This is a genomic window from Pseudomonas sp. SK (assembly GCF_012975065.1).
GTDB lineage: Bacteria > Pseudomonadota > Gammaproteobacteria > Pseudomonadales > Pseudomonadaceae > Aquipseudomonas > Aquipseudomonas anuradhapurensis.
The window spans coordinates 2,557,186-2,671,173 of sequence record NZ_CP051857.1 but is presented as its reverse complement, the minus strand read 5'-3'; the positions used below and the strand labels follow the sequence as shown (position 1 = coordinate 2,671,173).

Sequence of the window (113,988 nt, the reverse complement as noted above, 5' to 3'; positions counted from 1 at the left end):
ATGTCGGCGTCGTCGCTGACGCGATCACCGGTCACGGGTATGGTCCTGAGTCCATCGTGCGTATCGAAGCTCCATCGCTCGTAGGTCTGTTCGCCCATTACATAGCGCAGGCAGTTGTGCCTGGCCAGATCTTCAAGAGTGGCTGGCGCGCCATGTCGAGCGATATAGTCGGGTGAAGCGCACACCGTTCGGCGATTGTTCGCAGCCAGCATCAGCGAGACAAGGCTGGAATCTGCAAGCTGCCCGTACCTGATACTCGCATCCAGTTGCTGGCCGACAAGGTCAGCCACCTGATCGCTGACCCGCAGTTGCAGCAGCAGCCTGGGATGCAATTGCTGGAACTCGTCAAGCCAGGGCAGGAGCACATTTCTGCCGATATCCGACGGCATGGACAGGCGCAGGACGCCGGCGATTTCATCGCGCCCTTCGGTCAGGGCGACCTCTCCGTTACCCAGTGCCTCCAGGGCCTGGCGAGCATGGGCCAGGTATCGCTCGCCATCGTCCGATAGGCGCAAACGCCGCGTGGAGCGCACGAACAGCCTGGCGCCCAGGCTGCCTTCCAGGCGCTGGACGGCCCCGCTGGCCAGTGCCGGCGAGATATCCAGCAACCTCGCCGCGGCCGAGAAACTCCCTGCAGACGCTGTGGTGACGAAGACCTGAAGATCATCAACCCGAACTATTTTCTTCACAGTGGACAATTCTTGACCTGGGCGTGAGGGCCCAAGGGTAGCGACATTGCAGAATTCCGCCCAGCCTTCACTTGCAAGAACGCCCAGCCGGGCGACTTTGTACAAGACCCTTGGTGGCGAATGACAGGCCGCAGCAGCCGAGCCTTGAACGTGCCGAGCAATAGCTGACGCTCCCGCTCTTTCCAGACACTTTGCCCTAGCCAACCCCAGCCGATCAGCCAGCACCAGCCCGGCCTGGCTGACTTGCGCCGGGCTGCCCAGTTGGCGCTTGGCGCCCGGTCGTCCGCCACTAGACTGTTGCCCAGCGCCAGCACAGCAATCACCACGGGTTGAACTAAGCTTTTCAAACAACAGCGCAGATCGAAGAACCATTGCACACGGTCGTGACGGCCCAATGCTGGTGGTAAGGGAATGGCCATTCTTCGGAATCCGATACCTTCATCACCATCAGCCGGGTACGCTCCGTGATAACCAACCAGCCCCCGCTTGCCCTCCTGTTGCTCATACTGCTGTCTGGCGGCTGCACGACACCCGAAGTCGCTCTCGAACCGAGCCAGGCCCTGCCGGCGGACGATTCGGCGTTCGGCCGTTCGATCCAGGCCCAGGTTGCGCCCCATCAAGGTCAATCGGGCTTTCGCTTGTTTCCCGATAGTGCCGAGGCTTTCGCCGCCCGCGCCGAACTGATCCGCAACGCGCAAAGCAGCATCGATTTGCAGTACTACATCGTCCACGACGGTTTCACTACACGGATACTGATGCGCGAATTGCTCGCCGCCGCCGATCGCGGCGTCCGTGTGAGAATCTTGCTCGATGACACCGCCAGTGATGACCTGGGGCGCATAATCGCAACCATGGCGGCGCATCAGCACATACAGATCCGTGTGTTCAATCCGCTGCATTTGGGCCGCAGTACCGTGGTGACACGTACACTGGGCCGGTTGTTCAACCTGTCGCAGCAGCACCGGCGTATGCACAATAAACTGTGGCTGGTGGACAACAGCGTGGCCATCGTCGGAGGACGCAATCTGGGCGACGAGTACTTCGATGCCGAGCCCAACAGGAACTTCACCGACATCGACATGCTCAGTGTCGGCCCAGTCGCGCAACAGTTGGGACAGTGCTTTGACCAGTACTGGAACAGTGTCCTGAGCAAGCCCATCGAGCAGTTCACTACGATCAAACCGACGGCCACGGACCTGACCAAACTTAAGGCCCAGCTTGACGAATCGCTCGAGGAAACCCACAAACAGAACCCTGCGCTGTATAGCAAACTGATGAGCTATATCACGCAGCCACGCCTGAACAACTGGCGACGGGGGTTGATTTGGGCCTGGAACAAAGCGATGTGGGATGCACCGAGCAAAGTCCTGTCCAGTGGCGAACCCGCCCCGTACTTATTATTGGCCACCCAGCTGGAACCCGAGCTTAACGGGGTCAACAAGGAGCTGATCCTGGTCTCGGCCTACATGGTGCCCGGCCAACCGGGGGTGCTGTACTTGACCCGCCGTGCCGACGCTGGGGTGTCGATCAGCTTGCTCACCAACTCACTGGAAGCCAACGACGTGCCCGCCACCCAGGGTGCTTACGCGCCTTATCGCAAAACCTTGCTGGAGCACGGTGTGCAGTTGTTCGAATTACGCCGCCAATCGGGTGACCATGACCAGGGAAGGCCGCGCCTCTGGCATAAGGGTTCCGCCAGTAGTTCCGACTCCAGCCTGCACACCAAGGCGATGGTTTTCGACCAGCAGAAAGCGTTTATCGGTTCGTTCAATTTCGACTCACGCTCATTGCTGTGGAACACCGAGGTGGGGGTACTGGTCGATGATCCAGCACTGGCCGGGCAGGTGCGCGGACTGGCCCTCGAAGGCATGGCACCTGCTCTGAGTTATCAAGTCCGGCTGGAAAATGGCCATCTGGTCTGGGTCACCGAAGACAATGGCCAACGCCATACGTTGTCCAAGGAACCGGGGGGCTGGTGGCGACGTTTCAACTCATGGCTCAGCAGCACGATTGGGTTGGAAAAAATGTTGTAGGATGGTTGTGCCCCAAGTCGCTGTTGGCGCTGGGGCATTTAGCTTTCAATGTAAGATGAACATGCAGAAACGGATGAAAGCCCCGCGCATCTTATCAGTGCATTGCTGGTGATAGTGGCTATCGTCCTGATCGCCATCATCCTTGGCTGCCAGGTATCAGTGACACCTCGGAGACAATCAAGAGATCGCGCTCGTCAATTTTCCAATACACCGACCGAGTGTTTGCGCCAGTATCTGCCAAGGAGACGTCGCAAGGACGGCAAGCCTGCGAAACTCGACCCGCTCCAGCGCTACACCCTTGCGCCCCGCAGTTTAGTTAAAAACAATTGACCGAAGCGTTTTCTCCCCGAGCGCCTGGAACTCACTGAGTTTTTCGGCTGTCATGTTAAAGGTCGCAATGACCAGATTTTCATTCGTCATCAGGTATAACTGCATATTCAGAATATTTGCATCAAAACCCTTCGATGTGAACTGTATTATCCATCCCTTACGGCCGTCGACGGTAACCGATGAGGCTTGAGGTTCCAGATTCCTCATCATATTCATTACCGCATCCTTTACTTCATCGATTTGAACCAGTTCAGACTTTTTAAGCTTTGATATACCAAACGATACAGTACCATCTTCGTTGCCGTAAACGACCTGCGGCCTTCGTTCTGATGGGTATTTGAGCGCAACCCAATCTTCAGGCAAAATATTCAACTGCTCCGGAAGCTGAACGGTCAATTGCAGTGAGCGAATAGACTCTGTTTTCATGACCGCGCTCGATGCCAAGATATCGCTCGAGATAGCCCATGCAAACATCACCATTAGCAATTTCGTGCAATTTTTAAAATTTACACCTATCGAAGAAAGGGTCAAATATTTAAACATGGGTCACTCCTGTGAATATCACAACTGATTGAACGGTGCGCCATTACAGCACAGATTGAGCGGCCTGCGTTGACTTCTTCGCGCCGATCGATAAGCTCCTTCCAAACTTCAGGCATCGACGGCGTGCTGCAACCCTCTTCCCTGTGGCAACTCATAAGATTTCTTCACCGTACGCATTACCAAGGTAGAGGTATACGTACGAATGGGAATATCCCGGTACGTATCGAGAAACCGGTAGATAGAGTTGGTGTACTCGGTGGCATCTCGAAACTCGGCCACCATGACGAAATCGAACTCGCCGGTCATCAGGTAACAGTCCTGAATCTCCGGGTGGCTGGCCAGGATGTGCAGCATCTTGCGGTCGATGTCGTTGCTAACGCGGTCCAGATTGACCAGAAAAAGGCAGTCACTTGAATGCCCAGCTCGTCCAGTATCGCGATCTTGGCCTTGATGATGCCCTCGCTCTCCAGGCGCCTGATCCGCCGATAGCAACTGGTGGAGGACAGTCCGACGCTGTCACTGATCAGCTCCAGATTCTGGCAGCAATTTTGGTTCGCGGCGAAACACCAGCACCCGGGCCACGCTGCGCTGGCACACGGCGCCGTCCTGATTGCAGGTTTCGCTTTCCAGCACCGCCATGCCCCGCTCAGGCCGGGACTTGGAGCTGATCAGTTCCTTTACCGTCGTCGTGACGCGTAAGCTGTCGCCCGGACGCACGGCCCGCGGCCAGCTGATCTCGCTGCCGGCACCGATCAGCCCGCCAGCCAGCGGAACGCTTGCCACCAGCAAGCGCATGGTCACCGCCGCCGTGTGCCACCCGCTGGCGGCAAGGCCATTGAAGAAACTCGCCTGCGCTGCCTCGGCATCGGTATGGAACGGTTGCGGGTCGAACTCGGAGGCGAACTGCAAAATGCCCTCGGTGGTCATTTCATAGGACTCGCTGGCGAAGGATGCACCTACCGCAAGGTCTTCGAAATACAGCTTGTTCTGCTCGACAGCAGCCATGTGCACGCTCCTGGTTCGGTGTTGAAGGGCCTTTGGCGCCCTGTTGTTCATGCAGAAACTACCCGCCTGGCATCCCTGCGCACTGCTTGCGGCGGCACGCCGAAGCCGCGCAGGAAGACCTCGCGCATGTGACGGCGGTCCCTGAAGCCGGTCTCCCTGGCAACCACGTCAAGGCTGTGCCGGCTCTGCTCGATCAGCAACCGCGCCGCCTCCAGGCGCAGGCTTTCCACGGCCTTGGCCGGTGATTGCCCGGTTTCGGCGGTGAATACCCGGGTGAACTGACGCGGGCTCAGATGCACGACCCCAGCCAGCTCCTCGACGCTCAACGAACGGTGCAGATGCTTGCGCGCATAATCCAGCGCGGCCTGGATACGGTCCGACCGGGGCGACAGCGCAAGCAGCTCGGAATGCTGCGATTGCCCGCCTGAACGGCGTTGGTGCATGACCAGCTTGTGCGCTACCGACCTGGCCACGTCAGCGCCAAGGTCCTTTTCCACCATGCCCAGCGCCATGTCCAGGGCCGCTGTCATGCCGGCAGAGGTCCAGACCGGCCCATCGACGATGAAGATGCGGTCTTCCTCTACCTCGACCTGCGGGTACATTTCGCGCAGCTTTTTCGCATAGGCCCAGTGCGTCGTCGCTCGACGCCCCTGCAGCACACCCGCATGGGCCAGGACGAAGCTGCCGGTACACAGGCCGGCAGTGCGCCGGGCGCCTTCGACAAAGCCACGCACGCTGGCCAGCACAGCCTCATCAGGTGCCGTCAAGGGCGTCAAGGTGCCAGTGACCATCCAGGTGTCGGCCAGGCCCGGAGCGCCCAAAGGTAGCGTGTCGATATGCATGCCCAGGGAAGAGCGCACGGTGCCGCCCTGGATGGAAAAGTTCTGAATCCTGTAGACCGCTTCGCCGGTGACGATATTGGCAAACTCGAACACGGCCTGGGTCGCCAGGGACATGATCTGGAAGCCTTCGGTCATCAGATAGCCGACCCGGTGCATCGCTGAACTCCTGCTGCAATGTCTCGAAAGCGTACCATATACGTCGTTTGAGACAAGCCTGGCCCTTGTCATCATGGCTCCACCGCAACCCACCACTGGAGCATGACCATGACGCAGCAATTCAAAGGCACCGCGCTGATCACCGGCGCTTCCACCGGAATCGGCGCGATCTACGCAGAACGCCTGGCCCGCCGGGGCTACGACCTGATACTGGTGGCGCGCAACCGGGAGCGCCTGAACGACCTGGCCAGCCGGCTTACCACGGCAACCCGACGGAATGTAGAAGTGTTTCCGGCAGACCTGGCCAATGCCCAGGACCTGGCCAAGGTGGAACGCAAGCTGCGCGAGGACGCCAGTATCAGCCTGCTGCTGAACAACGCCGGCATCGGCACTCATACCAGCCTGCTGGAAAGTGATGTCGAGCGCATGGCCGAAATGATCACCCTCAACGTCACCGCCCTGACCCGCCTGACCTATGCAGCAGTCCCGGGCTTTGTCGCTCGCCAGCACGGCGCGGTGATCAACATCTCGTCGGTGGTGAGCCTCGCCCCCGAGCGGCTCAATGGCGTGTATGGCGGCAGCAAGGCCTATGTCACCGCTTTCAGCCATTCCCTGCACAGGGAACTTGCCGACCAAGGCATCCAGATCCAGGCGGTACTGCCCGGCGCCACCGCGACCGACTTCTGGCAGATCGGCGGCTTGCCGGTCGAGAACCTCGACCCCGCCATCGTGATGTCGGCCGAGGACCTGGTGGACGGTGCCCTGCAGGATTTCGACGCCGGCAAGCTGATCTCCATTCCCTCGCTGCATGACCTCGAGGCGTTCGAGCGCTACGAAGCCAGCCGCCAGGCCCTGTTCAGCCAGTTGTCCAGCAACCGCCTGGCCCCGCGTTACGCCGCCAATTGATCGCCAAGACAGGAAACCACCCATGAAACTCAGCGCCAACACCATCTTCATCACTGGCGGCACCTCGGGCATTGGTCGCGCCCTGGCCGAAGCCTTCCATCAGCGTGGCAACCAGGTGATCGTGGCGGGCCGCCGCCAAGCACTGCTGGACGAGATCGCCAAGGCCAACCCCGGTATCGATACCGTGCGGCTCGATATCAACGACCCGCAGCAGATCAAGGAGGTCGCCCAGGAGGTCATCCGGCGCCACCCTTCGCTGAACGTGATCATCAATAACGCCGGTATCATGCCGTTCGACAACCCGGCATCGGGTGACTACGACGACGCCCAGGCGGTGAGCCTGTTGCAGACCAATCTGCTCGGCCCGGTACGTGTCAGCGCCGCCTTCGTCGAACACCTGAAACGCCAGCCGGACGCCTACATCATCAACAACAGCTCGGTGCTGGCCTACTTGCCGCTGGCGGCCACCGCACTGTATTCGGCAACCAAGGCTGCGCTGCACTCCTATTCCCTGTCGCAGCGTTTCACCCTTCGTGACACCAGCGTGAAAGTGCTGGAAATTGCACCGCCATGGGTCGATACCGACCTGGTTCACAAAAGCGGTGATGAACGCGCCATGCCGCTCGATGCTTTCATTGAAGAAACCCTGGTCAAGCTCGAGACCGCGACAACCGAGGTGCTGGTGGACCGGGTCGTCGCGCTGCGCGCCAACCAGGGGATCAACGAGCACGCGCTGATCAACCAGTTCAACCAGGCGCTGGTCGACAACCCGATTCCCGTTGCCTGAGCAGGCCCCGTTGGCCAAACGCCCTCTTTGCCGCCAGGTCATCACCAGGCCGAGCGGAATGACGCGCCATAGGCGCTCGGCGGCAACCGGCTGGCACCATCCGCTCTCAAGCGGGAGCGGAAGGTCCCGGTCTGCGGTTGGCTCCGGTAAAGCCCACGCTTCTGCAGCTCCGGTACGACCAACTCGACAAAATCTTCCAGCGTGCCGGGGCTGGTCAACGGGTTGAGCATGTAGCCACTGGTACCCGAAATGCGCGCATGTTCCTCGATGCGATCGGCCACCTGCTGCGGCGTGCCCACCAGAATCAGGTCGGTGCCCCGCGTGACGTTGGCAAAGCGCTTCCTGACGTCCCCTGCGGTCAACGGCCTGCCGCTGCCATCCGGGCGCATCATGTAGGAAGTCAGGCCTTCGGTGTGGTTCGACAGTGCATCACTGTCGGCATAGCGGCTCAGGTCGAAGCCAGTGTCGCCGGCATAACTGACCAGCTGGGCCTCCAGGTGGTAGTTGCTTTGCAACTGATCGTACTTGCGCTGCGCCTCGATCTCGGTTTTGCCGGTGACGATCCGCAGCACCGTCAACGACTGCACATCGCCCCGGCTGCGGCCACGTGCCTCGGCCATGGCCCAGATTTGTTCCAGGCCCTGGCGAATTTCGTGGGGGTCGGACTTGGCGATGAATATCAGCTCGGCATGTTTGGCGGCGAACTCGCGGCCCCTGCCCGACCAGCCGGCCTGGATCAACAGGGGCGTGCGCTGTGGTGACGGCGCACAGAGGTGTGGCCCGGCCACCCGATAATGCGCGCCAACATGCTCGACAGGCTTGACCCGGTCACCCTGGGCATACACCTGGCGTGCCTTGTCGGCGACCACCGCATCATCCGCCCAGCTGCCTTCCCACAGCTTGTACACCACATCCATGAATTCTTCGGCCCGCTCGTAGCGGTCGCCATGGCGGATCATCTGTTCCAGGCCAAAATTACGCGCCGCGCTGGAAAGATACGACGTGACGATGTTCCAGCCGATCCTGCCATGGGTCATGTGGTCCAGCGTGCTGAACCGCCGGGCGTGGCTGAACGGATGCTCGTAGGTCGTGGTAACGGTGGCGCCGAAGGCCAAGTGTCGAGTGATCGCAGCCAGCCCTGGAATGATCATCAACGGATCGTTGGCAGGCGCCTCGACGGCCCATTTCAGCGCCGCCTGCGCATTGCCCCCGAACACATCGTAGAAACCCAGAACGTCGGCGAAGAACAACATGTCGAGGTTGGCCTGGTCGGCAATACGGGCCTGGTTGGACCAGAACTCGAAGGTATTGGCCGCCAGGCGTTCGTCAGCCGGGTGGGTCCAGAGACTCGGAGCACCACCGCACCCAACACTGGCCTGTTCGTAGAGCGCAAACAATAGGGGTTTCGGTTCGGACATCGACGGTTACTCAGTAGACAATAGGTTTATAAATAGTAAATAGAAATATAAAACCTAACTGAACTACCAATTTGGAATATACATGTGCCGCCGAGCTATACCGTACCCCCACCCTTGTGCAACCACTGGAACACAACCATGCCGCCTAGCATTGATGCCACGAACAGCCAGGCTTGCCAGTACCCTGCCGGCAGCAGCACCAACGCTGGCCCCGGGCACATGCCGGCAAGGCCCCAACCTATGCCGAACACCAGGCTGCCGCCGACAAGGCGACGATCCACGTCACGTCGGTCAGGCAGCTGCATCGGCCCACCCAGCAATGCCGTCGAATGCCCGCGCGCCCAGCGCATCGGCAACCATGCAGCAGCAATAGCGCCGATCATCACCAGCGCCAGCGAAGGGTCCCACTGCCCGGCGATGTCGAGGAAAGCAAGGACCTTGGCCGGGTTGGCCATCCCGGCCAGCAGCAACCCTGCGCCGAACAGCAGCCCGGCGATAAACCCACTGAGAGCACGCATGTCAGGCCCCTTGTACGAGGTGTCGGACGACATACACCGTGGCAAAACCGCTGGCCATGAAGCACAGCGTTGCCACGGCTGACCGGGGAGACAGCCGCGACAGGCCACAGACACCATGGCCGCTGGTACAACCACTGCCGTAGCGCGTGCCAAGCCCGACCAGCAGCCCGGCAACCACCAGTGTCCCGGCTGCTGCAGTGAATCGGGGGACAGGCACGCTGGCAAACACCCCCCACAGCAGCGGTGCCGCCAGCAACCCCAGAATAAAGGCCAGTTTCTCCCGGCGCCCTTGCCCGGCTGGCTGCAACAACGAACCGAGCAAACCGCTGATCCCGGCGATACGGCCGTTCAGCACCGCGAACAGCCCTGCGCCGAGCCCGATCAACACACCACCGGCCAGCGCGGACCATGGCGTGAACGCCAGCGAATCAATTGCCATCGTATTTCTCCTGCAACAGGAATGGGGGCCAGGTTCAGGCGCGACTGTCGACGCAGGCGCTGATCTCGGTCACGATCTGCAGCGTTGCCTGCTCAATCGGCCCTTCATTACGGCACAGTACCCAGCCATGCTCCACAACCGCACGCTCGAACGCCTCGGTACAAGCCACCTGCTCGTCCAGGCTATGCATCACCGTACTGCCCAACCCGCGCGTTCGTGCCGCCGCCCTTGCCCAGGAGGTAACAGCGGCGGTGACAACCCCGACGTGCAAATCCGGCACTTGCACTTTTCGGGCGATGTTCAGTCGCAGGATCTCGTCGAACGGCACTGTGCGGCGGAATGCGGCATCCGACGGGTACCAGCGGTCAATCAGGATGATGCTGCCGGGTGGTTGCGCCGGCAACACCTGCCGGGAAATCCAGGCACGGCTTTCGGCGAGACGCTCGCACACGCGCAACTCCAGATCCCGGCAGGGGTGCCTGGCCAGATGATTGACCAGGGCCATGGTTTCCCTGCGGCAGGGGTCGCTGTTCTTTTCGCTGAGCCGAATAACTTTATGGTTGGCGGCCCTCAAGGCTTTGGTAACGGCCTCAAGAAGCGTGGTCTTGCCGGTGCCCTTGGGCCCATCGATGGAAACAAGAAACGGGCGGGTCATTGCTCGATACCAGTTGGTCTGCGGCGCAGGATGAGACCATTGATCGTGGCCTGGCTTCAAGGCTTGCGTGACAGCAAGCAGGGCGCGGCTCGAAAACGCCATCAGCCAGGCCGAAGCTCAGGCGGGCTGCTCGCCGGCCAGCGGCCAATCGGCGCTGACCACACGGTTGCGCCCTGTTGCCTTGGCTTTGTACAAGCGCTCGTCAGCGCATTTGAGGATAGCGGCGGAGGTCTGTTCTGCACAGCTGCGACAGGCAACCCCGATGGAAATCGTCATGGTTCCGACCTTGTCCAGCGGGCTGGTCGCGATCGTCGTGCGGATGCGTTCGGCAATCTCGGTCGCCATTTGCAGGCCAGTATCCGGCAACAGCAGGCAGAACTCTTCTCCCCCGGCGCGGCAAGCCAGGTCGCCTGCGCGGGAACAGGACTGGATGATGCCCGCGATATGCTGCAGGGCGACATCTCCCACATCGTGCCCCCAGGTATCGTTCACCCGCTTGAAGTGGTCGATATCCAGCGCCAGCGCGCAGTACGGCTGCGCCTGCGCGTCGAGGATAGCCAGCGCAGCATTCATGCCCCGGCGGTTGACCAGGCCGGTCAGCGGGTCACTTTCTGCAGCATGGTTCAGGCTACTGATCTTCTGGTCCAGCGACTGGATTCCCGACACCAGTGCGCTGCGAATCGCCGCGGCCTCGGCATACCACGCGTTCATTGCATGCAATTCCCGGCTGGCGGCCAGCTCGGGTACATGTTGCGCGCTGTTGGCCAACTGGCGCAGCGGACGCGTAACCCAGGTGGACACCACCAGCATCAGTGCCAGCCCGAGCAGGCTCACCGGAAGCAACTTGAACAACATGTCATGCATCAGGTTACGCAACGGATGCAACGCGTTGTCTCGCGGTTGCTGGGTGACCACTGCCCAGTGCGCGCCCTTGACCTCGGCATACCCGGCCAACATCGGGATACCCCGGTAGTCTGTCGCCTCCAGCTCTCCCTCTTCCCCGCCGCGCAAGGCGGCATGAGCCGTGGCGCTGGTGCTCAGTACCGCCCCCAGCCTGGTTGCATCCGGGTGGTAGAGGATCTGCAGGTTTTCATCGACGACGAAGGCAAATGCATCAGCCAGTTGATGCCCACCCAGCAGGTTGCTCATGACCCCGCCCTCACGCAGGTTGACCACCCCGCCAATCAAGCCGAGCACGTTGCCTGCGCCGTCGCGTACCGGGTTGGAGATGAGCACACTGAAATGGCCCGCTGGGGAAATGAACGCCTGGCTGACCAACGGGCGCCCCGCGCTTGCCGCTCGCCTGACGGCGTTGGCGAGTTTCACGGCTTTGTCGAAGTCCAGCTGCGGGTAACCGTCAAGGATGTTCCCCGAAACATCGGCCGTGAGCACGATCTGCAGCTCGGAATCCTGCACCTGCAGGCGTTTCACTTCGGCCTGTACCAGGGCACGGTCGGTAAAACCCGAGCCGATCAGCTGGCTGCTGTATTGCAGGCGCTCGTGCACCGAGTGGATGAACTGATCGATGCCCGACGCCACCTTGTAGGCGTAGGCCTTATGGGACTCCAGCGCCGAACGGATCAGCGCGTCCCGCAACACCCCATGGGCCACAACCAGGCACGTGGCCAAGGTGACCAGGACACTGGCTGACAACAGCACCAGCATCAGGCCGCGAATGCCAATGAACCGCGCGCTCTTTCGCTCCATGAAACCGGCTCCCCCTGCCCCCTTCAGAGCGTAGAAGACTCCGGTATCGGCGCAAGGGCAGAAGCACAACCTCGTGTAGGAGCGGCCCATCGCGACACAAGGCCGCTCCTGCAACAAGGGCCTGCATTGGCGCAGGCCGGTCAGGCGTTACACCGCCAGCGCGCGCTCACGCAGCTCGCTGTTGAGGATGCGGTCGTTCTCGCTGTAATCGACCGGGCAGTCGATCACGTGCACGCCCGGGGTCTTGATGCAGTGCTCGAGCAGCGGCAGCAGACCGTCGGCGCTTTCCACGCGGTGGCCGTTGGCACCGTAGGCTTCGGCATATTTGACGAAGTCCGGGTTGCCGTAGTCCAGGCCGAAATCGGTGAAGCCCATGTTGGCCTGCTTCCAGCGGATCATGCCGTAGCCGTCGTCACGCAGGATCACCACGGTGATGTGCATGCCCAGGCGTACTGCCGTTTCCAGCTCCTGGCTGTTCATCATGAAGCCGCCGTCGCCGCATACCGAAATCACCGGGCGGTCCGGGTGCACCAGGTGCGCCGCCATCGCCGATGGCAGGCCGGCGCCCATGGTCGCCAGGGCGTTGTCCAGCAGCACGGTGTTGGGCTTGTGCGCCTTGTAGTTGCGGGCGAACCAGATCTTGTAGATACCGTTGTCCAGGGCCACGATGCCTTCGGACGGCAGCACGCGACGGATGTCGGCGACCAGGCGCTGCGGGTAGACCGGGAAGCGGCTATCGTCGGCGCCTTCGGCGATCTGGGCTTCGTTGGCTTCACGGATGGCCATCAGGCGGGTGAAGTCCCAGTGCGAGGTGTCGCTCAGCGCTTCGCCGATCTGCCAGACGGCGTTGGCGATGTCACCGATCACTTCCACCTGCGGGAAGTACACGGCATCCACTTCAGCGGAGCGGAAGTTGATGTGGATGACCTCGGTGCCGCCACGGACCATGAAGAACGGCGGCTTCTCGATCACGTCGTGGCCGATGTTGACGATCAGGTCGGCTGCTTCGATCGCGCGGTGGACGAAGTCACCGGACGACAGCGCAGCGTTGCCGAGGAAGCGCGGGTGGCGCTCGTCGACCACACCTTTACCCATCTGCGTGGTGATGAACGGGATGCCGGTGTTGTCGATCAGCTGCTTGAGGACCTTAGCGGTCATCTTGCGGTTGGCGCCAGCACCGATCACCAGGATCGGGCTACGCGCGTTCTGCAGCTTCTGCACGGCAGCCTCGATGGCCACGTGCTCGGCCAGCGGGCGGCGGTGCAGGCTTGGCGGGATCGGCAGTGCGTCGGTCTGCTCGGCGGCGATGTCTTCCGGCAGTTCCAGGTGGACCGCACCCGGCTTTTCTTCTTCAGCCAGGCGGAAGGCTTCGCGCATGCGCGCCGGGATGTTGTCGGCCGAGGCGAACTGGTGGGTGTACTTGGTGATGGGGTCCATCATGCCGCACACGTCGATGATCTGGAAACGGCCCTGCTTGGACTTCTTGATCGGCTTCTGGCCGGTGATCATCATCATCGGCATGCCGCCCAGGTAGGCGTAGGCGCTGGCGGTAACCAGGTTGGTCGCGCCGGGGCCGAGGGTGGACAGGCTGACGCCGGTCTTGCCGGTCAGGCGACCGTAGGTGGCAGCCATGAAACCTGCGGACTGCTCGTGACGGGTAAGTACCAGTTTGATCTTCGACTTGCGCAGGGATTCCAGCAAGTCGAGGTTTTCCTCACCTGGAATGCCGAATACATACTCGACACCTTCGTTTTCCAGGCATTGCACAACGACATCGGCGGCCTTGGCCATTTAGGGTACTACCTCAAAATCTTCGTGGGATTGCAGATTTATCAAGCTGCGTGACTGAGATGTTGCAGGATGTCTCAGTGGCGCGCATCGTAGGCCCTCCGGTTAATAATAATAAATATATTGTTATGATGCCTGACATCACAGTTCGTTATGAATGCAACTCCTCTGATTGGTAGTCCCCCACAATGAATCTCAAGGCATTGCGTTGCTGCGTCGAAATCGTGCGCCAGGGCAGCTTCACCAAGGCCGCGCAGCACCTGCACATCGCCCAGCCGGCGCTGAGCATGGCCGTTACCCGCCTGGAAGAGGAACTGGGCGTGACCCTGTTCAACCGCACTACCCGCAAAGTCATCCTCACCGCCGAGGGCGAGCGGTTCCTGCCACGGATTGCCTCGGCCCTGCGCGAAATGGACGTGGCCCGGCAGGAGCTGCGCGACATGGCCGACCTCAAGCGCGGCGAAGTACGCCTGGGTATCCCGCCGATGTTCGGCCTGCACTATGTACCCGGTTTGATGAACGCCTTCCGCCGGTTGTACCCGGGCATTGCCATGACCGTGTTCGAAGGCAGCGCCGAGGACATTGGCCAGCGCCTCGAACAGCGGGAAATCGACCTCGCGCTGCTGGAGTCCAGGCGCGTGCCGCCCGACAAGGAATCGATCCTGCTGGGCAGCGACGAGATGCTGGCGTGCATGCACCCCGATCACCCTTATGCCGGCAAGGCCTTCCTCACTGCCGAAGACCTGCGCAATACCGACATGGTGGTGTTCGACCGCACCTTCGTGCAGCGTCACCTGCTCGACGCGTTCTTCGCCGAACACGGCATCACCTACCAGGTGGCACTGCAGAGCAACTTCGTCTCGCTGGTGGTGCAGGCGGCACTGGACAACATGGGTGTGGCCACCCTGCTGCGCTCGGTGCAGCAGCGCACGCCAGGCATCGTCGGCGTGCCGTTCCGGCCAGCGCAGCTGATGAGCTTCCGCTTGTGCTGGCGCTCGGGGGAATACCTGTCGCTGGCCAGCAAGCGGTTCATCGACTTTGCCGCGCAAACCCATTACCTCGAGCGCTGAGGCCGGCCCGGCCCGGCCATTGCGCGGCACAAGCCAGTGGCAAGCCGCGCATTTCATCGACGTTGCCGCCCTGAATTGACTATGATCCCCGACTTGAACGTTTCAGCATGTTTCAACAAGGATTCAGATGTCAGTTCAGGAATTAGCGCCTCTCCCACATAAAAGTACCGTCGCGAAAATGGAAGCCTCCATGGCGCTGGGCAGCTTTGCCATCGGCACCGGCGAGTTCGCCATCATGGGCCTGATGCCGGACATCGCCAGCAACCTGCAGCTGAGCGAGCCCCAGGTAGGCCACGCTATCAGCGCCTATGCATTGGGGGTGGTGGTCGGCGCCCCGACGCTGGCCATTCTCGGCGCCCGGCTACTGCGCAAGCACATGCTGCTGTTATTGATGGCGCTGTACGCCCTCGGCAACCTGGCGACCGCCTTCGCTCCCTCGTTCGGCGGCCTGGTCGCTTTCCGCTTCATCAGTGGCCTGCCCCATGGCGCCTACTTCGGTATCGCCGCAGTGGTGGCCTCGAGCATGGTGGCAAACAACCAGCGGGCCGGGGCGGTGGCGCGGGTGATGCTGGGCCTGACGTTGGCCATGCTGCTCGGCAACCCGGTCGCCACGTTGCTGGGCCAGTATTTCGGTTGGCGTTCGGCATTCGTGCTGGTGGGTGGTATCGCCCTGTGCACCTTGGCACTGGTCTGGCGCTTCGTGCCCCAGCGCCACGATGAAGTGCGCAGCGACCCGCGCAAGGAATTGCAAGCGTTTGCCCTGCCGCAGGTGTGGATGGCCCTGGCGATCGCCGCAATCGGCTTTGCCGGTATGTTCTGCGTATTCAGCTACCTGGCGCCGACCATGTTGCAGGTGACCCAGGTGTCGGCGCAGTGGATTCCGTTCGGCCTGGCTGCGTTCGGCGTGGGTGGCATCGTCGGCAACCTGGCTGGCGGCAAGCTGTTCGACCGCCTGCAGTTCCGCGCCGTGGGGCTGGTGCTGATGTGGTCGATGGCCGTGCTGCTGTTCTTCACCTTCGCTGCCCAGGCACTGTGGAGCCTGCTACTGGGCATTGGCCTGGTCGGGACCATGATTGCCCTGGCGGCACCGCTGCAGATCCGCCTGATGGACATCGCTCATGAAGCGCCGAGCCTGGCGGCAGCGTCGAACCATGCGGCGTTCAACCTGGCCAATGCGCTTGGGCCATGGTTGGGTGGCATGGCGATCAGCGCCGGCCTGGGCTGGACCAGCACCGGATACATCGGCGCAGCGACTGCGTTGGTCGGCCTGCTGATCTACCTGGCGGCGCGGCGGATGAAGGGCGGGCATTGAGTTCAGCGGGCTGGCCAGCGTCGCCGAAACCTTTACAATGCCGGCCCGTCTCTGAAATATGCTCTTCCCATGAAATCATTGCTTTACGCCATTACCTTACTGTTTTCCTTCAACCTCCCTGCCCTGGCCAGTCCGCCAGCGACCTTCACCGAAGCCAAGGTAGTGGCCAAGCAGAAGGTGTACATGGACCAGGCCAGCAGTGCCATGGGCGACCTGTACTGCGGCTGCAAGTGGACCTGGGTCGGCAAGTCCGGCGGGCGTATCGATACCGCCTCGTGCGGCTACCAGACGCGCAAGCAGCAAAACCGCGCCGAGCGCACCGAGTGGGAGCACATCGTGCCCGCCTACACCTTCGGCAACCAGCGCCAGTGCTGGAAAAACGGCGGCCGCGAGCACTGTGTGGACGACGACCCGGTGTTCCGCGCCATGGAAGCCGACCTGTTCAACCTGTACCCGGCGGTGGGCGAGGTCAACGGTGACCGCAGCAACTTCAACTACGCCATGGTCAATGGCAATGCCGGGCAATACGGGCAGTGCAGCACCAAGGTCGACTTCGTGCAGCGTGCTGCCGAACCGCGGGACGAAGTGAAGGGCCTGGTGGCGCGCACCACGTTCTACATGTACGACCGCTACAAGCTGAACATGTCGCGCCAGCAGCAACAGGTGCTGATGGCCTGGGACAGGCAGTACCCGGTATCGGCCTGGGAAAAAGAGCGTGACCGCCGTATTGCAGCGATCATGGGGCACGCCAACCCGTTCGTGACCGGGGAGCGCAAATGGACAGCCGACTACAAGCCGGTGGGTAGCGGCGTGGTGCAAGCGGTAACGGCCAAGCCCGCCAAGGCCGAAGCCAAGCCGAGCCTGGCCAGCGGCGGGTCGCTGGGGCCAGTGCTTGGCAACCGCAACAGCCACGTTTATCACCTGGCCAACGGCTGCCCGGGGTACGCCCAGGTTACGGCGAAGAACCAGGTCACGTTCGCTACCGAGGGTGAAGCACAGGCGGCGGGTTATCGCAAGGCGGGCAATTGCCGGTAAGCACCTGCGCTGCTCGCTGCAACCAGGGGCTGCTCCAGCTCCCACAGGTACAACGTCGGTTGTAGGAGCGGATTTATCCGCGAAGCAGTCAACGCAGCGGATGGCACCGGCTGTGCCGGTGATCGTGGCTGAAGCCGCGATCACCGGTGAATGCGTCAGGCGGAAGGTTGCAGCCCCCAGTGCATCAGCACCAGCACCAGCAGCACCAGAAACACGCTCTCCCCGACCATCAGCGCAATGGGTTTGAAGCCAACCGAGGCCAGCGCCTTGAGCTGGGTTTTCATGCCCAGGGCACTGATTGCCACCACCAGGCAGCCGCGCGACAGGTCATTGATGCCGCCCTGCACCGCCACCGGCACCCACCCTGTGCTGTTGACGCAGGCTAGAAGCAGGAAGCCGACCGCGAACCAGGGCAGCAAGGGTGGCCGCTGGCCACCGGCGTCCAGGCCCTGGCGGCGGGTGATCATCGCCGCGCAGACAATGACCGGCAGCAGCATGGCCACCCGCATCAGCTTGACCACCGTGGCAATGTCACCGCTCTCGGTGGACAGGCTGTAGCCTGCCCCCACCACCTGCGCCACGTCGTGGATGGTTGCACCGAGGAAGACCCCAGCCTGCGCTGGCGACAGGTGCAGCCACTGGGCGATCATCGGGTAGAGGATCATCGCCAGGGTCGACAGCGCCGACACGCCGATCACGGTGAACAACGTTGCGTGCTCCTTGCGCGGGTGCTGCGGCAAGGCGGCGGCCAGCGCCAGCGCCGCCGAGGCGCCACAAATGGCCGTTGCACCGCCGGTGAGCATGCCGAACAGCCGGGAAAAGCCCAGCGCCTTGGCCACCAGTACCGAGGCCAGGATAGTCACCGCCACCAGGCTGATGACCAGGGCCACGGGCTTCCAGCCCAGGCTGGCGATCTGCTCCAGGGTAATGCGCATGCCGAGCAGCGCCACGCCCAGACGCAGTACCGCACGTGCGCTGAATTCGATGCCGGCCTTGCAGGGGCCGTCGACTGCCAGAAAGTTCAGTGCCATCCCCAGCAGCAGGGCAAACAGCATGACCGGCGCGGCATAGTGTTCGCTGAGGAAACCGGCAGCAGCGCCGACGATCAGGCTGACCACAAACCCCGGGGCAAGCGTGCGGATACGCTGCTGGGTAGCACTCAGTGCCAGAGTATTCATCACCCGGCGTCCTCGTTGTCAAATACGATGTAGACCTGCCCGCCCTGCTGCTCGACCGGGTAGCAGGTGACCTTCAGTGCCCTGGAATTGATCAGGTAGCCGCTGGCCAGATCAAACCGCAGGCCGTGCGCGCAGCACTGGATGACACGGCCTTCCAGCCGCCCACCGCACAACGACGCGCCCTGGTGTGGGCAGCTGTCATCGATGGCATACAGCACGTCGGCAACGTTGAACAACGCCACGCTGCGCCCTTCGCAGGCCAGCAGCACGCGACCGTTACGTTGCGGAATTTGCCTGGGGGCCAATGCGATTCGCCGGCTCATGCCCGTTCAACCTCTTGCAGGGCTGCGCTCATGGCGGCAAACAGCACCTCGGCAGGCTGCGCGCCAGCAATGAGCGGCCCCTGATTGAAGCGGAAACGCGGCACGGCACTGCCTGCGCGCCCTGCCCCATCGAGGAACGGGCTGCCATCGTCACGCAGGCAGTCGGCTACCTGCACGGCGTCCAGCCCGCAACGCTGGGCGATGCCGAGCAGCACACGGCTGTCTCCCAGGTCGCGGCCCTGGTGGAAATAGGCAATGAACAGCTGCACCAGCAAGGCTTCCAGCTGCGTTGCATCCAGCAACCCGGCGGCCCGTTGCAGCAGGCGGTGGGCATTGCCGGTATTGGGCATGTGGCGGATACGTGAGAAGTCGATGTCCTCGCCGACCACACAGGCGGCGGCACGCACCTGCGCCTGGCGCTCGCGCACCGCCTCCTCGCTGCCCAGGCGCTGCAGGTAGAAGGTATGGAACGGCAGGCCGCTGGCCGGCAAGCCAGGCAACAATTGCACCCCTCGCCATTGCAGGTGCACTTGCACCTGCGGCCGTTCGCGACGCAACAGCAACAGGGCGGCCTGCAGGTGCCGCTGGCCAATCAGGCACCATGGGCAGACAAAATCGAAGAACACTTCGACGGACAACAGTTGTTTCACGGTTTCGACTCCCGGGGGGCGCCGACCGCGGTGTGTGCCGGCGTATGCAGACGCTCCATGTCACGTTGGTAATGCCGTTTGGCAAGGAAAAATACCAGCGCCGCGCCGATGCTCATCAGCGGCACCAGCTGGAAGGCGGCCTGCAAGCCGATCAGGTCGGAAACGCGCCCGGTGACCAGCGGCCCGGTGGCCAGGCCCAGCAGGTTGTTGGCCAGGGTCAGGGTGGCGAACGCAGTGCCGTGCACCGCGGCATGGGTGAGGTTGGCGACCATGGCACTGGACGGGCCGTTGGTGCCGGCGGCAATCATCATGCCCAATCCGATCAGCACCAGTTGTGCAGGGCCAGCGGGTAGCGCAAAGGCAAGGGACAACAGCGCGCAACTGCCCAGGCAGTAGGCAATGGCCAGGCTGATCTTGCGATCGGGGCGCTGCCGCCCAAGGCGGTCGCAGAGCATCGCGCAGAGGATCATGCCGATGCCGCTGCACAACACGATGACTGCGGCAATCGCCCCCGCGCGGTCGGGGCCCATGGCGTAATAGCGGTTCAGGTAGCTGGGCATCCACACGATCACGGTGCCCCCGACAAACAGCTGCAGGCCGCTGCCGACATAGGCGGCGATTACCGAACGGCTGTTGTACAGGCTGCGCAGCGGTCGGCCGGCGTTGCCCGGCAACTGCTGCGCGCACTTCGGCGCAATGCGCGCCTCCTTGACGATCAGCGGGTACAGCATCGCCAGCAGCAGGCCGAACAAGGCCATGCCGGCGAAAGCCCAGCGCCAGCCCAGGTGCTGGGCCAACACACCACCCAGGGCCATGCCCAGGACCGAACCGAACATGCCGCCGGCCATGAACGCGCCGGCCAGGGTCGAGCGCATGTCACGGGGGAACACGGCGACCACCACGGCGATGCCGACGCTGCCATAGGCGGCCTCGCCCACCCCGACCAGAAAGCGCGCGATGAACATTTGCGGGTAGCTCTGTGCCAAGCCGCAGCCGAGGGTGGCCAGGCTCCACAGCACCGCCATCAGCACCAGGCTGCGTACCCGGCCGAAGCGGTCGGCCAGCAGCGACAGCGGGAAGGTCAGCAGACCGACCATCAGCGCGACGATGCCACTGAGCAGGCCGAGCTGGCTGTCGCTCAGCGCCCATTCGCCCTTGAGCAGCGGGAATACGGCATTGAGCACCTGGCGCGACATGTAGTCGGAGATCAGCAGGCCGAAGGTCAGGGCGAACACCACCCAGGCATAGCGCCGGGGGACGCTGGCGGCGGTGTCAGTGTCGGGATGTTCGGCACTGGCGAGGTAGGTGGCCATGTTGCCTCCTTGGGTGTGGGGCGTGAGGTTGTTCTTGTTGTTATGGGTTACAGCCAACATTCATGTGCTTTTGCGGGCCTCTTCGCGGGCTCGCCCGCTCCCACAGGGACAGCGGCGACCTTTGGGCCAGTGCCGCACCTGTGGGAGCGGGCATGCCGGCGAAGAGGCCGGGCCCTGCCGTACCTGCATCAGCCGCGCTGCGGCACACCCTTGACCCCCGCCTGGCGGTTGGGCGCCATGCCGTTGGCCTTGAGGGTTTGCTCGATGCTGTCGTACTGCTGGCCGATGCGGTAGATGGCGCGGGCTTCCTTGCCCGTGGCAATCTCCCGGCCGAGTTCATGGGCCACGCGCACGGTCTGCTGGATCTGCTGCACCGAGGTGAAGCGCTTGCCCTGCTGGTCAATGATGGTGTCTTCATTGCCGCAGCGTGGGTGCAGGCCCATGGCCAGGGCCATGGTGTTGAACGGCAGCACGTTCTTCAGCAGCGATTCGGCGGTGAGGGTGCAACCGTCTGGCGCACGGTGGATGAAGTTGAAGAAGTTGAACGGGTTGGGGCCATCGAAACCGCCGCCAATGCCGATCCAGGTCAGGTTCAGCGGGCCCATGTAGTCACCGCGGCGGACGATGCGCTCGAGGGTCTCCAGGGCGTGCATGCCGGTCAGCTGGAAATGCGGCTGGATATTGCTGGCCTGCAGGCGACGCAGGTGTTCGCGGACCCAGGCCGGGCCAGCCGGCACGGTCATCTCGCTGTAGGCGGCATGGATCGCCGGGCTGGCCAACGAGGTGCCGTGCAGGTATTCAGGGTACAGCAGCTCCATGATGTTCATCTGCGTGGTGTTGATGGCCACGGTCACCTGGTCGGGGCGGGGCGTCAGCTCGGCAAGCATGTGCCGGGTGTCGTCCGACAGCCACTTGGCCGCCTCGCCCTCGCTTTCCGGGGCGAAGGAAATCGACCCGCCGACCTGGATGATCATGTCCGGCACCGCTTCGCGCACCCCGGCAATCAGCTCGTTGAACTTGGACAGGCGCTTGGAGCCTTTGCCGTCCAGCTCACGCACGTGCAGGTGCAACACGGTGGCGCCTGCTTCATAGCAGTCGACGGCCTTCTGCACCTGCTCGTCCATGGTCAGCGGGATATCTTCGGGGAAGTCTTCGGGCATCCACTCCGGGCCATAGGGGGCCACGGTGATCACCACCTTTTCCATGTTTTCCGGGTGCAACGAATCGTCGAAGAATTGCATGCTGTAGTCCTCGCTATTGTTATTGTGCGGTTGCCGCCGACCGTGGCGGCCGACCTAGAACGTAGGGCTGCCCTTGATCCCGGCGCGCTCCATCTTGCGATGGCACGGTGGGTAGTCCATGACGGCGTAGTGCTGGGTGCTGCGGTTGTCCCAGATCGCCACGCTGTTGGGCTTCCAGCGCCAGCGCACCTGGTACTCGGGCAGGTAGGCCTGGCTGATCAGGTAGCGCAGCAGGTCGCCAGCGCCGGGGTTGGCGTCCTGGCCGAAGCGCACCCGCTGCGGGGTGTGGTAATTGCTGAAGTGAGTAGTGAAAGCGTTGACGAACAACACCTTCTCGCCGGTTTCCGGGTGGGTGCGCACCACCGGGTGCTCGGCATCAGGGAACTGCGCCTTCAGCGCCAGGCGTTTTTCCAGCGGCATGGCGGCACCAAAGCTGGCCTCGATGCTGTGCCGGGCGCGCAAGCCTGCGATCCTGGCCTTGACATCGTCTGGCAGGTTTTCATAGGCCAGCACCATGTTCGCCCACATCGTGTCGCCACCCACTGGCGGGCATTCGATGCAACGCAGCACGCAGCCCATGGGCGGTGCCTCGCGCCAGGTGGCGTCGGTATGCCAGGCGTTTTCATAACGGTCATTGGGCTGGTCCGGGCGCTTGTAGATCTGCACCAGGCCCGGATGCTCCGGGTCGCTGCCGGCCACCGGGTGGTCTTCAAGGTCGCCGAAGCGGCGGGCAAAGGCGACGTGTTCGGCGCGGCTGAAGTGCTGGTCGCGCAGGAACAGGACACGGTGGCGGAGCAACTGCGCGCGCAGCTCGGCGAACAGCTCGTCGTCGTGAATCGCGTCGGCCAGGTTGACCCCGCTAACCTCGGCACCGATCGCGCAGGTCAGTTGTTCGATGTGCATGCTGTTGCCCTCTTCAGATGACGAAGATCGACGAGCCGGTGGTCTTGCGCGCTTCCAGGTCACGGTGGGCCTGGACAGCATCCTGCAACGCGTAATGCTGGTTGATTTCGATACGGATGCGCCCGCTACTGACGTGATCGAACAGCTCGCCGGCCAGGTCGGCCTTTTCTGCCGGGTCGGCGATGAAGTCGGCCAACGCCGGGCGAGTGAGCTGCAGCGAGCCCTTGATCGCCAGCAGCTGCGGATCGAACGGCGGGATCGTGCCCGAAGCGGTGCCGACGCAGACCATCAGGCCACGGCGCTTGAGTGAATCGAGCGAGCCCATGAAGGTGCTCTTGCCGACGCTGTCGAACACCACGTTGACCCCTACCCCGTCGGTCAGCTCACGCACGCGCGTGGCCACGTCCTCGACGCTGTAGTTGATGACATGGGTGCAGCCATGCGCGCGGGCCACTTCGGCCTTGGCCTCGGTGGACACGGTGCCGATCACGTTCAGCCCGAGCAAGCGCGCCCACTGCGCGACGATCAGGCCAACCCCGCCCGCGGCAGCGTGCAACAGCAGGCTGTCGCCAGGCTTGAAGTCATGCAGCCGCCGCAACAGGTAGGCGCTGGTCAGCCCACGCATGGTCATGGCAGCGGCCGTTTCGAAAGCGATGGTGTCCGGCAGCTTGATCAATGCGGCAGCGGGAATCAGGCGCTCGGTGCAATAGGCACCGAGGGTATTGAGAAAGCCGGTGTAGGTGACCCGGTCACCGACCGCGACCTGGCTCACGCCCTCACCCACTGCCTCTACCACGCCAGCAGCTTCCACGCCGATGCCGTTGGGCAGTGGAATCGGGTAGGTACCGTTGCGGAAATAGGTGTCGGCGTAGTTCAGGCCGACCGCCACCTGGCGCAAGCGCACCTGCCCCAGGCCGGGCTCACCGACTTCGACGTCCTCGTAGCGCAGTACCTCGGGGCCACCGGTCTGATGGAAACGTACGACTTTGGACATGCTTGTCTCTCCAATCATCGATCTGGACGCGAGGCGTCAGTTCTGGGTGATTGGACTGTATGCCCTTGGCGTGCGGGGTGCTTCGCATCGGACGACAGCGGGTTTTCATTTCATGACAGCTGGACGATCGAGCCGCGCTGCGCGCCCTGCCATTTATTCATGAGCTGCCTTGATGGTTGCCCAGGGCCAGACTAATACTTAAATCTCTGCCTGGGGAGGCACACGACATGCAACCAAGATTCGTCATCGTTCCGGCTGTGCCGATCGAAAAGGAGTCGTTCAGCCTGGGTGGCCGCGATTACCTCGCGACCGTTTGCACAGGCTTCGACATCTACGACAACCAGGCCAAGGAACGGCTCAAGCCCAGCTATCCCAGCAGGAGCGACGCGCAACTGCAGTGCGAGCAAATGAACAAGCGCTTTGATGTCGGATGATCGCGGCCGTCAGGCGCAATGCCCGGCTAACCGGCGTGGTCGGCTACAACGGCCGAGGCTATCGAACTCAGTCCAGGCATTCCTTGGCGGCCTGACGCAATCTGTCGCCTGACAGGAAACTGCCTTTGTAGAAGGTAGCGCGGCTGCCCTGACGATAGTCGACCACGTCCAGCACATCGTCGGTGGCCACGGCACTGGGTGCTGTCAGCCGATAACCGTGGGCGATGGACTTTTGCGTGGCCTGAGGCGCCAGCGCTTGCCACTTCGGCAGCACGCAGGCGGCATATTGTTGGGGCGTTTTGTGGGTCAGCTTGCTGGCAGTGGGTTTGCCAGGGGTCGCGCAGCCGACAAGGCCGGTGACCAGCACAGAGACGAGAAAGATACGAAAGGTAGGCATTTGCTATTGGCCGTGTTGAACACGCGGTATTCTAACGGGGGTCAAGCGCGGATACTAATCAACCAAAGTTGATGACGATACCTGGCCACTACACCAGGGCCGCTCCCGCAGGCCGATGGCACGTGCGGGGCGGCTGGCCCGGTTCAATCCAGGGCGCCGTGCAACACCTCGTAGATAATCCCTGTCGCGACGGCCACCAGGATCAGGTCCACACCTGCCTGCATCCACTCATAACCGTCGTAATGCGGCAGTTGCCCCAGCAACCGGCCATCGAGCTTCTTGGCGATACCCGGCGGCAATGGTTTGCCACGGGCCAGGTTCTTCTGGATACCCGGGGGCAGTGCCGGCCCAGCGTTCCAGTAACTGCGGTGGCCGGCCAGGATGTCGAGCACGTAGCCATGGTTGATCGAAGGGTGGCCATATCCGCCACCACCACCGCCACCATGGCCTTGACCTTGCTTGCCTTGGCCTTGACCTTGCTTGCCTTGGCCTTGGCCTTGACCTTGCTTGCCTTGGCCTTGGCCTTGGTCCTGACCTTGTCCGTGTTGCCCCTGGGCATGCTGGTTCTTGCCATGGCCCTGCCCCTTACCGTTATCTGGGTCGGCAAAGGAAAGGGAAGGCCCCACTGCCAAGGCGATCGAGGTAACCACTGCAACTACCGACCATCGACGCTTTGCCATATCTGTTTCCTTACGCTAGGGAGTCGTTCCAGTACTGTAGACCAATCACCGGTGCCGGCACAGCTGGACTCGAGCGCGAAGGCCAGGGCCTTGTACGCTGGTAGGCCCCGGCTGTATCGCCCTCGCCCGCACGTTTGCCGGGTCAGGCCGAACGGGCCTGACGGATAGGCAGTTCGACCCGGAATGTCGTACCGACACCCACCTCGCTGGCGACGTGGATCTCGCCACCATGGCGCTTGATGATGCCATACGAAAGGGACAAGCCCAGGCCGGTGCCCTGGCCGACGGGCTTCGTCGTGTAGAACGGGTCGAAGATCTTCTGCAGGCTCTCGGCAGGAATGCCACAGCCATTGTCCGCGACTTCGATCCACACCCACTCGTCATTGGCGCCGGTTCGCAGGGTAATCTTGCCGCGTTCGGCGCCTATCGCCTGGGTGGCATTGACCAGCAGGTTCATCATCACCTGATTGATCTGCGACGGCAGGCATTCGACCTGCGGCAATGGCTGGTAGTCCTTGACCAGGTCCGCCTTGTGCTTGAGTTCGCTGGCAACGATATTCAGGGTCGACTCGATGCCTTGCTGCAGGTCTGCCAGCTGCCAATCCTGGCTGGCGTCCACCCGGGAAAAGTCCTTGAGGTCCTTGACGATCCGCGCGACACGGCTGATGCCGTCCTTGGATTCGCGGATCAGTGCCGGGATGTCCTCCAGCAGGTAGTCCAGCTCGATTTCCGTGCGCAATTTCGCCAGTTCTGCGCCGAGGCTCTTCGGAATCAGGGTGTTTTCCGCATCGGCATAGGCCTTGAGCATGTTCTGCAAACGGCCGAAATAGTCATCCAGCGCGCCGAGGTTGGACGAGACGAAACCGATCGGGTTGTTCACTTCATGGGCCACGCCTGCCGCCAGCTGGCCGAGCGAGGCGAGCTTTTCCGACTGGACCAGCTGGTTCTCGAGCAGCCGGCGTTCATCCATTTCACGCTGCAGTGCGGCGCTGGCCTGGCCTAGGGCCTGGGTGCGCCGTTCAACCCGCTGCTCCAGTTCGTCGTTGGCGCTGACCAGCGCTCGGTTCACGCGGTTTATTTCGGCATAGCTGCGCATCAGCCACACCCCCATGTACAGCAACAGCAACACCAGCAGGGTGGAAAACACCAGCAGGTAGAAGTGGTAGCGCTGGGCCGCGAGCAAGGCGGCCTGCTCGTCGCGGTCCAGCATCTGGGCAATGGCGTCCAGACGCTCGGCGATCGGCACCGCCTCGATCGCTTCCAGCAGCTGATCGACCTTGGGTTGCTCGCGCAGGATCAGTTCTATGTGTTTGCTGATGGTATCGATGGGCACCTGAAAATCGACAGGCAAGCGCTCCTTGTTGACCGCAAGGTCGTTCAAGCCAACGAGAATATCGGCAGCTTTGTCATCGGTTGTGGTCTGGGCAAATTCCAGGCTGCTGAGCATCAGGTCGTAGGTGTCGCTGGTGATCCTGCGCAGGCGCTGCGTATCGGCATCGACCAACTGGCCGAGATGCACCTGGATGACATCGGCCGCAGCCGGGAGAAAAGCCAGCGAGTTGCGCAGAATGGCATTGTGCGTCTTGAACCGCGACACCAGCAGGACCTTGTCGTCAAAGGCCTGCTGGTAATCGCGAATGGCCGTCTGCCAAGCAGGCATGGCAGTTTTCTGATGATGCCCTTCCAGCTTGTGGAACTGCTGCCAGAGCCGCTTCATGTCCATCAACGGCAGCACCAGCGGATCATAAGTGTAGTTGGTGGTGGTGCGCGCCTTCAGCACGGCACTCTCCCACTGGGCGTCGTACTGCTTGATCTGGCGAATCAGATCACGCGCCTGGGCATAGGTACCGCTCTCATCCGACCTGGACATCCAGTACAGAAAGACCAGCACGGACGCCAGCGACATTGCGCCAGTAGCCAAAAGCAGCAGGCTGCGCCGGGCATTCAGCTTCATAGTGGTTTGCCCTGCCATTGGCCGGTAAGGGTCTGGAGAAACTTGATGATCAGTGCTTTATCACCGTCCCTCGGCGTGCGCCCCAGCTGATAGTGGAACATGGCGTCGACAGCGGCCTCCAGGGTGGGTGCCGAACCGTCATGGAAGTAAGGGGCGGTGACCGCTACGTTTCGCAGGCTGGGGACCTTGAACAGGTACAGGTCCTCCGGGTCACCGGTGATGTTGTAGCGCCCTTTGTCCGCCTGCGTCACACTGCCACGGTTGGCGAAGTAGTCATCGAAGACGCCGAACTTCTGTAGCATGTTGCCGCCGATGTTCACGCCCTGGTGGCAAGCGATGCATCCGTATTCCTGGAAGCGCTGGTAGCCATGCTTCTCCTCCAGGCTGAGGCTGCTGGTGTCTCCCTGCAGGTATCGGTCAAAACGTGAGTCGGGTGTCAACAGGGTGCGCAGGTAGGCGACCAGCGCGTCTTCGATGCCGTGGGCGGTCACTGGCTGGTGATAGGCTTCGGCAAACCCGCTGCGATAGCCCGGGTCGTTGGCAATGCGTTGGACGACCGCTCCCCAGTCATTGTCCTTTCCGGTCGCACTGCCGCTAACCAGGTGTACCAGCCCATCAAACGATTGCGCTCGCCCATCCCAGAACTGCAGGAAGTTCAGGCTCGCATTGAAAACGCTGGGGGTGTTGACCGCCAACGGTTTGCCATCGGCACCTGGCGAGCGCGCCTGGCCGTCGGCGCCACCTCGATCCAGACGATGGCAATCGGCACAGGATTGGCTGTTGTCAGGCGACATTCGCTGGTCGTTGAACAGTTTGCGCCCCAGCTCCACCCGCGCAGGGTCAAGCTTCGGTACCGCTGGCAGTGGCGTGAGCGGCCCACCGATGCTCTGGGCCAACGCCAATGCCGGCAACGGCACAAGCAGCGCGGCAACGATGCGAAGCTGCAGACTGATCGGCACAGCACAACCCTCCCTGGCGAGATGCACATTGCCTCCGAGCATAGTGAGGCCAACCGACAAAAGCTAACGGCACAGGCAAATGTCATCTAGGCTGTAGCCAGGGAGCAGTCAGGCTGAAACCGGCAAGGAGCGATTCATGGAGCAACCCGTTACCGATGGCACCACCGACCAGCCAGTCGTACTCCTGGTGGACGACGAACCCTCGATTCTCAACAGCCTTCGTCGTTTGCTACGCAGCCAGCCCTACGAAGTCCTGCTCGCCGAAAGCGGCGCCGATGCCCTGCAACTGCTCCAACAGCGCCCGATCAACCTGGTGATGAGCGACGCACGCATGCCAAACATGGACGGTGCCACGCTTTTGGCCCACGTGCATGAGCGGTTTCCCGAGACGTTGCGCATTCTGCTGACCGGTTACGCTGACACGGACACCATCGCCAAAGCCATCAACGACGGGCATATCTATCGTTACATCAGCAAACCCTGGAATGATGAAGAGCTGTTGGTCACCTTGCGCCAGGCGTTGGCCCACCAGCATTCGGAAAGCGAGCGAAAACGCCTGGAGCAACTCAGTCAAGTTCAGCTGCAGCAACTCAAGGCGCTCAACGAGAGCCTGGAACAGCGGGTAGCGGCGCGCACCGCCGAATTGCAACAGACTGCCGACATGCTTGACCTTGCCTACGAAGAGCTCAAGCGCAGTTACGTGACCAGCACCGAGTTCTTTTCGCAACTGGTCAACATGCGCCTGCCCAAGGCCAAGCAGACCAACCGGCAGGTCATCGACCTGATCCAGGTGTACTGCACCAGCCATAAGCTGGACGACGCGGCCTGCCGCAACCTGACCATGGCGGCTGCGCTGTACAACATCGGCAAGATGAGCTGGACCGACAGCATGCTCACCTGCCCCGCCGACCTCATTGCGCCCCAGGAACGCGAACTGTACCGCTCGTACCCGAAACAGAGCGAAGCGCTGGTCATGACCCTGGACCCGATGAAAGAGGCCGCGCAACTCATCCTGCACCACCAGGAACGCTGGGACGGCAGCGGTTTTCCGGGCCATCTCAAGGGCGACGCCATTCCATTGGGGGCCCGCTGGCTGAAAATGGCCGTGGACTTCATCGAGTTGCAGCGCGGGCTGGTCCTGGAGCGCCAGCTCAATAGCGATGAGGCGCTGCTGTACATTCGCAAATATGCCGGCAAGTTGTACGACCCAGAGCTGGTGGAAGAGTTCGTCAGCGTCTGCGCCGAGTACATGCGCGACATCACCTTGACCGACCCGGCCATCAAGGTGTTGGGCACGCACGAGTTGGCCGAAGGCATGATATTGGCGCGTAACCTTCATGCCGACAACGGCATGCTGCTGTTGAATGCCGGCAAGGTCCTGAGCGGCCTGCTGGTAAAGAAACTGATTGCCTTCGAAGAAATGGAAGGCGGCAAATACAGCGTGTTCGTCAGGATTCCCGAGGAGGCCGGCAGCGCTCAGCCAGCACCCGCAGTGGCAGGCTGACCCAAGGGTTCCAGCAGCACAACGCAAAGACGATTGGCCCGTCACAGCAGCGCCCTGCGCACCCCCTCGTCGATCACCTGCGCCTTGTAAGGGTTGTCACCGTTCTCATGAATGATGATGCCAAGCACCATCGCCCGCAGCGTGGCGGGGTGCCTGAGGTCGATCGGCTCGGTGCTGCGCACGCCCAGGTTGCGGGCCACCGCTTCGGCATAGGCGCGAGTGTCGTTCTCGCTAGTCGGCGCCCAGCGGCTGATGGCCTCGAGCACGGTATCGATGCCTTTTGCGCCCAGGCCGGGCATGCCGTCCTTGCCGCGATAGTTGATGAGCAGCTTGGCAAGGGCGCGGATGCCGTTTTCCGGCTGGTCGAAACGCGCGAAGCGCGGCCGCGCCACGCCCTCTTCCATGCCCAGCTGCCCTTGCCAGGGGTTGCGCGGGTTGAAGTCGATGTTGCCGGGGTTGTTGTTGCGTATGCCACGTGGCGTACTCATCAGGAGCCCTCCTGTACCGCTTGATCCGTACTGCCGTCACTGCTGTTGATGACGGCGCAACCCATGAGTTTTCTCCAGGCAGGAAAATCCCCGCCAAATGGCAGCTTGCCGCAATTTGCTCGTCATTCCGCCCGGCACCACCAGGACTGGGCGAACAGCACGCCGTCGATCTCCTCGACGCCATTGATGTTAATCCCGAGCTGGGCCATGCCGTTGACCTTGGCATCGTGCAGCCGCGGAATGATGTCGGGCCCGGGCGTCGGGTTGAACACCCAGGCCTGGGTGGAAACCCGCCCCAGCGGTTCGCTGTGGTGATCGCCAATGTGAACGTCGGCGCGTAATGCCGGCACCTTTCTCAATTGGTCGGACGGTATGGCGATGCCGCGCGCCCGGCGGCGTACGATGAGGAAATACATGCTGCACCAGATACTGTATATCGATACAGTATTTGAGCACCCGCAGACAGCACCGCACCAGTACCATTCGGCGGGCTATGCTTACTCGCCAAGGCAGGAGGGCGACGTATGTGTGGCAGGCTCAGCCAGTACCGCGGCATCCATGACTTCGTTACCACCCTGAGCTTGCCGGAGGCCTGGCAGAACAATGTCGGCGAGCAGCCCCTGGGTCGCTACAACATCGCGCCGACAACGCCGGTGGCCGTGCTGCGGGTGGATCACGCTGGCCTGCGCGCAGACCTGGTGAAATGGGGATGGCGGCCACACTGGGCGACTGACCGCGCAGCGCCGATCAATGCCCGTGTGGAAAAAGTGGCGCACGGCGCTTTCTTCCGGGCTATCTGGCCGTACCGGGCGATCACGCCAGTCGACGGCTGGTATGAATGGGTCGATGAAGGCGAGCCGCGGAAACAGCCCTATTACATCCGCCGCCGGGATGGGCGCCCTGCCCTGTGTGCATCGATTGGCCAATTTGCCGGCACCGCCTGCGACGGCTTCGTGATCATCACCGCCGATGCCCAAGGCGGCCTGGTGGATGTGCACGACCGCAGGCCTGTCGTGCTCTCGCCAGAACTGGCTCGCGCGTGGATCGTCGCCGCCATGCCGAGCGAGCAGGCGGAGCAACTGGTGCTCAACCTGGGTGAGCCCGCAGAGCACTTCGAATGGTACCGGGTGAGCCCGGCCGTGGGGAGTGTGCGCAACCAGGGCGCTGAACTGATCGTTCCGCTGTGCTGACGCATGCATTCCACTAGCGAGTGCCTTGCCAGTTCGCTGCGTTATTGCTAGCTTCGCTGCATGATCAACCATTGCCTGACCTCGACCACTACCACCACGACCGCTGCAGGCGGAGCGTGCGAGGTGTCGTGAGCGAATAGCAGACAAACTTCAAAGGCCCGCCAGTGATGGACGGGCCTTTTTTCTGCCCCTTGCATCGCTGGCCCCATGCAAGGAGATGCGGCCATGTTTGCCCTGTTGATACTCGACATCCAGGTTGGGCTTGTTCACGGCACCGACAAACCCTGGCGCTGTGAAGCGTTGCTGGAAACCTTGAATACTCTGATGGACCAGGCGCGCAGTGCAGGCGCACCGATCTTTCTCGCGCGCCACGTGGGGCCAGCCGGCTCGCCAATAGAGCCCGGCAGCCCTGCAACGCTGGTTGCACCAGAACTCAAGCTTCTGGGCGGCGAAGTGGTATTTGAGAAGCGCCGGCCCAATGCCTTCGAAAACACCAGCTTGGCTGCCCAGCTGCGCGCCTGCGGCGCTAGCGGCGTGGTAATCACAGGCCTGAAAACCCAATACTGCGTCGACAGCACCTGCAGGGTGGCCCGTGATCTCGGGTTTGCCGCTGTGCTCGTTGCAGAGGCCCATTCCTGCTCGGATACACCGCTGATGAAAGCCAAGGATATCGTCGCGTACCACAACGCAACGCTTGCTGGCCCGTTTTGTCAGGTGGTTCACGCGGCAGACTGGCGCTTCCCCCGGCCCTGACGCCATGACCTATGCTGTGCTTGTCCAACGGCGCTACAGAAACTGCCCCCCACGCCCAGACGCGGCAAACCGAGGAATGGAGACCCTAATATGCCAGCTTGTCCGTTGCCTGCTGACGAAGCGCTGCGCCAGCGCACACTCGACGACATGAACCTGGTCGACACGCCTGCCGAGCATTACCTCGATACCCTGGTGCGGCTCACCCAGGACCTGGCCCACGTCGACACGGTGCTTATCAGCCTCATCGATCAGGACCGCCAGTGGTTCAAGGCGCGTATAGGGCTCGAGGCCAGCGAGACGACGCGCAGTGTCTCCTTCTGCGGCTACGCCATTCTCGGCGAAGATACCTTGATGGTCCCGGATGCCAGGCACGATACGCGCTTCGTCGACAACCCGCTGGTACTCAACGCACCCTATATCCGCTTCTATGCCGGCCACCCCTTGCGCGCCGGAAACGGCAAAGCCATCGGTACGCTGTGCATGTTCGACCCTCGCCCGCGCGAGCTCAGCAAGGCCCAGCAAGCGAATTTCAAGGACCTGGCCACACTCGCGGAAGGCTACCTGCAACTGCGTGCCCTGGCCCAGGTCAACCGCGATCTACGCCTGGAAATGGACCGCGAGCAGCGCAAAGCCTTGCTCGACCCGCTGACTCAACTGTGGAACCGCGGCGCGCTGGCGGCTTTTGAAGGGCATCAGCGGCGATTGGCCGAGCAGAATGGCTTACAGCTGGGTGCTATTTATGCAGACCTGGATCATTTCAAATCCATCAATGACCGGTACGGCCATTCCGGCGGCGACAAAGTGCTCTGCGAATGTGCCCGGCGTCTGCGCGCGGCACTTCGCCCCGATGACCTGCTGGTACGTCATGGCGGTGAAGAATTTGTCGCCATATTGCAGGTCAAGGACGGTGAAGAGCTGCGGCGCATCGCCGAACGAATCCGTGAACTGGTCGGTAGCGCACCGATGCAGTTGGCCAACGGCCAATTGAACGTCAGCCTGAGCATAGGCTGCACCCTGTTCGCCAACGCCGAAACGATGGAGGATGCGCTAAACCGCGCCGACACAGGGCTCTACACGGCCAAACAGCAAGGGCGTGACCAGGTCGTCTACCGGGCGCCGCCGGCATGAGCGGAGCGTGGCTCCGGGGCTGGCAACAGGCTGCTGTGCTCCCTGTGCCTCTCGTCATAACGTAAAAGACGCCCGGAATTGGTCAACACCAGCAATGTGCTGAGGTTGTGCAACAACGCCGCGACCATTGCCCCTGCTGCCCCGAGGATGCCAAACGCTGCCGCGACGACAATGGCCACGGTCCAGCCCAGGCCAATCAGCACATTTACCTGCAGGGTGCGCCGGCAGCGGCGGCTGAGGCGGATGCAGGTGCCCAGGCGCCGCAGGTCACCGTTGATCAGCACGATATCCGCTGCGGCCAGCGCGATATCAGCGCCGCCCGCACCGATCGCCACACCCACCACACCGGCTTTCAGCGCCAGTGAATCATTGATGCCATCGCCAACCACCAGCGGCCGCAGGCCTATCTGCAGCTCATGGTTGACCTGGTGCATTTTGTCTTCCGGCAGTGCTTCGGCGACCACCCGCGTGATACCAAGCTGGGCGGCGATCGCTTCGGCTACACGCTTGCGGTCACCGGTCAACAGCAACTGGCGCTCAAGGCCCAGCTCTCGCAGCTGCTGCATCGCCTCGGCGGCTTCGGCGCGTACATTGTCGGCCAGGAGCAGCCAGGCCAGAAACCGGCCATTCAGGGCCAGGCCGGCAATCGGGCCATCGTGCTCAGGCAGCGTGGGCACTTCGATGCCCAACTGGCTGAACAGCTCCGGGCGGCCCAAGGCTGCTTCGCCCTCCTCTGCGCGGGCCACTACGCCAAAGCCCTGGCGCTCCTGAACATCCACCAGCGGCAGATACCGGTCGTGCGCCAGCAACGACGCCAGGGCCCGGCTGACCGGGTGGCTGCTGGCCGCACCGAGACTGGCGGCCAGCTCGATGACAGCGGCCTGCGACAACGGGCTCGAGAGGCCGACCACGCTGTGCAGGCGCAGGTCGCCGTAGGTCAGGGTGCCGGTCTTGTCGATTACCATCGAAGACAGGTCGGCGAGCTCCTCGAGAAACGCCGACCCGCGAATCAGGATGCCGTGCCGAGCGGCGACGGCAATGCCTGCCACTGCTGTCGCCGGCGCGGACAGCACCAATGCACACGGGCAAGCCGCCACCAGCACGGCCAGCATGGCCTGCGCATCACGGGTGATGAACCAGGTCGCGGCGGCGATCAGCAGCACCAGGACCATGTAGCGCCCAGCGTAGCGCTCGAGCAAGCGCGTGATCGGCGGCTTGGCCTGTTCGGCGCGCTGCATCAGCGCGATCACCTTGCCCAAGGTAGAGTCCTCGCCGACGCGGGTCACCTCCACGCGCAGCAGGCCATCGAGGTTGATCGAGCCGCCATGGATATCCATGCCAGGGCTGACTTCCTGCGGGACCGACTCACCGGTGATGGCCGCAGTATCGAGGCTGGCCTGCCCTGCGACGACCCGGCCATCGGCGGGCACACGGTCGCCGGCACGGACCTCGACCTGGTCGCCAGGCGCAAGGCTGGCGTTATCGACCTCGCGCACCTGGCCATCGGCACCGATCAGGCGTGCATGGCTGCGCGTCAACTGGCCAAGCGCGGCAATGGCTTCCTGCGCACCCAGCACGCTGCGCTCTTCGAGGATATGGCCGAAGATCATGATGATTGGCAGCAGTGCCGCAGTGGCCAGGTCACCGGTCGCCCACGCACCCAGCATGGCCAGGCCGATAAGCTGGTCGGTGATACCGTGCAGGCTGGGATGCAACAGGCTGTGCCAGGACGCGCGCAAGACCGGGATGGCGACCAGTAGCGAGGCAACGCCCAGGAGCATCTGGCTGACCCCTTCCTGGGTTGGCGCCAGCCAGCGCCAGACCAGCCCCAACCCCAGGAGCCCCAGGGCCAGCATTGCCAGGATCAGCTGGCGGCCGGCCGTGCGCCGTTCGGCCTGCGACAGCAAGCCCGAGGTGAGGTGGGTATGGGCGTGATGATGATGCCCGTGGCCATGGCAGTGGTGGGTACTCATCGCGAGCAGCTCCAGAAATGAACGTGAACCGGGGCGGGCCGGCAAGGATCGAGTGGGCAAGGCACTGTGCTCATGGCTTTGGCCCCTGCAGGATCATGTGCCCGGCATCATCCTTGTTGACGGTGGTAACCGCGCCTGCACGGGCAAGAATTGCCGGTACGCGCTCCTGGTAGAGGCGTTGCAACAGTTGCGGATCCTGCTGTTGCGTCAAACCGACGATCGTGGCCGTCTCGGCCTGGGCTCGCGCCAGGCGCTCACTGGCCTCGGCCTGGGCCACTTGTACGGTGCGGTCTGCTGCCTGGGTGGCCTGTTGCAGTTGCCGTGCGGCGTCGTTGCGGGCTTTTGCCACCGCCTGCTCGGCCTGCTGGCTGGCGGTGAGCACAGCGTTGAACGCACTGACCGCGGACCAAGGCAAGGAGGACTGGATGTCGACCCGCGCCACTTCGACCCCCAGGCTGGCCCCGGCCGAGCGCAGACGCGCCAGGCTGGCATTGATGCCCTGCTGGAGGTCGCCGCGAAGTTGTTCGCGGTGCTCGGCCACCTGGGCATCCGTCCCAACCAGTTCAGGGCGCGCCACCAGGATCGCATCCATGTCGCGCGAGGCGCAGATCAGCACCGCGTTACGCTCTACCAGGCGGTCCAGGGCGGCCTCGACATGCGGCCGCTGGCGCGCGAAAACATACGGGTCAGTCACGGTGTAGAACACCCGCACGTCCAGCTGCACGGCGCCGGCATCGCCGGTCAGGAGAAAGCCGGAGCCTGCCGTGGCGTCACTGGCCAGGGTGCCGTCCTTGTCGGACTTCTGCGCCAGCTCGGAGCGCAGCAGCACCTCGACGCGACGCTCGGTAACCCGCCCCGCCGAGGGCAACATCACCACCTGCTCGAACGGTTGTGGCCATGCCAGCAGCAAGCCGGCATTCTGGATGCGCGCTTCGGCGCCGAGGCGCAACACCACTGCGCGGCTTTCCGGGCCCACCTGGCGCACGTTGCCGAACAGCCAGCCCACTGCCGCCAGCAGGGTCACCGCGTAGAGCACCAGGAAGCCGATGCGCGCGGACTGCAACCACGGGCCGTCGGGTAACCGCGACGACAGCTGTTCAGCGATGGCCATGGTCAGCTCCAGCCGGCAACGCCGGCCCCTCCACCAGCGCACGGAACGGCGCCGCGTCGGTGCGCAACACCAGGCGCGTAGCAGGGTTGATCACCGAGCCCAGGGTATCCAGCGAGCGCAGCAAGGTGTACAGCTCTGGCGCACCTGCGTATGCCTTGCCATAGATGTCCGCCGCCTGTACTTGCGACTGGGCCTGGATCTGCGCGGCCTTCACGTTCGCGTCGGCTTGCAGGATCCTGGCGTCACGCTCGGCGGCCGACTGGATTTCCGCAGCCTTGCGCTTGCCTTCAGCAGTGCGCTCGGTGGCGATGGTTTCGCGCTCGGCACGCATACGGTCGACGGTGGCATCGAGGGTAACCTTGGGCAGGGTCAGGCGCTCGATCCCCACCTGCACCACACGTACCCCATAAGTGTTGAGCAGTTGCTGCTCGATCCGGTCCTGCAGGCGCTGCTCGAACGCATCGATACGCACCCGGCTGGCGTCGACATTGACCAGGTCTGCCAGTTCGAAGCCGCTGGCCGTGGTTTCCAGTGCCGAACCCACCAGGGTGCGAATCTGCCGCGCCGCCTCGTCCGGCTGGTTCTGCACCGCGCGCATGAACAGCTGGATGCGCTGTGGGTCGGGTGCTACCTGCCAGGCGATGTAGGCCTGGACAATGATGCGCAGGCCATCGCGGGTACCGACATCCTGCAGCCCGCTCGAGGTGGTGCGCAGGCGCAGGTCGACCGGTACCGCTGCCTCGAACGGCACCGGCCAGCGCCAGGCCAGGCCAGGCTCCATCAGCACGCGTGAGGGGTTGCCGAAGCGCGTGATGACGGTTGCTTCGCCTACCCGCACCTGGACAAAACACGCTGTCGCCGCCATCACCAGGACAAGCAGCAATGCCACGCCAAGGCGCAGCCAGGCCGGCCGGGCAACTGCGGGGGCATGATCATGGTCATGCTCATGACCGTGGCTATGGCTGTGATCATGGCTGTGGTCATGACCGTGGGCAGAATGGGAATTCACTGGTTACGCTCCTGGGTGCGTCCGGATGCAGGTACTGCCGGTGTAGGGTCGACAGGCACAGCGAAGCTGCGCAGGTCCAAGGTCGGTGCCTGGGTTGCCGCCAGGCGGTGGTCGATAATCAGGCTGCTTGCCCCGGCCATCCCCTGGGACAAACGCTCCAGGTACTGCTCCAGCAGAAAAGCCTGGCCAGCGTGCTGCCACGCGGTGCGTTCGGCGGCGAATCGCAGCGCGGCGGTGTTGGCCGCGGTTTCGGTTTCGTGCGCCTCGGCAGTGGCCTTGTCGGTCAGCGATGTTGCCGTGAAGCGCGCCTGGTTGAGCGTCTGCATGGCCTGCCCACGATCGCGGGCGATCAGCGCCTGGGCGGTGATCTGCGCAGCCTGCACGGCATGGTAGGCATGAGCCGCGCCCGCTGGCGGGTGAATCGCCTCCACTGAAGTGGCCAGCAGTTCCACGCCGCTGTCCATCCGGTCCAGGTCGGCCTGCACCGCCCGGCCTATGTCCCGGCCGAGCGCCGCACGCTCGGCGCCGAGCAAGCCATCCAGCGACCGGCCAGCGAAATCGTGGACCAGCACGCGGTTGGCAACGCTGCGCAACAGTTGTGCAACGTCGGTGCTGTGGTAGGTTGCCGCGAGGGCCGCCGCGTCACTCATGCCGATACGGTAGATGAAACGCACGTCCATGTTCACGATCTGCAAGCCCTGGCGGCCGCCCTCGGCGCCGGCAATCACCTGTGAGTTCTCGCTCAGGTGGGTGGCATCCCACAGCCGGTTGGCCGCTGCCGGCGCTGGCCCTTCGGCGGCGGCCAAGGTGTCCGCCGCCTTGGCCGCGCCGGAGGTGGCCAGCTCATGGATGATGCTGTTGTCTACCTCCAGTACCTTGCCAAAAGGCCAAGGCAGGCCGACATGCAGGCCCGGCTGATACACCTCCAGCGGCTTGCCAAAACGTTCATATACGCCGCGATTGTTCATCGGCACTTCGACGATGCCGGTCAACAACCAACCGACCACCGCCACCAGCGCCGCTACCGGCACGAACGCTTTGCGCATGAAGGCAAAGGCCCATACCTGGCGCAAGTCGATACCCAGGCGCTGATGCAATTCGTTCTGCAGCACGGTGATCGGGCGCGGTGGCCATTGCAGCATGTCGCCGACCAGGCTGCGCGCTACCAGCGCAGGCTCTTCGCCTGGGCGCCAGGGGCGAAACAGCGCCAGCCCTGCCCGCGACAACAGCTCGAGCGCTGCCAGCCCAGGCAGCACACTGATCAATACCGCCAGGCGCGCCGGCCACAGCCGTTCGCCGTCAATGAAGGCCAGGCAGGCAATGGTCACTACCTGCACGGCGATGACCAGCCGTATCATCGCCGCGAGAGCCCTGGCCTCGGGCCAGGTCGCTGCGCTTTCGGCCATCAGGTGGCGCTCGGCCACAACCAGGCAGAACGCGAACACGGCCAGGATGCCGATCGCCACCCAGCTCACCTGGCCGGCAACCAGCGGTACAGGCAAATCGAGGCGCCAGGCATTGTTGACCAACAGCAGCGCCAGCCCTGCCAGGCCAACAAGCCAAGGCGTCTCTGCGCCAAGCTTGTGCAATTGCCGCCGGCACGCTTCGCCAACCTGCGCACACCAGCGATCGAAACGGCTGAGCGATTGCGACTCGGCCGTTTCCACCGCAGCGCTGCGCCAGAACGCCAGCTGCGACGGAGTCTCGCCCAGCAGGGCCGCGCGCCAGTTGGCTACCCGCCAGGCAGATTGCGCAGCCGCAGCCAACAGCAACAGCGCAGCGGCATTGACGGCGAGCAGGACCAACCAATGGGAGTCCGGGCTGAATACCCCGACCAGGCCCTGTAGCATCATCAGCAGCGTGGCGATTGCCAGTGCCAGATAGGTCAACTGCACCAGTTTGCGCGCGTGCGCCGGCGCGCGCTGGAAACGGGGGAACCCATCGAGGGCAGTGGCCTCGGTGTCTAGATCGACGCTCATGAACACTCCTGAAAATACCGGCCACCGCGAGTCAGCTCCTCGGAAGACCGGTAACAATTTGCAACAGCTCCGTAACGTTATAACAAAGGATGTAAAAAATCTGTTTAACGTTGAGCGATGGCTACTGCTGCTGAACGAGCAGGATATTCGGTGGATTGGAGCAGACATGCCAAGCGAGCACGCCGGGCAACGGGTGCTCAACCTCGGCGCACCGGCCGAGACCTTTGAGTGTCACCGGGTGAGCACGGCCGTTGGCAATGTGCGAAGCGAGGGATCTAGTTGGTTGAGGGTCAATCAGCGCAACCGGAAGGCTGACCTCGGGTGGGCTTCCAGCGGCAAGTCATCTTTGGCAGTTCGACTCTGCTGACTATCAGAATTGTCTGATTAAGCGTATGGCGGGTCTCGGCGTAACTTGGCGCATCCATTTACCGAGCATGCACCATGCGAGACTCAAGGCAAATTTATGACCAAGCAAGCAAGCAAGCAAGCAAGCAAGCAAGCAAGCAAGCAAGCAAGCAAGCAAGCAAGCAAGCAAGCAAGCAAGCAAGCAAGCAAGCAAGCATTATAATGGTCGGAATATAGTTATATCAAGTATATTCTTCACTATTTCTGCGTGCGCTTCATTATCTCATGACACCTTAAACGAAACATCTCGCGAGACAGAGAGCACCCGCTTAAACGAGGCTTACCATCGTTTAACGACCGAGCACCCCGAATTCAACTGGAAATTCGTCGAGGGGCTCAGCAAATGATTAAACCAATCACATCACTGGCAGCTTGTATTTTTATCACTGCACCTTCGTTTTCGTTTGCAGCTTGCGAGTATTACGAAGGTCACTCACAAAAACAGATAAATATAAATATACCTTCTACGCTTTCCATCCCCAGAGACGCACCAGTCAACACCGTGATTTACGAATCCCCGGCCATAACCTTTAATGGAGCCGCATCGTACATATGCTCAACCACATTCACGGTTGGAATTAAAAACGCCGTGGGAACGGACTCAAGGTTAACATATTTTCCGATAGGCAATACGGGACTCTCTTGGCAGTGGATCTATCAAGGCAGTGCCTATGTAGGATTTGGCGGCCTAAAATATCAACAACCTGGCGGCTACGGGTTCAACAGCACAACAAACGCGCTGCGCATAATTAAAACCGGAAATATTTCACCAGGCGCAACCATACCGGCCGGAACCCTAGGATATATGCAAGTAGAATCAGCAAGCTTGAGACCTTTGGCAATGACAACCTACAGAAGCTCCTCCATCATTCTACAGTCGTGCGAAACCCCAAACATTTTCGTTGAGATGGGCGAGCACAACCTTAGCGTATTTTCAAGAAGTGGAAATGCCACACCACCCAAAGCCTTCAATATAAAATTAAATAACTGCCCGAGCGGAATCCAGAAAGTTAGCTATAGCTTATCTGCCACGTCAGGCTCCCCTGCAGTGGACGGCGCACTCGGCATCATCAAATTAAACACAAGCTCAACAGCAAAAGGCATAGCACTGCAATTGCTTGACGGTAATCAAACCCCCATACAACTCGACAAAACGTATGTCTTCAATGAATACTCAACAGACGGTGGAAATTTCTCCATCCCCCTGAGTGCCAAGTATATTCGTACCCTGCCGAATGGAGATGCTGGCCAATATGATGAGGGGATGAGCGCGGGTTCCGCCAACAGCGAAGTAACCTTCGTTATGAACTATTTGTGACTACTGTCTGGGCGCGGCGGCTTCAACGATGGCCACGGGTGCTACTTCACCGCCCCCCCTGACCCGCGTTCGCTTGGGCCACAGTGACAAGCTCACGCCCCAGTGATGCAGCAGTAGTGCGGAAAATCGATCTCAAGCCGCGTATTTCGCGGCCTATGCGTCGACGCTGCCTAATATGCACTGGCGAGTTTGGACGACTATCACCTAAAACCGAGAAGCTTTCGAGCGGTTTTAGACAGCCTGTGCGCCCCATCCTGGAGTTCTGCCAATCACGATCCGTCCTGGCTCGTAACCATTCCAGCTTTCAAACTCTCGTAACTGAACAGGCCAATGGGGTACGTCTCCTCGATCTCCAACAATCCCGTGGCCCTGGCAGCTCCGGACAGTTCCTGCATGTCGACCGAATCCTCGGCGCTCACCTCTCGTCGACGATGGGCCGCATAGGATTTCAGCATCAGGAAACGCAAACGCGCCAGTACCGCTCCACGGACTATGCTGGTTCAATTACGCAGGAGGGCGGCGCATGTGTGGAAGGTTTAACCAGTACCGAGACATGCACGACTCATCGTGTCACAGGTAGTCAGTTGCTAAACCGACTCAGCAAACAACCGCTCTAGGTAGAGGTCTTCATATCACCTGGGGACTGTGTAGCTATCAGAATTGTCTGATTAAACATCCAGCCATTCTGGGGGTAACTTGGTGCATTCATTTACCGGGTATGCACCATGCAAGATACAAGGCAAACTTATAAGCAACCAAGCAACCAAGCAACCAAGCAACCAAGCAACCAAGCAACCAAGCAACCAAGCAACCAAGCAACCAAGCAACCAAGCAACCAAGCAACCAAGCAACCATTATAGTGGCTGGAATGTAGTAATATCAAGTATATTCTTTACTATTTCTGCGTGCACTTCATTATCTCATGGCACCTTAAACGAAACATCTAGCGAGACAGAGAGCACCCGTTTAAACGAGGCTTACCATCGTTTAACGGCCGAGCACCCCGAATTCAACTGGAAATTCGTTGAGGGGCTCGGCAAATGATTAAACCTATTACATCGCTGGCAGTTTGTATTTTTTTCGCTGCACCTTCGCTCTCGTTTGCAGCGTGCGAGTTTTACGACGGCCATTCACAAAAACAGATAAATATAAGTATACCTTCCACGCTTTCCATCCCCAGAGACGCAGCGGTCAATACCGTGATTTACGAATCCCCGGCTAAAACTTTTAGTGGCGCCGCATCGTACAAATGCTCAACCACATTCACGACGGGGATTAAAAACAATGTGGGTGCGGACACCACGTCAGTTTATTTACCGATAGGGAGTACGGGGCTTTCGTGGCAATGGATTTATCAGGGCAGTGAATATTACGGATTTGGCGGCGGAAAAACTCAACAGCCTGGCGGATACGGATTCAATACCACTACAAACGCCCTACGCATAGTTAAAACGGGAAATATTTCACCAGGCGCAACCATACCGGCTGGAACCCTAGGGTATGTGCAAGTAGAATCGGCGAGCTTAAGACCTTTAGCCATGACAATAGACAACAGCTCTTCCATCATTCTTCAATCGTGCGAAACTCCAAACATTGCCGTTGAAATGGGCGAGCACAACCTTAGCGTATTTTCAAGAAGTGGAAATGCCACACCACCCAAAGCCTTCAATATAAAACTAAACAACTGCCCGAGCGGAATCAAAAAAGTGAGCTATAGCTTGTCTGCCACCTCAGGCGCCCCTGCAGTGGACGGCGCACTCGGCATTATCAAATTAAACACAAGCTCAACAGCAAAAGGCATAGCACTGCAATTGCTTGACGGCGATCAGGCCCCCATACAACTCGACAAAATCTATGTCTTCAATGAATACTCGACAGCCGGTGGAAACTTCTCCATACCCCTCAATGCCAAGTATATTCGTACCCTGCCGAATGGAGATGCTGGCCAATACGATGAGGGAATGAGCGCGGGTTCCGCCAACAGCGAAGTGACCTTCGTTATGAACTATTTGTGACTACTGTCTGGGCGTGGCGGTTTCCCGATAGCGGTGAACGTCAGTGCGCTTTACGTTTAGCCACTTCCCTGCCCCGTGGCGGTGAGCAGGTCAGTGTTTCATATCCCGGCCAGATCGTAACCTTGCCGCCGGCGGCGCTCATACGTTTTATGGGGATTGCCGCTGTGCTGGCTGCCGTTATCCAGCAGCACAGTCGGCAGAGCCAGCGCAAGGTCTTAGTTGCCATCCCGCGCAGCGCGGAGAACTTCGCCACCTGATCCAGGTTATCCCGTCGCTGGTCGTCGGTAAGCTCGGTGATGCGCAGGTTTCTCAGCTTCTGTCCGGTGCTGCAGAACACCTTGCGAACGTTTCGCCCTAACTCCTCCATGGCCACGCCGGTCTGCTCATGCAGTGGGACCCAGCGGTAGCCACGCCCTCGTACCGACTGCAGGCAAACCTGGTGATCGCACGGATGGCTATCACCGAAATCGGCTGCATTGGCCCATGCTTGCCGCAAATTCTTCGACCTGCATGTGGCGAATATGTGTTTGTCGAACGCTTACCAAGTACCCGCTAAGGGGTAGTGTTCAATACGGCACTCATGGGGATGGCCATCGCCTTTACACGTCCCATCCAGGTATCGGTAGTTGATGTGCATCAACTGGCCTTTTTTGGGCCACTGCCTGCGTGGGAGCGTGCTTTGGTAATCAGCAGTTTCCGGTACGAATGTGATAGTCGCCCCCTTTTCCGGGCATTCTGCCGTGATCGATGCCTGGCTTACCTTCACGACCTGGGCCTGTAGCTTTGGATAGGGACGCCTCAACACTTCAGTGATATGTAGCTCCATACGGCAAATTTGCCACGTCGATGCTTGTACTGGCTGGCAAATTACGAAGAAGGGAATGGCAAATACGGCGTAGCGAGTTGCACGGTAGTCCATTATTGGCCCTGCGTTGAATATTGATATCCGAGGCATTATCAGACGTGGACTCACCGAATCATAGGGCGATCCTGTCTCGCGTGCATTCAGCCAAGTCGATGCGCGCCCAAGCCATGCAAGGTGACTTCAGCGAACGCTTACAGTTGATACGCGCGCCCGGCGCGACCTTGAAGCTTTTCGGGAACCGCAACGTCATGACTCGACTCCTTGAGGAAGGCAATGGGCCTTCATCCCCCAAAGCTGCGGGGACCGCAATCCTGTCCACCCATCCACCCAGCTATAACTGCAAAGCCACCCCAGACGCAAAAAGCCCGGCGCGGGGCTGGGCTGGGCTGCCAGATCTTCCATCGATTCTCACAGATGGCGGCTATTTCGAAGCCGCATACCAATCCCGCGCATTAAACAGCATTCTTATGGCGTTATCACTGTCGACCGCATACTGTGGAATTGTTTCCCAAAGCAGCGAACTGCCTGAAAAGACCAGCAGCGGCTCATCCGTTCCTCGCTCAACGACAAGTTGAGCTTTAATCGATGTGAACTCAGGCGTGGCATTCAACGTATCGCGCATGGTTAGCCGCTGCATTGGCGGAAGCCGACTCCAGACCAAAAACTGTTTTATCGGTTCAAGCCCAGCTGGATATGTATCACGATATAAAGTATTTCCAAACGTCTTAAAATGGCTCCCCAAATCATCAGTAAAGTCCATCCACTGATCGCTATCAGCTATCCGTGCGGGAAGCATTACATTTCGAAAATTTGGATTAGCACTCCGCATGCCGGACTTTCCATCGAAGTAACTGTACTTGATATCCGTACGATACAACTCATGAAAGCGCAAGGTTGCATACTTGTCGAAAGTCGATACTGCCGAGCAGCCAGGCAGCGGAAGAGTGGGAATAGTGACCAATAAAGCTAACAAGACTTTACGCATGGGCATCCTTGCGATTTGGGTGAATGGGGAGCTTAGGCTCCAGGCACTTAACCTCTTGCCTGCCCTGGCATCCAGTGTGGGTGAAAGACCCAGGGCGCGGATGAGGCCCAGGAACGCCAACTGTCACATGGAGAGTCCGCCTCAGGAGCTCGACGGCGTCGATTTGACGTATGCCCGAATGCACTGCAACCAAACAGCTCTGGTGAATTCATCACTATCCCTCAGCATTTCTTCCGGAGTTTCGCGCCGAGGGTAGGCTAATACCTGCTGAGCGAAAATCTCTCGCATTTTGAGAGTTTCTTCGGATGGTTCACCGGATTTGTCCCACACGTACACCGGCGTCTGATTAAACTGCCTGGCGTGCATCACCGCGCTAGCATCAAGCGCCCGGGCGTCACAATGACGGGCTTAATTGCTCTCGAATTTGATCACTCCATCTACGTTTTTCCACGCCAGCGCCGAAGGGCTTCCCAGTACACAAGCTAGCGCCAACGACGCCGAAACGATCCTTGTAGACATGTCGATTCTCCCAAAAATCGGCGAGCCTATCATCACCCTATTTACCCATCCACCCTGGACAGAAACCCGTAACCGGCCATGCCGGCGCCGTAGTAGCGTTGTGCCTCCCAACGAACCGCCCCGGTCCCGGTGACAAAGGGTTGATTTCATTGGGCAAAACACCCCTCCATCCCCCCTCACTCCCATCATTGGTATCAAAATTGGTATCACCTGCGGACCACTACCGCATCTTCCTGCTGGCTTCGTCGGCACCTAGGCTCTGTACGAAAAGAGATGTCGCAAACACCGCATGGAACAAGCCAGTGAGACCATGGCGGCATAGCTTTTCGCGAGCTTGTCGAAGCGTGTCACGATGCGGCGGTTCTCTTTCAGCCAGCCAAACATGCGCTCGATGATGTTGCGCTGTCGATATTTGGGCCGATCAAACAGTCTGGGTAAGCCAGGCTTGGGTTTGCGCTTCATTGAGCGCATCGGGATGACGGGTTGCATGCGGTACTGGTCGCAGTAGCGGCGCAGCGCTTCGGCGTCGTAGCCTTTGTCGGCAAGCAGCCATTTGCAGCGCATGCGCGGACGACCTCGTTGGCTTGATGGAATGCTGACTTCGTCCAGCAGTGGCTGGGCGTAGCTGATGTCACTGGCTTGACCGCCAGAGAGAAGGAAGCGCAACGGTGTTCCGTTGGCGTCGCAGAGCATGTGGATCTTGGTTGTCAGGCCGCCGCGACTGCGGCCTAGAGCGTTATCGGCAGGCTCGTCAGGCCCCCTTTTTTCCCGGCGCCAGAAGAGGCTCGGGTTGCGCGTACAGCAGTTGAGTCGATCATCCAGGTTTGCAAATCGATCAAGCCTTGCTCATTCAATTTCAGGTGCAAGCGTTTGAGCATCTGATCGAACGTCCCCTGGTTTCGCCAGCCCCGGAACCGTTGATACACCGTTGACCACGGGCCAAATCGCTCCGGCATATCTCGCCACGCAGCACCCGAGCAGAGCACCCAGAGCACGCCATTGAGCATCAGCCAGGGTGCTACTGGTCTGGAACGCTCATCTGGTGTAATCGGCAGCGCTCTCCTGATCACCGGCATAGCCCGCTTCAGCGGGCTTTTTAATGCCTTCACGGTTTTTCACGCCCTGCCCTGCACAGTGAAAACTCATCCGTTTCCCTACGTTAGCCCGCATTGCAGTGTGGGCTTTTCTTTGTAAGCGTACGGCGAACTCACCTTGAGTAAGTCACGCCGATACCTGCCGGCACTGATGCTGCAGCAACTGCTTCGTCTCGATCCCTGCCGCCCAACCAAGTTTTTCAGTTGTAACTCCAGCGCATTGTAAGCTCGTGCTGCCCCGTAATTGAATTACGCGACTCAGCAACAGTTAAAAAACCCCCAGCCTGATAAAATGCTATTGCTCGCTCATTGGCACTATAGACATTCAGTTCAAGAGCCGTACGCAGTCGCTTGGCCTCGTGCAGTAGCTGTCGCCCCAACCCACGTCCTTGGGCCTGAGGGCTGACAAACAACGCTTCTATACGATTTTCATGCAACGATATAAAGCCAAGTACCCGACCTTCGTCTTCAATTACATAATTTTCGGCTTGTGGTAGGTAATGGTCGCGCATAGCACCTAATTGCTCCCGCCAGAACGCTTCAGGAATGAAATCATGTGCTTTGATCGAAGCATCCAGCCACAGATCGAGAATATGGTTGATGTCACAAGGTTGATAACGCCGGATCATACCGAATTCCTCTTTAATTTTGTGTTCGTGTCTGCGTTGCATATATTACGCAGTTAAAAGGGCGCCCACTCGTGCGGCAGCAACTTCTCTATCTCGCTGTCCGCGGTGTCGGTAGCCGCGTCAGCACATTTGAGATAGGCATACGGATCATGCCTATTCATACGCGCCGACTGGATCAGGCTCATGATCGCAGCCGCCCGTTTACCGGTGCGCAACGACCTGGTAAATAACCAGTTCGAGCGCCCGAGTGCCCACGGCCGTATTCGGTTCTCGACCTGGTTGTTGTCGATGGGTACAGCGCCATCGTCCAGGTAGCGCGTTAGCGCTACCCAACGTTTCAGGCTGTATTCGAGAGCTTTAGCTGTGGCTGATCCGTTGGGCACCAGGTCGCGCTGGGCCAATACCCACTCATGCAGTAACTTGCCTTGATTCAGGCGCCGCGCGGCAAGCCAGAAGCCCACGCCACCGTGCACCGGAACTTTCATCCGGTTAGCCCGGCGATTGCCTGTGGTTTGCAGATGGCCGCAGGATCTGTCTGCGGCCGTTGCTAGGCTTGCCTATCGTCAGGCTCGGATCACCTCAAGGCGATCCCGACCAGCCGGTGTGATGGCGTTCTCCCCTTCATCGCTAATGCGATACCGTCCGGACACCATCTTGGTTATTGAGAACCGGACCAGCCCGCTTTGGGATAAGGCTTCGCCCGCTTCGAAGCTCATTGCCTGCTCCAAGTCGAAGATTTTGATTTCTCCGATTTTGTAGCGGGCGAAGGCTACCAGGGCGTTGTCCAATTCCTGTTGGCTGATCTTTCGAGCGACTTCCATTCGACCTCCCAGGTCATGAGAGTCCCGGTCCGTGGGATTGGAGGCAACGAACCGGGCGGTTTGTTGAAGGCGGACCGTACTACGCCACTACTGGAGTCGCTACTGGCTTTCCATCCATGCTGGATGGGTGGGCAGGTCATAGATGTTTTCGACGTCAGAAAGGCGCCTCCTCCTCAAGCTTCTCTTCCTCCCAATCCTTCTCCACGACCAAGTCGTCTCGGTCGCCTGCACTCTGCGCCTCCCACCTCACCGTCACGCTCTCGTCGTCGTTGAACGTAAGATCCAGCTCCGGGGTTTCGGCCAGCAGCCCCATCACCTCCTCCCACTCCATGTCCCCATCCGTGTCTAGGCGATGGATACGGCGCGTTCACCGTCTGGACTCAACAGCCGGCACATCGTGAAGGGGACCCGCGACAACTACGTCAGCACCTTGAATCCGTACTGGATGCCATACCTGGGCCTGCGCCGGATCGACATGATCACGCCGACGATGCTGCGGGGAGTAATCTCGCAAATCCAGTGGACTTCGGCCGGCGTTAAGCGCAATGCGATCATCAAGCTGGCCAGCATTTCCAAGGCCGCCGTGCTTGACGGCCTGATCACCAAGAATCCGACGGCCTCGCTCGACAAGCCAACGGCGGTGAAGAAGGTCGTCGAGCCTTATACCCGCGCTGAAGCGGAAGCGATCATCGAGCATCTCTATGCTACGCGACAAAAGTACGCTCAAATCTATGCCGCCTTCTTCGAGTTCAGCTTCTTCACCGGCTTGCGCCCTGGCGAGGCAATGGGCCTGCAATGGCAGGACATCAATCTCGAGGAGCGCACAGCGACAATCCAGCGCATCATCGTCGATCGCAAGCCTGCAGACAGGACGAAGACAAAGTATCACCGGGTGGTGTTGTTGAATGACCGAGCGCTCAACGCCCTAAGACAGGCCCAGCGCCTGGCTGACTTGAGGCGGATGGCTTCAAAGTCGGCCTATCCTTCAAGCCCATTTGTATTCCAGCCGAGCAAAGGTGGGCTGTGGATCAACGAACCAAGTGTTACAATCCGCCACTTCAAAGCAGCGCTCAAGGCGCTGGACATCCGTGAACGCCGGCAGTACGACACCCGCCACACCTACGCAACCATGTGCCTGATGGCTGGGATGAACCCCGCGTTCATCGCGAACCAGCTCGGCCATAGCGTCGAGATGTTGCTCTCTACCTACGCGAAATGGATCAGCTCCTCCTCGGACTGGAGGGAGCTGGAGAAGCTGCCGCCCCGAGTCGCATTGGCCCAAAATTGGCCCAAAACTGACGAGAGGGCCTAAATACACCTCTGGAACCCCCGCAGGACAAGCACTTGATTTCTACCGCTAACATCACCATGCAGTTCGGCTCCAAGCCGCTGTTCGAAAACGTTTCCGTCAAATTCAACAACGGCAACCGCTACGGCCTGATCGGCGCCAACGGTTGCGGCAAGTCGACCTTCATGAAGATCCTCGGCGGTGACCTGGAGCCGTCCGCCGGCCAGGTCATGCTCGAGCCGAACACGCGCCTGGGCAAGCTGCGCCAGGACCAGTTCGCCTACGAGGAATTCACCGTGATCGACACGGTGATCATGGGCCACGCCCAGCTGTGGAAGGTCAAGGCCGAACGCGACCGCATCTATTCGCTGCCGGAAATGACCGAGGAAGACGGCATGGCCGTCGCCGAGCTGGAAACCGAGTTCGCCGAAATGGACGGCTACACCGCCGAATCACGCGCTGGTGAACTGCTGCTGGGCCTGGGTATTCCGCTGGAGCAGCACTTCGGCCCGATGAGCGAAGTGGCCCCTGGCTGGAAACTGCGAGTGCTGCTGGCCCAGGCACTGTTCTCGGACCCGGACGTGCTGCTGCTCGACGAACCGACCAACCACCTGGACATCAACACCATCCGCTGGCTGGAAAACATCCTCACCGCGCGTAACAGCACCATGGTGATCATTTCCCACGACCGGCACTTCCTCAACAGTGTCTGCACCCACATGGCCGACCTGGACTACGGCGAGCTGCGCCTGTTCCCGGGCAACTACGACGAGTACATGACCGCCGCTACCCAGGCGCGCGAGCAACTGCTGGCCGACAACGCCAAGAAAAAGGCGCAGATCGCCGAGCTGCAGACCTTCGTCAGCCGCTTCTCGGCCAACGCCTCCAAGGCCAAGCAGGCCACCTCGCGGGCCAAGCAGATCGACAAGATCCAGCTGGCCGAGGTCAAGCCATCGAGCCGGGTGAGCCCGTTCATCCGCTTCGAGCAGACCAAGAAGCTGCACCGCCAGGCCGTGACCGTCGAGAAAATGTCCAAGGCGTTCGACGACAAGGTGCTGTTCAAGGACCTGGGCTTCACCATCGAAGCCGGCGAGCGCGTGGCGATCATCGGCCCCAACGGTATCGGCAAGACCACCCTGCTGCGCACCCTGGTCGGTGAAATGACCCCGGACAAGGGCGAAGTGAAGTGGACCGATAGCGCCGAAGTGGGCTACTACGCCCAGGACCACGCTCACGACTTCGAAGAAGACATGACTCTGTTCGACTGGATGGGCCAGTGGACTTCCGGCGAGCAGGTGATCCGCGGCACCCTCGGGCGCATGCTGTTCTCCAACGACGAGATCCTCAAGTCGGTGAAGGTGATCTCCGGTGGTGAGCAAGGCCGCATGCTGTTCGGCAAGCTGATCCTGCAGAAGCCGAACGTGCTGGTCATGGACGAGCCGACCAACCACCTGGACATGGAATCGATCGAGGCGCTGAACCTGGCGCTGGAAAACTACCCGGGCACCCTGCTGTTCGTCAGCCACGACCGGGAGTTCGTGTCGTCGCTGGCCACCCGCATCATCGAGCTGTCGGCCGATGGCGTGGTGGACTTCAGCGGCACCTACGACGATTACCTGCGTAGCCAGGGTGTGCTGGTCTGATTGAAGGCTCAGGCCTGGCCATTTGCGTGGCCGGGCCGGCCTCTTCCCGCTCCCACAAGGCGCCTGCAGGCCCTGTGGGAGCGGTTTACCCGCGAACAATCCGCCACCGATGCCACAAGCGGGCGCTCCGGACGAATAATTCGTTAGCCTGCTTTCTTTTCCTTTGCGCAACGGCCATGATGGGACCACGCCCAACCGCCCGCCCGCGAACGAGCCCATGACCGCGCAACAACCTGCCGCCGGCATCACCCTGCAGATCCTGTCGATCGTCTTCTACACCTTCATTGCCTTTCTGTGCATCGGCCTGCCGATCGCCGTGCTGCCCAGCCATGTGCATGACCAGCTGGGCTACGGCGCCATCGTCGCCGGTGCGACCATCGGCCTGCAGTACCTGGCCACCCTGCTCAGCCGCCCGTTTGCCGGGCGCGTGGCGGACAGCCTGGGCGGTAAACGCGCCATTCGCTTCGGCCTGCTGGGGATTGCAGGCTGCGGGATACTGACCTGGCTGTCGGCCCTGACCCTGGCCCTACCGCCGCTGAGCCTGGCACTGTTGCTCGGCGGGCGCTTGCTGTTGGGTATCGCCCAAGGGCTGATTGGCGTGGCCACGTTGAGTTGGGGCATCAGCCAGGTCGGCCCCGAGCACACCGCGCGGGTGATTTCCTGGAACGGTATTGCCTCCTATGGCGCCATCGCGCTTGGCGCGCCCTTGGGCGTGCTGGCGGTGGATGGGCTGGGCTTCAGCGTACTGGGGCCAGTGCTGCTGGCGCTGGCGCTGTCGGCCCTGCTGGTGCTGCGCAAGCGCGCGGACGTGGTCGTGGCACGCGGCGAGCGCCTGCCGTTCTGGTCGGCCTTCGCACGGGTCGCGCCGTGCGGCCTGGGCCTGACCCTGGCCTCGATCGGCTACGGCACCCTGACTACCTTCGTCACCCTGTACTACCTGGAGCGTGGCTGGCTCGGCGCAGCTTGGTGCCTGACTGCCTTTGGCACCTGTTTCATCATTTCGCGGCTGCTGTTCGTCAACGCTGTCAACCGGTTTGGTGGCTACAACGTCGCCATGGCCTGCATGGCCACCGAAGTGCTCGGCCTGGGCCTGCTGTGGTTGGCAGCCTCGCCGCCATGGGCGCTGGTTGGTGCCGGGCTGACCGGGTTCGGCCTGTCGTTGGTGTACCCTGCGCTGGGGGTGGAGGCGATCAGGCAGGTGCCTGCCAGCAGTCGCGGCGCCGGGCTGGGTGCCTACGCGGTGTTCTTCGACATGGCCCTGGCCATCGCCGGGCCGCTGATGGGAGCAGTTGCCGTGCACCTGGGCTATGCCTTGGTCTTCGCAGTGGCGGCCCTGCTGGCCCTGGCCGGCGTCGGCCTAACGCTGTGGCTGGCGCGGCATGCTGGCCGCGGCTGAGCGCTCGGCCGGCTGCGGCGCGCCCAGCGCCTGGCTGAAGAACGCTGCTGTCTCGCGTTGCAGCGAATGGTGGATATCGCGGCGGTCCACGCCTTCGGCGTCCTTGCACAGCGTCGGCATCCGCGCGTACTGCTCGCTGTCGCAATGGGCCATGAACACAAAATGCCCGGCGCCGGCCAGCAGGCGGTAGTCCGGGGTCACCGGCAGCTTGCGGGCCAAGGCTTCGGCATTACGATCCACTGCCACCAGCTGGTCGCTGTCACCGCTGTAGATCAACACCGGCAAGCGCACCCCGGCCAGGGTTTGGCGGTCGAACAACAAGCTCAGCGGTGCCATCAGCATCACCGCGCCCACCCGTTGGTCGGCCATGGGCGCCAGCTCGCTGCGGTCGGCAATCAATACCCCGTGCGTCCTGCAGGCGTCGGCATCGTTCGGGCGCTCCAGGCAATACTGGCGCAGGCGGTCGAGGTCTGGGCGCGCACCGGAAACAATCAAGGCGGTTTCGCCGCCGGCCGAATAGCCGATCAAGCCGACCTTGCCATCGTTCAGGTAAGGCCCCAACAAGGCATCGTCGCGGGCCGCGGTGATCGCGGCACTGACTTGCAGCGGCCGGCCATACAGGTTGCTCAGGGTACCCAGGCGGCTGTGATCGCGGGCGTTGTCCCCCGGGTGTACCACGGCTACCACCACAAACCCGCGACGCGCCAGCGAGGTGGCCAGGTAGTGCAAGGCCAGTGGGCTGCCGGTATTGCCATGCGACAGCACCAGCAAGGGGAACTGGCCCAACGCTACCGGCGCTTCTTCAGCCACGTCGATCGGGTAGCCATCCATGCGGCTGCTGCGGGTTTTGCCAACAGCCGGGTAGAACGCCAGCGCCTGCATGGGCTGGCCATCGACCGGGTCGGCCAGGCTCATGTGGTGCAGGCCGGCAACCCAAGGCGCAGCCTCGGCATGGGTAAGCAGGCCGGCGAACAGGGCCAGGGCCAGCACGCAACGTGAAAGGGTCATCGGCCAGCGGTTCCTTGCAGGGCGAAGCGATGACTCAGCATAGAACCGGGCTGGCCAGTGGCGGATGAAACCTGGATGAAACCGCCGCCATGCACAACCCGCTCGCGCATTGTGCATTTGCGCTTTTTATCGAACCCATGGCATAGATGCTGGTCGACGTCTTCATGTGCCCATTTCGCGCCATTCAAGGAGATTCATGCATGAGCAAGCCCGCCTATGTGCCCCCCAAGGTCTGGCGCAACGATGCGGCGTCCGGCGGCCAGTTCGCCAGCATCAACCGCCCGGTTGCCGGCCCGACGCATGACAAGCACCTGCCCGTGGGCAAGCACCCGCTGCAGCTGTACTCGCTGGCCACACCCAACGGCGTCAAGGTCACCATCGCCCTGGAAGAACTGCTCGCCCTGGGCCACCAGGGGGCCGAATATGACGCCTGGCTGATCCGCATCGGCGAGGGCGAGCAATTTTCCAGCGGCTTCGTCCAGGTCAACCCCAACTCGAAGATCCCCGCATTGCTCGACCGCAGCGTCGAGCCGCCGGTGCGGGTGTTCGAGTCGGGCTCGATCCTGCTGTACCTGGCAGAGAAATTCGGTGCCCTGCTGCCCGAGGCGCCGGCGGCCCGCACCGAAAGCCTGAACTGGCTGTTCTGGCAGATGGGCGCGGCACCTTACCTGGGCGGTGGCTTTGGCCACTTCTATGTCTATGCGCCGGAAAAGTTCGAGTACGCGATCAACCGCTTCACCATGGAAGCCAAGCGCCAGCTGGATGTGCTCAATCGGCGCCTGGGGGAAAGCCGCTACCTGGGCGGCGAGCAATACAGCATCGCCGATATCGCCGTGTGGCCATGGTATGGCCAGTTGGTGCGCGGCAACCTGTATGGCGCGGCGGAGTTCCTGACAGTGGACGAATACCCGCATGTACAGCGCTGGGCCGAGGAAATTGCCCTGCGACCGGCAGTACAGCGCGGAACCCGGGTGAACCGCACCTGGGGCGATGAAAGCAGCCAGGTAGCAGAACGACACGCGGCGTCCGACCTGGACTGACAGGCACTCGGGGCCGTTACGCGGCCCCGTCAATGCCCGCCTGCACAAAACCGTTTGCCCACGCGCAAACCTGCGCCCGCCAGGCCCTTCTTGTACACTCCTCGCATTAGCCCCCACCTGCACATTTTTTGGTGAAAGCATGATCGAGGTAACCGAGGTTTCCATTGCCGAGCTGCGCGACGCACTCGAGTCGGGCCGCACGACGGCGGTCGAGCTGGTCAAGGCCTACCTGGCGCGTATCGACGCCTATGACGGTGCCGACACCGCCACCGCCCTGAACGCCGTGGTAGTGCGCAACCCGCAGGCGCTGGCCGAGGCCGAGGCCTCCGACGCCCGCCGCAGCAAAGGCCAGCTGCTGAGCCCGCTGGACGGCATCCCCTACACCGCCAAGGACAGCTACCTGGTCAAAGGCCTGACCGCTGCTTCCGGCAGCCCGGCGTTCAAGGACCTGGTGGCGCAGCGTGACGCCTTCACCATCGAGCGCCTGCGTGCCGCCGGCGCCATCTGCCTGGGCAAGACCAACATGCCGCCAATGGCCAACGGCGGCATGCAGCGCGGGGTGTACGGCCGCGCCGAAAGCCCTTACAACGCCAATTACCTGACCGCACCGTTCGCCTCGGGCTCGTCCAATGGTGCCGGCACTGCCACGGCAGCCAGCTTCAGCGCCTTCGGCCTGGCCGAGGAGACCTGGTCCAGCGGTCGTGGCCCGGCGTCCAATAACGGCTTGTGCGCCTACACCCCGTCGCGCGGGGTGATCTCGGTGCGTGGTAACTGGCCGCTGACGCCGACCATGGACGTGGTGGTGCCGTACGCCCGCACCATGGCCGACCTGCTGGAAATCCTCGACGTGGTGGTCGCCGACGACGCCGACACGCGCGGCGACCTGTGGCGCCTGCAACCCTGGGTGCCGATCCCGGCAGCGTCCCAGGTGCGCCCTGCCAGCTACCTCGACCTGGCCGTAAATGCCAGCGCGCTCAAGGGCAAGCGCTTTGGCGTGCCGCGCATGTACATCAATGCCGACCCCGAGGCTGGCACGTCCGAAAAACCTGGCATTGGCGGCCCGACCGGCCAGCGCATCAACACCCGCGCCAGCGTGATCGACCTGTGGCAACAGGCACGCCAGGCGCTCGAAGCAGCCGGCGCCGAAGTACTGGAAGTGGACTTCCCGTTGGTGTCCAACTGCGAAGGCGACCGCCCGGGCGCACCGACCGTGTACAACCGCGGCATCGTCAGCAAGGCGTTCCTGCATGACGAACTGTGGGAACTGTCCGGCTGGGCATTTGACGACTTCCTGCGCGCCAATGACGACCCCAAGCTCAACCGCCTGGCCGATGTCGATGGCGCGCTGATCTTCCCCCACGACCCGGGCACCCTGCCCAACCGTGAGGATGACCTGGCGGCTGGCATGGACGAATACGTCAACATGGCCAAGCGCGGCCTGAAGACCTGGGACCAGATCGAGACCCTGCCCGATGGCCTGCGCGGCCTGGAGCAGACCCGCAAGATCGACCTGGAAGACTGGATGGACAACCTGGGCCTGGACGCAGTGCTGTTCCCCACCGTGGCCGATGTGGGCCCGGCCGATGCCGACGTCAATCCGGTATCGGCCGACATCGCCTGGAGCAACGGTATCTGGGTGGCCAATGGCAACCTGGCGATCCGCCACCTGGGCGTGCCCACCGTGACCGTGCCGATGGGCGTGATGGCCGATATCGGCATGCCGGTCGGGCTGACCTTCGCTGGTCGGGCTTACAGCGACAACGCGCTGCTGAGCTTCGGTGCCGCCTTCGAGGCGACCGGCTCGCGTCGGCTGATCCCGCCGCGCACGCCGCCGTTGGGTTAAGCCACAACGGCCCGCTTGGCGGCTCATTCACGGGTTCAGCCGGCAACGGGCCTGAAAAAGCAAATCGCAAAATTCAACCCTATGTGTAAAAATACACAAAACGTTGATTTTGCGATTTGCCATGTCCTTGACGCCCGAAGCAGAACGCCAGCTCACCCTCACCGTCCTCAAGGCCGCCATCCAGGCCATGGGCAGCGTTGCCCCGCGCAACCTGGAAATTCTCCTGCACGACCTCGATCACCCGGAACACTCCGTGGTGGCGATCGTCAACGGCCACCTTTCCGGCCGCAGCGTCGGCAGCCCGATCCTCGCCGCCCCGGAACAGGACCAGGGCTTCAAGGCGCTGATGCAAGCCTCGGCCGGCCAGCAAGGCTGCGCGCCGGTGGTCGTGCCGGACTACCCCACCCACCTCAAGGGCCGCACCTTGCGCAGCGCCACGGCGATCTTCCGTGACAGTACCGGCCAGCCCTTCGCCAGCCTCTGCGTCAACACCGATGTCACTGGCCTGGAGGCTGCCATGGGCTTCCTCCAGCAGTTCCAGCCGTTAGGTGCGGCCCCCGCCGCCTGCGAGCCCGCCGACATGGAGCTGCTGATGAGCGAAATCATCCAGGCCTCGCTGCAACGCAGCGGCCAGGGGCGGATGAACAAGCAGGCCAAGGTCGAAGCCGTGCGGGTGATGCAGGAACGCGGCCTGTTCATCGTCAAAGGCGGGGTGGAAAAAGCCGCCAATGCCTTGGGGGTGACCCGCTACACCATTTACAACTACCTCGAGCAACTGCGCGGAGCCAGCCGATGACCTTGCATATCCCTACCCCCTTGATCGAATCCCGCCCGCTGTCGCTGGCAGCCGGGAGCAACATCTGGCTCAAGCTCGACGCCCTGCAGCCCTGCGGTTCGTTCAAGTTGCGCGGTGTCGGCCATGCCTGCGAAGTGCAGCATGCCCGTGGCGCGCGGCATTTCGTGTCCTCGTCGGGAGGCAATGCGGGCCTGGCGGTCGCCTATGCCGGGCGCAAGCTGGGCGTGCCGGTAACCGTGGTGGTGCCGGAGACCACCACCGAACGGGCCAAGGAGCTGCTACGCCTGGAAAGCGCCAAGGTGGTGGTACACGGTAGCTCCTGGCAGGAGGCCAACAGCCTGGCGCAAACGCTGGTCGGCCAGGGCGATGCTTTCATCCACCCGTTCGACGACCCACTGCTGTGGGCTGGCCATGCCAGCCTGGTGGACGAACTTGCCGAGGCCGGCCTGAAGCCGGATGCCGTGGTGCTGTCGGTGGGCGGTGGTGGCCTGCTTTGCGGGGTGGTCGAGGGGCTGCAACGTAACGGCTGGGGCGATGTGCCGGTGCTGGCAGTAGAAACCACGGGCGCGGCGTCGCTGCATGCGGCCTTGCAGGCAGGGCACCCGGTCGAGCTGGAGCGTATCGATTCGGTAGCCACGTCCCTGGGGGCCAAGCGCGTCGCCGACCAGGCACTGGCCTGCGCGCGCCAGCACCCGGTGCATAGCCATGTGGTCAGTGACCGTGCCGCACTCGAAGCCTGCGAGCGGTTCCTGCTGGATCATCGTGTACTGGTAGAGCCGGCCTGCGGTGCCGCGCTGGCATTGGCCTATGACGCGGTCACGCTGGCCGGCTACGGTAACGTGCTGGTGGTCGTGTGTGGCGGGGCCACCGCTACCCTGGCGCAGATCCACGCCTGGCTGGCCGCGGCCGAATGAAGCGCGGGTGTGGCGAAGTCAACCTTCGCCGCGCCGACGCGAACCGCCATGGCTGTGTTGCCCGCCCACACGCGCCTTTTCCGCACGGTCCTGTTTCAGGTCCTTGCCAGACCCACCCTTGCGCCCCGCGTCATGGACCCGTTGTGGGTCATCGGCAAAGCCGTGGCCGTTGTCGTGATGCTTGGTCATGCCATGTCTCCCTGAGCCAAAGAATGCCCAATATTGGAGATCAGCGCGGGACAGATGATTGCCTTGCCCTGACCAATGGCTCAGGGCAACCAGCAAGGTAACGGATAATGATCAGGATGGTCACATGAGCATGTTCTACTGATGCCCGCCACAACCGCAAAAGCCACTGCAACGTCAGCAACCCTGACGAAATGCATATCCCACCCTTTCGGTCTGCGGCAAGTGAAGGCACAATGCGTGTCCTTTTTTTGGCCGGCCTGGCCGGGGGCCTTTAAATGATCAAGACGCCGTATTACCTCATCGATAAAACCAAGCTGCTGGGCAACATGGAGAAGATCGCCTACGTGCGCGAACACTCCGGTGCCAAGGCCCTGCTCGCCCTCAAGTGCTTTGCCACCTGGTCGGTCTTCGACCTGATGCAACAGTACATGGACGGCACCACCTCCTCCTCGCTGTACGAGCTCAAGCTCGGCCGCCAGAAGTTCGCCGGCGAGACCCACGCCTACAGCGTGGCCTGGGCCGACGACGAGGTCGAGGAAATGCTCGAGAACTGCGACAAGATCATCTTCAACTCGATCGGCCAGCTGCAGCGCTTTGCCGAACAGTCCGAAGGCAAGGTTCGCGGCCTGCGTGTCAACCCGCAGGTCAGCAGCTCCGACTACCTGCTGGCCGACCCGGCCCGCCCGTTCAGCCGCCTGGGCGAATGGGACCCGGCCAAGGTCGAACAGGTGATTTCGCAGATCTCCGGCTTCATGTTCCACAACAACTGCGAAAACGGCGATTTCGGTCTGTTCGACAAGATGCTCAGCCACATCGAAGAGCGCTTCGGCCACCTGCTGCACCAGGTCGAATGGGTCAGCCTCGGTGGCGGCATCCACTTCACCGGTGAAGACTATGCCCTGGACGCCTTCTGCGCGCGCCTGAAGGCCTTCTCGGAAAAATACGCCGTGCAGGTGTACCTGGAGCCGGGCGAAGCGGCCATCACCAACAGCGCCTCGCTGGAAGTGACCGTGCTCGACACGCTGTACAACGGCAAGCACCTGGCCGTGGTCGACAGCTCGATCGAAGCGCACATGCTCGACCTGCTGATCTATCGCCTCAACGCCAAGATGGCCCCGAACGACGGTGCACATACCTACATGGTCTGCGGCAAGTCGTGCCTGGCCGGCGATATCTTCGGCGAATACCAATTCGACCGCCCGCTGGCCATCGGCGATCGCCTGTCGTTCGTCGACGCGGCGGGTTACACCATGGTCAAGAAAAACTGGTTCAACGGTCTGAAAATGCCATCCATCGTGGTCAAGCAACTCGACGGCAGCGTCGAAGTGGTGCGCGAGTTCGGTTTCGAAGACTACGTTTCCAGCCTGTCGTAAGACCGGCTTTCAGTAAGGAGCAAGGGATAAATTGAAGAAGAACGTTCTTATCATTGGTGCAGGAGGTGTCGCCAAGGTGGTGGCCCACAAGTGCGCGCAGCATAACGACGAACTGGGTCGTATCGCTATCGCGTCACGGAACATCTCCAAATGCCAGGCCATCATCGACAGCGTCAAGGCCAAGGGTAGCCTCAAGGTACCCGCCGACATCCAGGCCTTCTCGCTCAATGCCCTCGATGTCGAGGCGACCAAGGCACTGATCCGCGAGACCGAATCGCAGATCGTGATCAACGTCGGTTCCGCCTTCCTCAACATGTCGGTGCTGCGTGCCTGCATCGATACCGGTGTCGCCTACCTGGACACCGCCATCCACGAAGAGCCGGGCAAGATCTGCGAGACCCCGCCGTGGTACGGCAACTACGAGTGGAAACACCTCGAGGAGTGCCAGGCCAAGAACATCACCGCCATTCTCGGCGTCGGTTTCGACCCGGGTGTGGTTAACAGCTACGCCAAGCTGGCGCAGCAACAGTATTTCGACAGCATTGATTCGATCGACATTCTCGACGTCAATGCCGGTTCGCATGGCAAGTACTTTGCCACCAACTTCGACCCGGAAATCAACTTCCGTGAATTCACCGGGCAAGTCTGGAGCTGGCAGAACAGCCAGTGGACCAGCAACACCATGTTCGAGGTCAAGCGTACCGACGACCTGCCCGTGGTCGGTTCGCAGAACCTGTACCTGACCGGCCATGATGAAGTTCATTCGCTTTCGAAGAACCTCAACGTGCCGAACGTGCGTTTCTGGATGAGCTTCGGCGAACACTATATCAACGTGTTCACCGTGCTGAAGAACCTGGGCCTGCTCTCCGAGCAACCGGTAAAGACCGCCGAAGGCCTGGAAGTGGTACCGCTGAAGGTGGTCAAGGCGGTGCTGCCGGATCCTGCCTCGCTGGCCCCGGGCTACACCGGCAAGACCTGCATCGGCGACCTGGTCAAGGGCACCAAGAACGGCCAGCCGCGCGAAGTGTTCATCTACAACGTGGCCGACCACGAAGAAGCCTACGCCGAGACCGACAGCCAGGGCATTTCCTACACCGCCGGTGTTCCGCCGGTGGCTGCCGCCCTGCTGGTTGCCCGTGGCGAGTGGGATGCCAAGCGCATGGTCAACGTCGAGGAGCTGCCAGCCGAGCCGTTCCTCAAGGCGCTGGATGTGATGGGCTTGCCGACCCGCATCAAGGATGAAAAAGGCGATCGTCCTTGGGACGCTGAAGCCTAAGCGACACAAAAAGGGGGGCGCCATTCAGGCGCCCCTTCTTTTTGCCTGTCCCGGCCTCATCGTCGGCAAGCCAGGCTCGCGCAGGTATCTCGGCGCCTGTAGGAGCGGCTTCAGCCGCGATCACCGGCACAGCCGGTGCCATCCACGCGCCGCCTGCTTCGCAGATAAATCCGCTCCGACAAATGACGATGCTGACTTGCCAGCGAGTAGCCTCCCTATTTCCGGGCCTCGAGAATCAGGTTGAAGGGTGTCTGCGTCGCCCGCCGGAACCGGCTGAACCCAGCCTCCTCGAACACCGCACGCAAGCGCGCCTCCCCAGCTTGGGCGCCCAGCCCCAAGCCCACCTCCTGGGATAACGAGTTCGGTGTGCAGATGAACGTCGAGGCGGCATAGAACAAGCGCCCGACCGGCGTCAGGTTGCCCTCCAGCGAATCTTCGGCATAGGGTTCCACCAGCATCACCGTGCCGTCCGCCTTCAACGCGCGGTAGGCATGTTTCGCCGCGCCCACCGGGTCCCCCATGTCGTGCAGGCAATCGAAGAAGCACACCAGGTCATAGTCATGCCCCGGATAGTCCTTGGCGCTGGCCTGCTGGAATGTCACCCGCCCCACCAACCCCGCTTCCCGTGCGCGTTCGTTGGCCGTGGTGATGGAAGGCCCGTGGTAGTCGTAGCCAATGAAAGTGGAGGCCGGAAATGCCTCGGCCATGACCAGCGTCGAAGCACCATGCCCGCAACCGACGTCAGCTACCTTGGCACCCGCCTGCAACTTGGCAACCACGCCCTCGAGCGCCGGTAGCCACTCCGACACCAGGAAAGTGCGGTAACCCGGCCGGAAGAACCGCTCGGTGCCGCTGAACATGCAGGGGTGATGGTCACCCCAGGCCAGCCCACCGTCGCCGCGCATTGCCGCAACCAGTTTGTCCTTGTCATGGAACAGTGCCGCCACTACCGCCGCGCCACCGGCCATGTAGGCCGGGGAATCTTCCAGCGCCAGGGCCATGGCCTGTTCTTCGGGCAATACGAAGCGGCCCTGGTCATGCACCATGTAGCCCGACGCGGCCTGGGCGTTGAGCCATTCGCGTACCAGCCGCGGGTGGCAGCCGGTCTTTGCCGCCAGTGCCTCAGGGGTGGTCGGCTGGCTATCGGCCATGGCCCGGTACAACCCCAGTTCGTCGCCGAGTATCACATTGGCCAGGGTCGCCGCCGCGCCCATGTCGCCCACCAGCTTGCCCATGAAATCGTGAAGCCTTGCCTCGTCCATGACCTGCCCTCCTCTGCAAGAAGGCCATCGCCAGCGAGGGACGTCCGCTCCAGGAAGGCGGTGGTCGATTGGGTGGTGTTGGCCTGGCGAGCGTTAGCCGGTGCAGGCCACCTATAAGTTTAGATGCCCTGTCCGGGGCGCTGTGGCTGTTCGGCCAACTTTTCCAGCAGCGCCTTGGCCAGGATCTTGTCCGAGAACGGGTTCTGCCCGGTAATCAGTTCGCGGTCCACCACCACGTTGGGTTGCCAGGCCTTGGCGTAGCTCATGTCACCACCTGCGATCGCCATGGCACCCGCCGGGTAGAACAACAGGCGCTGGCCCTTGAGCGAACCCTCGAATACCTGCTCTTCCGGGTCGGAGAAGATGGTCATCCGGTAGCCCTGGTACAACCAGTCAGTGGCTGCAGGCTTGTCGCCACGTGCCAGCGCGGCCTGATAGCCTGCCGGGTCCTGCTGGGCCGAGAGCAAGGCGATGGGGCCGTGGCAGATGGCCGCGGTAGGTTTGCCAGCCTGGTGGAAATGCCGCAGCAAGGCGCCCACCTCCGGGTTGTTGGCCAGGTCGATCAACGGCGCATGGCCGCCGGGAATGAACAGCCCGGCATAACGGCCCAGATCGCCTGCCAGCACCTCCTTCACCGACAGGGTATCGTCGATGCCCGGCAGGCCTTGGACGACCCTTTCGATCCGCTTCATCTCGGCCGCATCGCCGGCAAAATAGCTCGGATCGATCGAACGCGGGTCGACGCTTGGGGCATTGCCCCTGGGCGTTACCAGGACCAGCTTGTAACCAGCCTTGAGTAACTGGTCGGCTGGCACGCCGAACTCGTTGAGGTAGTAACCGGTGGCGTAGCGCTTGCCGTCCTGCAACGGCAGCTGGTGCTCGCTGGACAACAGCACCAGCACCTCGCCCTTGGGCGCGGCCTGGGTGCCAGCAGCGAGCAGGGTGGCAGCCACGGCAAGGGCAAGCCTGGACATCTGGATCATGCAGCAATCTCCTCGATCAACCCATGGGCCATCGTACAGGGCGGCCCGATGCGCTCATGCTAGTGGCCAGGCTATGATTCGATAATTCGAAAGCTTGCATGCCTGTAATCCAGAAAATGAATATCGCCAGCAAAGACTTCAACCTGCTGTACCTGTTCCATGTGCTGTATCAGGAACGCAATGCCACCCTCGCCGCCCAGCGCATGGCGCTGAGCCAGCCTGCGCTCAGCCACAAACTCAACAAGCTGCGCCATCAGTTCGGCGACCCCTTGTTCGTACGCGCGCCCCGCGGCCTGACGCCCACGCCGCGCGCCCATGAACTGGCCCCCCAGGTGGAACGCCTGGTGATGAGCCTGGAAGGTTTCTATGAACGTTGCGAAGGCCAGGACTTTCTCGCCCGCCCTGCCCGGCTGCACCTGTACAGCACCGATTATGTCGAACAGACCCTGTTACCCAGGCTGCTGCCGCTGCTGCGCAGCCAGGCACCGAACCTGACCCTGGTTACCCACAACACCCGTGGCCAGCTACCCCGCGAAGCGCTGGAGAAAGGCACCTGTGACCTCGCCGTTGCCGGCTTCTATACCGACCTGCCGGACACCTTCCACCAGCAGCGCCTGCTCGACGAACAACTGGTCGTATTGGCGTCACGCAGCCATCCAGGCCTGGGCAAGGGCCTGGACCTCGACACCTTCCTCGCCTGCGACCATCTGCTCACCACCCTCACCGGCGACCTCGACGGCCTGGTCGACCGCGCGCTACGCAGCCAAGGCAAGCAGCGACGGGTGGTAGCTGGCTTGTCCAGTTTCATCGCCCCGGCGCGCTTGCTGCGCGGCACCGACTTGCTGCTGACCTGCCTGCGCTCGCTGGCCGTCGAAGCCAGCGCGCGCGATGACGACCTGGTGATGTACCCGCTGCCGTTGGCGCTGCCGGTCATCGAGGTGATGCAGATCTGGCACGAGCGCACCCATGCCGATCCCCTGCGGCGGTGGTTCCGCCAGCAGCTCTGGGCGGTCGCCCAGCAAGCGGCGATCAGTACGGGTAACAATTCCTAAACAACAATGTGACATTTTTTTTCAGCTTTCTCGCCAAGGAGCTGTCAAATGAAGGTCACGGTTTTCGGTACCGGTTATGTTGGCCTCACCCAGGCAGTGTGCCTGGCCCAGGTGGGGCATTCGGTGTTGTGCATGGATGTCGACGCCGCGCGGGTCGCCACCCTCAATGAAGGCCACTGCCCGATTTTCGAGCCCGGCCTGGCGCCAATGCTGGCGAACAACCTGGCTTGTGGTCGGCTGCGCTTCACCACCGACGCCAGTGAAGCGGCCAACTATGCCAGGTTGCAGTTCATCGCGGTCGGTACCCCGCCACAGGCCGATGGCAGCGCCGACCTCAGGCACGTGTTCGCCGTGGTCGATAGCATCCTCGAACACGCCGACGACCCCAAGGTGATCGTCAACAAATCCACCGTCCCGGTCGGCACGGTGCAGCGCATCAAGGCGCGCATCGCCCAGGCCGTGGCCGACACTCGCCGCTTCCAGGTCATCAGCAACCCCGAGTTCCTCAAGGAGGGCTCGGCCGTGGACGATTGCATGCGCCCGGAGCGCATCATCATCGGTGGCGCGGAACCTGCCGAGGTGGAGCTGCTGCGCGAGCTGTACCTGCCGTTCAGCCGCAACCGCGAAAAGCTCATGGTGATGGACGCGCGCAGCGCCGAGCTGACCAAGTACGCGGCCAACTGCATGCTGGCAACCAAGATCTCGTTCATCAACGAAATCGCCAACCTGGCCGAGCACCTGGGCGCCGACATCGAGATGGTGCGCCGCGGCATCGGTTCGGACCCGCGCATCGGCTACGACTTCATCTATGCCGGCTGCGGTTTCGGCGGCTCGTGCTTCCCCAAGGATTTGCAGGCCCTGCGCCGCAGCGCCGAGGCCGAAGGCTTCGAGCCGCAGCTGCTGCGTGCGGTTGAGGCGGTCAACGAGCGGCAAAAGGGCCGGCTGTTCAGCAAGATCCAGCGCCATTACCCAGGTGGCCTGCGAGGCAAGGTGTTCGCCCTGTGGGGGTTGTCGTTCAAGCCCAACACCAACGACATTCGCGAAGCCTCCAGCCGGGTGCTGCTGGAAGCATTGTGGGCTGCCGGTGCGCGGGTACAGGCGCATGATCCACAGGCCATGGACGAGATCCAGCGGCACTATGGCACGCGCCGCGACCTGCGCCTGGTGCCCTGCAAGGACGATGCGCTACGCGGCGCCGATGCCTTGGTGATCGTTACCGAATGGCAGGATTACCGCGTGCTCGACCTGGACAAGGTGCTCCAGCAATTGGCCGACCGCGTGGTATTCGACGGGCGCAACCTGTTCGAGCCGGAGCACATGGCCGCCGCTGGCCTGACTTACTACGGCATCGGCCGTGGCCAGGGGCAACCCGCATGCCCGTACTGATTACCGGCGTGGCCGGCTTCATCGGCTACCACGTTGCGCGGCGCCTGTGCGAGGCGGGCATCGAGGTGGTCGGCATCGATAACCTCAACGCCTACTACAGCGTCAAGTTGAAACTGGCACGCTTGCAGCAGCTGTTCGACTTCGCCAACTTCCGCTTCCATACCCTCGACATTACCCGCCCGGCAGAGCTGCAACAGGTGTTCGCCGCGCAGCCGTTCAGTGAAGTGATCCATCTGGCGGCGCAGGCCGGGGTGCGTTATTCGCTGGACAACCCCGGTGCCTATGGCCAGGCCAACCTGGTGGGTTTCCTCAATATGCTCGAGGCCTGCCGCCAGCAGCCACCACGCCACTTCATCTATGCCTCCAGCAGTTCGGTGTACGGTGCCAACGCCAAGCTGCCGTTCAGCGTCGACGACCCGGTCGAGCAACCACTGTCGCTGTACGCCGCCAGCAAACGCGCCAACGAGCTGATGGCACACAGCTATGCCCACCTGTACCAGCTGCCGACGTCCGGGCTGCGTTTGTTCACCGTCTATGGGCCCTGGGGCCGCCCCGACATGGCCCTGTTCACGTTTACCCGGGCCATCCTCGAAGGCCGGCCGATCGCGGTCTACAACAACGGCCTGATGGCGCGCGACTTTACCTATATCGACGACATCGTCGAAAGCATCGTGCGCTTGCGCCTGAAGCCGCCACAGCCGGCCGAGGGGCTACCGCCCTGCCAGTTGTTCAACATCGGCCGCGGCCAGCCGGTACGGCTGCTGCAGTTCGTCGAATGCCTGGAGGATGCCTTGGGCACCAAGGCGCAGCGTGACTACCTGCCGCTGCAACCCGGCGACGTGCTGCAAACCTGGGCCGATGTCGACGCCCTGGCGCGCTGGATCGGCTACACCCCAGGCACCTCACTGGCGCACGGCGTCAATGCCTTCGTCGCCTGGTACCGGGATTACTACCAGGTCTGAACCGCACCACCACAACAGGATCACAGGCGCCCCATGACAGCCCCACTTGAGTTATCGGTACTGATTCCCGCCAGGAACGAGGCCGACAACCTGCCGGCACTGCTGCAGGAAATCCGCGCGGCACTGGCAACCCTGGACTACGAAGTAGTGGTGGTCGATGACGGCAGCAGCGACCACACCCTGAGCGCCCTGCAACAGGTGAAGAACCAGGGCTACCCGCAATTGCGCATCCTCCGCCACGCGCACTCGCTGGGCCAGAGCACTTCACTGTGGCACGCCGCCGAAGCGGCGCGCGGCCAGTGGCTGGCCACCCTTGACGGCGATGGGCAGAACGACCCGGCGGATATCCCCGGCATGCTGGCACTCGTACGCGCCAACCCGCACCTGGCAGGCAACCTCAAGCTGGTGGCCGGGCACCGGGTCAACCGCCGTGACAGCGCCAGCAAGCGCTGGGCCTCGCGCCTTGCCAACGGCCTGCGCAGCCGTCTGCTCGGCGACGCGACGCCTGACACTGGCTGCGGGCTGAAACTGGTCGAACGCGCGGCCTTCCTGCGCCTGCCCTACTTCGACCATATGCACCGCTTCATTCCGGCGCTGATCCTGCGCCACAACGGCCGCATGCTGGTGCACCCGGTCAACCACCGGCCACGTCAGGCCGGGGTGTCCAAGTATGGCAACCTGGACCGCGCCCTGGTTGGCATTCTCGATTTGTTCGGGGTCTGGTGGCTGATCCGCCGTACCCGCCTGGACACGCGCCCGCGGGAGCTCGAAGGATGACCCGTGAAAGCTTGTGGCTGATCGTCGGTTTCGCCGGCCAGGCCGTGTTCACCGGGCGCTTCGTACTGCAGTGGCTGTACAGCGAGTTCAAGCGCCGCAGCCTCATCCCGGTGGGCTTCTGGTACCTGAGCATGCTCGGCAGCGCATTGCTGCTGGCCTACGCCATCTATCGCCAGGACCCGGTGTTCATCATTGGCCAGAGCTTCGGTTTGCTGGTCTACCTGCGCAACCTGCAGCTGATCGCCCGTCATCCGCAACAGAAGGAATAGCCCGTGCCAAGGTTCGACTCGCTCATGGCCGAACGCCTGGCCCTGATGGCCCTGGCGCTGCTGCTGGTGGGTGCAGGTATCGGCTGGCGCCAGCCGATGAATGTGGATGAGGAGCGCTTCCTCGGCGTTGCCCTGGAAATGCTGCACAGCGGCCACTGGTTCATCCCGCACCGGGCGGCAGAAATCTATGGTGACAAGCCGCCGCTGTTCATGTGGACCGTAGCCCTCTTCGCCAACCTGACCGGCGCGCCCAGCATCGCCCTGTACCTGCCCGGACTGTTATCGGCAGCGACCATCACCTGGGTGCTGCACGACCTGGGGCGGCGCCTGTGGAACCGGCGTGTCGGGGTGATCGCTGCTCTGCTGTTCCTGGCGACCTACCAAAGCTACAGCATCCTGCGCACCGGCCAGATCGACAGCTTCCTGTGCCTGTGGGTGGCGCTGGGCCTCTATGGCCTGTTGCGCCACCTGCTGCTGGGGCCGGCCTGGGGCTGGTTCTACCTGGCTTGCGCGGCGATGGGCCTGGGTATCATCAGCAAGGGCGTGGGCTTTGTCCCAGCGCTGGTACTGCTGCCGTATGCCTGGGCGGTGCGCCAGCATTGGCACGGCGTGGTGGTGATGCCCGGCCAGGCCCGGCGCTGGAGCCTGGGCTTGTTATGCCTGCTGGCCGGTTGCGCGGTGTGGCTGTTGCCGCTGCTGGTGTCGATTGCCCAGGGAGGCGGCGCGGCAGAACTGGCCTACCTGAAGGAAATCCTGCTGCGCCAGACCGCCAGCCGCTATGCCAATGCCTGGGACCACCGTGAGCCGTTCTGGTACTTCTTCGTCAAGGTCATCCCCAAGTACTGGCTGCCGCTGGTGCTGGCCTTGCCCTGGCTGGTACCGGCCTGGTATCGGCAACTGCACAAGCGCGACGGGCGCTTTCTGTTGCTGCTCGGCTGGGTAGCGCTGGTGCTGTTGTTCTTCAGCCTCAGCAGCGGCAAGCGCAAGCTGTATATCTTCCCGGCGCTGCCGGGCCTGGTGCTGGCCATCGCGCCATTGCTGCCCTGGCTGCTCAAGCGCTGGCTACGGCGCCGGCCAGCCTGGCGCAAGGGGTTCACCGCCATAGCGCTGGCCTGGTTCGCGCTCTGGTTCGCGCGCGGCTGGGTCGAGCCAGTGCAGGAAGGCCGCAACCCCCATGACAGCTTGATGAGCGAAGCTGCGCGCGTTACCCGCGGAGCCGAACTGGTGCTGGTCGACTGGCGCGAAGGGCATTGGCTGTTCGCCCGCCAACCTATCGTGCATTTTGGCTTCAGCGGCCAATCCAGGGCAGATGCGGCCGCCTACTGGCTACGCCATCACCCCACAACCTACGCCTTGGTGCCGGCCACGGCGCTGGGCCGCTGCTTCAGCGCCGACAAGGCGCGCAGGCTCGGCGAAACCTCGCGCGCCGAGTGGTATGTGGTTGGCGCTGATGCCGACACTGGCCAATGCCAATCGGCAGCACCCGGCCATGTCTATCACTTCAGCTGGGCGAGCCCTGCCGATAGCCAGCCAGCGTTGCACAGCCCGCCGCTACCCTAGGGCGCAGCGACGCTTGCAGGAGCATTGAGCGCCCACGCCTTCTGCGCCCGCTTCAGGTGGCCGTTCGGACGAGTGCCACAGGACGCGATGATTTGCCTGAACTTTAAATGCACTTGCAATCTGCGCCTTCTCAAAATACTGTATGAATATTCAGTATAGGGTGTGGTCCCATGCAACTCATTGCCAAACTCGGCATCCTCGCCGACGCTGCCAAATACGACGCCTCCTGCGCCAGTAGCGGCGCGCCCAAGCGCAATTCGCGGGGTGGTGATGGCCTGGGGGCGACCAACGGCATGGGCATCTGCCACAGCTACACCCCCGACGGCCGCTGCGTGTCGCTGCTCAAGGTGCTGCTGACCAATTTCTGCCTGTACGACTGCCAATACTGCGTGAACCGCCGCTCCAGCAACGTGCCCCGGGCCCGTTTCACCCCCGAGGAAGTGGTGCGCCTGACCCTGGATTTCTACCGGCGCAATTGCATCAGCGGCCTGTTTCTCAGTTCCGGCATCATCCGCTCGGCCGACTACACCATGGAGCAGTTGATCCGCGTGGCACGGCTGTTGCGCGAGGAACACCACTTCCGCGGCTACATCCACCTCAAGACCATCCCCGATGCCGACCCGCTGTTGATCGAACAAGCCGGTCGCCTGGCCGACCGCCTCAGTGTCAACATCGAACTGCCCACCGACGCCAGCCTGAAGCGCCTGGCGCCGGAAAAGCAGGCGCACACCATTCGCCAGGCCATGGGCGTCATCCACCAGGGCCAGCAAGCCGTGGCCAACGAACCCAAGGCTCCGCGCTTCACTCCCGCCGGGCAGAGTACCCAAGTGATCGTTGGTGCCGACAATACCGACGACAGCACCCTGCTGCGCAATGCCGAGTCGCTGTACCAGGGCTACGGCCTCAAGCGCGTGTACTACTCCGCCTTCAGCCCGATCCCCGACAGCCCGGGCAGCGTGCCGTTGGCGGCACCGCCGCTGCTGCGCGAACACCGGCTGTACCAGGCCGACTTCCTGTTGCGTGGTTATGGCTACCAGGCCGGGGAACTGCTCGGCCAGGGCGATAACCTGGCATTGGACATCGACCCCAAGCTGGCCTGGGCACTGGCCAATCGTGAGGTCTTCCCGCTGGATGTGAACCGCGCAGAACCGGCACTGCTGGCGCGCATCCCGGGTATCGGCCTGCGTAGCGTACAGCGCCTGGTCGCGTTGCGACGCGAGCGGCGCATTCGCTATGACGACCTGATCCAGCTGCGTTGTGTACTGGACAAGGCGCGGCCGTTCATTGTCACCAGCGACTACCGCCCGGCCCAGGCCGAACTGCGCAGCGGCCTGTTGCGAGCCCGTCTACGGGAGCCACAGGCACCGGTACAGATGGGGTTGTGGGGATGATCGCGCTGGACTGCGATGACCTGTTCGCAACCTGGCGTGAGCAGGCGCGCGTACTTTTGGGGCATGGTATCGACCCTGCGGAGGTCACTTGGTCGCAGGGGCCGATGGCTGACTTGCTGGCCGTACCCACTCCGCTCCCGGAAGGCCCCGGTCCTTTCCGGGCCAAGGTACCGGCGCCGCTGCTGACCCTGCTGGAACAGGCCGCCCGCTACCGTGGCGAGCAACGCTGGAACCTGCTGTACGAGGTGCTCTGGCGTGTGGCCCACGGCGACCGCACCGCGATGCTGGCAGGGGATCGGCTAGGCAGCGAACTGCACCGGCGGATCAAGCAGGTCAGCCGCGAGGCGCACCACCTGCACGCCTTTGTCCGCTTCGTGCCATTGCCGGAGGCCTTGGCGACCCACCTGCAGCTGGACCTTGTGGCTTACCACGAGCCGGCCCATGACATCCTTGAAAGCGCCAGCCCGCACTTCGCCGACCGCCTGGGGCGCCTGCGTTGGTTGATCGCCACCCCGCGCGATGGCATACGCTTCGACGGCCAGGCGTTCGAATACCACCGGCAGTGCCCCGAAGCCTGGCGCCACTGGGCGCGCAACGCCGATGACCCGGGTGCCGAGCTATGGCGCACCTATTACCGCCATACCTTCAACCCTGCCCGCCTCAATCCCGATGCGTTACGTCTGCACATGCCGGGAAGGTTCTGGCGACACTTGCCGGAGGGCATGCTGATACCCCAGCTCGAAGGCCTGGCACGCCAGGGCAAGCAACGCGACGGCCAGGCGCTGGAAGTGGCAGCGCAGGCTGGCAAACAAATCAGCAAGCCAACACGGTCGGTGTAGGAGCGGGCTCGCCCGCGAAACAGGCGGCACGGTGGTTGGGTTGCCACAAGTCCCCGGGCAAGCCGTCAGCGTCAATCCAGCATCCAGCCCGCATCGCCCTCTTCCAGCACGCCACCGTGGTCGGTTCGATCCCCCTTGCGCGCCACGGCTGCACCTTCAATCAGAAAGTTCGCGGCACCGCTGATTATTACAGCGCCACACGTGGTGCGGTCCCCCACTCTGGCAACCGGCCTGCCATTGAAGGTGTATGCGGAACTGCCGCTTTCCACCTGGTTGCTGCCATGCAGCGGGCAGACATGCCGATGGCCTACGAGTATCACGGGTTTCATCGGGCCTCACCTTCACACGGGGCAGTACGGGATTCACGGTCAATGTCTTGCGGCCAAAGAACCTTTGGTGCAAGGCAATGCATGTGGCTCAGGCCATCGTCATCGTTCCAGTCACGGGGTGGATGGACGAACTTCGGCAGCGCTTCAGGGCCTTGCTGCATGAACAGCCGGGCGATGGCCCAGTAGGCTTCGCCGTGGCGGAGGTCATGGGTGAAGAACACGCGGTCGATGACTTCGTTGGTGTCTGGGTTGCGGACCGACAGCATGACGTTTTCGATCAGGCCACCGTGGCCGGGGGCGTAGACTCGGTAGACTTCGGCGGTTACGTCGTCCCAGTTGTAGGCGACCGGTTTGACGCCCCAGTGTTTGCGGCTGAACAAATAGATGTAGTGGAATCTGAATTGATAGAGATAGATTTTGCGTCGCAAACGGTTGAAGCGGATGGGTTCGTCCCGTGGGAGCAGCAGGTCCATCTTTACATATGTCGCAGTAGCCCACATGCCAACCAGAAGCGCTAGCGATACGAGGATGTCAACGACCCAATTATCCGACCAGTAGACATCTACAAACCTCCAGTGCATGTAGATAAATGCAACTATAGAAAAAGCCAGGATCGGCCCACCTGTCAGTACTGCGATGCCACGCAAACTGACAGTGGCTCGGGGAAGTTCTAGGAATACATCGTCACAATAGTTTGGCGACGGATCTATATCCTCAAAGCTTAAGCGTGGAACTGCATCCGAACCAACGTCAGGCAGATCATAACTCCAACACAAAGCCCGCTCCGAAAGAATCCCGGACTTATTTTTCATTCATTGACTTCCTTGATGCAGACCTCAACATACGCATCTGGCATCCTTCTATCTGGCCAATAACTCACCAGCAATGTTGCGGCTCTAATTGTATGCGACCCAATAGACGTCGTCAGCTCTAACGTCCCAGTGGTTTCCAGCCAAGTCGTTGCGAGGTCACCTGAGCCTGACGTCTGTCGATTTCTATTCAACGAAAATTCACTTTTATAGTCAGGCTGACGTGGCTTGGAAAAGTCGGAAAATTTCGAGGATGGCGCGAGCGCCTCAATCGAGACAGCTTGATGCTCTTCTACCAACAGTGTCTCACCACCAATGAAATCGGGGAAGGTCCCGTCACCTTGACGATGCACTATTACAACCCAACGAAAAGCCGAGTGCTCGTCATTATATTTAGGTAATACGATTTGGAATTTAAGTTTGCGTTCTAACTCGACATTGACTAGGCCGCCTATCTTAGAACCCGCTGGATCGTTCGAGCGTTTGGATTCAAAGTGGATCCCCGCACGCATGCCGAGCGTAGCCGCATTAAGCTCTGCAAATGCAATGTCTGCATATTCAGGAGAAGCCCAATGTACAGCAGGCTTTTCGTCAGCCTTCCCAAAACAGCAACGTCGCGCCCACCGTTCAAACGCAGTAGATTCGCTTTCGTCAGCTGACTTGGCCAGGGCGTAAGCAATAAGTGCCAGTGTTATAGCCAGACCTAAAGGGCCTAACAGTGCGGGCTTAAATACTGCATAGACAAACATGCCGGTTGAGGAAGAGTACGCAAGGCCTGCAAATGAATAATATGCCTCTGATAGTTTATCCCCAGTTGCTCGTGCACGTTTAGCCGCGGAAAATGCTTGTGCCGTGTCAAAGACCCCAGCTATCGCACTTATGATGGCACCGAATTTTATCAGCGACACTCCAGTACCTGACGCACTTTTAGCCCACGGTTTGCCAATATGCTGGGTACTTGCCCTCAAAATGAGCCCCACCAGCTCAATTTGCCCTCCCAACACGCCCAACTGAGATCCTTGCAACGCCAACTTGGCCTCATGCGCCTTCGGCCCAACTTCCTCTTCCGCCTTTTCCTGATTCCTACCCAGGCTGTCCTGCTGCAGATACAACCCACCTATCGCCAGCAGGAGTTCCCAGCTGCCAGCCACCCCGCGCAACCCGGAAAACCCAGTCCTTACCAATCGCGCCGCCTGCTGCGAGGTGATCTTCATCCCGTGCAACAACCTGCGCGCATCGCTTTCCAACGTCCCCGCCGCCACCGAGATATCCACCAGGGCAAGCTGCGCCGCGCTGCTCGCCTGGTTCACGCCCATGCTGGCTTCCTTGAACAACCGCCCATGCACCTCTTCGGCGGTGCCCTCGACCCAAACCGTCACGCTGATCATCGTGTGGGTGAAGCGCGGGTCGAGCACGGCCAGGCTCATCAGCCCGTGCTGGATGATCGGCCGCACCTTGCGCATCGACTTCATCGAGCCAAACTCGAAATCGTCAATGTTGCGCTGCATCCGGTCCCGCGCCGCGGCGATGGAGGCATTGGCCTTGTGCTGCATTTCCCGTAGGTGCTGGCTCTGCAGGGCGTAGTACTCGCCCAGCTTCATCTTCACTTCCAGCTCGATCAGCTGCACGCCGTTGTAGAGATACTGCGTGGCGCTGTTCAGATGCTGCACGGCTTTCTGGATGCCAGGCGACAGGCAGGGCGCCAGCCGCTGACTGGCCGCGTTGAGCGCGCTTTGCGTTTCGGCGATGGCCTGCTTGAGGGTCGTGCGCAGGCGCAAGCCGGCGTCGTCGCTGGCAATGATCTTGCTCAACATCGCGTAGAGTTTGTCGCTGTCATTCCAGTTGATGCCGTCACCCGCGGCGAAGCTCGGCAGCAGCCCGGCCAGCAACGCCCGGTCGCGCATCAGCAAGGCGCGGTAGGGTGGGCTGTCAGCGTCCTGCAGCCATTTCAGCCAGAGTGCCTCGCTGGTTCCGGCGGCGGGAATACGCGGCTCGGTGGCCGGCACCATGGCTTCGGTAACGCCTCCGCCTAGGCACAGCGCCAGGGTCTTGGCATACGCCACGCCGGACTCACGGTCGTTACCGTCGTAGTCGTACGCCTCGACCACCTGGAACATGGGCGTATCGAACAAGGCAACGTACGCCTGCGCGTCCTGGTCGATGTAACGCTGAAACTCGCCTTCCTGCTGGTCGTAAGCCGCCTGGAACGCCGCGCGCTGCGGTTCGTGGTAGCGTTGTTCAAGCCGCTCGTCACTCTCCTGCTGCTTCCGCTCGACCAACTGTTGTCGCGTGACTGTCGGGTCGGTGAACACCGGCGGGGCATCACCGGTCATCGGTTCCAGCGACGGCACTTCCTGTGCGGCCCGTTCCCTGTTGGTGGCACGAATGATCTGCAGGATCTGCGAGGTCTGCAGCTGATAGGCCCGCATCGGCTCTTCGCGCCAGGCCTGGCGCTTCAGTACCCAGTTCAGGCGTTGGTGGTTGTACTCCTGGATCAGCCCGACGGTGTCGTCGAGCACCACCGCCAACACGCCGTTTTCCAGCTGGTGGCGGTTCATCGCATTGATCAGGTAGCCACGCAAGGCGAACCGGCGCAGCCAGCGGCTATGGAAACCGTGCGCGCTGTCGAACGGTGAACACGCCTGCTGTGCGTACTCGAATACCTGCTGGTCGACCCCAGGCTTGTCGGGCGTCATGGCGATGCCCAGCAGTTCGGGATGGTTGCGCGCCTGGCTCAGGTCCAGCCCTTCGAAGCGTTGCGCCGGTGCCTGGCCCCGCTTGTAGGCGTTCAGCACACTGACCGGCCAGGCGTCGCTGGAAAAGGCCAACCAGGCGCTGCTGTATCGATCGGTATCGATGTTGAGAAAGGCCGAGGGTATGTCGTGGTCTTCATGCACACACTTTTCCGGCAGGGGTGCTGGCGGGCCATCCGGTGGCTCGTACGGGTTGAAGCGGCGCAAATGGCCCTGTGCACTGACGGCGTAGGCCTGCCAGACCTGCTGGTCAAGCAGCACGTACAGGTAGCCCATGCGCAAGGTGCGCAAGCCGATCTTGGTCGAAACATGCAGGTTATCCGCCACGGTGACGACACACTCGGGGCGGGTGTCTGGCACCAGCGCGCGGCGCAGCGGCAGGATCGGCAGGCCCTGCCGTTCACAAGACATGCACTGGTCGTGCGGCAGGCCGGCTTCGGCCGCGGCGATGGCGATGCGTTGACTGATGCTCATGGGTGACTCTCGGATGTCGGCAGGGATTCGGTCAGGCGGCGCCACTGCTCCTCGGAGTAACACGCCAGTGCAGGCGCAAGGGGGCGTTGTTGCCGAACGACCGAGTTGATCAGTTCGCGAACCGCAGCAACGTGGTGCAACCGGGGATGAATACACAGCTGATGGAGGGCAAAAACCACGATGTCCTCCGCTTTGCTCAACCCCAGCGCCCGCGCATCATCGATGTGGTTCGAGGCACGCACGGCGGCAAACGGCGGGATCGGACATGGGTAGGCGTCGCTCGCCTGCGCCTGCAACGCTCTCCAGATGCCCAGAACGCGCTCCACCAACACCACATCGTCCTGGATCCGCTGGGCAGGCGCTGGCAGGGGATGACGCTGCTTATCCTGCCCTTTCAGGTTGACCAGCCGTCCTCCACTGCTGAGGAACAACCATTTACCGATCGGCCACCACGGACCTTGCTCAACCTGCCGGTAGGTCGCTGCGAGCAACTCCAGGCGAACCGGTTCGTAGACCGGATAGAAACTGAATGCCCCTTGGGCATCGGGCACCCGGCACAACGCCGCGAGATGCGAAGCGAGGGTCGCCGATGGCGCCTCACTGAAGAGCCAACCGCACAGGTAGCGCCGGCGCTGATACAAACCCTTCTGCGCAGCCCGCGCTGTCTGTTCCAGCAATGAACGACTGGGCGTGGTTCCAGGCATGGCCAGGCAAACCAGTACGGGATGCAAGTGGTGCGCATGGGCCAGGTCCGCCCGGGGCACGTAGGTCAGTGCATGTTCGCCCAAAGCGCTGCGCAGCTGCGCAAGCAAGGCATGGTCCCCATTGCCAGCGATTGCAAGCGGGTCGATCAGCACATGGCAATGCAGATGGGGCTCGTGCTGTATTTCAATGAGGCTGGCCAGGCCTTCGGTGCCCATCAGAGCTGGCCCTCGCATTTGTCGCTGGCGTTCGGCGTCAGCAACAGTGACTGGGCGTCGCCGGTGCCGTTGGCTACCGCCGTGGTTTGCCCCTGCAGGTCGAGCGCCCGCCCATTGAGGCTGATGCCATGCTCATCCAGGATGATGCTGCCACCCGCGGTTCTGAACTCGATACGTTCACTGGCCCGCAGCTGATAGACCGTCGTGTGGTACTCCATGCCCTGCCCGACGGTGACCTTGTGCATACCTTTGACGACAAGTTCGCTGTCCTTGCCGACAGAGACCTGCTGATTGCCTCCCGTTGACTCGCTTCGGTTGTTGCCGACCTTCTCGAGCAGGTCCTGCTTGACGTCCTTGCTGCAGGTTTGCCCGATAAACCGCGTATGATCGCGGCCGATTGCCTGGCAGCAGTCATTGCCGATGGCCAGTTGCTCGTCATGCCCAACTTGCTCGACACGGTTGCGCCCGACATGCGTGGTCTCATCATTGCCGACCACATTGTTCTGGTCCCGCTGGGCATGGATGAACACTTCCTCCTTGCCCAGCTCGTCCTCGAAACGCAGCTCGTTGAAACCGTTCCCCTTGTGGGTCTGGCTCTTGATGGTCATGCGCGTCTTGTGCCGCGGCAGGTCATAGGGTGGCAACTGATCGCCACAGTAGGTACGCCCAATGATCAGCGGCTGGTCGGGGTCGGCGTTGACGTACTGGATGATCACGTCCTGGCCGATGCGCGGGATCGCCATCGAGCCCCAGCTACCGCCCGCCCAGCCCTGCGACACGCGCACCCAGCAGGAACTGAATTCGTTGTCCTTGCTCTCCCGGTCCCAGGGGAAGCTCACCTTGACCCGCCCCCATTCGTCGCAATAGATCTCCTCACCAGGCGGGCCGACGACGGTGGCCATATGCGGGCCGTCGATACGCGGTTTGGCCAACGGTGCCGGGCGCCATTCACTTCTTCCCGGCACCAGCACCGCTGCCTGCTGGTAGCGCGTGCCCTGCTCACTGCCAGCAGCCTCCTCCTGCAGGCTGGTGACCTGAATGCCCTCGTGGTGCACGCTGATCGTGCGCCAATGCACATTCAGGTCCTCGCGAGGGTGTTCGACGAGGGTGAAGCTCAACCCCGGCTGCAGGCGCACATCGTCACCCTCCACCTCGGCAAGGCGGGCGTCATGGCGCAGGGCCGTGAGGCGGGTGGCGGTGAAAGGGGCACCGACCGCATCGCGCTTGTAGCGGCCTGGGTAGTCGAAACGCTCATAGCTCAGCGACTGATGGGTGATGCTGCTGTCACTCGCGCGATGCTCCTGACGGTACTGCGGGTTGGTGAAGGTGTAATCCCGCTGCACCTGCTTCGCGGTGCGTACCTGCTCGCTGTAGCGCAGGCCCCACAGGCACGGGCGTGCCTGATCGCCGCCGCGGTTGGCGCGGTACAGCACTTGGTCGCGGCCGATGTCATCCGTTTCGTGAAACCCTTCGTCATCGTCATCCGGCTTGATGATGCCGAGGCTGATCGTCCCCAGCCCCAACAGCCGATCGGTGATGACCAGCAGGTGGTGCTCCGGCGTGTGTTCGAAGCGGTAGACAAACCCCTCCTCGGCGGCCAGGCGGGCGATGAAATCGAGGTCGGTTTCACCGGCCTGGACACAGAACTCACGCGCCTGATGGGCGCCGAAACTCTTGATTTCGAAGCGGCTGATGCCCTGGCGCTGGAGCATCAGTTCGAGAATCTGCGGTACGCTTTGCTGCTGGAAGATGCGCCAGTTCGAGCGTAGCCCGGCACGTGCCAGCACGGGTTCGACCAGCGCACGGTAACGGGTGCGGGAAAAGCCTGTGTCGCCCTGGCTGAAGCTGCTGACCAGACCGTGCACATAACGTAGCGGACGTTGCCCACGCCAGAGGGTGAACAGCGCCGGTTTGTCGAGCAACGCGCCGAAGTCGACGTCGCTGTCGAAACTGATCAGCTCCAGCTGCAGTTGGAACGGTGCGCTGAGCGCTTCGTCGAGTTCGAACGAAACCACTTCGAACTCAAGCCGGCTCGCCAGCGGCTGGAAGGTAAAGTGCAACTCGGATTGGCTAGGCATGCAGGTTACCCCTGGCTAAGGCTGCAGGATGATGCTGTCGAGCGACTCCAGGACCTCGCCGGTGATCAGGCCCAGGCGATAGCTGTAGTAGCAGTAGGCGCACACCATGGCGACGACAGAGACCACCAGCGGGCTCCACCAGGGCCAGGGCCAGGTCCAGCGCCGCCGGCGACAGGGGCGATAGACAACGTTGGTGTAGGGGTCGCACACCCTTTCCGGGCTGGGACCACGCAGGTCGCGCAGTACCTTGTGCATCCGCGAGATCAGCGTATTGATCAGCTCATCGCCCTTGGGATCGAGCGCGTACTTGCCTTTCAGGCCCAGGCAAAGGCAGAAATACAGAAACTCCAGGACATCCTGGAACTCTGCGGGCGACTGCAGCATCCGCTCCAGCAACACGAAGATCTTCTCGCCGCCGTGGGTTTCGTGGTGGAACACACTCAACAGCGGCTCATGGCTCCAGCACGAATTGCAGCCCCAGGGGCGGCTCATTACCGCCTCGTCCAGGTACAGGCACAGTGCGTAGGAGTAGACTTCGAGATGCGCAGCGGCATAGCCGTGCTGCTGCATTTCCTCGCGAATGACGCTGACCTGCGTTTGCAGGGTCTGGTGCAGGTATTCGATGTTTGGCAGGTCATCCAGGGTGCGCAGGCGAATGACCAGGCCGAACAACGGGTTCGCCGCGTCGAGCATCAGGTTGTCAAAGTGGCCGCGTAGCTGGAATTCAGGGTCGGCCGGGTAACCTGCCAGTTCGGCCGGCGCGCCACGGTTGGCCAGATAGGGCGACGCCCTTTCCCATCTGGCCTCGAGCCTGGCGTGCAGGCTGTTCTCCGTGACGTCGTGAGCGTACTTGGCGGCCACGGTTTCGGCGGAGGGATTGGCGTGTGGCCGGGGCATGAGAGGTCCTTGTCCTACAGCAGACTGAAGGCATGCACGCTATCGTGGAAGCCATTCTGTGAGAAATCAGGGCCCTCCCAAGAGGTTGTAGGACCTTTCGACTGGCCGGTTTCCCGGACATGGGTACCCGCCCCAACGCGTCACCTGCAACGAACGCAACCAAGTGAAACGTTCCGCCTGCAAAGCCGTCATAACCTGAGCCGGTGACACGCAATGAGGAGGCGCAATGACCCAGCCCGACCCGTCCTATGTCAAATGGCTCGAAGACCGCGCCATGCTCCAGGCCTCGCAGCAACGTACCCGCCTGTATTCAGGCCAGTCGCGCCTGTGGCAGCAGCCTTATGCCGAAGCCCAGCCGCGCCGGGCCATCGAGATCGCCTCGGTCTGGCTGACCGTCTACCCCGACGCCATCATCGCCCCCGAGGGCGGTTCGGTACTCGGCACCCTGGCCCACGAGGCGTTGTGGAAGCGCCTGTCGGAGATCGGCATACAGGGCCTGCACACCGGGCCGATCAAGCAGTCCGGCGGCCTGCAGGGCCGCCAACTGACGCCCAGCGTGGACGGTAACTTCGACCGCATCAGCTTCGACATCGACCCGCTGTACGGCAGCGAGCAGGAGCTGGTCCAGATGAGCCGCATGGCCGCCGCACACAACGCGGTGACCATCGACGACCTGATCCCCTCGCACACCGGCAAAGGCGCCGACTTCCGCCTCGCCGAGCTGGCCCATGGGCCCTACCCGGGGCTCTACCACATGGTCGAGATCCGCGAGGAGGACTGGCCGTTGCTGCCGGAGGTCCCTGCCGGACGCGACGCGGTCAACCTGCTGCCGGCACAGTGCGACGAACTCAAGGCCCGGCACTATATCGTCGGCCAGCTGCAACGGGTGATCTTCTTCGAGCCAGGCGTGAAGGAAACCGACTGGAGCGCCACGCCGCCGGTGACCGGGGTGGACGGCAAGACGCGGCGCTGGGTATACCTGCACTACTTCAAGGAAGGCCAGCCGTCACTGAACTGGCTGGACCCGACCTTCGCCGCCCAGCAGATGATCATTGGCGATGCCCTGCATGCCCTGGACTGCCTGGGCGCGCGCGGCCTGCGCCTGGATGCCAACGGTTTCCTCGGCGTGGAAACGCGCGCCAACGGCACCGCCTGGTCGGAAAGCCACCCACTGTCGCTGGTCGGCAACCAGCTGATTGGTGGCATGATCCGCAAGGCTGGTGGCTTCAGCTTCCAGGAACTGAACCTGACGCTCGACGACATCGCGCAGATGTCCAGGGGCGGTGCCGACCTGTCCTATGACTTCGTCACCCGGCCCGCCTACCAGCACGCGTTGCTGACCGGCGACACCGAGTTCCTGCGCCTGATGTTCAAGGAAATGCACGCGTTCGGCATCGACCCCGCCTCGCTGATCCATGCCTTGCAGAACCACGATGAGCTGACCGTGGAACTGGTGCATTTCTGGACCCTGCACGCGCATGACATGTACCTGTACAAGGGCCAGACCTTGCCTGGCGGCATCTTGCGCGAGCATATCCGCGAGGAAATCTACGAACGCCTGTCCGGCGAACATGCGCCCTACAACCTGCGCTTCGTCACCAATGGCATCGCCTGCACCACGGTCAGCCTGATCGCCGCGGCACTGGGCATCCGCGACCTTGAGCAGATCGGCCCGGCAGAGGTCGAGCTGATCCAGAAGGTGCACCTGTTGCTGGTCATGTACAACGCCATGCAGCCGGGCGTGGTGGCGCTGTCCGGCTGGGACCTGGTGGGCGCCCTGCCCTTGCCCGCCGAAGCGGTGGCAGAGCGGATGATGGATGGCGATACCCGCTGGATTCACCGCGGCGGTTACGACCTGGCCGGGCTCGCCCCCCAGGCCGAGGCATCGGTGCGTGGCCTGCCGCGGGCGCGGGCGCTGTATGGCAGCCTGGACAGCCAGCTGGAAAACGGCGATTCGTTCGCCTGCAAGGTGAAAAAGCTGCTGGCGGTGCGCCAGGCCTATGGTATCGCCAGCAGCCGCCAGCTGCTGGTACCCGACGTCAGCAGCCCCGGGTTGCTGGTGATGGTGCATGAGCTGCCGGCCGGGCGCGGCATCCAGATCAGTGCGCTGAACTTTGGCCGGGAAGTGATTGCCGAGCAATTGCAACTGACCGGGTTCACCCCGGGGCCGGTGGTGGACATGATCAACGAGACGGTCGAGGGTGACCTGACCGAGGACGGGCGCTTGACGGTGAACCTGGACCCGTACGAGGCGCTGTGCCTGCGCATCGTCAACAGCAGCGGGCATGTCTGAACAGGGCTGGCCGGTCTTGCATTTAGCGCTCCACGGGCATAGCGTTCGAAAGTTTTCTTTCTCTGTGTCCAGGAGCATCCCATGTACACCGGCATCGTCCAGGCCGTCCGCCCTCTGCTTGATGTGACCAGCTACCCGGGCCACAACCAGTTCACCATCGACCTCACCCCGGAGCTGCTCGACGAGCTCAAGATCGGCGCCAGCGTCAGTGTCGAGGGGACTTGCCTGTCGGTCACCGCAATCGACGGCAGCCGGGTCAGGTTCGATGCCATGACCGCCACCCTCGAGCGCACCAACCTGCGCTTCTTCAAGGCTGGCCAAGGCGTCAACATCGAACGTTCTGCGAAAATGAACGCCGAAGTCGGCGGCCACCTGATGGCTGGGCACATCGCCACCACTGCCGAAATCGTCGAGCTGTCGATCCAGCCGACCGGTGCCTTCATCCGCTTCCGCATGCCCGCGCAATGGGGCAAGTACGTGTTCCCGCGCGGCTTCATCGGGGTCAACGGCTGCAGCCTGACGGTCGCCGATGTCGAAGACAACGTGGTGACCATCAACCTGATCCCGGAAACCCTGCGCCAGACCACCTTCGCCCGTTACCAGGCCGGGGAACTGCTGAATATCGAGGTCGACCACCAGACCATGGTGCTGGTGGACGTGGTAGAACGCACCATCAAGAGCACCCTCGCTCGCGAATTGCCCCGCTGAGGTACCTGCATGCTGCCCAACGCCCTTCCTGCACGCACGGCCCGGCGGCTGCGCCTGCAGATCCTGCGTGGCCGTGTCGGCCTTGGCCTGGTTGCCGGGCTGTCGGTACTGGCCGGCATGACCGATGCGATCGGCCTGCTGGCACTGGGCGACTTCGTCTCGTTCATGAGCGGCAACACCACGCGCCTGGCGGTGGCCATCAGTGAAGCGGACCTGGCCATGGTGCTGCGCCTGAGTGGCGCCGTGCTCGGCTTTGTCGCCGGCAACGCACTGGGTGTGCTGTTGGCGCGCGCCTTCCGCCGGCGGGCTTGGCCAGTGCTGCTGGTGGTCGCCGTACTGCTGGCCTTCGCCGCTGGCTGGCGCTTGGCAAATACCTTCCCGGCGCTGCTGGCCGCCACCTTGGCCATGGGCATGATCAATGCCGTGGTCGAACAGGTGAACGGCCTGCCGATCGGCCTGACCTACGTCACCGGCGCCCTGTCACGTTTCGGCCGCGGCCTGGGGCGCTGGCTGTTGGGTGAGCGGCGCAACGGCTGGCGCGTGCAACTGGTCCCGTGGGCCGGCATGCTGCTAGGCGCTGCGCTGGGGGCCTGGCTGGAGCAACGCCTGGGCCTGCAGGCGCTGGCCGGCAGCTGCTCGCTGGCCTGCGTGCTGGCCCTGGTGTCGCGCTTCATTCCCCGCTCCTGGCAGCGTGGCTACATGCCACGCTGATCAGTCGATGCGCGGATGTTGCTGCACCAGCAACTTGCGCTTGGCCTCCAGTTCGGCAATCTGCGCATCGATGTCCTCGATCTTCTGCTCGATATTGTCATGGTGCTCCTGCAGCAGCTCGCGCGCTTCCTCGATATCCGATGCGGCCGGTGCCGCGCCGCGCAGCGGCTTGTTGGCGGTTTCCTTCATGGTCAGGCCGGTGACCAGCCCCACGGCAGCAATCACCATCAGGTAGTACGCCGGCATGTACAGGTTGCCGCTGCTCTCCACCAGCCAGGCCGCCAGGGTCGGTGTAAGCCCGGCAATCAGTACCGAGATGTTGAAGGCGCTGGCCAGGGCGCTGTAGCGGATATGCGTCGGGAACATGGCCGGTAGTGTCGAGGCCATCACGCCGATGAAGAAGTTCAGCAGCACGGCAATGATCAGCAGCCCGGCAAAAATCACCCCCAGCACACCGCTGTTGATCAGCATGAAGGCAGGGATGGCCAACACGAAAAGGCCGACACTGCCGACGATGATGAACGGGCGCCGGCCGAACTTGTCGCTGAGCAGGCCGATCATCGGTTGCACGAACAGCATGCCGACCATGATCGCGATGATGATCAGCACGCCGTGGTCTTCACTGTAGTGCAGGTTGTGCGACAGGTAGCTGGGCATGTAGGTGAGCAGCATGTAGTAGGTGACGTTGGTGGCGATCACCACGCCGATGCAGGTCACCAGGCTGCGCCAGTGCTGGGTGGCGACTTCCTTGAACGATACCTTGGGCCCGGCCGCCAGCCCTTCGCGGTCGCCTTGCTCCAGCTTGTCGACGTGCTGCTGGAAGGCTGGGGTCTCCTCCAGCGCATGGCGCAGGTAGAGGCCGATGATGCCCAGCGGCAGGGCGAGGAAGAACGGCAGGCGCCAGCCCCATTCGAGGAACTTGTCCTCACCCAGCACGGTGGAGATCAGCACCACCACCCCAGCCCCCAGCACAAACCCGGCAATCGAGCCAAAGTCCAGCCAGCTGCCGAGAAACCCGCGCTTGCGGTCGGGCGCGTATTCGGCGACGAAGATCGACGCGCCGGTGTACTCGCCCCCTACCGAGAAGCCCTGGGCCATCTTCGCCAGCAGCAACAGGATCGGCGCCCAGATGCCGATGCTGGCATAGGACGGTATCAGGCCAATGGCGAAGGTGCTGAGCGACATGATGACGATGGTTGCCGCGAGGATCTTCTGCCGCCCGAAACGGTCGCCCAGGGCACCGAAGAACAGCCCGCCCAATGGCCTGATCAGAAACGGTACGGAGAACGTGGCCAACGCCGCGATCATCTGCACGCCCGGGTCGGCATTGGGGAAGAATACCTTGCCCAGGGCATAGGCGACGAAGCCGTAGACACCGAAATCGAACCACTCCATGGCATTGCCCAGGGCGGCTGCGGTAATCGCCTTGCGCATCTTCGCGTCGTCGACGATGGTGATGTCCTTGAGGCCGATTGGCTGGACGCTTTTCTTGCGAGGTTTCATGTCCGTATCCCTGTCGATGAATGCTCTAAGGGATGAGATACAACGGGACACTAAATAATTCAGCGCTTACTGCTTTTTCGTGCTTTCTCGGCAGCTGCTGCGCATTGGAGGAAAGCCGCTGCGATGGCAGCGGCTTACATGGGCAAAGGCCCCGGTCAGATACCGTCGCGGGCCAGGTCCATGGCGAAGTAGGTGAGGATCAGGTCGGCACCGGCACGTTTGATCGCGCCGATGCTTTCACGCACCACCCGGCCTTCATCGATGGCGCCAGCCAGGCCGCCGAACTTGATCATCGCGTATTCGCCACTGACCTGGTATGCGGCCAGCGGCAGGCGCGAGGCGGCACGGATATCGGCAATCACGTCGAGGTAGGCGCCGGCCGGCTTGACCATCAGTACGTCGGCCCCTTCCTGCTCGTCGAGCAACGACTCGCGCACCGCTTCGCGGCGGTTCATGGGGTTCATCTGATAGCTCTTGCGGTCGCCCTTCAGCGCGGTACCACCGGCTTCGCGGAACGGGCCATACAGTGACGAAGCGAACTTGGTGGAATAGGCCATGATCGCGGTGTCGTGGAACCCGGCAGCATCCAGCGCGCTGCGGATGGCCTGCACCTGGCCGTCCATTGCCGCCGAAGGGGCGATGAAATCGGCACCGGCAGCGGCGGCGATGACCGCCTGCTTGCCCAGGTTGGCCAGTGTGGCATCGTTGTCCACGCCGTGGTCATGCAACACGCCGCAATGGCCGTGGCTGGTGTATTCGCAGAAGCAGGTGTCGGACATCACCACCATTTCCGGCACGGCGTCCTTGCAGATCCGCGACATGCGCGCGACCAGGCCGTTTTCGTTCCAGGTGTCGCTGCCAACGGCGTCCAGGTTGTGCGAAACGCCAAAGGTCATCACCGACTTGATGCCGGCGCGGGCATAGCGTTCGATTTCCTGGGCCAGCAGCTTCTCGGGGATACGGTTGACCCCGGGCATGCTGGTGATCGGCACGAAGTCATCGATGCCCTCTTCGACGAAGATTGGCAGGATCAGGTCTTCAAGGCGGAACTCGGTTTCCTGGAAGATCGTGCGCAGGGACTCGTTCTGGCGCAGGCGGCGAGGACGAACGGACGGGAATTGGTTGGACATGACTGCTCCAGGGGATTTGAACGGCGTATACCTTATGCCTGTCGCGCGCCAGTGAAAAGGCCAAATGACGAGATATTGTCGTACGTCAACGGCAACGGTTGCTGCGGCACAGGCGACCTGTCACTGCAGCCAGGGCGGGGTCGGCTCCTCGGCCCCAGCCGGCCCATGCTCGGCCTCGGCCCGCGCCGCACGCCGGCGCGCATCATCCCGCCGGGCGGCATCGATCTCGCGCATCACCCCCGCCACGTCGGCATCATGCGCGTCCTCTTCGAACAGCCCTGTCAGGGGGCTGTCCGGGCGCAGTTCGCCCGCCTCGTACAAGGCCCACATTTCCTGCGCGTAGCGGGTATTTTTCAATTCCGGCGCAAATCGCCCGAAATAGTGCGCCATGTTGGCCACATCGCGTTGCAACATGCTGAAGGCATGGTTGTTGGCCGCCGCATCCACGGCCTGCGGCAGGTCGATGATCACCGGCCCGTCGGGGCCGAGCAGCACGTTGAACTCCGACAGGTCGCCATGCACCAGCCCGGCACACAGCATCAGCACGATCTGGCGAATGACGAAGGCATGGAAGGTGCGGGCTTCCTCGGCCTCCAGGTGCACGTCGTTCAAGCGCGGTGCCGCGTCGCCGTCGGCGTCGGTCACCAGCTCCATCAACAGCACGCCGTCCTGGAAGTCATAGGGCCGTGGCACGCGCACGCCGGCAGCGGCCAGCCGGAACAGCGCCGCCACTTCGGCGTTCTGCCAGGCATCCTCGGCTTCCTTGCGGCCATACTTGCTGCCCTTGGCCATGGCCCGTGCCTGGCGGCTGTTGCGCACCTTGCGGCCTTCCTGGTATTCGGCGGCCTGGCGGAAACTGCGCTTGTTGGCTTCTTTATACACCTTTGCGCAGCGCACCTGGCTGCCGCAGCGCACGACATACACGGCGGCTTCCTTGCCACTCATCAACGGCCGCAGTACTTCGTCGACCAGGCCGTCCTCGATCAGGGGTTCGATTCTTTTGGGTGTCTTCATCAGGCTGCGTTCGGGGTCCTGGCTGTGATGGCGGACATCCTCTCACAGCCGGGAGCGACTTGCTCGTCTGTCTTCAGCGCGCCAGGGTCAGGCGCCCTGCCCCACACCACCTGGCACCATCCCGCGTGCCCGGCGCCGGGTAACCAGCAGGCCGGAACACACCACCAGCAACGCCAGTACCATGGTCGATACGACCTCTATGCGGTGGTCCGGGCGGAACAACATCAACACCAGTACCGCGCTGATGAACAGGATCACCGCCCAGGTCAGCCACGGGAACAGCCACATGCGGTAACCCAAGGTCTTGCCCTGGGCAATCAGGCGCTGGCGCAGGCGCAACTGGGAAATGGCAATCACCAGGTACACCAGCAAGGCAATCGCGCCGGAGCTGGCCATGAGGAAGCCGAATACCTTGGCCGGCACCAGGTAGTTGGCAATGACCGCCAGGAACGCCGCACCGGTGGACAGCAACACCGCCACCACCGGCGTGCCACTGCGGCTGGTCAGCTGGGCGCAGGCCGGTGCATCACCGCGGCGGCTCAGCGAATAGACCATGCGCGAGGCGGTGTACAGCGACGAGTTGAGGCAACTGGTGACCGAAGTCAGCACGACGAAGTCGATGATCGCCTTGGCATGCGGCACGCCGAGGGTGTCCAGCACCGTGACATAGGAGCCTTCGCTGGCCAGGCGCGGGTCAGTCCACGGCACCAGGGCGATGACGATGAAGATCGACAGGATATAGAACAGCGTGATTCGCCAGATCACCGAGTTGGTGGCCCTGGAGATGTGCTTGCCCGCTTCGTCGGACTCGGCTGCGGCGATGGTCACCACCTCGGCACCGAGGAACGAGAACATGGTGATGAGCATGGCACTGAGCACCGCGCCGAAGCCGTTGGGCATGAAACCGCCCGTGTCCCACAGGCGCGACACGCCGCTGACACCGGAGCCCGGCAGCAGGCCGAAGATGGCGCACAGCCCCAGCGCGATGAAGCCGACGATGGCCAGCACCTTGACCAGCGCCAGCCAGAACTCGAACTCACCATAGTTCTTCACGCTGAACAGGTTGGTCGCGGTCAGCAGCAAGGTGATGACCAGCGACAGCAGCCAGATTTCCAGCTGCGGAACCCAGGAATTGATAATGGTGGCGGCGATGTTGGCCTCGATCGGGATGATCAGCACCCAGAACCACCAGTACAGCCAGCCGATGGTATAGCCGGCCCATTTGCCGATGGCGAGGTCGGCATAGGTGGAAAACGAACCGGTGTCCGGCGAGGCCACCGCCATTTCCGCCAGCATGCGCATTACCAGCACCACCAGGGCACCGGCCAGGATATAGGCGAGGATGGTGGCCGGCCCGGCTTCGGCGATCGCCCGGCCGGAGCCGACGAACAGGCCGGCACCGATCACACCGGCGATGGACAGCATGGTGACATGCCGTGATTTCAATCCATGACTCAAATTGTTGTTGTGGGTTTGCATGGCGTTACCTTGTTGTTTTTGTCATGCCCACGCAGGGGCCGTCGGCTTGCACGTCACCGACGCAGGCGCGAAAAAGCCCGCCCTGCCCTAGAGGGTGAGTAGGGCAGTACGGGTTGAGTAAACGAAACCGCAGGAGGTGCTACAGGTGCTTCAGCCGGCTGCCCGCCGGCGCGGCGCCAGGTCGGCCTTGGGCGCAGCGCTGCCTTGCCGGCTGACTTGCTCACAGACTTTCTCGACGATGTAGGCACCAATCGGAATGGCCGACGTGGCAGCCGGCGACGGCGCATTGCAGACGTTGACGCTGCGCGCAGTGTTGACGAACAGGAAGTCGTCGATCAGCTTGCCGTCACGCGACACGGCCTGGGCACGCACGCCGGCCGGGTACGGCGTGAGGTCGGCCTTGGTGATGCTCGGGCAGTACTTTTGCACCTGCTTGAGGTAGCCGCCCTTGAACAGCGAGTTCTTCATCTCGATCAGGCCCGGGCGGAAGTTCTTTGCCAGAACCTTGAGGATGCCCGGGGTGGTCAGGGTCTGGAACAGGTCGCCAGGGCTGATGTCGGTCTTGCGATAGCCCTCGCGCTTCATCGCCAGCACGGCGTTGGGGCCGACGGTGACGGTGCCGTCGATCATGCGCGTCAGGTGCACCCCGAGGAACGGCATGGACGGGTCGGGAATCGGGTAGATCAGGTGGTTGACGATCTGGTTGTGCTGCTTGGGCAGCAGGTAGTACTCACCGCGGAACGGGCAGATGACGAAGTCGGTGCGCAGGCCCAGCATGCTCACCACGCGGTCGGCCATCAGGCCCGAACAGGTCACCAGGAAACGGCTGCGCAGCTCGTCGCCATGCGTACGCACGATCACTTCACTGGCCAGCTCCTGCAAGCCGACCACCTCGGCGCCATAACGGATTTCGCCACCGGCACGCTGGAATTGCGCGCCCATTGCCGCCGTCACCTGGGCGTAATTGACGATGCCGCTGGAGGGCACGAAGATGCCGCCCATGCCCACGATGTTCGGCTCGCGCTCGCGCAGCTCGGACGCTGACAGCCAGTAGCGTTCCAGGCCATTAGCCGCGGTGCGCTCCCACAGCGCCTTCATGCGCTGCATTTCCAGTTCGTTGGTGGCTACCAGCAGCTTGCCGCACTCATCGAAGCGGATGCCGTGCTCGGTGCAGAAGGCCTTGGTGGCCTTGTTGCCTTCCAGGCAGAAGCGCGCCTTGAGACTACCAGGGGTGTAATACACGCCGGCGTGGATCACGCCGCTGTTGTGGCCGGTCTGGTGGCGGGCCGGGCCGGACTCTTTCTCCAGCAGGAGAATCTTCGCATCCGGGTAGACCTTGATCAGGTGCATGGCCGTGGACATGCCCACAATGCCACCGCCGATGATGATGAAATCGTACACAGCCTTACCTCACACGCAGGCATTGCCTGGCTGGCTCACCAAGGCCCGCAGGGCCCTGATGGCATCGTTTGCTACATGGACGCATGGGCGGGCGCCCGCCCCACGCCCTGTCATTATTGCCCGCGCTGGTACAGCGGTTTGGGGAAGGCAAGGTAACCGCGCTGGCGCATCAGCTCGCGGCGCAGGCCTTCGTGTGGCGTGAAACGATCACGGCCATGCAGCCAGAACAGGTTGTTGATCAGCAGGAAGCTGCCCACGCCCACCGGTACCGAAAGCTTCTTCGCGCTGCCTTCCAGCGATTCGGACAAGGCGTTCAGCCAGATGCCTTCCTCAAAGTTTTCCGGCTGCACGAACTGGTCAATGTAGCGCATGGTCGGGCGGCCTTCAGCATCAGTGTCGAATACCGCGTGGAACACATCCTCGGACACCTTCTTGCTCGGTGGTGCGGTCCAGCGCATCTCGCGACGGGCCAGTGGGTGGCGGAAGAACTCGTCGCACTGCTCCCAGTCGTCCAGGTGCAGCAGCAGCGAGTTACCCCCTTCCATGTTCTTTTCGTCGATTTTCAGCATCAGCACGTAGTCGGTGATCTGGTTGACGAAGGTGCCGTCATTGTGCAGCTCCATGACCCGGTGCGGCTGGCGCAGGTAGCTGTCGGAGTTGTCGGTATTGACCACCACGAAGCGGGCATAGAACTGCCCGCTCATGGCGTCGTAGTTGCTGCGCCCGATCAGGTGCGCACAGGCGGTGGTGAACTTGACCATGTCTTCGGCCTGGCTCACGTCATCCAGCCCGACCGGGGTGATCAGCATGCCACCGCTGGCGCGGTTGAGGATGGTGTTGAGCAGCACCGGGCGCAGGGTGCCTTGGCACAGCTGGTCGAGGATCTCACCCACCCGAAAACGCAGGAACGACTTGTACTCCAGCGCCTGCACCGGCCACTGGGCAACGGCCTGGACGAACGCTTCGACCGTTTCGCGGGCAAAGGTGATCTCCAGCAGGCGCGGCGACTGCTTCGAAGGGGCGATGGTGTAACCATGCGGTTCGAGCGGCAGTGGCATCACAAGTTCGTCGATCTGCGTAAATGCGTTCATGGCAAGGTCCTGGCAAAGAAAGTGAATGGCGCCGTCCGGTCATGACCTGGATCAGTGCGGGCGAGAGAAAAATATCGCCACAAACACAAAATGTCTACATTTTTATTTTTCAGCGATGTTTTGCTTGTTTGTCCATTGTTTTTCGCCAGCCGGCGCTTTCGGTATGATCGGCAAAACGGTTTGAGGAAACAGGACCTTGGAAGCGCTCGCCCCCCGACAAAACTCAGCATTCAGCGGGTATGAGAGGCTCAAGAAGGACATCATCCGCGGCGTCTTCAAGCCCGGGGAAAAGCTGTTGATGAGCACCCTGAAGGAACGCTACGACCTGGGCGTCGGCCCGTTGCGCGAAGCGCTGTCGCAACTGGTGGCCGAGCACCTGGTCAACGCGATCAGCCAGAAGGGCTACCGCGTGGCGCCCATGTCGCTGGAGGAGATGAACGACATCTACGATGCCCGCGCCAACCTGGAGGCGATGATCATCACCCTGGCCATCGAGCGCGGCGACGATGCCTGGGAAGCGTCGGTACTGGCCCACTCGCATACCCTGGCCAAGGTGATGGAGGTAAAAACCCGCGAGCAGCGCCTGGATGTCTGGGATGAACGGCACAAGGCATTCCACACTGCGATCGCGTCGGGTTGCGGTTCCCGGCATCTGCTACAGGCGCGCACCTACCTGTTCGACCAGGCCGAGCGCTACCGGCACCTGTGGCTGACCCAGACGGTGTTTTCCGAGCAGGCCCTGGAACTCAAGCGCCAGGAACATGCGGCACTGGTCGAAGCGCTTCTCGCCCGGGACGCCAAGCGTGCCAGCGCCATGATGCGTTCGCACCTGATGACCCCGGTGCCGATCATTGCCCAGATCATGCATGCCGAAGGCATCGGCGCACGCTGACCGCTTTGCCCTGACCTGCGCGGTCCCGTGTAGGAGCGGCCTTGTGTCGCGAAAGGGCTGCGCAGCAGCCCCAGGATTTCAGTGCAAATGCACAAATTGCCGGGGGCTGCTGCGCAGCCCTTTCGCGACACAAGGCCGCTCCTACAAGGGGGTGTCGCCCGGTCGGGTGGCCAGATGAATTTTTCTTAAATCGCCGGTTGGCTATTCTTTGGCACAATCAACTCTCCATCAGATGCCCGGAAACCAGCATGCCTCGCGTACTGACCATCGAAGACGACGCCGTCACCGGCCAGGAAATCGTCGCCGAACTTACCAGCCACGGCCTGGAAGTGGATTGGGCCGACAATGGCCGTGAAGGCCTTTCCAAAGCCATTGCCGGCGGCTACGACCTGATCACCCTCGACCGCATGCTGCCCGAGGTCGACGGGCTGACCATCGTCACGACCCTGCGCAACCTCAAGATCACCACGCCGATCCTGATGATCAGTGCCCTGTCGGATGTTGACGAGCGAGTGCGCGGCCTGCGGGCCGGTGGTGACGACTACCTGACCAAACCGTTCGCCTCCGATGAGATGGCTGCACGGGTCGAGGTCCTGCTGCGCCGCAACAGCGTGCCGGTCACCCAGACCCGCCTGCAGGTAGCCGACCTGCAACTGGACCTGATCAGCCACGAGGCCCGGCGCGGCGATCAGACGCTCAACCTGCTGCCCACCGAGTACAAGCTGCTGGAATACCTCATGCGCCACAGCGGCCAGGTGATCACCCGCATGATGATTTTCGAAGAAGTCTGGGGCTACCACTTCGACCCGGGTACCAACCTGATCGACGTGCACATTGGCCGCCTGCGCAAGAAGATCGACTCACCCGGCCAGTCGCCGCTGATCCGTACGGTACGGGGCTCCGGCTATGCCATTGCTGAACCCGTCTAAAGGCTGGAGCTCCTCGACCAGCCGCCTGCTGGCGCTGTACAGCTTTCTGTTCGTGGCGTGGAGCAGCATCCTCATGGGGGTGCTGTACTTCGAGGTGTCCAGCTACCTGAACAAACTCACCCGTCATTCCATGCTGCAGCGCCAGCACCTGTTCGCCCACATGAGCGGCAAGCAGCTGGATGATGCCCTGGTCGCCAGCCAGGCCCTGGAAGAGCGCAGCTTCGATGCCTATGGTCTGTTCGACAGCCAGCTCAACCCGATTGGCGGGCGCATTCGCGCGCTTCCGCCGGAGTTGCGGCTCGATGGCAAGGTTCATGAACTCAAGCGCTGCCTGGACGCCGACGACCCGCACATGCCGCGTGACAGCTGTGATGCCGTGGCGATCAAGGTGCAGGACGGCCGCTGGCTGGTGCTGGTGCGTGACAACGGCTCGCTGTTCGTGGTTACCCGGATCATCCTGCATGCACTGCTCTGGGGTATCTCGCTGACCCTGATCCCAGGCTTTGCCGGCTGGTACCTGCTGCGCCGCAGGCCGCTCAAGCGCATCCGTGCGATCCAGGCCCAGGCCGAGCTGATCGTCGCCGGCGACCTCACCCACCGCCTGCCGTTGTCGGCCCGGCGTGACGAACTGGACATGCTGGCAGCCATCGTCAATGCCATGCTCGACCGCATCGAGCGATTGATGCACGAGGTCAAGGGTGTGTGCGACAACATCGCCCACGACCTGCGCACCCCACTCACGCGCCTGCGCGCCCAGCTGTACCGCATTCGCCAGCAGAGCGACAGCGACTCCACCCAGGCCGAGGCGCTGGACCAGGCCATCGGCGAAACCGACACCTTGATGGCGCGTTTTCGCGGGCTGTTGCGCATCAGCGAACTGGAAGACCGCCAACGGCGCGCCGGTTTCGTCCAGCTGGACCCACACGCGCTGCTGGTGGAGCTGCATGACTTCTATCTGCCGTTGGCCGAGGATGGCGGTATTCGCCTGGAATTGCAGCAGCCCGCAGAACTGCCGGCACTGCATGGTGACCGCGAGCTGTTGTTCGAAGCCTTGGCCAACCTGGTGGGCAACGCTATCAAGTTCACCCCGGAGGGTGGCCAGGTGCGGATCAGCGCCACGCAGGACGACAATGGCCTGCAACTGGCCATCGAGGACAGCGGGCCGGGTATTCCCGAAGAAGAACGGGCTGCGGTACTGAAGCGCTTCTATCGCAGCGAAGAAGGCCATCGCCATGCGGGGTTCGGGCTGGGGCTGTCGATCGTTGCGGCGATCGTCGACCTGCACGGGTTCGGGCTGGAAGTGGGGGCAAGCGAGTTGGGTGGGGCCAGGCTGGTTCTGCATTGCCCGCTGGCCGCGTCAGGCAAGTAGACAATGGGGCTGCTCTGCAGCCCATCGCGACACAAGGCCGCTCCTACAGGGGCGACGCAAGCATCCGATGCTGCGCTACTCCTGTAGGAGCGGCCTTGTGTCGCGATGGGCCGCAAAGCGGCCCCGTCTGTACGGATCAGTCAGCCAGACGCCAGGTAGTACTACCCTTGCTGTCCTCCAGCACAATCCCCATGGCGGTCAGCTGGTCGCGAATACGATCGGATTCGGCCCAGTTCTTGTCCGCACGCGCCTGCAGGCGCGCCTGGATCAAGCCCTCGACCGCAGCAGCATCGACCTTGCCTTCGGCACCGGCACGCAGGAAGTCATCGGCTTCCAGCTGCAGCACACCCAGCACGTCACCCAGCTCGCGCAGGCGACCCGCCAGGCCGGCAGCCGCATCCGGGTCGCTGTCGCGCAGGCGGTTGATCTCGCGCACCAGGTCGAACAGTACGGCGCAGGCTTCAGGCGTGCCGAAGTCGTCGTTCATCGCCACGCTGAAGCGCTCGACAAATGCCTCACCGCCCTTGGCTGGCACGCGCGGGAGGCCGCGCAAGGCGTGATAGAAGCGCTCCAAGGCACCCTTGGCATCGCGCAGGCTGTCTTCCGAGTAGTTGATCGCGCTGCGGTAGTGGCTGGCCACCAGCAGGTAGCGCACCACTTCCGGGTGATACTTCTCGAGCACGTCACGGATGGTGAAGAAATTGTTCAACGACTTGGACATTTTCTCGCCGTTGATGCGGATCATGCCGCAGTGCATCCAGGCGTTGGCGTACGGTTTGCCAGTGGCCGCCTCGCTCTGGGCAATCTCGTTCTCGTGGTGCGGGAACTCCAGGTCGCTGCCACCGCCGTGAATGTCGAAGCTCTCGCCCAGGCAGCAGGTGGACATCACCGAGCACTCGATGTGCCAGCCCGGACGCCCCGGGCCCCACGGCGACTCCCAGCTCGGCTCGCCCGGCTTGGCGCCTTTCCACAGGACGAAATCCAGCGGGTCCTGCTTGGCTTCATCGACCTCGATGCGCGCGCCGATACGCAGGTCTTCGATCTTCTTGCGCGACAGCTTGCCGTAGCCGACGAACTTGCCGACCCGGTAGTACACGTCGCCATTGCCCGGGGCGTAGGCGTAGCCCTTGTCGATCAAGGTCTGGATCATGTCGTGCATGCCGCCGATATGGTCGGTGGCACGCGGCTCCTGGTCCGGCGGCAGGATGTTCAGGCGCCGCTCGTCTTCGTGCATGGCATCGATCATGCGCGCGGTCAGGGCGTCGAAGCTCTCGCCGTTCTCGTTGGCCCGGTTGATGATCTTGTCATCGATGTCGGTGATGTTGCGCACGTAGGTCAGCTCGTAGCCGCTCTTGCGCAGCCAGCGCGTGACCAGGTCGAAGGCCACCATGCTGCGGCCATGGCCCAGGTGGCAGTAGTCGTACACGGTCATGCCGCACACGTACATGCGCACCTTGTTGCCATCCAGCGGCTTGAAGACTTCCTTGGCTTTGCTCAGGGTGTTGTAGATGGTAAGCACGGCGGTTCCTCAGCTGCCCCAGGAGTCACGCAGGGTGACAGTGCGGTTGAACACCGGGCGGCCCGGCTGGCTGTCTTTCAGGTCGGCGCAGAAGTAGCCTTCGCGCTCGAACTGGAAGCGGTCCTCGGGCTGGGCCTGGGCCAGCGATGGCTCGGCACGGCAGCCGCGCAGCACCTGCAGCGAATCCGGGTTGATGTTGTCCAGGAAGCTGCCGCCCTCCTCGGTCTTTTCCGGGTTCGGCGAGCGGAACAGGCGGTCGTACAGGCGCACTTCGCACTCGACGCTGCCCTCGGCCGGCACCCAGTGGATCACGCCCTTGACCTTGCGCCCTTCAGGGTTCTTGCCCAGGGTGTCCGGGTCGTACGAGCAGCGCAGCTCGACGATGTTGCCGTCGGCATCCTTGATGGCCTCGTCGGCGCGGATCACGTAGCTGCCGCGCAGGCGCACTTCGCCGGCCGGTTCCAGGCGCTTGTAGCCCTTCGGCGGCTGTTCCATGAAGTCGTCGCGGTCGATGTACAGCTCACGGGAGAACGGCAGCACGCGCACGCCCATGTCTTCCTTCGGGTGGCGCGGCAGCTCGAGCTGCTCGACCTGGCCTTGCGGGTAGTTGGTGATGACCACCTTCAGCGGGCGCAGCACGCACATGGCGCGCGGCGCGGTGCGGTCCAGGTCGTCACGGATGCTGAACTCCAGCATCGACATGTCGACCACGCCGTCGGAGCGGTTGGTGCCGATCATTTCGCAGAAGTTGCGGATCGAGGCCGGGGTGTAGCCACGGCGACGGAAACCGGACAGGGTCGACATGCGTGGGTCGTCCCAGGCTTCGACGTGCTTTTCGTCGACCAGTTGCTTGAGCTTGCGCTTGGACGTGATGGTGTAGTTCAGGTTCAGGCGGCTGAACTCGTACTGGCGCGGGTGTGCCGGCACCGGCAGGTTGTCGAGGAACCAGTCGTACAGCGGACGATGCCCTTCGAATTCCAGGGTGCAGATCGAGTGGGTGATGCCCTCGATGGCGTCCGACTGGCCGTGGGTAAAGTCGTAGTTGGGGTAGATGCACCACTTGTCACCGGTCTGGTGGTGGTAGGCATGGCGGATGCGGTAAAGGATCGGGTCGCGCAGGTTCATGTTTGGCGACGCCATGTCGATCTTGGCCCGCAGCACGCGCTCGCCGTCCTTGAACTCACCGGCCTTCATGCGCGCGAACAAGTCCAGGTTCTCTTCCACGCTGCGCTCGCGGAACGGGCTGTTCTTGCCCGGCTCCTTGAGGCTGCCGCGGTATTCCTTGGCCTGCTCGGGGGTGAGGTCGCAAACGTAGGCCTTGCCGCGCTTGATCAGCTCGACCGCCCAGTCGTGCAGCTGGTCGAAGTAATCGGAGGCGTAGCGCACCTCACCGGCCCAGTCGAAGCCCAGCCACTTGACATCGCTCTGGATGGCGTCGATGTACTCCTGGTCTTCCTTGGCCGGGTTGGTATCGTCGAAACGCAGGTGGCAGACGCCACCGAATTCCTTGGCCAGGCCGAAGTTGACGCAGATCGACTTGGCGTGGCCGATGTGCAGGTAACCATTGGGCTCCGGCGGGAAACGGGTAACGATGCGGCTGTGCTTGCCCGAGTCCAGGTCGGCCTGGATGATCGGCCGCAGGAAGTTCGCAGGGACAGCGGGGGCGCCTTTGGCAGCGGCGTTGGGCGCGTTGTCGGCAGTGGGCTTGCTCATAGGATCCTTGAATGCACGTGGCCGGCCTGGGTAGGCCGATTGAATCAAAGGGCCTATCATAGCCGAAGCAGTCAAGCTGCTGACAGTCGGGCCCGGACAAACAGGCGTGATTTATCACGGCTTTTTGCCGCAGCCTGGCAAAATGGCCAGTGCGCGCCATGTGTCGCGACCGCCTGATCCTGCGTCAGGTGGTAACCCCGCGCCCTGCGCACCCTAATTCCCGATTGCCTTGAAAGAGCGAGTTTCAGCATGTCCAAAGTCAAACTGAGCACCAACCACGGCGACATCGTCCTGCAACTGGACGCCGAGAAAGCGCCGCTGACTACCGAAAACTTCGTTCAGTACGTCAAGGATGGCCACTACAACGGCACCGTGTTCCACCGCGTGATCAAGGGCTTCATGATCCAGGGCGGCGGCTTCGAGCCTGGCATGAGCCAGAAGAAAACCCGCGCCAGCATCCAGAACGAAGCCGACAACGGCCTGAAAAACAAGAAGTACAGCATCGCCATGGCCCGTACCATGGAGCCGCACTCCGCCTCGGCGCAGTTCTTCATCAACGCTGCCGACAACGACTTCCTCAACCACAGCGGCAAGAACGTGCAGGGCTGGGGCTACGCGGTGTTCGGCGAAGTGATCGAAGGCCGTGAAATCGTCGATGCCATCGAGAAGGTCGCGACCGGTTCCAAGGCTGGCCACCAGGACGTGCCAAAGGACGACGTGATCATCGAGAAAGCCGAGATCATTGAGTGATCCTGCTGATCTCCGATCTGCACCTGCAAGAAGAACGCCCGGATATCACCCGGGCGTTTCTGGATTTGCTCGATGGCCGTGCCCGCCACGCCGAGGCCTTGTACATTCTCGGCGACTTCTTCGAAGCGTGGATCGGCGACGATGCCATGACGCCGTTCCAGCAGTCGATCTGCCAGGCCATGCGCCGCTTGAGCGACAGCGGTACGGCCATCTACCTGATGCATGGCAACCGTGATTTCCTGATTGGCCAGGCCTTCTGCGAAGCGGCGGGCTGCACGTTGCTGGCCGATCCCAGCGTGATCGAGCTGGGTGGCGAACCGGTGTTGCTGATGCATGGCGACACCTTGTGCACCCGCGACCTGGGCTACATGAAGATGCGCCGTCTGCTGCGCAACCCGTTGAGCTTGTGGGTGTTGCGTCACCTGCCGCTGGCGGCGCGCTACAAGCTGGCGCGCAAGCTGCGCAGCGAAAGCCGCTCGCAAACGCGGATGAAAGCCACCGAAATCGTCGACGTCACCCCGGAAGCAGTGCCGCAGGTGATGGCCGCGCAGGGTGTGCGCACGCTGGTGCATGGCCATACCCACCGGCCGGCAATCCACAAACTGGTGGTCGATGGGCAACCGGCACGGCGTATCGTGCTGGGTGACTGGGACCGCCGGGGCTGGGTGTTGCAGGTTGACGAGCAAGGCTTTCAGCTGGCGCCGTTCGAGTTTTCCTGACGCTGTAGCGCTGGCAAATACTGGCCGCTTCGCGAGTAAATCCCCCCGCACAGGGACTGCACCGCTTGCCGTCATGGTGCAGTGCCTGTGCGAGCCTCAAGGCTGGCTGGCCAGCGCGCCCTTGTCCCCCTCGCTGATCACATACTGTCGGTATTCGGGGTCGGCCTGGATTTGTGCCTCGGTAAACGGTAATGGCAGCAGTTGCTTGGCCGAGAAGGCCTTGGTCTGGTCGCCGAAGTGTGCCGAACCGGCTTCGCTGGACTGCGAGAACGCCAGCAACCCGCGCGCCTCCGGCCCCTTGTCGGTAAAGCTGACCAGTTGCAGGTAGCTGGTACCACTGACCACCAGCCGCTTGCCCTGCCCGTGCGGCACGCTGTGGATCGCGTTGTACACGCCCAACGCTTGCGGGCCGCCCGGCACCGGGGTGCCATCGACTGCCTGCTGTACCTGGCCCCAGCGCACCTGCCCTGCCACACCACTCTCATTCACCTGCCTGAGCGACGCCAGCGCCGCCTGGTGCAGCCGTTTGCGCACCGCTGCCTGCTCGACCGCCAGGCCACGCGGGGTGTGCTGTGGGTCTGCCGGGTCGAAGGCCACCCGCCAGCTTTCCGGGTGCTCGGCCAATGCTTCGAACAGGTTGTTGAAGTGCACCAGGCCAATGCCACTGTCGAGGTCGGCCTTGCCGTTCCAGGTCGCCAGGCTGCTGCATACGGCCTGTACCTCGGCAGCGGCGCCCTGGCACCATTGCAGCAGGTCTGGCAGCACCAGGCTGGCCAGGTAGACCTCATCGTCGGTGACCATGCGTTGCAAATCGTCGATCGCCAAGCGGGCCTTGCCCTGCAGGCGTTGCAGGGCAAAACGGCCGCGCAGGCCCAGCGGCTGGTCACTGCGGCTTACCAGCGGCGAGTAGCCGGTCAGCGGCTGCGCCGGGTTGGTCATCCAGGCCGGGTCATTGGAGTTCTGCACGAAATCCGTGCGCTGCAGGCTCGGCAGCAGGCGTGCCGGGAAGATCCCCGGCTGTGCCGCCTGCGCATCCACTTTCCACGCACACGCACTGCGCGAGCCATCCAGCACTACCAGGCGACCCTGGGCCTGCGGATTGCTGCAGGTGTCGAGCAACTGCTGGTCGACATAGGGCACCACCGACTGGTTCAGGTACAAGGCTTGGCCACCCTGGTCCACCGCCAGCGTATTGACCCAGGGAATGCCCTGCAACCGTTCGACCGCCCGCTGCAGCGCCGCCACGCTGTCGGCGCGGTTGATCTGGTACCACTGCTGCAATACCCGGGTGTTCTCCAGGTTGGCATCACGCAAGCTGTAGGCCGTGCGGCTGTCCCAGTCCAGGCGCCCGGGCCATTGCACCACCGGGCCGAAACGCGAACTGTAGACCTCGCGTTGTACCTGGCTCAGGCTGCCATCCTCGGCCTTGACTGCAACGCTGATGGTCTGCCGGACCAGCGGCAGCGACTTGCCATCGAGCAGGTAGCGGGTCGGGTCATTGGGATCGAGCTGCAGACGATACAGGGTAAAGTGCTGCGACGTATCGACCGTGTGCGTCCAGGCCAGGTGCTGGTTGAAACCGATATTGACCACGGGCAGCCCCGGCAATGCCGCCCCCATCACATCGAGCTTGCCGGGAATGGTCAGCTGCATCTGATAGAAGCGCATGCCGCCCATCCACGGGAAGTGCGGGTTGGCCAGCAACAGGCCGCGACCATTGGCCGAACGCCGGGCTCCCAAGGCCACCGCATTGCTACCGCGCTCCAGGGCAAAACGTTCCTGACGGGCCAGGGCCGAGGCATAGCCGCTAGCGGCCTGCCGGTTGGCCAGACTGGGCGGTTGCGCACCCACCAGGGCTTCGACGAACTGCCCGACACCCCCTTCGGCCAACAGCCGGCGGGTCAGCTTGACCAGGTCTTCGCTACTGATCGGGCGCAGCCACTCGCCATTGCCGCACTCGGCGGGCAGCCCTTGGCCACGGCGCTCGGCCAGGGCCCGGTTGTAGCCACTGGCATAACCCGCCAACAGCGCCTGGACCGAGGCCGGTTGCGCCTGCAAGAACGCGTTGATGGCCGAGGGGCTGTTGAGCCAGGTGAAGAACAGGTCACTCGCCAGGTTGTCGCGCTGCTCCAGAGTCTTGCCGTTGGCACCGAAATATCGGGACCGTTCGCCGCTGACGGTCAGCACCTCGTTACCTAGCAGGCACAGATTGTCCTGGGCATAGGCGTAGCCGATGCCATATCCCAAACCCCGCTCATCCTTGGCGACGATATGCGGCACGCCGTAGCTGGTGCGACGAATCTGCGCGCTGGCATCGCCTGCGGCAGGCTGCGCCGGTACACCTGCGCTGAACACCATCAGGGTGACAGCCAGACCAGCGCAAGTCTTGGGACGGGAAAGTGGAAACACAGGCATTCCTCAATTTCGGGGGTCATCCCGATCAGACGAATACCTGAAGAGAAATTTTACCAAGTACCGGCTGATGAAACGTCTTGGACAGTAACCGGCATTTTTTTCACCGAAGGGCTGCAGTTTTTCCCTTCTCATTCGTCTTAGTCAGTGAGGCACCCATTATTTCGGGTTCGTCGACGAAAAGGAGCATTCAGATGTACAACCCGCAATCCACGATCCAGGCTGGCCACGGCCCGGACAAGGCGCCCCAGGGACAGGACGCCGTGGCCGACGAACGTACCGGCAACGAACAGATCCGTGCGCTGTTGCGCACCTTCGGCCTGCGCACCAGCCTGATCCGCCTCAAGGTGATCGACGCCCTGCACGTCGCCCAGCGCAATGGCCGCAGCATTGGCGTGCGCGGCGTGCATGCGCAACTGCAACAGCTGGATATCCCGCTGTCGTTCCTCAGCGTGCGCGAAGTCCTCAAGCGGCTGTGCGCCGAGGGCGTCATCCAGCTGGGCAGCGACAAGTGCTACAGCCTCGACCCCCAGGCGCGCGCCGTGCTGGAGCAAACGCCTTCGCGTTGAGGGCCCGGCCGGCCACAGCTGGCCGGCCGGCACCGGTCAGGGCTTGACCTTGCGCCGCAAGATACCGTTGATGACCACGACCACCACGGCAATCGCAATCGCCAGCATCTGGAAAGTCTGCTCACTGATCGTACCCTGCTTCTGCAAGTGGGACAGGCCCAGCATCAGGCCCAGTACGACCAGGATGATCAGAAGGGAATATTTGAGGCGCTGCACATGTGTCATCGAAGGTTCCTTGCAACATCTGGGGCAAATGGCTCGCAACGAGCCGCGGCAATCATACAACGGCCACCGGCCCCGGCGCTGCATTTCCTGCTGGGTGGGGCGGCGGTGGCCTGCAAGCATGGCGCTCCCAAGCTCTCGCCGCCGGAGGCACCATGTACAAACCCCTGCTGTTCGCATCGCTGCTTTTGACCCCCCTTTCCCTTCATGCATTGGACACCCACCAGGCCTCGACCGGGCAATTGCTCGACCTGGGCCGCAATCTGGCCGCCCAGGCTGGGTCCAGCCAGTGGCAGCAACTCTGGCAACGCGTGCGCCAGGCCGGCTACCTGCAGGCAAACGGTGATTCGCTGCATTTCACCGTAGCGCCGGCATTGCTGCCCGAGCTAGCCCGGCAAACCCTGGGCCGGGCAGACCAGGTACAGGCGCTGCAGCACACCCAGGCGCTGTACCGACGCCACTTTGCCGACCAGGTCATCGGCCAGCGCAATGGTCAGCCGCTGCATGCGCTGTGCTTGCTGGTCGATTGGCGCACGCTGCCACAAGGCATGCTTCACAGCCCCGAGGCGTACCTGCGTGGCGCCAGCCTGCTGAGCAGCTATCCGTGCGAGTGAGGGTTACCAGACCCAACAAGCAGAACCCGATGAGGCTCAATGGGAAACCACCCGCTACAGCCGGTTGTTGAAGCCATGTCCTACAGCGCCGGATATCGCTGCCTGCAATACCTGTTCTCCCAGGCTACAAGTCCCAACCCCTATGTCGCCTAGCGACCGGCTTTGCCCGTCGCCGAGAATTCAGCCACACCGTCGACATAACGCCGCTGGTGATCGGGTAGTAATCCCATCCATCCCCAAGGAGCGCCACATGGAATTGCCAGACTTGAGCCACATCGATATCAGCCAATTGCCCCATTCGCTGCAGGCCCTGATCGACTGCATCGGCATCGACAACGCCTACCAGCTCACCTGTGCCTACGGCGGCAGGCCGAAGTACATCCCCAAGCACCGCGAGCGCACCAAGCTCGCCGATGTGCTGCCGGCAGATGCACTTGATGCGCTGATCAAGCGCTTTGCCGGGGTCGCCCTGGAGATTCCCAAGGCTGACCACTTCCTGCGCCAGTTGCGCAACCAGCAAATCCAGAAAGAAAGCGCCAGCGGCTTGTCACGCAGCCTGCTGGCCAACAAATACGGCCTCAGCCTGCGCCAGATCGGTAACATTCGTCGCCAGGAAGCGTGCGTGCGCTGAGTCTCAACCCCCGTGGCCGGTCGCTAATGATCGCTTGTCACACCCAACCAGAAAGAGAGACCAGTCATGATAGATAACAGCCTCATTGGATCCGTCATCAACTCCTTGCCGATGGATCGCATGATTGCCGGCCCGCTGCAAGCGATGGTCCAGGCCCAGGTTACCGCGAGCAAGTCGTACGCCGACTTCATGATGCAAGTCTGCATCCAGGACGGCAAGGCAGTTGCCATCCAGTTCGACTACGACGAAACCATCGTCGACGAACAGGGTGAATACAAGGGTGTGGTCAGCAAGACCATGAAGGTGCCGCTGCTGGCGGCCATCACCCACCCGAACATTGCCATCGAAGAAGGTAAAGTCGAGTTCGAACTGACCATCCAACAGTCGGCGGAAGACTCATCCAGCAGCGACAAGAGCGGCTCAATGGCCGCCTCGCTGGGCTGGGGGCCATTCAAACTGAACATGAAGGGCAGCATCAGCCACAAGTCCACGCAAACCCGCAAGACCGATACCCGCGCTCGCTATGCCTTCAATACCACCATCAAGCGCCAGGAACCACCCGAAGCGCTGATGCGAGTGATCGACTTCCTTACCGACGCCGCCACCAAACCGACCGTCGTCAACTCGGCAAAACTGGAAAGCGCCGGTGAGATCTCGAAGGCCGACACGCTGAAAACCAGCGCGAGCACTGGAGCTGGTGCTGGTGCTGGTGCCAGTGCTGGTGCTGGAGCCGGTGCCGCAACGCCTTGAGCCACAGCAACCCGCACCTCCCCCATCCGTGTGGTGGGGGAACTACCTGCCCAGAGGAGCCAAGTGAGTGAGCAAAGGTCCCGCCCCGATGACTTCCATTGACCTGCGTGAAATTACCCGTGGCCTGCAAGAAGCCGCCAGCGCTACCAATAGTCTTATCGCGCAGCAGTACATCAACCTGTTCGACCAGTTCTTCGAATGCGACACCGAAGCCTTGGGCGCGCCCATGAAAGCCAAGATGGTCGAGGTAGCCATGGACGGCCAGCACATCATGCGCGTGCCGCTGTTCGCGCTGGTCTCGCCCAAGGGCCTGGCCCTGGAACGCATGCAGGTCGACCTGTCGGTCCGGGTCAAAGGCACCGAAGCCCAACAGGCACTGCTGAGCGCTGGCGAAAACAATGCGGCGAGCTTCAAGGTCACGATCGGCGGCCAGAGCCGTCAAGGCGAAAGCCGTGACCCCGACGAAGTGCAGATCCGCATGCAGTTCCAGGCCAGTGAACCACCGGAAGCCCTCAGTCGGCTGATCGAGCAGTACACCAACCTGATCATTCCGGTCCGTGCCCCCAGCCCGCCACCCTCGCCCGATACCAACGAGTTCATCGAGGCGGCCACCGTCCGTTGACCGCCGCCCCTTGCGCGGCTCAGAAGTCGCGCTTGTAGAAGATGTCCAGGGAGCTGGCCAGCCCACTGGCAGCTTCGAGGTAGACCTTCTTGCTCAGCTTGTAGCGCAACGCAATGGTGTTGGCGGGCTCGAACACCCCTACCCCATAGCGCAGGCTCAGCTTCTCGGTGAGGTTGCCGCTGGCGACCACGCTGGTGGTGGTGCCGGAACCTTCGGTGTCCAGCTGGAAATCATCGATGCCCAAACTCGAAGCCAGGCTGCCGGTGATGCCGGCGCTACCGGCCAGGCCCAGGCCCAAAGCCGCCTCGGCAAGCATGTTGTTGTCTTCGCCGGAAGCGCCCAGTGGCCGTCCCAGCACCAGGTATGACAAAGCCTGTTCCTGGCTCATGGCCGGCTCCGAGAACACCTTGGTAGTGGGTTGCTCTGCACTGCCGGTGAGGCGGATACCGGCGATCACGTCGTCAACCTTGCGGATTGCTTCGATGTCCAGGTACGGCTGGTCGATCGGCCCGGCAAACAGTAGCCGCGCGCGGCGAATGGTCAGGCGCTGGCCATAGGCACGGTAGCGGCCGTCGGCCAGGCTCAGTTCGCCACGGGTATCAAGGTTGTCGCCGATGTGTACATGGCCGAGCAGGTTGGCCTTCAGCCCAAAGCCGCTGAACGACAGCTTTTCACGCCCCACTTCGACGTCGATGTCCATGGCCATCGCCATGGGCGCTGTGCCCTCCTCGGTCTGGTGGCCGACGATCACCGTGTCATCCGACACTTTGACCGTGGACGGCGGCAGCTCACGCACGGTGATCGTGCCTTTGGGTACCTGAACCTTGCCGGTAACCGCCAGCTTGTCGTCGATCAGGCGCAGGGTGAGGTCCGGGGCGACCTCCAGCGTTGCATAGGGTTCCACGGTAACCGGCAACTGCTGGCCTTGCAGGCGCAGGTCCATGCCCAGTGCCTGGCCCCAGGTGAGGTTGCCACGCAACTGGCCACGCCCCGCCTCGCCACTGCGCCAGTCACCTTCGAGCTGTACCTGCTCACCGGCTATCAACGCCTGCAACGACAGGTTCTCGAAGCTGACCGGCAATTCGGCACCACTGACCTCGCCGCCGCGCAGCATCAGGTTGCCGTTGATCTGCGGCGCCAACAGGGTGCCCGACAGCCGCCCGCTGCCATTGAGCTGCCCGGCCAGGCGCTCGACCATCGGCAGGAACGGCCGCGCCACTGACAGATCAAGGCCGGCCAGGTGGAAATCCCCTGACAACGGCTTGTTCCTGCCCAGCGGGTCGAGGCGGGTATTGACGTTCAGCTCACCCAGGCGCTGGCCACGGAACACCAGGCGGGTATCGATACGCCGCGGCGCCAGCGTGCTGTCCAGGCGCAGGGCCTGGTAGGGGAAGTCGACCCAGCGATCCTTGTCACGCACGCGCAGGGTACCGCCACTGGCATCGACGACGATGCTGCCCTTGGGGCCGCTGGCCGGGATGTCCAGATTGACGTCGGCATTGAGCAGGCCCTGCCAGGCGAAGTCTTTCGGTAGCCACTGGGCCAGGCTGTCCAGCGGGAACTGCTTGAGGTGATAGCGCAAGCGTGGCTCGGGGGCCAGGCGCTGATCCTCGCCGCACAGGCTGGCCTGGCCGGAGCGCCAGCAATGGGCGCCGAAGTCCAGCTGGCCGCTGGCCAGCCGCTGCAGGCGCGCCGGTGCCTGCAACTGCCAGTCCTGGCCACCGGCCTGGACCCGCCCACTGGCCAGGCGCCCACGCCAGTCGCCCTTGTTCAGCTGGCCATCCAGGCCCAGGTCGAGCTTCAGTTGCGGGCCGTCCAGCGCCACGGTCAGGGCTTGCTGGCGAATGTCGCCCTTGCCGTTGGCCTGCAGCTCACCCAACGCCGTGTCCCCCAGGTGGATGCCGCTGGCCTTGAGCGCGACCACGCCGCGCTGGGCGTTGTCCAGGCGGGCATCCAGGCCCAGCTGCTGCAGGCGGTTGTCGGCCAGGGCCAACCGTTGGCCTTGCACGGCCAGGGTACCTTGCGGGGCCTGCAAGGTACCGGCGACGTCCAGCCGGCCCTTGACCTGGCCCTGCAGCCTTGGCCACAACTGGCCCAGCCGCGGCAGGTCGAGGTCGATCCGCCCGGCCAGGCGCTGCTGCAGGCTGCCACTGCCATTGATCCGGTTATCACCCAGTTGCACCGCCAAGGCGGCCAGCGTCCAACGCTCCCCTGCCCCTTGGGCGTCGACCTTGAGCACTGCCGGCTGGCCGCGCAGACGGCCCTTCAGGTCAAGCTGAGCCTCCAGGCCCAGCGCATCACCTTTGAGCTCGCCCTTGCTGCGCAGCGGCCCGGCCAAGGTGCCTGGCAGCTCGGCCAGCCAATAGGCTGGGTCGAGCGCCGAAAGCTGCAGGGCAACGTCCCATGCCAGGTGCTCGGCAAAACCCACGGCGACGCTGCCTTCAGCCTTGCCTTGCCCGGCGCTCAGCGCCAGCTGCGGCAGCTTGACCTGGCTCAGGTCCCCTTGGAATGGGCTGGCCAGGCTGAACGGCCCGGCCGGGCCGTCCAGGTCGCCATTGAAAGTACCTTGGTAATGGCCATCGCGGTAATGCACCTGGGCGCTGAAGCGCTTGAGCGTGACCTGAGGCGGCGTTTCCAGCGGGTACAGGCGCAGCCACGGGAAGTCCTGCCAGTCCAGTTGCGCGTCGCTGACCAGGCCCTGCTGCCAGTCGGCGCTGGCCTGCAGCTTGACGCGCTGGCTGTCGCTGGCGCTCAGGTCCAGGGCATCCAGCCTGGCCCCTTTGCTGTCGACCACGCCAGACAACAGCAAGGCCACTGGCGACTGCTCGGCGGGCAGGCTGGCAGAGCCCGACACCTTGTAACCCGTGAGCAGGTTGCCCTTGGCATCGAGGCTGAGCTGGTTGAACTGCAAAGTGTCGGGTAGCGCACTGGCTGGCTTGAATGCCTCGGAGCGAATCTGCAAGGTTGCCGGCAGATGCTCGGCCAGCGCCTGCAGTTGGCCGTTCAATGTGGCGTCGAGGTAACCGCTGCTGCTACCGGTGAGCGCCAAGGTGCTCTGCAAACCGCCGCTGGCGCTCAACGCCAGCTGCCAGGGTTTGCCGTCTAGCGCAGGCAGCTGCACCTGTGCCTGGAGTTGCACCGGCCAGTCACCCTCGGGCTGCAGGTTACCCTGCAGCTTCAACTGCAGCTCGTCGCGCTGCAGCTGCAGGCTGTCGATGCGCATCCCGCTGCTGGTCCAGTGCGCTGCCAGTTGCACGTCGCCAAGCAGGTCGCTGCCGTCCAGGCGCAACCGGTCAACCTTGACTTCCCCCAACTCGACAGCCACCGGCAAGCGCAAGGCCGGCAACTGCAGCGGGCCGCTCTCGGCCGGCTCGGCACCGGGTGCAAAGGCCATGTCGATGCGTTGTGCCTGCAACTGGCCGATGCACAAGGTGGCACGCAGCAGGCAGGCAGGCGACCAGGCCAGCAACGCTGCCTGCACTTCGACCTTGCTGTCATCGTCGGCCCAGACCAGCTGGCTGGCTTGCCAGCGACCGGCCAGACGGCCCTGGAAGTCAGTCACTTCAAGCCCTGGCACCTGGCCCAGCACCCAGCGGCTGCCAGCCTCGGTCCCCAACAGCAGGCCCACTGCAATGCCCAGGCTCGCAATTACCCCGAGCAGGCCGGTAAGCAGATACTTGATTACACGTTTCACAGCTCGGGCCCCATGGAAAAGTGCAGGCGAATGCCGCCGTCGTCATCCAGCGCCCTGGCCAGGTCCAGGCGCAACGGCCCGACCGGCGATACCCAGCGCACACCAAAGCCGACGCCGGTCTTCAGGCTCGGCAGCTCAAGGTCGTTGAACGAGTTGCCCTGGTCGACGAAGGTCGCCAGGCGCCACTTTTCGGTCAGCGAATACTGGTACTCGACGCTGCCGGCTACCAGGTAGCGCCCACCAATGCGGTCGCCGTCGCTGTTTTTAGGCGACAGGGTCTGGTAGTCGTAGCCGCGCACGCTCTGGTCGCCACCGGCGAAAAAGCGCAGTGATGGCGGCACGTTGTTCTTGAAACCATTGGTTGCACTGCCCCCGAACTGCACCCGGCCGAGCAGCCGGTGGTTGTGACCAAGGGTGGTCAGGCCCTTGAGCAGCACGTTGCCATGCAGCAGGTTGGTGTCCGAAACCAACCCTTCCTTGGCGGCCTGCACATCGAACTGCAGGCGGTAGCCGTTGTGCGGGTCGATGCGGTTGTCACTGCGCAAGAAGGAAAAGCTCACGCCCGGCATCAGCAGGTTGCTCAACCCGGAATCGTCGCCCAGGCGATACTCCTCGCGCTGGTATTTGAGCGAGATTACCCGCTGCCAGCCGCTGGGCAGCTTGCTGTGCCACTCGGGGCCGACTGTGAGCAGCTTACTCAGGGTATCGGTGCCGGCGAGCTCCTCGTTCTGGTAACCGCCAGCGAAGCGCAGCTTGTCGGTCAGCGGCGGGTCGAGCGGTATGTCGTACCACAGGCCGACGTTCTGCCGCGGTGCCGACAGTTCGGTTTCCCAGCCGTAGCTGTGGCCTTGCGGGTTGACCCAGTGGCGAGTCCAGTTGGCCTTGCCACGAGGGCCAACGTCGGTCGAGAAACCCAGGCCCAGGCCCAGGGTGCGCGGTTTGCGTGTCTGCAGGTGAACATCCACCGGGACTTCCTCTCCGACGGCCGCGGTGGGTGCTGCATCCACCCGCACGCCTTCGAAGTAGCCGCTCGACTGCAGGTCGTTGTTCAGTTCGGCGACCAGTTCGGAATCGTAGGGTGTACCTGGCTTGAACGAGACCATGCGCTGCAGCAGGTCATCGTCCAGCGGGGTGTCGCCGCCGAAGGTGACGGCGCCCAGGCGGTAGCGCGGGCCGCTCTGGTAGACCAGTTCGATATCGGCCACGCCAGCCTGTGGGTCGACCGCCAGGCGCTGGCGGCTGAAGCGCCCACTGAAGAAGCCATAGCGCGACGCCTGGTTCTGGATCAGCCGTTTGGCATCTTCGTAATGGCCATGGTTGAGTTGCTCCCCTGCCCGTAGCGCCTTGCTGTCGGGCACGCGAAAAGCCTTCAGCTCGCTGGCCGGGCCTTCGATGCGCACGGTCACGTTGCGCAGGCGAATCGGCTCGCCCGGGTCGATGCTGATGATCAGTTGCGGGGAACCGTCAGCCGCGCTGGCAGGCTTGACCTCGGTATCGATCTGGGCCTGATAGTAGCCAAGTGCCTGTGCGGCTTTGCGCGCCTGCTCCTGGGCGCCGCGACTGAAGCGCAGCAGCGCTTCTTCATCGCGGTCGCCAAGGGTACCGATGTAGCCTTCGACATTGGCCTTGAGCGCTTTGTTGGCCGGTTTTACCTTCACCAGCAACTCGCTCTGGCCCCATGCTGCGAAACTGGCGGCCCAGATAACCAGGCCCCAGGTCAATCTTCCTGAATACGTCATGCGGCGCATGCTACCAGAGCCGCGCGCTCAAGTGAGCCGCTGCGCTGCCCGCTCAGGCGAAAGCAGAATCGGAAGAGACCGGGTTGGGATGAAAGAACACCCTCTCTCGGATTGGCCCTACAGCCACCTCTCCAATTTCTTCATAGCCCTGGCGCTGGTAGAACGCCAGGTAGTGCTCGTTGCCGGTGTCCAGTACCACGCCCTGGGTGCTGGCGTCCGCAGCGCACCAGTCGTGCACGGCTTGCAACAATTGCTCGCCATACTGCTTGCCCTGAAACTGCGGGTGCACCCCCAGCAGCGGCAGTACGTGGACCTTATCGGTGGGCAGGCAGCTGGCCAGGGCCGCCTGGTAGTCCATGTAGCGGCGGGTGCAGCGCAGGCCGGTGCCCAGCATCATGCGCAGGCGCCAGGCCCAGCTGTCGGCCACGCCCAACCGCCGTAGCGGCGGCACGATCAGGGCCAGGGCGATCAGGCGGTCCTCCAGCAGCAGGCCGATGGCCGGCAGTTGCAGGTAGAAGTGCTGGCGCACCCACTCGCGCACCATCACCCGCAGGCGCCGCTCATAGCCCGGGCGCTGGGCCTCGAAGATATAGGCGAAGGTCGGTTCGTGGCGATAGGCGTTGTACAACAGTGAACGCGCTTCACGGCTGTAGCCGTCGTCGAGCAGGCAGACACGCGCCGGAGCGGCAGTGGTTTCGGGCATTGCGGGCAAACCTCCTGGAATGGGCAGACAGTGCCTTGGAGGTGCCTCAGCGTGCATCGTTCACCCCCTGCAAAGCACGTTAGCAGCCGCCCCGCGAAGCCGCCATGCTGGTGGTGGCAGGCGATGTCGGCTAGCATCGCGGCTTTTACCGGGATTGTCTTTCCATGAAGATCGTCTGTTTCAACATCAACGGCCTGCGAGCCCGCCCGCACCAGCTGGCGGCGCTGATCGAAAAGCACCAGCCGGACGTGATCGGCCTGCAGGAAACCAAGGTCAGCGACGATCAGTTCCCGCAGGCCGACGTGCAGGCACTGGGTTACCACGTGCATTACCACGGCCAGAAAGGCCATTATGGCGTCGCACTGCTGTCGCGCCAGGCGCCGCTGAGCCTGCACAAGGGCTTTACCACCGATGAGGAAGACGCCCAGCGCCGCTTCATCTGGGGCACCTTCGCCGATGCCGACGGCAACCCGATCACCATCATGAACGGCTACTTTCCCCAAGGCGAGAGCCGCGACCACCCCACCAAGTTCCCGGCCAAGCAGCGCTTCTACGGTGACCTGCAGGCACTGCTCGAAGGCCAGTTCCGCAACGACCAGCCACTGCTGGTGATGGGCGACATGAATATCTCGCCGCAGGACTGCGACATCGGCATCGGCCCGGACAATGCCAAGCGCTGGCTCAAGACCGGCAAGTGCAGCTTCCTGCCAGAGGAGCGGGAGTGGCTTGAGCGCCTGAAGGGCTGGGGCCTGGTCGACAGCTTCCGCCACCTGCACCCGGACGTGGCCGACCGCTTCAGCTGGTTCGACTACCGCAGCCGTGGTTTCGAGGACGAGCCCAAGCGCGGCCTGCGCATCGACCTGATCATGGCGTCGCAGCACCTGGTGCCACGGCTCAAGGCCGCCGGCGTGGACTACGAGCTGCGCGGGATGGAAAAGCCTTCGGACCATGCGCCGATCTGGCTGGAATTGAGCTGATCGCCGGGGCTGCTGCGCAGCCCCCAGGTGGTTGAACCGAATGCGTCAAGGGCAAGCGAGCGCCGTGCTCGATCTGCTCGTTCACAACCCCAAGCGCAACGCCTCCCCCACCCCAGCGCCGCGCACATCGTCCGCGGCGCTGACCAAGGCAAAGTTGTACGCCCCGTGCGACCAGTATCGCGCCTCCAGCTGGCCATCCACCCGCTGCCCATCCGGCATGCGCCGGTACTGCTCGCCCGGTGAACGCAGGAACAGGCTGATGCGCTGCCCCTTGCCATCCTCGAACACCAATAGCGCCGCCGGCCCTTGCTCATTGCTGAGCAGGCGCGCGCCCAGCGGTTTGAAACCATACCCTGTCAGGTCCGGCAACTGGCCCACGCGGTTGAAATGCCGGCCCAGCCAGGCGCGCAACTGCGCCGGGTCGCTGGCCTGGATATCCAGCGCCTCGCTGCCGGCAAACAGGCGGTGCGCCTGCACCGCGTCGGCCATCGGCAGCATCGCCTGCGCCAGGGTCGCCTCGCGCACCTGCCAACCGCCCAGCCCGCCCACCCCCAGTGCCAGCAACAGCACCGCCGCCGTGGCCCAGTGGCGCTGACGGCGTTGGCGTACTTGCCGCTGCAACCGGTCCAGGTCCAGTTGCGCCGCCCCAGGCAGGTCGGCAAAGCCGGCCAACGCCGCGCGCAAGCGGCGGGCATCGGCACGCCAACCCTCGACCTTGGCCGCTGCCTGCGGGTTGGCCGCCAGCCAGGCCTGCACTTCGGCGCGGCGCGCAGGCTCCAGGCGCTCATCGACATAAGCGTGCAATTCGTCTTCGCTGGGGATCAGGCGCGTCATTTCAGTCTCCGCAAGGCTGGTGGCTGGGGGTCACCCTCGGTCAGTTGGCGCAAGGCATTGCGTGCGCGTGACAGGCGCGACATCACGGTGCCGATGGGGATGCCAAGCGCCTCGGCGGCCTCCTTGTAGCTCAGGCCTTCGACAGTCACCAGCAGCAGCAAGGCACGCTGCTCCGCCGTCAACCAGGCAAACGCCTGCAGGTCGGCCTGGGCCTGGACGATGGCCTCGAGGTTGTCGCCAACCGGCTCTTCATCACGTTCGCCCCGGCCAAACCAGGACAGCCAGCGTGCATGCAGGCGCTCGCGACGTTTACCGTCGAGAAACAGCCGATAAAGAATGGTGAACAGCCAGGCGCGCAGCGCATCGGCGTCACGCTGTTGACCGCGCCGGCTCAGGGCCCGCTCGACCGTGGCCTGCACCAGGTCATCGGCGCTGCCCGGCTCGCGGGTCAGCCACACGGCAAAGCGGCGCAGGCGGGCAAGCAGTTCGCGCCACTGGTGGTCGTCCAGGTCGTGCATGGCAAGGTCCGGCCTCTGGGTTGGTCAGTGTAGGTAGCAGACGCCTGTGCGCAAATTCTATTCCCCTCGAGGGAATAAGTTTTACCCGACGCCGTCGTACCGGCACCTTCACTGAACCGGACCCTGACCATGAAATCACCCCTGCACGGCCAAGCCCTGGCCCTGCGCCTGGCCGCCATCGGCGCCGTGGTGCTGGCCGCCGGCGCCAGCTTTGCCTATGCCGCCGGCTGGCTCGGCCAGCCTCGGCTGACCCCGCAACGGATCATCGACACGTTCGAAGCGCAGGCCGGGCATTACCCGGGCTACCGCAAGAACCACGCCAAGGGCCTGTGCGTCAGTGGCTACTTCCAGGCCAGCGGCCAGGCCGCCAGCCTGTCTACAGCGCGCGTGTTCAGCCAGCAACGGGTGCCGGTGACTGGCCGTTTCGCCATCGGCGGTGCCAACCCGTTCGCCCCGGACACCGGCATACCGGTACGCAGCCTGGCCATCCAGCTCAGCACCGACGACGGCCAGGTCTGGCGTACCGGCATGAACAACCCGCCGGTGCTGGCGGTCAGCACACCGCAGGGGTTTTATGAGCAAGTGCTGGCAAGCGCGCCCGACCCGGCCACCGGCAAACCGGACCCAGGCAAACTGCAGGCGTTCTTCGCCGCCCATCCGGAAAGTGCAGCATTTCGCCAATGGGCGGCCAGCTACAAGCCAAGCAACAGCTTTGCCAGCACGCAGTACCACAGCATCAATGCCTTCCGCCTGATCGACAGCGCCGGCACCGCCCACCCGGTACGCTGGCAACTTGAGCCGCACAGCGCGTTTGCCGCGTTGCCTGCCCAGGTCGATGACAAGCAGTACCTGCAACACGACCTGCAGCAGCGCCTGGCCCAGGGCCCATTGCGCTGGACCCTGCGCCTGGTCCTGGCCGACCCGGGCGAT

Annotated in this window: 102 protein-coding genes and 6 pseudogenes (2 of these 108 cut by a window edge); 47 read left to right on the top strand and 61 right to left on the bottom strand. The window is 62.7% G+C overall.

Going from position 1 to position 113,988, the window contains the following annotated elements; genetic code table 11:
• Positions 1-680: the 5' portion of a LysR family transcriptional regulator gene (locus HG549_RS12420; RefSeq protein WP_170034166.1), read on the bottom strand. It extends 235 nt beyond the left edge of the window; the window shows 680 of its 915 coding nt (coding positions 1-680); the start codon lies at positions 678-680; the stop codon falls past the left edge of the window.
• 473 nt (positions 681-1,153) lie between these two features.
• Here HG549_RS12420 and HG549_RS12415 point away from each other — a divergent pair, with 473 nt between their 5' ends.
• A complete protein-coding gene (locus HG549_RS12415; RefSeq protein ID WP_170029775.1) occupies positions 1,154-2,722 on the top strand; it encodes a phospholipase D family protein in 1,569 nt (522 codons plus the stop codon).
• Positions 2,723-3,034: 312 nt separating this feature from the next.
• Here HG549_RS12415 and HG549_RS12410 read toward each other — a convergent pair whose 3' ends face one another.
• The 4 genes and pseudogenes from HG549_RS12410 to HG549_RS12395 all read right to left on the bottom strand — a co-directional run bounded on the left by HG549_RS12410 (position 3,035) and on the right by HG549_RS12395 (position 5,598).
• A complete protein-coding gene (locus tag HG549_RS12410; RefSeq protein ID WP_170029774.1) occupies positions 3,035-3,595 on the bottom strand; it encodes a hypothetical protein in 561 nt (186 codons plus the stop codon).
• Between the two features lie 108 nt (positions 3,596-3,703).
• Positions 3,704-4,206: pseudogene (locus HG549_RS12405) on the bottom strand (Lrp/AsnC family transcriptional regulator).
• Entirely contained in the window at positions 4,112-4,600 is a 489-nt protein-coding gene (locus HG549_RS12400) for a MaoC family dehydratase (protein ID WP_170029773.1), read from the bottom strand. Before HG549_RS12400 ends, HG549_RS12405 begins: the two are co-directional and overlap by 95 nt.
• A 47-nt stretch (positions 4,601-4,647) precedes the next feature.
• Positions 4,648-5,598, bottom strand: a complete 951-nt coding sequence (locus HG549_RS12395; protein ID WP_170029772.1) for a GlxA family transcriptional regulator — start codon at positions 5,596-5,598, stop codon at positions 4,648-4,650.
• Positions 5,599-5,706: 108 nt separating this feature from the next.
• On the opposite strand from HG549_RS12395, the gene HG549_RS12390 reads away from it, so the two are divergent.
• Both HG549_RS12390 and HG549_RS12385 read left to right on the top strand, forming a co-directional pair.
• A complete protein-coding gene (locus HG549_RS12390; RefSeq protein WP_170029771.1) occupies positions 5,707-6,504 on the top strand; it encodes an SDR family oxidoreductase in 798 nt (265 codons plus the stop codon).
• Between the two features lie 22 nt (positions 6,505-6,526).
• Positions 6,527-7,291 carry an SDR family oxidoreductase gene (locus HG549_RS12385; protein WP_170029770.1) on the top strand — a complete coding sequence of 255 codons (765 nt, stop codon included), beginning with the start codon at positions 6,527-6,529 and terminating at the stop codon, positions 7,289-7,291.
• A gap of 41 nt (positions 7,292-7,332) precedes the next feature.
• Here the strand turns inward: HG549_RS12385 and HG549_RS12380 are convergent, their stop codons facing one another.
• The 6 genes from HG549_RS12380 to HG549_RS12355 all read right to left on the bottom strand — a co-directional run bounded on the left by HG549_RS12380 (position 7,333) and on the right by HG549_RS12355 (position 13,819).
• The gene (locus HG549_RS12380; RefSeq protein ID WP_170029769.1) at positions 7,333-8,709 is read right to left on the bottom strand and encodes an LLM class flavin-dependent oxidoreductase; all 1,377 of its coding nucleotides are present in this window, start codon (positions 8,707-8,709) and stop codon (positions 7,333-7,335) included.
• A 95-nt stretch (positions 8,710-8,804) separates the two neighbouring features.
• Positions 8,805-9,227: a DUF6691 family protein gene (locus HG549_RS12375; protein WP_170029768.1), complete on the bottom strand. Its 423-nt coding sequence runs from the start codon at positions 9,225-9,227 to the stop codon at positions 8,805-8,807.
• Between the two features lies 1 nt (position 9,228).
• Positions 9,229-9,666 (bottom strand): YeeE/YedE family protein, encoded by a 438-nt coding sequence (locus HG549_RS12370; RefSeq protein WP_170029767.1) that lies wholly within the window; start codon positions 9,664-9,666, stop codon positions 9,229-9,231.
• Between the two features lie 34 nt (positions 9,667-9,700).
• The gene (locus HG549_RS12365) at positions 9,701-10,321 is read right to left on the bottom strand and encodes a dTMP kinase (RefSeq protein WP_170029766.1); all 621 of its coding nucleotides are present in this window, start codon (positions 10,319-10,321) and stop codon (positions 9,701-9,703) included.
• 117 nt (positions 10,322-10,438) lie between these two features.
• Positions 10,439-12,028 carry a diguanylate cyclase gene (locus HG549_RS12360; RefSeq protein ID WP_170029765.1) on the bottom strand — a complete coding sequence of 530 codons (1,590 nt, stop codon included), beginning with the start codon at positions 12,026-12,028 and terminating at the stop codon, positions 10,439-10,441.
• Between the two features lie 147 nt (positions 12,029-12,175).
• On the bottom strand, positions 12,176-13,819 hold the full coding sequence (locus tag HG549_RS12355; RefSeq protein ID WP_170029764.1) for an acetolactate synthase large subunit: 1,644 nt from the start codon (positions 13,817-13,819) through the stop codon (positions 12,176-12,178).
• Between the two features lie 185 nt (positions 13,820-14,004).
• Here HG549_RS12355 and HG549_RS12350 point away from each other — a divergent pair, with 185 nt between their 5' ends.
• From HG549_RS12350 to HG549_RS12340, 3 genes are all read left to right on the top strand, one after another.
• Positions 14,005-14,886: a LysR family transcriptional regulator gene (locus tag HG549_RS12350; RefSeq protein WP_170029763.1), complete on the top strand. Its 882-nt coding sequence runs from the start codon at positions 14,005-14,007 to the stop codon at positions 14,884-14,886.
• 127 nt (positions 14,887-15,013) lie between these two features.
• Complete coding sequence (locus HG549_RS12345; RefSeq protein WP_170029762.1) at positions 15,014-16,198, top strand: MFS transporter; 1,185 nt, start codon at positions 15,014-15,016, stop codon at positions 16,196-16,198.
• A 69-nt stretch (positions 16,199-16,267) separates the two neighbouring features.
• Positions 16,268-17,233 carry an endonuclease gene (locus HG549_RS12340; RefSeq protein ID WP_170029761.1) on the top strand — a complete coding sequence of 322 codons (966 nt, stop codon included), beginning with the start codon at positions 16,268-16,270 and terminating at the stop codon, positions 17,231-17,233.
• 155 nt (positions 17,234-17,388) lie between these two features.
• On the opposite strand, the gene HG549_RS12335 is transcribed toward HG549_RS12340, so the two are convergent.
• From HG549_RS12335 to HG549_RS12305, 7 genes are all read right to left on the bottom strand, one after another.
• On the bottom strand, positions 17,389-18,411 hold the full coding sequence (locus tag HG549_RS12335) for a YeiH family protein (RefSeq protein WP_170029760.1): 1,023 nt from the start codon (positions 18,409-18,411) through the stop codon (positions 17,389-17,391).
• A complete protein-coding gene (locus HG549_RS12330) occupies positions 18,411-18,734 on the bottom strand; it encodes a Rieske 2Fe-2S domain-containing protein (RefSeq protein WP_170029759.1) in 324 nt (107 codons plus the stop codon). The genes HG549_RS12335 and HG549_RS12330 overlap by 1 nt, the downstream gene beginning before the upstream one ends.
• Entirely contained in the window at positions 18,731-19,384 is a 654-nt protein-coding gene (locus HG549_RS12325) for a DsbA family protein (protein WP_170029758.1), read from the bottom strand. The genes HG549_RS12330 and HG549_RS12325 overlap by 4 nt, the downstream gene beginning before the upstream one ends.
• On the bottom strand, positions 19,381-20,697 hold the full coding sequence (locus tag HG549_RS12320; protein WP_170029757.1) for an MFS transporter: 1,317 nt from the start codon (positions 20,695-20,697) through the stop codon (positions 19,381-19,383). Before HG549_RS12320 ends, HG549_RS12325 begins: the two co-directional genes overlap by 4 nt.
• A gap of 188 nt (positions 20,698-20,885) precedes the next feature.
• Positions 20,886-21,938, bottom strand: a complete 1,053-nt coding sequence (locus HG549_RS12315; RefSeq protein ID WP_170029756.1) for a 3-keto-5-aminohexanoate cleavage protein — start codon at positions 21,936-21,938, stop codon at positions 20,886-20,888.
• Between the two features lie 54 nt (positions 21,939-21,992).
• Positions 21,993-22,841, bottom strand: coding sequence for a TauD/TfdA family dioxygenase (locus HG549_RS12310; RefSeq protein ID WP_170029755.1), 849 nt, complete (start codon positions 22,839-22,841; stop codon positions 21,993-21,995).
• 13 nt (positions 22,842-22,854) lie between these two features.
• A complete protein-coding gene (locus HG549_RS12305) occupies positions 22,855-23,835 on the bottom strand; it encodes a quinone oxidoreductase (RefSeq protein WP_170029754.1) in 981 nt (326 codons plus the stop codon).
• 227 nt (positions 23,836-24,062) lie between these two features.
• On the opposite strand from HG549_RS12305, the gene HG549_RS12300 reads away from it, so the two are divergent.
• The gene (locus tag HG549_RS12300; RefSeq protein WP_170029753.1) at positions 24,063-24,269 is read left to right on the top strand and encodes a hypothetical protein; all 207 of its coding nucleotides are present in this window, start codon (positions 24,063-24,065) and stop codon (positions 24,267-24,269) included.
• Positions 24,270-24,336: 67 nt separating this feature from the next.
• On the opposite strand, the gene HG549_RS12295 is transcribed toward HG549_RS12300, so the two are convergent.
• The 4 genes from HG549_RS12295 to HG549_RS12280 form a co-directional block, all read right to left on the bottom strand.
• Positions 24,337-24,666 (bottom strand): hypothetical protein, encoded by a 330-nt coding sequence (locus HG549_RS12295; protein ID WP_170029752.1) that lies wholly within the window; start codon positions 24,664-24,666, stop codon positions 24,337-24,339.
• Positions 24,667-24,809: 143 nt separating this feature from the next.
• Positions 24,810-25,346 (bottom strand): anti-virulence regulator CigR family protein, encoded by a 537-nt coding sequence (locus HG549_RS12290; protein WP_170029751.1) that lies wholly within the window; start codon positions 25,344-25,346, stop codon positions 24,810-24,812.
• Between the two features lie 142 nt (positions 25,347-25,488).
• The gene (locus tag HG549_RS12285; protein WP_170029750.1) at positions 25,489-27,300 is read right to left on the bottom strand and encodes a DAHL domain-containing protein; all 1,812 of its coding nucleotides are present in this window, start codon (positions 27,298-27,300) and stop codon (positions 25,489-25,491) included.
• The gene (locus tag HG549_RS12280; protein ID WP_170029749.1) at positions 27,297-28,301 is read right to left on the bottom strand and encodes a cytochrome-c peroxidase; all 1,005 of its coding nucleotides are present in this window, start codon (positions 28,299-28,301) and stop codon (positions 27,297-27,299) included. Before HG549_RS12280 ends, HG549_RS12285 begins: the two co-directional genes overlap by 4 nt.
• A 94-nt stretch (positions 28,302-28,395) precedes the next feature.
• Here HG549_RS12280 and HG549_RS12275 point away from each other — a divergent pair, with 94 nt between their 5' ends.
• The gene (locus tag HG549_RS12275; protein ID WP_170029748.1) at positions 28,396-29,763 is read left to right on the top strand and encodes an HD domain-containing phosphohydrolase; all 1,368 of its coding nucleotides are present in this window, start codon (positions 28,396-28,398) and stop codon (positions 29,761-29,763) included.
• 41 nt (positions 29,764-29,804) lie between these two features.
• Here HG549_RS12275 and HG549_RS12270 read toward each other — a convergent pair whose 3' ends face one another.
• Both HG549_RS12270 and HG549_RS12265 read right to left on the bottom strand, forming a co-directional pair.
• Positions 29,805-30,251 (bottom strand): structural protein P5, encoded by a 447-nt coding sequence (locus tag HG549_RS12270; protein WP_170029747.1) that lies wholly within the window; start codon positions 30,249-30,251, stop codon positions 29,805-29,807.
• Positions 30,252-30,373: 122 nt separating this feature from the next.
• Positions 30,374-30,667 carry a hypothetical protein gene (locus HG549_RS12265; protein ID WP_170029746.1) on the bottom strand — a complete coding sequence of 98 codons (294 nt, stop codon included), beginning with the start codon at positions 30,665-30,667 and terminating at the stop codon, positions 30,374-30,376.
• Between the two features lie 108 nt (positions 30,668-30,775).
• Here HG549_RS12265 and HG549_RS12260 point away from each other — a divergent pair, with 108 nt between their 5' ends.
• The 3 genes from HG549_RS12260 to HG549_RS12250 all read left to right on the top strand — a co-directional run bounded on the left by HG549_RS12260 (position 30,776) and on the right by HG549_RS12250 (position 33,322).
• Positions 30,776-31,441 carry an SOS response-associated peptidase gene (locus HG549_RS12260; protein WP_170029745.1) on the top strand — a complete coding sequence of 222 codons (666 nt, stop codon included), beginning with the start codon at positions 30,776-30,778 and terminating at the stop codon, positions 31,439-31,441.
• Between the two features lie 225 nt (positions 31,442-31,666).
• On the top strand, positions 31,667-32,194 hold the full coding sequence (locus HG549_RS12255; protein ID WP_170029744.1) for an isochorismatase family protein: 528 nt from the start codon (positions 31,667-31,669) through the stop codon (positions 32,192-32,194).
• A gap of 90 nt (positions 32,195-32,284) precedes the next feature.
• Positions 32,285-33,322, top strand: coding sequence for a diguanylate cyclase (locus HG549_RS12250; protein ID WP_170029743.1), 1,038 nt, complete (start codon positions 32,285-32,287; stop codon positions 33,320-33,322).
• On the opposite strand, the gene HG549_RS12245 is transcribed toward HG549_RS12250, so the two are convergent.
• From HG549_RS12245 to hflK (HG549_RS12230), 4 genes are all read right to left on the bottom strand, one after another.
• Positions 33,301-35,295: a heavy metal translocating P-type ATPase gene (locus HG549_RS12245; protein WP_170029742.1), complete on the bottom strand. Its 1,995-nt coding sequence runs from the start codon at positions 35,293-35,295 to the stop codon at positions 33,301-33,303. The two genes, HG549_RS12250 and HG549_RS12245, sit on opposite strands and share 22 nt — an antisense overlap.
• A gap of 70 nt (positions 35,296-35,365) precedes the next feature.
• Positions 35,366-36,406, bottom strand: a complete 1,041-nt coding sequence (hflK, locus tag HG549_RS12240; protein WP_170029741.1) for a protease modulator HflK — start codon at positions 36,404-36,406, stop codon at positions 35,366-35,368.
• On the bottom strand, positions 36,393-37,415 hold the full coding sequence (hflC, locus tag HG549_RS12235; protein WP_170029740.1) for a protease modulator HflC: 1,023 nt from the start codon (positions 37,413-37,415) through the stop codon (positions 36,393-36,395). The genes hflK (HG549_RS12240) and hflC overlap by 14 nt, the downstream gene beginning before the upstream one ends.
• Complete coding sequence (hflK, locus tag HG549_RS12230) at positions 37,412-39,394, bottom strand: protease modulator HflK (RefSeq protein ID WP_170029739.1); 1,983 nt, start codon at positions 39,392-39,394, stop codon at positions 37,412-37,414. The genes hflC and hflK (HG549_RS12230) overlap by 4 nt, the downstream gene beginning before the upstream one ends.
• 748 nt (positions 39,395-40,142) lie before the next feature.
• On the opposite strand from hflK (HG549_RS12230), the gene HG549_RS25980 reads away from it, so the two are divergent.
• Positions 40,143-41,117, top strand: coding sequence for a fimbrial protein (locus HG549_RS25980; RefSeq protein ID WP_170029738.1), 975 nt, complete (start codon positions 40,143-40,145; stop codon positions 41,115-41,117).
• Between the two features lie 231 nt (positions 41,118-41,348).
• On the opposite strand, the pseudogene HG549_RS25975 reads toward HG549_RS25980, so the two are convergent.
• Positions 41,349-41,611: pseudogene (locus HG549_RS25975) on the bottom strand (hypothetical protein).
• Between the two features lie 231 nt (positions 41,612-41,842).
• On the opposite strand from HG549_RS25975, the gene HG549_RS26315 reads away from it, so the two are divergent.
• The 3 genes and pseudogenes from HG549_RS26315 (at position 41,843) to HG549_RS12215 (ending at position 43,132) form a co-directional block, all read left to right on the top strand.
• Entirely contained in the window at positions 41,843-41,977 is a 135-nt protein-coding gene (locus HG549_RS26315; protein ID WP_372241576.1) for a PT domain-containing protein, read from the top strand.
• A pseudogene (locus tag HG549_RS26310) lies at positions 41,913-42,161 on the top strand (hypothetical protein); the annotation flags it as partial. The gene HG549_RS26315 and the pseudogene HG549_RS26310, both read left to right, overlap by 65 nt.
• Positions 42,158-43,132: a fimbrial protein gene (locus HG549_RS12215; protein WP_170029736.1), complete on the top strand. Its 975-nt coding sequence runs from the start codon at positions 42,158-42,160 to the stop codon at positions 43,130-43,132. The pseudogene HG549_RS26310 and the gene HG549_RS12215, both read left to right, overlap by 4 nt.
• A gap of 40 nt (positions 43,133-43,172) precedes the next feature.
• On the opposite strand, the gene HG549_RS25965 is transcribed toward HG549_RS12215, so the two are convergent.
• From HG549_RS25965 to HG549_RS12180, 7 genes and pseudogenes are all read right to left on the bottom strand, one after another.
• A complete protein-coding gene (locus HG549_RS25965; protein WP_256666118.1) occupies positions 43,173-43,505 on the bottom strand; it encodes a hypothetical protein in 333 nt (110 codons plus the stop codon).
• A gap of 913 nt (positions 43,506-44,418) precedes the next feature.
• A complete protein-coding gene (locus tag HG549_RS12205) occupies positions 44,419-44,982 on the bottom strand; it encodes a hypothetical protein (RefSeq protein ID WP_170029735.1) in 564 nt (187 codons plus the stop codon).
• A gap of 771 nt (positions 44,983-45,753) precedes the next feature.
• Positions 45,754-46,511: pseudogene (locus HG549_RS12200) on the bottom strand (IS5 family transposase); the annotation flags it as partial.
• A 284-nt stretch (positions 46,512-46,795) separates the two neighbouring features.
• On the bottom strand, positions 46,796-47,224 hold the full coding sequence (locus HG549_RS12195; protein ID WP_170029734.1) for an N-acetyltransferase: 429 nt from the start codon (positions 47,222-47,224) through the stop codon (positions 46,796-46,798).
• 53 nt (positions 47,225-47,277) lie between these two features.
• Positions 47,278-47,640: pseudogene (locus HG549_RS12190) on the bottom strand (transposase); the annotation flags it as partial.
• A 147-nt stretch (positions 47,641-47,787) separates the two neighbouring features.
• Positions 47,788-48,045, bottom strand: coding sequence for a hypothetical protein (locus HG549_RS12185; protein ID WP_170029733.1), 258 nt, complete (start codon positions 48,043-48,045; stop codon positions 47,788-47,790).
• Between the two features lie 154 nt (positions 48,046-48,199).
• Positions 48,200-48,403, bottom strand: a pseudogene (locus tag HG549_RS12180) (DUF1654 domain-containing protein); the annotation flags it as partial.
• On the opposite strand from HG549_RS12180, the gene HG549_RS12175 reads away from it, so the two are divergent.
• From HG549_RS12175 to HG549_RS12165, 3 genes are all read left to right on the top strand, one after another.
• On the top strand, positions 48,398-49,357 hold the full coding sequence (locus tag HG549_RS12175) for a tyrosine-type recombinase/integrase (protein WP_372241556.1): 960 nt from the start codon (positions 48,398-48,400) through the stop codon (positions 49,355-49,357). The pseudogene HG549_RS12180 and the gene HG549_RS12175 sit on opposite strands and share 6 nt — an antisense overlap.
• Before the next feature lie 32 nt (positions 49,358-49,389).
• Entirely contained in the window at positions 49,390-50,976 is a 1,587-nt protein-coding gene (locus tag HG549_RS12170) for an ABC-F family ATPase (RefSeq protein WP_170029732.1), read from the top strand.
• Between the two features lie 217 nt (positions 50,977-51,193).
• Positions 51,194-52,372, top strand: a complete 1,179-nt coding sequence (locus HG549_RS12165; protein ID WP_170029731.1) for an MFS transporter — start codon at positions 51,194-51,196, stop codon at positions 52,370-52,372.
• Here HG549_RS12165 and HG549_RS12160 read toward each other — a convergent pair.
• Positions 52,334-53,380, bottom strand: a complete 1,047-nt coding sequence (locus HG549_RS12160) for a dienelactone hydrolase (RefSeq protein ID WP_170029730.1) — start codon at positions 53,378-53,380, stop codon at positions 52,334-52,336. The two genes, HG549_RS12165 and HG549_RS12160, sit on opposite strands and share 39 nt — an antisense overlap.
• Before the next feature lie 200 nt (positions 53,381-53,580).
• Here HG549_RS12160 and yghU point away from each other — a divergent pair, with 200 nt between their 5' ends.
• From yghU to HG549_RS12140, 4 genes are all read left to right on the top strand, one after another.
• Positions 53,581-54,420: a glutathione-dependent disulfide-bond oxidoreductase gene (yghU, locus tag HG549_RS12155; RefSeq protein ID WP_170029729.1), complete on the top strand. Its 840-nt coding sequence runs from the start codon at positions 53,581-53,583 to the stop codon at positions 54,418-54,420.
• A gap of 139 nt (positions 54,421-54,559) precedes the next feature.
• A complete protein-coding gene (locus tag HG549_RS12150; RefSeq protein WP_170029728.1) occupies positions 54,560-56,263 on the top strand; it encodes an amidase in 1,704 nt (567 codons plus the stop codon).
• A gap of 121 nt (positions 56,264-56,384) precedes the next feature.
• Positions 56,385-57,059, top strand: coding sequence for a transcriptional regulator (locus tag HG549_RS12145; RefSeq protein WP_170029727.1), 675 nt, complete (start codon positions 56,385-56,387; stop codon positions 57,057-57,059).
• A complete protein-coding gene (locus HG549_RS12140) occupies positions 57,056-57,973 on the top strand; it encodes a pyridoxal-phosphate dependent enzyme (protein WP_170029726.1) in 918 nt (305 codons plus the stop codon). Before HG549_RS12145 ends, HG549_RS12140 begins: the two co-directional genes overlap by 4 nt.
• Before the next feature lie 18 nt (positions 57,974-57,991).
• On the opposite strand, the gene HG549_RS12135 is transcribed toward HG549_RS12140, so the two are convergent.
• Positions 57,992-58,162, bottom strand: a complete 171-nt coding sequence (locus HG549_RS12135) for a KGG domain-containing protein (protein WP_170029725.1) — start codon at positions 58,160-58,162, stop codon at positions 57,992-57,994.
• Between the two features lie 275 nt (positions 58,163-58,437).
• Between HG549_RS12135 and nspC the strand changes: the two genes are divergently transcribed.
• Together nspC and HG549_RS12125 are read left to right on the top strand one after the other, a co-directional pair.
• Positions 58,438-59,535 carry a carboxynorspermidine decarboxylase gene (nspC, locus tag HG549_RS12130; protein ID WP_170029724.1) on the top strand — a complete coding sequence of 366 codons (1,098 nt, stop codon included), beginning with the start codon at positions 58,438-58,440 and terminating at the stop codon, positions 59,533-59,535.
• 31 nt (positions 59,536-59,566) lie between these two features.
• The gene (locus HG549_RS12125; protein ID WP_170029723.1) at positions 59,567-60,811 is read left to right on the top strand and encodes a saccharopine dehydrogenase family protein; all 1,245 of its coding nucleotides are present in this window, start codon (positions 59,567-59,569) and stop codon (positions 60,809-60,811) included.
• 215 nt (positions 60,812-61,026) lie between these two features.
• Here HG549_RS12125 and HG549_RS12120 read toward each other — a convergent pair whose 3' ends face one another.
• Positions 61,027-62,073, bottom strand: coding sequence for a class I SAM-dependent methyltransferase (locus HG549_RS12120; RefSeq protein ID WP_170029722.1), 1,047 nt, complete (start codon positions 62,071-62,073; stop codon positions 61,027-61,029).
• A 119-nt stretch (positions 62,074-62,192) separates the two neighbouring features.
• Positions 62,193-63,056 carry a type 1 glutamine amidotransferase domain-containing protein gene (locus tag HG549_RS12115; RefSeq protein WP_170029721.1) on the bottom strand — a complete coding sequence of 288 codons (864 nt, stop codon included), beginning with the start codon at positions 63,054-63,056 and terminating at the stop codon, positions 62,193-62,195.
• 116 nt (positions 63,057-63,172) lie between these two features.
• On the opposite strand from HG549_RS12115, the gene HG549_RS12110 reads away from it, so the two are divergent.
• The 8 genes from HG549_RS12110 to HG549_RS12075 all read left to right on the top strand — a co-directional run bounded on the left by HG549_RS12110 (position 63,173) and on the right by HG549_RS12075 (position 71,292).
• The gene (locus tag HG549_RS12110) at positions 63,173-64,108 is read left to right on the top strand and encodes a LysR family transcriptional regulator (RefSeq protein ID WP_170029720.1); all 936 of its coding nucleotides are present in this window, start codon (positions 63,173-63,175) and stop codon (positions 64,106-64,108) included.
• 48 nt (positions 64,109-64,156) lie between these two features.
• Complete coding sequence (locus HG549_RS12105; protein WP_170029719.1) at positions 64,157-65,494, top strand: UDP-glucose/GDP-mannose dehydrogenase family protein; 1,338 nt, start codon at positions 64,157-64,159, stop codon at positions 65,492-65,494.
• Positions 65,482-66,456: an NAD-dependent epimerase/dehydratase family protein gene (locus tag HG549_RS12100; protein ID WP_170029718.1), complete on the top strand. Its 975-nt coding sequence runs from the start codon at positions 65,482-65,484 to the stop codon at positions 66,454-66,456. Before HG549_RS12105 ends, HG549_RS12100 begins: the two co-directional genes overlap by 13 nt.
• A 33-nt stretch (positions 66,457-66,489) precedes the next feature.
• A complete protein-coding gene (locus HG549_RS12095; protein ID WP_170029717.1) occupies positions 66,490-67,233 on the top strand; it encodes a glycosyltransferase family 2 protein in 744 nt (247 codons plus the stop codon).
• On the top strand, positions 67,230-67,502 hold the full coding sequence (locus HG549_RS12090; RefSeq protein ID WP_170029716.1) for a lipid-A-disaccharide synthase N-terminal domain-containing protein: 273 nt from the start codon (positions 67,230-67,232) through the stop codon (positions 67,500-67,502). The genes HG549_RS12095 and HG549_RS12090 overlap by 4 nt, the downstream gene beginning before the upstream one ends.
• Before the next feature lie 24 nt (positions 67,503-67,526).
• Positions 67,527-69,062, top strand: a complete 1,536-nt coding sequence (locus HG549_RS12085) for an ArnT family glycosyltransferase (protein ID WP_372241575.1) — start codon at positions 67,527-67,529, stop codon at positions 69,060-69,062.
• Between the two features lie 170 nt (positions 69,063-69,232).
• Positions 69,233-70,453, top strand: coding sequence for a putative DNA modification/repair radical SAM protein (locus HG549_RS12080; RefSeq protein ID WP_170029714.1), 1,221 nt, complete (start codon positions 69,233-69,235; stop codon positions 70,451-70,453).
• Entirely contained in the window at positions 70,444-71,292 is an 849-nt protein-coding gene (locus HG549_RS12075) for a TIGR03915 family putative DNA repair protein (RefSeq protein WP_170029713.1), read from the top strand. The genes HG549_RS12080 and HG549_RS12075 overlap by 10 nt, the downstream gene beginning before the upstream one ends.
• 71 nt (positions 71,293-71,363) lie before the next feature.
• Here HG549_RS12075 and HG549_RS12070 read toward each other — a convergent pair whose 3' ends face one another.
• Genes HG549_RS12070 through icmH form a run of 6 tightly spaced genes read right to left on the bottom strand, consistent with a single transcriptional unit; the run spans position 71,364 to position 79,552 of the window.
• Positions 71,364-71,621: a PAAR domain-containing protein gene (locus HG549_RS12070; protein WP_170029712.1), complete on the bottom strand. Its 258-nt coding sequence runs from the start codon at positions 71,619-71,621 to the stop codon at positions 71,364-71,366.
• Positions 71,618-72,433: a DUF6708 domain-containing protein gene (locus tag HG549_RS25955; RefSeq protein WP_256666115.1), complete on the bottom strand. Its 816-nt coding sequence runs from the start codon at positions 72,431-72,433 to the stop codon at positions 71,618-71,620. Before HG549_RS25955 ends, HG549_RS12070 begins: the two co-directional genes overlap by 4 nt.
• Positions 72,430-75,657, bottom strand: coding sequence for a T6SS effector BTH_I2691 family protein (locus HG549_RS12060; RefSeq protein WP_170029711.1), 3,228 nt, complete (start codon positions 75,655-75,657; stop codon positions 72,430-72,432). Before HG549_RS12060 ends, HG549_RS25955 begins: the two co-directional genes overlap by 4 nt.
• Positions 75,654-76,577 carry a hypothetical protein gene (locus tag HG549_RS12055; protein WP_170029710.1) on the bottom strand — a complete coding sequence of 308 codons (924 nt, stop codon included), beginning with the start codon at positions 76,575-76,577 and terminating at the stop codon, positions 75,654-75,656. Before HG549_RS12055 ends, HG549_RS12060 begins: the two co-directional genes overlap by 4 nt.
• Positions 76,577-78,655, bottom strand: coding sequence for a type VI secretion system Vgr family protein (locus tag HG549_RS12050; RefSeq protein ID WP_170029709.1), 2,079 nt, complete (start codon positions 78,653-78,655; stop codon positions 76,577-76,579). The genes HG549_RS12055 and HG549_RS12050 overlap by 1 nt, the downstream gene beginning before the upstream one ends.
• Positions 78,656-78,670: 15 nt before the next feature.
• Complete coding sequence (icmH, locus tag HG549_RS12045; protein WP_170029708.1) at positions 78,671-79,552, bottom strand: type IVB secretion system protein IcmH/DotU; 882 nt, start codon at positions 79,550-79,552, stop codon at positions 78,671-78,673.
• A 226-nt stretch (positions 79,553-79,778) separates the two neighbouring features.
• Between icmH and treS the strand changes: the two genes are divergently transcribed.
• From treS to HG549_RS12030, 3 genes are all read left to right on the top strand, one after another.
• Positions 79,779-81,845, top strand: a complete 2,067-nt coding sequence (treS, locus tag HG549_RS12040; RefSeq protein ID WP_170029707.1) for a maltose alpha-D-glucosyltransferase — start codon at positions 79,779-79,781, stop codon at positions 81,843-81,845.
• Positions 81,846-81,926: 81 nt separating this feature from the next.
• Complete coding sequence (locus HG549_RS12035; protein WP_170029706.1) at positions 81,927-82,553, top strand: riboflavin synthase subunit alpha; 627 nt, start codon at positions 81,927-81,929, stop codon at positions 82,551-82,553.
• A 9-nt stretch (positions 82,554-82,562) separates the two neighbouring features.
• The gene (locus HG549_RS12030; RefSeq protein WP_170029705.1) at positions 82,563-83,264 is read left to right on the top strand and encodes a YoaK family protein; all 702 of its coding nucleotides are present in this window, start codon (positions 82,563-82,565) and stop codon (positions 83,262-83,264) included.
• On the opposite strand, the gene proP is transcribed toward HG549_RS12030, so the two are convergent.
• The 6 genes from proP to glaH all read right to left on the bottom strand — a co-directional run bounded on the left by proP (position 83,265) and on the right by glaH (position 90,882).
• A complete protein-coding gene (gene proP / locus HG549_RS12025; protein ID WP_170029704.1) occupies positions 83,265-84,767 on the bottom strand; it encodes a glycine betaine/L-proline transporter ProP in 1,503 nt (500 codons plus the stop codon).
• Between the two features lie 155 nt (positions 84,768-84,922).
• Entirely contained in the window at positions 84,923-85,897 is a 975-nt protein-coding gene (gene hemB, locus HG549_RS12020) for a porphobilinogen synthase (RefSeq protein ID WP_170029703.1), read from the bottom strand.
• A 120-nt stretch (positions 85,898-86,017) separates the two neighbouring features.
• On the bottom strand, positions 86,018-86,911 hold the full coding sequence (locus tag HG549_RS12015; RefSeq protein WP_170029702.1) for a PA4780 family RIO1-like protein kinase: 894 nt from the start codon (positions 86,909-86,911) through the stop codon (positions 86,018-86,020).
• An 87-nt stretch (positions 86,912-86,998) separates the two neighbouring features.
• The gene (gene gabP / locus HG549_RS12010; protein WP_170029701.1) at positions 86,999-88,390 is read right to left on the bottom strand and encodes a GABA permease; all 1,392 of its coding nucleotides are present in this window, start codon (positions 88,388-88,390) and stop codon (positions 86,999-87,001) included.
• 150 nt (positions 88,391-88,540) lie between these two features.
• Entirely contained in the window at positions 88,541-89,791 is a 1,251-nt protein-coding gene (gene lhgO / locus HG549_RS12005; protein ID WP_170029700.1) for an L-2-hydroxyglutarate oxidase, read from the bottom strand.
• 113 nt (positions 89,792-89,904) lie between these two features.
• Complete coding sequence (glaH, locus tag HG549_RS12000; RefSeq protein WP_170029699.1) at positions 89,905-90,882, bottom strand: glutarate dioxygenase GlaH; 978 nt, start codon at positions 90,880-90,882, stop codon at positions 89,905-89,907.
• Between the two features lie 196 nt (positions 90,883-91,078).
• On the opposite strand from glaH, the gene csiR reads away from it, so the two are divergent.
• The 3 genes from csiR (at position 91,079) to HG549_RS11985 (ending at position 94,072) form a co-directional block, all read left to right on the top strand.
• Entirely contained in the window at positions 91,079-91,774 is a 696-nt protein-coding gene (gene csiR, locus HG549_RS11995) for a DNA-binding transcriptional regulator CsiR (RefSeq protein WP_170029698.1), read from the top strand.
• Positions 91,775-92,022: 248 nt separating this feature from the next.
• Positions 92,023-92,703: a response regulator transcription factor gene (locus HG549_RS11990; RefSeq protein ID WP_170029697.1), complete on the top strand. Its 681-nt coding sequence runs from the start codon at positions 92,023-92,025 to the stop codon at positions 92,701-92,703.
• Positions 92,681-94,072: a HAMP domain-containing sensor histidine kinase gene (locus HG549_RS11985; RefSeq protein WP_170029696.1), complete on the top strand. Its 1,392-nt coding sequence runs from the start codon at positions 92,681-92,683 to the stop codon at positions 94,070-94,072. Before HG549_RS11990 ends, HG549_RS11985 begins: the two co-directional genes overlap by 23 nt.
• Positions 94,073-94,208: 136 nt before the next feature.
• Here the strand turns inward: HG549_RS11985 and cysS are convergent, their stop codons facing one another.
• Both cysS and HG549_RS11975 read right to left on the bottom strand, forming a co-directional pair.
• Complete coding sequence (cysS, locus tag HG549_RS11980; RefSeq protein ID WP_170029695.1) at positions 94,209-95,591, bottom strand: cysteine--tRNA ligase; 1,383 nt, start codon at positions 95,589-95,591, stop codon at positions 94,209-94,211.
• Positions 95,592-95,600: 9 nt separating this feature from the next.
• Positions 95,601-97,304, bottom strand: a complete 1,704-nt coding sequence (locus HG549_RS11975; RefSeq protein WP_170029694.1) for a glutamine--tRNA ligase/YqeY domain fusion protein — start codon at positions 97,302-97,304, stop codon at positions 95,601-95,603.
• A gap of 249 nt (positions 97,305-97,553) precedes the next feature.
• Here HG549_RS11975 and HG549_RS11970 point away from each other — a divergent pair, with 249 nt between their 5' ends.
• Both HG549_RS11970 and HG549_RS11965 read left to right on the top strand, forming a co-directional pair.
• Positions 97,554-98,054: a peptidylprolyl isomerase gene (locus tag HG549_RS11970; RefSeq protein ID WP_170029693.1), complete on the top strand. Its 501-nt coding sequence runs from the start codon at positions 97,554-97,556 to the stop codon at positions 98,052-98,054.
• Positions 98,051-98,773 (top strand): UDP-2,3-diacylglucosamine diphosphatase, encoded by a 723-nt coding sequence (locus HG549_RS11965; RefSeq protein ID WP_170029692.1) that lies wholly within the window; start codon positions 98,051-98,053, stop codon positions 98,771-98,773. The genes HG549_RS11970 and HG549_RS11965 overlap by 4 nt, the downstream gene beginning before the upstream one ends.
• A 96-nt stretch (positions 98,774-98,869) precedes the next feature.
• On the opposite strand, the gene HG549_RS11960 is transcribed toward HG549_RS11965, so the two are convergent.
• A complete protein-coding gene (locus HG549_RS11960) occupies positions 98,870-101,182 on the bottom strand; it encodes an acylase (protein ID WP_170029691.1) in 2,313 nt (770 codons plus the stop codon).
• A gap of 197 nt (positions 101,183-101,379) precedes the next feature.
• Here HG549_RS11960 and HG549_RS11955 point away from each other — a divergent pair, with 197 nt between their 5' ends.
• Positions 101,380-101,754, top strand: coding sequence for a fe2+ zn2+ uptake regulation protein (locus HG549_RS11955; RefSeq protein WP_170029690.1), 375 nt, complete (start codon positions 101,380-101,382; stop codon positions 101,752-101,754).
• A 36-nt stretch (positions 101,755-101,790) separates the two neighbouring features.
• Here the strand turns inward: HG549_RS11955 and HG549_RS11950 are convergent, their stop codons facing one another.
• Entirely contained in the window at positions 101,791-101,979 is a 189-nt protein-coding gene (locus HG549_RS11950) for a hypothetical protein (RefSeq protein WP_003248064.1), read from the bottom strand.
• A 152-nt stretch (positions 101,980-102,131) separates the two neighbouring features.
• Here HG549_RS11950 and HG549_RS11945 point away from each other — a divergent pair, with 152 nt between their 5' ends.
• From HG549_RS11945 to HG549_RS11930, 4 genes are all read left to right on the top strand, one after another.
• A complete protein-coding gene (locus HG549_RS11945) occupies positions 102,132-102,590 on the top strand; it encodes a hypothetical protein (RefSeq protein ID WP_170029689.1) in 459 nt (152 codons plus the stop codon).
• 250 nt (positions 102,591-102,840) lie between these two features.
• Positions 102,841-103,221, top strand: coding sequence for a Mor transcription activator family protein (locus tag HG549_RS11940; RefSeq protein ID WP_170029688.1), 381 nt, complete (start codon positions 102,841-102,843; stop codon positions 103,219-103,221).
• A 66-nt stretch (positions 103,222-103,287) separates the two neighbouring features.
• A complete protein-coding gene (locus HG549_RS11935; RefSeq protein WP_170029687.1) occupies positions 103,288-103,971 on the top strand; it encodes a DUF2589 domain-containing protein in 684 nt (227 codons plus the stop codon).
• A 67-nt stretch (positions 103,972-104,038) separates the two neighbouring features.
• The gene (locus HG549_RS11930) at positions 104,039-104,593 is read left to right on the top strand and encodes a DUF2589 domain-containing protein (RefSeq protein ID WP_170029686.1); all 555 of its coding nucleotides are present in this window, start codon (positions 104,039-104,041) and stop codon (positions 104,591-104,593) included.
• A 19-nt stretch (positions 104,594-104,612) separates the two neighbouring features.
• Here HG549_RS11930 and HG549_RS11925 read toward each other — a convergent pair whose 3' ends face one another.
• Genes HG549_RS11925 through HG549_RS11915 form a run of 3 tightly spaced genes read right to left on the bottom strand, consistent with a single transcriptional unit; the run spans position 104,613 to position 110,729 of the window.
• On the bottom strand, positions 104,613-108,287 hold the full coding sequence (locus HG549_RS11925; protein WP_170029685.1) for a translocation/assembly module TamB domain-containing protein: 3,675 nt from the start codon (positions 108,285-108,287) through the stop codon (positions 104,613-104,615).
• Positions 108,284-110,026 carry an autotransporter assembly complex family protein gene (locus HG549_RS11920; protein WP_170034161.1) on the bottom strand — a complete coding sequence of 581 codons (1,743 nt, stop codon included), beginning with the start codon at positions 110,024-110,026 and terminating at the stop codon, positions 108,284-108,286. Before HG549_RS11920 ends, HG549_RS11925 begins: the two co-directional genes overlap by 4 nt.
• 52 nt (positions 110,027-110,078) lie before the next feature.
• Entirely contained in the window at positions 110,079-110,729 is a 651-nt protein-coding gene (locus tag HG549_RS11915) for an N-acetyltransferase (protein ID WP_170029684.1), read from the bottom strand.
• A gap of 164 nt (positions 110,730-110,893) precedes the next feature.
• Here HG549_RS11915 and xthA point away from each other — a divergent pair, with 164 nt between their 5' ends.
• The gene (xthA, locus tag HG549_RS11910) at positions 110,894-111,706 is read left to right on the top strand and encodes an exodeoxyribonuclease III (protein ID WP_170029683.1); all 813 of its coding nucleotides are present in this window, start codon (positions 110,894-110,896) and stop codon (positions 111,704-111,706) included.
• Between the two features lie 81 nt (positions 111,707-111,787).
• Here the strand turns inward: xthA and HG549_RS11905 are convergent, their stop codons facing one another.
• Together HG549_RS11905 and HG549_RS11900 are read right to left on the bottom strand one after the other, a co-directional pair.
• Positions 111,788-112,540: an anti-sigma factor gene (locus tag HG549_RS11905; protein ID WP_170029682.1), complete on the bottom strand. Its 753-nt coding sequence runs from the start codon at positions 112,538-112,540 to the stop codon at positions 111,788-111,790.
• Positions 112,537-113,058, bottom strand: a complete 522-nt coding sequence (locus HG549_RS11900) for a sigma-70 family RNA polymerase sigma factor (RefSeq protein ID WP_170029681.1) — start codon at positions 113,056-113,058, stop codon at positions 112,537-112,539. Before HG549_RS11900 ends, HG549_RS11905 begins: the two co-directional genes overlap by 4 nt.
• Before the next feature lie 123 nt (positions 113,059-113,181).
• Here HG549_RS11900 and HG549_RS11895 point away from each other — a divergent pair, with 123 nt between their 5' ends.
• Positions 113,182-113,988, top strand: the 5' portion of a protein-coding gene (locus tag HG549_RS11895) for a catalase family peroxidase (RefSeq protein ID WP_170034159.1). Its footprint extends 246 nt past the window's final position; 807 of the gene's 1,053 nt are visible here — the first part of the coding sequence; it begins with the start codon at positions 113,182-113,184; its stop codon lies beyond the right edge, outside the window.

Bases quoted from the DNA above. Each gene is read 5' to 3' on its own strand.
- HG549_RS12410 (WP_170029774.1), bottom strand. From the start codon at position 3,595: ATGTTTAAATATTTGACCCTTTCTTCGATAGGTGTAAATTTTAAAAAT.
- HG549_RS12400 (WP_170029773.1), bottom strand. From the start codon at position 4,600: ATGGCTGCTGTCGAGCAGAACAAGCTGTATTTCGAAGACCTTGCGGTA.
- HG549_RS12395 (WP_170029772.1), bottom strand. From the start codon at position 5,598: ATGCACCGGGTCGGCTATCTGATGACCGAAGGCTTCCAGATCATGTCC.
- HG549_RS12390 (WP_170029771.1), top strand. From the start codon at position 5,707: ATGACGCAGCAATTCAAAGGCACCGCGCTGATCACCGGCGCTTCCACC.
- HG549_RS12385 (WP_170029770.1), top strand. From the start codon at position 6,527: ATGAAACTCAGCGCCAACACCATCTTCATCACTGGCGGCACCTCGGGC.
- HG549_RS12380 (WP_170029769.1), bottom strand. From the start codon at position 8,709: ATGTCCGAACCGAAACCCCTATTGTTTGCGCTCTACGAACAGGCCAGT.
- HG549_RS12375 (WP_170029768.1), bottom strand. From the start codon at position 9,227: ATGCGTGCTCTCAGTGGGTTTATCGCCGGGCTGCTGTTCGGCGCAGGG.
- HG549_RS12370 (WP_170029767.1), bottom strand. From the start codon at position 9,666: ATGGCAATTGATTCGCTGGCGTTCACGCCATGGTCCGCGCTGGCCGGT.
- HG549_RS12365 (WP_170029766.1), bottom strand. From the start codon at position 10,321: ATGACCCGCCCGTTTCTTGTTTCCATCGATGGGCCCAAGGGCACCGGC.
- HG549_RS12360 (WP_170029765.1), bottom strand. From the start codon at position 12,028: ATGGAGCGAAAGAGCGCGCGGTTCATTGGCATTCGCGGCCTGATGCTG.
- HG549_RS12355 (WP_170029764.1), bottom strand. From the start codon at position 13,819: ATGGCCAAGGCCGCCGATGTCGTTGTGCAATGCCTGGAAAACGAAGGT.
- HG549_RS12350 (WP_170029763.1), top strand. From the start codon at position 14,005: ATGAATCTCAAGGCATTGCGTTGCTGCGTCGAAATCGTGCGCCAGGGC.
- HG549_RS12345 (WP_170029762.1), top strand. From the start codon at position 15,014: ATGTCAGTTCAGGAATTAGCGCCTCTCCCACATAAAAGTACCGTCGCG.
- HG549_RS12340 (WP_170029761.1), top strand. From the start codon at position 16,268: ATGAAATCATTGCTTTACGCCATTACCTTACTGTTTTCCTTCAACCTC.
- HG549_RS12335 (WP_170029760.1), bottom strand. From the start codon at position 18,411: ATGAATACTCTGGCACTGAGTGCTACCCAGCAGCGTATCCGCACGCTT.
- HG549_RS12330 (WP_170029759.1), bottom strand. From the start codon at position 18,734: ATGAGCCGGCGAATCGCATTGGCCCCCAGGCAAATTCCGCAACGTAAC.
- HG549_RS12320 (WP_170029757.1), bottom strand. From the start codon at position 20,697: ATGGCCACCTACCTCGCCAGTGCCGAACATCCCGACACTGACACCGCC.
- HG549_RS12315 (WP_170029756.1), bottom strand. From the start codon at position 21,938: ATGCAATTCTTCGACGATTCGTTGCACCCGGAAAACATGGAAAAGGTG.
- HG549_RS12310 (WP_170029755.1), bottom strand. From the start codon at position 22,841: ATGCACATCGAACAACTGACCTGCGCGATCGGTGCCGAGGTTAGCGGG.
- HG549_RS12305 (WP_170029754.1), bottom strand. From the start codon at position 23,835: ATGTCCAAAGTCGTACGTTTCCATCAGACCGGTGGCCCCGAGGTACTG.
- HG549_RS12300 (WP_170029753.1), top strand. From the start codon at position 24,063: ATGCAACCAAGATTCGTCATCGTTCCGGCTGTGCCGATCGAAAAGGAG.
- HG549_RS12295 (WP_170029752.1), bottom strand. From the start codon at position 24,666: ATGCCTACCTTTCGTATCTTTCTCGTCTCTGTGCTGGTCACCGGCCTT.
- HG549_RS12290 (WP_170029751.1), bottom strand. From the start codon at position 25,346: ATGGCAAAGCGTCGATGGTCGGTAGTTGCAGTGGTTACCTCGATCGCC.
- HG549_RS12285 (WP_170029750.1), bottom strand. From the start codon at position 27,300: ATGAAGCTGAATGCCCGGCGCAGCCTGCTGCTTTTGGCTACTGGCGCA.
- HG549_RS12280 (WP_170029749.1), bottom strand. From the start codon at position 28,301: ATGCTCGGAGGCAATGTGCATCTCGCCAGGGAGGGTTGTGCTGTGCCG.
- HG549_RS12275 (WP_170029748.1), top strand. From the start codon at position 28,396: ATGGAGCAACCCGTTACCGATGGCACCACCGACCAGCCAGTCGTACTC.
- HG549_RS12270 (WP_170029747.1), bottom strand. From the start codon at position 30,251: ATGAGTACGCCACGTGGCATACGCAACAACAACCCCGGCAACATCGAC.
- HG549_RS12265 (WP_170029746.1), bottom strand. From the start codon at position 30,667: ATGTATTTCCTCATCGTACGCCGCCGGGCGCGCGGCATCGCCATACCG.
- HG549_RS12260 (WP_170029745.1), top strand. From the start codon at position 30,776: ATGTGTGGCAGGCTCAGCCAGTACCGCGGCATCCATGACTTCGTTACC.
- HG549_RS12255 (WP_170029744.1), top strand. From the start codon at position 31,667: ATGTTTGCCCTGTTGATACTCGACATCCAGGTTGGGCTTGTTCACGGC.
- HG549_RS12250 (WP_170029743.1), top strand. From the start codon at position 32,285: ATGCCAGCTTGTCCGTTGCCTGCTGACGAAGCGCTGCGCCAGCGCACA.
- HG549_RS12245 (WP_170029742.1), bottom strand. From the start codon at position 35,295: ATGAGTACCCACCACTGCCATGGCCACGGGCATCATCATCACGCCCAT.
- hflK (WP_170029741.1), bottom strand. From the start codon at position 36,406: ATGGCCATCGCTGAACAGCTGTCGTCGCGGTTACCCGACGGCCCGTGG.
- hflK (WP_170029739.1), bottom strand. From the start codon at position 39,394: ATGAGCGTCGATCTAGACACCGAGGCCACTGCCCTCGATGGGTTCCCC.
- HG549_RS25980 (WP_170029738.1), top strand. From the start codon at position 40,143: ATGATTAAACCAATCACATCACTGGCAGCTTGTATTTTTATCACTGCA.
- HG549_RS26315 (WP_372241576.1), top strand. From the start codon at position 41,843: ATGCAAGATACAAGGCAAACTTATAAGCAACCAAGCAACCAAGCAACC.
- HG549_RS12215 (WP_170029736.1), top strand. From the start codon at position 42,158: ATGATTAAACCTATTACATCGCTGGCAGTTTGTATTTTTTTCGCTGCA.
- HG549_RS12205 (WP_170029735.1), bottom strand. From the start codon at position 44,982: ATGCGTAAAGTCTTGTTAGCTTTATTGGTCACTATTCCCACTCTTCCG.
- HG549_RS12195 (WP_170029734.1), bottom strand. From the start codon at position 47,224: ATGATCCGGCGTTATCAACCTTGTGACATCAACCATATTCTCGATCTG.
- HG549_RS12185 (WP_170029733.1), bottom strand. From the start codon at position 48,045: ATGGAAGTCGCTCGAAAGATCAGCCAACAGGAATTGGACAACGCCCTG.
- HG549_RS12175 (WP_372241556.1), top strand. From the start codon at position 48,398: ATGGATACGGCGCGTTCACCGTCTGGACTCAACAGCCGGCACATCGTG.
- HG549_RS12165 (WP_170029731.1), top strand. From the start codon at position 51,194: ATGACCGCGCAACAACCTGCCGCCGGCATCACCCTGCAGATCCTGTCG.
- HG549_RS12160 (WP_170029730.1), bottom strand. From the start codon at position 53,380: ATGACCCTTTCACGTTGCGTGCTGGCCCTGGCCCTGTTCGCCGGCCTG.
- yghU (WP_170029729.1), top strand. From the start codon at position 53,581: ATGAGCAAGCCCGCCTATGTGCCCCCCAAGGTCTGGCGCAACGATGCG.
- HG549_RS12150 (WP_170029728.1), top strand. From the start codon at position 54,560: ATGATCGAGGTAACCGAGGTTTCCATTGCCGAGCTGCGCGACGCACTC.
- HG549_RS12145 (WP_170029727.1), top strand. From the start codon at position 56,385: ATGTCCTTGACGCCCGAAGCAGAACGCCAGCTCACCCTCACCGTCCTC.
- HG549_RS12140 (WP_170029726.1), top strand. From the start codon at position 57,056: ATGACCTTGCATATCCCTACCCCCTTGATCGAATCCCGCCCGCTGTCG.
- HG549_RS12135 (WP_170029725.1), bottom strand. From the start codon at position 58,162: ATGACCAAGCATCACGACAACGGCCACGGCTTTGCCGATGACCCACAA.
- nspC (WP_170029724.1), top strand. From the start codon at position 58,438: ATGATCAAGACGCCGTATTACCTCATCGATAAAACCAAGCTGCTGGGC.
- HG549_RS12120 (WP_170029722.1), bottom strand. From the start codon at position 62,073: ATGGACGAGGCAAGGCTTCACGATTTCATGGGCAAGCTGGTGGGCGAC.
- HG549_RS12115 (WP_170029721.1), bottom strand. From the start codon at position 63,056: ATGATCCAGATGTCCAGGCTTGCCCTTGCCGTGGCTGCCACCCTGCTC.
- HG549_RS12110 (WP_170029720.1), top strand. From the start codon at position 63,173: ATGAATATCGCCAGCAAAGACTTCAACCTGCTGTACCTGTTCCATGTG.
- HG549_RS12105 (WP_170029719.1), top strand. From the start codon at position 64,157: ATGAAGGTCACGGTTTTCGGTACCGGTTATGTTGGCCTCACCCAGGCA.
- HG549_RS12100 (WP_170029718.1), top strand. From the start codon at position 65,482: ATGCCCGTACTGATTACCGGCGTGGCCGGCTTCATCGGCTACCACGTT.
- HG549_RS12095 (WP_170029717.1), top strand. From the start codon at position 66,490: ATGACAGCCCCACTTGAGTTATCGGTACTGATTCCCGCCAGGAACGAG.
- HG549_RS12090 (WP_170029716.1), top strand. From the start codon at position 67,230: ATGACCCGTGAAAGCTTGTGGCTGATCGTCGGTTTCGCCGGCCAGGCC.
- HG549_RS12085 (WP_372241575.1), top strand. From the start codon at position 67,527: ATGGCCGAACGCCTGGCCCTGATGGCCCTGGCGCTGCTGCTGGTGGGT.
- HG549_RS12080 (WP_170029714.1), top strand. From the start codon at position 69,233: ATGCAACTCATTGCCAAACTCGGCATCCTCGCCGACGCTGCCAAATAC.
- HG549_RS12070 (WP_170029712.1), bottom strand. From the start codon at position 71,621: ATGAAACCCGTGATACTCGTAGGCCATCGGCATGTCTGCCCGCTGCAT.
- HG549_RS25955 (WP_256666115.1), bottom strand. From the start codon at position 72,433: ATGAAAAATAAGTCCGGGATTCTTTCGGAGCGGGCTTTGTGTTGGAGT.
- HG549_RS12060 (WP_170029711.1), bottom strand. From the start codon at position 75,657: ATGAGCATCAGTCAACGCATCGCCATCGCCGCGGCCGAAGCCGGCCTG.
- HG549_RS12055 (WP_170029710.1), bottom strand. From the start codon at position 76,577: ATGGGCACCGAAGGCCTGGCCAGCCTCATTGAAATACAGCACGAGCCC.
- HG549_RS12050 (WP_170029709.1), bottom strand. From the start codon at position 78,655: ATGCCTAGCCAATCCGAGTTGCACTTTACCTTCCAGCCGCTGGCGAGC.
- icmH (WP_170029708.1), bottom strand. From the start codon at position 79,552: ATGCCCCGGCCACACGCCAATCCCTCCGCCGAAACCGTGGCCGCCAAG.
- treS (WP_170029707.1), top strand. From the start codon at position 79,779: ATGACCCAGCCCGACCCGTCCTATGTCAAATGGCTCGAAGACCGCGCC.
- HG549_RS12035 (WP_170029706.1), top strand. From the start codon at position 81,927: ATGTACACCGGCATCGTCCAGGCCGTCCGCCCTCTGCTTGATGTGACC.
- HG549_RS12030 (WP_170029705.1), top strand. From the start codon at position 82,563: ATGCTGCCCAACGCCCTTCCTGCACGCACGGCCCGGCGGCTGCGCCTG.
- proP (WP_170029704.1), bottom strand. From the start codon at position 84,767: ATGAAACCTCGCAAGAAAAGCGTCCAGCCAATCGGCCTCAAGGACATC.
- hemB (WP_170029703.1), bottom strand. From the start codon at position 85,897: ATGTCCAACCAATTCCCGTCCGTTCGTCCTCGCCGCCTGCGCCAGAAC.
- HG549_RS12015 (WP_170029702.1), bottom strand. From the start codon at position 86,911: ATGAAGACACCCAAAAGAATCGAACCCCTGATCGAGGACGGCCTGGTC.
- gabP (WP_170029701.1), bottom strand. From the start codon at position 88,390: ATGCAAACCCACAACAACAATTTGAGTCATGGATTGAAATCACGGCAT.
- glaH (WP_170029699.1), bottom strand. From the start codon at position 90,882: ATGAACGCATTTACGCAGATCGACGAACTTGTGATGCCACTGCCGCTC.
- HG549_RS11990 (WP_170029697.1), top strand. From the start codon at position 92,023: ATGCCTCGCGTACTGACCATCGAAGACGACGCCGTCACCGGCCAGGAA.
- HG549_RS11985 (WP_170029696.1), top strand. From the start codon at position 92,681: ATGCCATTGCTGAACCCGTCTAAAGGCTGGAGCTCCTCGACCAGCCGC.
- HG549_RS11975 (WP_170029694.1), bottom strand. From the start codon at position 97,304: ATGAGCAAGCCCACTGCCGACAACGCGCCCAACGCCGCTGCCAAAGGC.
- HG549_RS11970 (WP_170029693.1), top strand. From the start codon at position 97,554: ATGTCCAAAGTCAAACTGAGCACCAACCACGGCGACATCGTCCTGCAA.
- HG549_RS11955 (WP_170029690.1), top strand. From the start codon at position 101,380: ATGTACAACCCGCAATCCACGATCCAGGCTGGCCACGGCCCGGACAAG.
- HG549_RS11950 (WP_003248064.1), bottom strand. From the start codon at position 101,979: ATGACACATGTGCAGCGCCTCAAATATTCCCTTCTGATCATCCTGGTC.
- HG549_RS11945 (WP_170029689.1), top strand. From the start codon at position 102,132: ATGTACAAACCCCTGCTGTTCGCATCGCTGCTTTTGACCCCCCTTTCC.
- HG549_RS11940 (WP_170029688.1), top strand. From the start codon at position 102,841: ATGGAATTGCCAGACTTGAGCCACATCGATATCAGCCAATTGCCCCAT.
- HG549_RS11935 (WP_170029687.1), top strand. From the start codon at position 103,288: ATGATAGATAACAGCCTCATTGGATCCGTCATCAACTCCTTGCCGATG.
- HG549_RS11920 (WP_170034161.1), bottom strand. From the start codon at position 110,026: ATGACGTATTCAGGAAGATTGACCTGGGGCCTGGTTATCTGGGCCGCC.
- HG549_RS11915 (WP_170029684.1), bottom strand. From the start codon at position 110,729: ATGCCCGAAACCACTGCCGCTCCGGCGCGTGTCTGCCTGCTCGACGAC.
- xthA (WP_170029683.1), top strand. From the start codon at position 110,894: ATGAAGATCGTCTGTTTCAACATCAACGGCCTGCGAGCCCGCCCGCAC.
- HG549_RS11905 (WP_170029682.1), bottom strand. From the start codon at position 112,540: ATGACGCGCCTGATCCCCAGCGAAGACGAATTGCACGCTTATGTCGAT.
- HG549_RS11900 (WP_170029681.1), bottom strand. From the start codon at position 113,058: ATGCACGACCTGGACGACCACCAGTGGCGCGAACTGCTTGCCCGCCTG.